Origin of the sequence: Staphylococcus sp. HMSC034C12, assembly GCF_001835895.1 — a bacterium.
Classification (GTDB): Bacteria; Bacillota; Bacilli; order Staphylococcales; family Staphylococcaceae; genus Staphylococcus; species Staphylococcus hominis.
Map to the genome: position 1 here is coordinate 98,278 of NZ_KV826307.1, position 98,217 is coordinate 196,494.

A 98,217-nucleotide genomic window follows, 5' to 3' on the forward strand; every position below is an offset into this window, starting at 1 on the left:
GGCCTAATTTTCCAAGTAAAGCAAATGTCATTGCCTCTGGCCCGCCAATATCTGCTGCTAAGACGACATGAGCGATTTCATGCAAACTCACACCTGTCCAAGCGCCATAAGTTATAGTAGGTATGTTAAAAATAGCCTCGATAGCTGTATAAATAAGTGCAAATATAGTTCCAACTAGTGCAATAATACCTACACTTATTGCAATGTCTTTTTCTTTAGATTTTAAGATTGGTGCTGTAGCTGCAATAGCTGCAGCTCCACATACTCCTGTACCAATACCAAGTAGTATAGAGATATCTTGATTTCCTTTAATAATTTGATTCAAAATTAAAGTTAAACTTATTGAAAAGATAATTACGATAATATCAATAAGTAGTAATTTCCAGCCTTTACCTAGAATATCTCCCATATTTAATTTTAACCCATATAAGATAATCGCAAATTTTAATAAACGTTTCGATGCGAACGTAATACCTGGACGAATGTGTTCTGGATATCCCATCACTTGGCGATATAGCATCGCAAAAATGATAGCAATAGCTAATGCCCCAATCGTATGTAAAATAGGAAATTTAGCTAATATATAACTGATCATTGCGATCATAAATGTAAACATAATACCTTTCATAAATGAAGGCTGCGTGATTGATTTCATAGTACTTTCACCTCGATATGAAATCTTAGCACGTTATTGTTATAACGTTAAATAAATAATAAGTATAGTATATATATCAAAAATGTTATATTAGACTTAAAGGAGAATGATGCATGGATCCGTATAAGGTATTAATTGAAGTAATCAAAACAGAAAGTTTTACTAGAGCAGCAGAAAATTTATATACTTCGCAGCCTTCTGTGAGTCGTGATATTAAACGTTTAGAATTAAAATATAATGTTAAAATATTTGAATTTAAATCTCCATATTTAAAACTAACTAGAGATGGCGAAAAGCTATTACAATACGCATTGCAGCGGGAAAGTATTGAACAAGAATTATGGCAAAACTTAACATCGGAATCTGAAATCATCTCAGGCACTTTAACAATTGGAAGCAGTTATACATATGGTGAATATTTATTATCAAAACAGCTTACCAGTCTTATGCAACAATACCCTAAGTTACATATTCATTTACGTGTTAATAATTCAGATTCTGTTATAAATGATATTAAACACAACAGAGTAGATATAGGTATTGTAGAAAAGGAAATTCAAGACAATGTAATAAAATGTAAGAAAATAATAGAAGACGAAATGGTGTATATTTACAAAAAATCGGTTCAACCTAGAATGGATATATGTTTCGTTAGAGAAAAAGGGTCTGGAACAAGGTTTTATCAGGAAGTAGGTCTTTCTGAGTTAAAATTAAATCCATATTTGATAGAAATTAATAATATTAAGATTATCAAACAAATGGTAGAGGCTGGAAATGGGTTTGCGATTATTTCAAAATCAGCAATTCATCCCGAGGATTATGAAAAATTAATGATAACAACTTTAAATGTGAAACGTCACTATTACCTTGCTCAACATGTTGATAAATATATTGATAAAAATATTAGAGCTGTCATTGAAATGATTATGAAGTAGAGTATGTAAAAAAGCTGGATCTTTCTAAGGATTGAAAGGTCCAACTTTTTTATTAACACTGCGGGGTGTCTTATTTATTGTTTTTTAATTCAAAGAATTTTTCAGCTACAGCTTTACCAGATTGTGGGTTTTGACCTGTAATCACATGACCGTCAATAACAGCGAATTGACTCCAGTTGTCACTTTTTTCGTAATGTGCACCACGATTTTTAAGTTCATCTTCTGTTAAGTAAGGAACTTTATCTGCTAAGCCAACTGCTTCTTCTTCAGTATTAGAGAAACCAGTTACAGTTTTACCATTAATAATAGAATTACCTTCACTATCTGTAACATTTAATAGGCCGATAGCACCATGACATACTGAAGAAACTGCACCGTTATTTTCATAAATTTTACGTGTTAATTCTTGTAAATCTTTATTATCTTTGAAGTCCCAAATTGTTCCGTGACCACCTGCGTAATAGATAATATCATAATCTTCAGCACGTACAGCATCTGGTGTAAGTGTACTACCAAGACGTGTCATGAAGTCTTTATCTTGATAATATTTCCAATCTAACTCAGACATCATATCTTCTTGTAGACTTGCAGGATCAATAGCTGTATAGCCACCTTCTGGACTAATATAGTCGATATCATAACCATTTTTGTACAATACATCTGCAAAGTGAACGACTTCACCTAACCATAATCCAGTTGGACGATTCATATCAGGATATTTTGAAACACTTGTAACAACTACTAATGCTTTACTCATTGTATACCTCCTAAATTGTTTACGTAATTCATAATTACCCATTTTTAAGGAGGAATAACACATGCTAGGTATATTTTTTATATTAAAATTATAAATTAATGTGATTGAAAATAATGTTACAAAAATTGTTTAAAAACGTTAAATAGTGGTACATATTAATATACAATTTACCAATTCTATGAATTCGTAAAAGTGGCCTCACTAATCAATCGATTAGTGAGTTTTTTTGTATTCCAATAATAGATAAATTATACTTGTAGTAATCTTTAAATATAAAAAGGAGAGATAATAATGGCCCAAGATAATGGAAAATTAAATTGGTCAAGTTTAATCATTGGTACGCTATTACTGATTATTGCTGTGGTTATATTTAGTAATCCAGTGCAAAACTTTTATACACTTACTTGGCTGATTGGCTTACTCATTATGGTAGGCGGTGTCATTCAACTTTTATTCCGTCGTACGGCAAAAAAACTCGTAGGAGTAAATACAAAATTAATTTTAATTAATGGTATTATCGATTTAATTTTTGGAATTCTTGTTGTATTTAATGTTGGAGCAAGTTCAGTATTCTTTGTATTTATGTTTGCGTTTTGGTTTATTTTCAGTTCGGTTATCGGTCTGTTTACCATATCACAACAACATCAATTACGCGGTTTATCAATTATCGTAAATATCCTAGGTATTATTTTAGGGATAATCTTATTATTTAACCCAATGATGGGTATGATTTTTGTGTCAACATTAATCGCACTTACATTCGCAATCCTAGGTGTGACATACGTGATTGATGGCCTAGCATAATATATTTAAACGTATTAAACTTTAAACTCTTCACTGTTGTAAAGTGAGGAGTTTTTCTTTTAAAAAGAATATCTACTGTGTTGAATGAAAAGTAAAGTTGATATACAGAATATGACGTAAGTATTAGAATGATAATTGATAAAACATATGAACATGTTTAGGAGGAACTATCGTGAATTACAATTTTGATGAAATCATTGATCGTCGTTATACAAATTCAATGAATGTGGAAGGCTATAAAGGTTATCTTTTTGGTAATACAGATACGTCAGATTTAAAAGATAATGATGAACTGATTCGTATGTGGGTAGCAGATATGGACTTTAGTACACCAGAAGTCGTATTAAATGCGATTCGTGAACGTTTAAATAAGAAAATTTTAGGCTACACAAACGTCTTCGGTTCTGAATATTATGAAGCTTTTGTTTCTTGGACAAAGAAACGTTATGGTTTCACTTTTCCTCAAGAGCATCTTGTATTCTCTCATGGTATTGTGGCTGGGTTAATTGAACTTGTAGGTTATATTTGTGATAAGGATGATAAAGCATTAATTTTTACGCCGAGTTATGGCCCATTTAAAATGGCATGTGATAAAAATCATATTTCAACAGTATACTCTCCACTAATCAATCATCATGGATATTATGAGATTGATTTTGACAATGTACGTAAAAAAATAGAGACAGAAAATATTAAATTATGCATTTTTGCGAATCCACATAATCCAACGGGACGTGTCTGGTCAGAAAAAGAGTTAGCCACATTGGGTCAAATTATGAAAGACAATGATGTATGGCTCATTTCAGATGAAATCCATTGTGATATCAAACGTTCAGGTCAATCACATATGCCATTTGCCAAAGCTGTCCCAGATTACGACAAAATCATCACTACTATGTCTCAAAGTAAAGCCTTCAACATTGCAGGTTTGATGTTTTCAAATATCATTATTCAAAATGAATCACTTCTAAAAACTTGGAACACCCATCACTTTGGTACAGAAAATCCTCTAAGTGTGGTTGCCACGCAAGCTGCTTATGAAAAAGGGGAAGATTGGTTACAAGCAATGAATCATTATTTAGATGATAATTTTAACTATTTAGCAGATTTCCTAGAAAAAGAACTGCCGCATGCAGAATTTAAAATTCCAGAGGCGACGTATTTAGCTTGGGTAGATTTAAGCTATTATATTAAAGAAAAAGATATTGATGAATCAATGGCGAAATTCTTTATTAAAAACGCTGGTGTCATCATTGAAGGCGCAGAGCAATTTGTTCATAACGCAGAGGGTCATATTAGAATTAATATTGCAGTTCCTAGAGAAGTAATGAAAAAGGGACTACAAAAAATAAAAGCGGCTTTAATCTAAATAGAGGAAAAATATCACGGCTATTATTGAATCCTCACACATAGGTCATACACCATTTCAACAATTATTAGGTCATCATGAGGACATTATGAAGACGTGGTCAGCATTGAGTGACACACTAGAAAATACTAGTGCTTTAAACGCAGAACTCAAAGAAGAGATACGCCGTATGCTAGCGCAGAAAAATGGTTGCCAATATTGTAAAGCAAAAGGCAAGCCTACCGGGAGTCTAACAGATGAAAAATCAGCAATATGCATTGGATTTACAGAAGTCTATATCAAGCTGGGAGATCAAATACCTACAACGTACACAGAAATCTTAAAGTCTCATTTATCAGATAAAGAAATTGTCGAACTTATTACGTTCATCACATTTACAAATGCCCAACAACAATTTGGTGCGATTATGAAATTGCAACCTTAAATAAAAGGACTCTAGCTTAGGTTAGAGTCCTTTTATAATTTTCATTTAAAATAACATTCCCCAAATCGTCTGTAAGGTATGGTTTTCGATAATAATAAATAAACCAAGTCCAATATAGACCACAGCCATTATCCAACGGCTGAACTTCTCTACAGTTTCTCCGATTTCAGGAATAGATGCAAGTTTCTGTGCAGTAAACACTAAGACATAGATTAAAACTAAAAAGACGATTAATGTCACAATGAGTTCAGAAACGCTTAATGTGACAAAGTAAGGAACAAATAATCCGATGTTATCTGCTCCGCAACTTGCGATTGTCACTAACGCAACCGTGCCAATTAATTTGGTTAATCCGTGTTTGTCTAGTTCTTGTTTCGCTCTTTTTTCTCCTTCACAATCATCAAAAATAGCCACTTTTAATCCTAAATAGATGGGAATAAGACCAAGTAATCCTAAAATCCATTTTTCAGGTACATAATTTAAGACAAAGGCAAAGAATAAACTTACGATAATCAATGTCACAGATCCTACATATTGACCAATATAAATATTTCTATATTCTTTTTTCGTATGTGCTCGCGCGAAAAAAATAAGCAAAATGACAAGTAAGTCGACTGCAGTTGCGATATACAATATCGCAGCAGTAATGATAGTTTGAATCATAGTTTAACTGTCCTTTTAAAAGTGATATTGAATAAAGTATAACGCATTTCAAATAAGAATTATATAGATTTTATTTTAAAATTTTCACCAAATTTTTAATGTCTACTTGCATGGAAAAAATAAAAAACAATAAATACTAAATAATTTGAAAATTCAAAATATAAAGTGTAAAATGAAAGTGAAGAGATTAGAAAGCGCTTACAAATATCTCTTTGTATTAAAAATGATAAAAGTTCTCTTACGGAAGGAGGCGTTCATTCATGAGTGAATCATATGATTTGATTGTGATTGGTGCAGGACCTGGAGGGTATGTATCAGCCATTCGTGCCGCACAATTGGGTAAAAAGGTGGCAGTCATCGAAAAATTCAATGCTGGAGGCACTTGTTTAAATGTGGGTTGCATTCCATCTAAAACATTATTAGAACACGGGGAAAAAGCACATAGCATTCAAGTTGCGAATGACTGGGGAATGACGACGAAAGAATTAAATATCGATTTTCCTAAATTTGTACAACGTAAAAAGAAAGTCGTACAAACACTTACGGGTGGCGTTAAACAGTTACTAAAGAAAAATAAAGTAGCTTATATTGAGGGAGAAGCAAGCATTTCAAAAGACTTAAACGTAAAAGTAAATAATGAAACGTATCAAGGTAAAGATATTATTTTAGCGACAGGTAGTAAACCATTTGTACCACCTATTGAAGGATTAGATAACGTCGATTATGAAACAACCGATACATTTTTCGATTTAAAACAACTACCTAAACAGTTAGCAGTGATTGGCGGTGGTGTCATCGCAACAGAACTCGCTTCATCAATGGCCGATCTTGGGGTGAAAGTAACCATTGTTGAAGTGGCAGATGATATTTTACTTACTGAAATTGATGATACACGTGAGTTATTAAAAGCTCATTTAGAAAATCAAGGCATTAACATTATTACAAAAGCGAAAATTAAAACAGTAGATAAAACCAAAATTGTACTCGATGGTCAAGATGACGTCAGCTTCGACACGTTACTTGTCGCGACAGGTAGACAACCGAATACACAAGTGGCTAAAGATTTAAATTTAGAGATGGATGGCAAATTCTTTAAAGTGGATGACCATTATCAAACAAGTCAAAAACATGTCTATGCGATTGGTGATTTAGTCAAAGGTTATCAACTTGCACATGCTGCAAGTGCACATGGTATTCATGTAGCAGAAACACTTGCTGGAGAACACCCACCACTTGTTCGTCAAGAGAACATTACACGTTGTATTTATACACGACTTGAAGCGGCATCCATTGGCTTATCAGAAGAGCAAGCCAAAGAAGCGGGATATGATGTGAAAGTCACACAATCAGCGTTTCAAGGTAATGCGAAGGCGCTCATTAAAGGGGAAAATGAAGGAATTATAAAATTAGTTATTGATCAAACATATGGGGAAATACTCGGCGCCTTTATTGTAGGACCTCATGCGACAGACTTAATTGGCGAAGTCCTAGGAGTAAAAGCGTCAGAAGGTACCATCTATGAATTATCCGAAATAATTCAACCACATCCAGCATTATTAGAAGCGATTGGCGAAGGTGCGGATGCATACTTTGGTTCTGCAATTCACATGTAGTTATTACACTTACGCCCTATGAAAGATAGGAGGAATTGACAATGAAAATGGAAAAAGAACAAGCATGTTGGATTTATAAAACAATGAATGAAATTCGATTTTTTGAAGAGAAGGTACACAAAATTTTTAGTGATGGTCAAATCCCAGGATTTGTACATTTATATGTCGGTGAAGAAGCCGTTGCCACAGGTGTCATGTCACAACTGACTGACGATGATTATATTACAAGTACACACCGTGGTCATGGACATGCTATCGCAAAAGGTTGCGATTTAAACGGTATGATGGCAGAAATCATGGGTAAACGTGATGGTTTAGGTCATGGTAAAGGTGGCTCAATGCATGTTGCCGAAATTGACAAAGGGATGCTCGGTGCCAATGGTATCGTAGGTGGCGGTTTTGGTCTTGCGATTGGTGCAAGTATTTCAATTATTAACCAAGGTAAAGACAATGTCGCCGTATGCTTCTTTGGTGATGGTGCTGCAAATGAAGGGACATTCCATGAAGGTTTAAACTTCGCTTCAATTTTAAACTTGCCAGTTATCTTTGTCTGTGAGAATAACCAATTCGCTGAAGGTACGACACACGACTATGCAAGTGCATCTGAAACGATTGCAGAACGTGCTTCTGCATATAATATGCCAGGCGTACGTGTAGATGGCATGGATGTCTTAGAGGTTTATAAAGCAACACAAGAAGCAGTAGACCGCGCTAAAAAAGGGGAAGGACCTACATTAATCGAATGTGATACGTATCGTAAATATGGTCACTTTGAAGGTGACGAACAAAAAGTTAAATCACCAGATGATCGTAATGCGGATAAAAATGCCACTGTAGAATTCAGAAAACAAGCGATTGAAGAAGGTTGGTTAACTGAAGAAGAAGCAGATGATATTGAAAACACAGCTGAACAAGCCGTAGAAGATGCTGTGAAATTTGCGGACGAAAGTGAATTACCAGATGAAGATTCACTATACAAAGATGTTTTTGCATAACAAACCTTTAAAGCACTAAAATGAAGAAATAGATAAGAACGAACCTAACCAGACGAGGAGGTTTTTACGATGAGTGAAGAACGTAAATTAACATTTATGGGCGCGATTAATGAAGCGATTGATCAATCTATGGAGAAAGATGAAAATGTCATCTTAATTGGTACAGACGTTTCAGGTGGCGCAAAAGTAGAACATATTCAAGACGACGATACATTTGGTGGCGTATTCGGTGTTACAAAAGGACTGGCTAAAAAATATAGTCGTAAACGAGTGATTGATACACCTATTTCTGAACATATTACATTAAGTGCAGCTGTAGGATCAGCAGCTACCGGATTACGTCCAATCGCAGAACTCATGTTTAACGATTTTATTGGCTTTGGTTTAGACCCAATTTTAAACCAAGGTGCAAAAATGAGATATATGTTTGGTGGTAAAGCTAAAATTCCATTAGTGGTACGTACCGTTCATGGCGCTGGCGCAAGTGCGGCAGCACAACACTCTCAATCTCTATATAATATGTTCGCAACAATTCCAGGTGTTAAAGTAGTTGTACCATCAAATCCATATGATGCAAAAGGATTATTAATGTCAGCGATTCAAGACGATAACTTAGTTGTATTTTCAGAAGATAAAACATTACTTGGTCAAAAAAGTAATGTCCCTGAAGAACCTTATACGATTGAGATTGGTAAAGCCAATGTTACACGAGAAGGTGATGATTTAACTATTGTCGCAATTGGTAAAATGGTTGCAGTGGCTGAAGAAACAGCTGACCGACTTGAAGAAGATAACGTTTCAGTAGAAGTCATTGATTTACGTTCAGTGTCTCCATGGGATCAAGATACAGTGTTAGAATCAGTGAAAAAAACAGGTCGTTTAATTGTTATTGATGAATCAAGTCCACAATGTAACATTGCTGGCGACGTCGCTTCTGTCATTGGTGATATTGGATTCGATTATTTAGACGGTCCAATCAAAAAAGTAACAGCACCAGATACACCAGTACCATTTGCATCTAACTTAGAAGCGGCATATATTCCAAATGCAGATAAAGTATTAGATGTAGCATCTGAATTAGTTGATGACTTAAAAAAGGCTAACGCGTAGGGAGGTGTATCACAATGAGTGAAAATATTATTATGCCAAAACTCGGTATGACAATGAAAGAAGGTACTGTAGAAGAGTGGTTTAAATCAGAAGGTGATACAGTAGAAGAAGGCGAAAGCATTGTCACAATTAGCTCTGAAAAATTAACAAACGATGTCGAAGCACCTGCAAGTGGTACGTTATTAAAAATCAAAGTACAAGCAGGCGAAGATGCAAAAGTAAAAGCAGTGCTTGGTATCATCGGAGAAGAAGGCGAAGACATAGGAAGTGATGACGATGATTCTGAAGAAACTACCCAAGAGAATAAAGATGACAATACAACTTCTGAAGATCAACAAGTGTCTTCAAATGAAGAACAATCTGATAAAAAAGATACAGAAAACGAAGAGAAGCCTGAACAACGAGAACGTATCTTTATCTCTCCATTAGCGCGTAATATGGCTGAAGATAAGGACCTTGATATCACAAGAATCAAAGGGACAGGTGGAAATGATCGTATTACAAAATTAGATATTCAACGTGTAGAATCAGAAGGCTATGATTATGAAGGTGAAGCGGATACGTCTAACGAAAATGCATCTTCAACGCCACAAAACTTCGATGTGTCTAGCATTGGTGAAGGTCTGAATCCAATGCGTCAACGTATTGCTCAAAATATGCGACAAAGTCTTAATAATACTGCTCAATTAACATTACATCGCAAAGTCAATGCAGATCGTTTATTAGACTTTAAAGCTCGATTATCTGAAGAATTAAAAGATGCAGATCAAGATGTAAAATTGACAGTCACAGCTTTATTAGCTAAAGCAGTAGTCCTAGCACTTAAAGAATATGGCGCAATGAACGCTCGTTATGAAAACGGTGAATTAACAGAATACGATGATGTACATTTAGGTATTGCGACATCACTTGAAGATGGTCTTATGGTGCCAGTCATTGACAATGCAAATACTAAAAGTATTGGCACTTTAGCAAAAGAAATTAAAACATCAGCTGAAGCAGTACGTGAAGGAAATACAGGTGACGTTCAACTTAGTGGCGCTACATTTACAATTACAAATATGGGTGCAAGTGGTATCGAATACTTCACACCAATTTTAAATTTAGGTGAAACAGGTATCTTAGGTGTCGGTGCTCTAGCTAAAGAACTTGTTCTTGAAGGAGATAATGTAAAACAAATCTCTCGTATCCCATTAAGTTTAACATTCGATCATCAAATCTTAGATGGCGCAGGCGCAGCTGATTTCTTAAAAGTACTTGCTAAATATATTGAAAATCCATATTTATTGATGTTATAAACATGAAACATCAAATTAATGAATAACCCCCAATTTTGGGGGTTATTGTATTATGTAAGCTAACAACAAATATGATAGAGGAGTGATTCATTATGTCAGAAAATCAAAATCAAGGTTGTATAAAATGTGGTCATACAGAAATAGAAGAAGGAACGTTATCAGCAACAGGATCAGGATTGTCTAAATTTTTAGATGTACAACATAATAATTTTAAGACGATAACTTGTAAAAATTGTGGATATACCGAATTTTATAAACAAGATAGAAACCGAAGTAGAGACTTTATTGATTTGTTCTTTGGAGGATAAGTCAAAAAAATAGAACAGCAGTAACCCTTATAGGTGCTGCTTTTTCAATCTTAGGGTAAGACTTCGGGTTGTGTGAAGTTAGACTTTCGGACGTCTAAAAGTTGTAAAACTATTTGATATATTGACTTGATATTTATGGAATTTTAAGTCATTGTATAAGTGTAGGTTAAATAACCTATAATTTAATAATCTCTGCTAGGGGTGCTTTATATTGCTGAAAGGAACATCATGTTCCAACCCTTTGAACCTGATCTAGTTAATACTAGCGTAGGGAAGCCAGTGAGTCACTTTACAATAACATATGGATGTTTTCATAAATTGATGAAAAGGTCAATTTAACTATTAATCATTTTCTTCATTATGATGCTTACATATATTTTCGTATATATTCACTTATTCTTATGCATTCAGTATTAAGCTGAATGCTTTTTTTATGAATCATATAATCAGTGATATTTAGACCCTTCTAGTATTTAGGAGGCAATGTCAATGGAGCAAGAAAAAATCAATTTTAAAAGAACTTTTCCAGCAAGTAAACGTATTTTTAAAAAAGGTGAGGGTAAGGATAGTGATATCTTTGTACCATTTCGAGAAATTGAACTTTCTGACACCCAATTAGAACAACGTAGCTTTCAAAATGAACCTGTCGTAGTGTACGATACAGCAGGTCCTTATCATGATGACAGTTATGAGGTTGATATCAATCATGGACTTCCAAAGGTTCGCGATGCATGGATTGAAGCACGTGAAGACGTTGAACATTATGAAGGTCGCCGTATTCAATCGATTGATAATGGTTTTTCAAAAGAAGGTCATAAAAACTATGTAGCTCATCCATTTGAATATCAACCAAGACGTGGAAGTAAAGAGACACCTGTGACACAAATGTACTACGCTAAACAAGGGATTATCACTAAAGAAATGAAATTTGTAGCAATTAGAGAACAAGTGGAACCAGAATTTGTAAGGGAAGAAATTGCGAGAGGACGCGCGATTATCCCTAATAATATCAATCATCCTGAATCTGAACCAATGATTATTGGTAAAAACTTCTCTGTAAAAATCAACGCGAACATTGGTAACTCTATTGTATCTTCATCTATTGAAGCAGAAATTGAAAAATTAGTATGGGCAACACACTGGGGTGCAGATACGATGATGGATTTATCTACAGGAAAAAACATCCATACCACTCGTGAGTATCTCTTACGTAACTCACCAGTACCAGTAGGAACAGTGCCAATCTATCAAGCATTGGAAAAAGTAAATGGAGTAGCAGAAGATTTAACATGGGAAGCGTATAGAGATACATTGATTGAACAAGCTGAACAAGGGGTCGATTATTTTACTATTCACGCAGGATTACGTCTTCACTATATTCCATTAACTGTTGATCGTTTAACTGGGATTGTTTCTCGTGGTGGCTCAATTATTGCACAATGGTGTCTTGCACATCACGAAGAAAGCTTTTTATATACACACTTCGACGAGATTTGTGAAATCTTAAGTAAGTATGATGTTGCTATTTCTCTAGGAGATGGTTTACGTCCTGGTTCAATTTATGATGCTAACGATGAAAGTCAATTTGCGGAATTGAAAACGTTAGGTGAGTTAACGGATATTGCATGGAAACATAATGTGCAAGTTATGATTGAAGGTCCAGGACATATTCCAATGCATAAAATTAAAGAAAACCAAGATTTAGCAGATTTTTATTGTAAAGAAGCACCATTTTATACATTAGGACCTCTTGTAACAGATATTGCACCAGCATATGACCATATTACATCTGCCATTGGTGCTGCTCAAATTGCGAGTCATGGTACGGCAATGTTATGTTACGTGACACCTAAAGAACATTTAGGTTTACCAAATAAAGATGACGTACGTGATGGTGTGGTCACTTATAAAATTGCAGCACATGCAGCAGATTTATCTAAAGGCTTACCAGGGGCAACAGAACGCGACGATGCAATTAGTAAAGCGCGCTTTGAGTTTCGTTGGATTGATCAATTCAACCTCGCGTTAGATCCTGATCGAGCGAGAGAATTTCACGATGAAACATTACCAGCAGAATCAGCGAAAATTGCACATTTCTGTAGTATGTGCGGACCAAAATTCTGTTCAATGCGCTTATCACATGATATTCGCGATTCCTACAAAGAACAACTTGAAGGCATGAAAGAGAAAGCCGAAGAATTTAGAGAAGGCGGCAATAGAATATATCATTAATGATATTGGTAAAGAGGTAGCGATATAAATTGCTACCTTTTTTTTAAAAATTCTTCTAGATATATCCATTTCGTTTAACTACTGATACGATAGAGTTATACATATTTCCAGGGTAATATTGCTAGGAGGGTTTAGCATGGATAATCATGCAGAATTTAAAAAAGGAATTTTATTTGCGTTAGGGGCGCATTTATTATGGGGAATTCTACCTATTTATTGGAGATTCATTCACGGTATTAGCGCATTTGAAATTTTAGCATATCGCATTATCCTTGCGATGGTTTTTATGATTCTAATGATTTTTGTATTAAAAAAATCACAAGCGCTTAAACATGATATCAATCAACTCGTAGCACATCCGATTCAACTTGTTGCGATTATTATTGCAGGTTATGTGATTACGATTAACTGGGGAACGTTCATTTGGGCAGTGTCTAATGGTCATGTGCTACAAACCAGTTTAGGTTATTATATTAATCCATTGGTGAGCGTCTTACTCGCATTTATTTTCTTAAAAGAGCGTTTCAATAAGTTTGAAACGTTAGCGATTGTATCAGCCGCAATTGGCGTTATTTACATGACAATGAAGATAGGAGAATTTCCAATTATTTCTTTAATGTTGGCATTCTCATTTGGGATTTATGGTTTACTAAAAAAATTGGTACGTGTTGAAGCGATGAGTGGGATTGCGATTGAATGTATTGTGACAGCACCAGCAGGACTGATTTATATCATTTATTTATGGCAAGCACACCAATCATCAGTCGGTTTGAATATAAGTACATTTTTACTCTTATTTTCTGGAGCGGTGACAGCTGTACCACTTATTTTATTCTCAGCGGGTGCGCGTCGCATTCCACTATCACTGACAGGATTTATTCAATACGTCAGTCCAACGATTATCTTTTTACTCGGTATCTTCGTATTTAAAGAAAAATTCGATATCCACCAATTCATTACATTTATTTTTATTTGGATTGGTATTGCGCTTTATAGTATCTCTCAATATATTAAAATGAAACGTAGTCCTAGACCAGAATAAAAAACAAGCCGCCCCTCACTACTTAATGAGTGAAGGGTGGCTCTATTTATCATTTATAAAAATTTATTTAAATTATCCTAATGATCCATTAGCGCCAGCACTTTCTTCCTCAGCGCTATTTATATTTTTCCATAGAACACCTAAGAATACTGCAGCGATTGCTACAACACCTACATATTCTACAATTTTACGTCCAGGTGATTTATATCCAGCCATAATATGACCTCCATTTATAATTTTTACGTAATGAATTCGCATATTAAGGTATTCCCGTTTTTAAATTTAAAAAACATTTCCACTGTTAATTTTGATAAAGGTATTGTGGAGTGAACAAGATACATAGCTACACCAATCAATGATCTTCATTATAGACCCTACCTCATTTGAATCTAAAAAGCCTACACATTTTTATGCTACATAGTTTTTAATTTTTTTATTATTTACATTTCTAGCAATTGATATCATGTCCTGGTGCTTTTTAACGTTTCATAGGAAGACTACTGATATAGACAGAAGTACCGTTAATAGAATGAAGCAGAAGTATGACAAATAAACATAGGCATTATCTATTAAGTTTCTTCGCAAAGTAAGCAAAATAACTCATCATTATAGCGAAAATGACGGATGAAATGAAACAACGCACAATACCTAAATCTAATTTTAATAGTCGTTGTGCTAAGTAAAAGATTATAAAATAAACGATAAAAAAATATAGGAAATAACGTATTGTTTTCATTAGTAATCTCCTTATCAATTAAAATATGTATGATTTAAGGCTAACATGTATTAAATATAAATTAAAAATAATGAAAGAATAAAAAAGCAGAGTGATATTATAAGTATTATATAATTAATTAGTCTTTCAATTAATTATTTTTAAATAAAATTATATTTTAATTTATAAAAATTTTAATGTATTAGTGTAATATTATATATTAAAGGTGGAAGTTCATTATAATTCTATAAGAGGAGTGATCCATAATGAAGAAATTTGCAAAAGCAATGGTCGTTGGTGGTATTTACTTTAGGAACAGTATTAGGGTTTAATGTAACTGAGCATAACGGTGTATCACATGAAGCACATGCACAAACACAAACGTCACAAGGTTATCATTATCAAGGTTATACAAAATCAGGTGGCGAATTCGTATTAAATCACACGTTCTATAATGCGTTAAAAGCTGGAAATGTGACATTTAACGGAATTAAAGTGAATGATCAGTATCAAAACGGTACATCAACAACAACGAAGTATGACCAAACATTTAATCAAGTCAAAGGCAACACAGCAGCAATGATTGATTTTAAGGTCGCACCTAAAAAAGTAAGCTTAGAACAAGTGAAAGACGTTTACGGAGATCATTATCAATATCAACAACCATTGTCTAAAAAACAAGCAGATAAAACAGAAGGATTATACGGTTACACAGTAGGTAAAGGTCATATTACATTCCATGTTACGGATGGCTACGTGGATCATGTTACTGTGTCATAATAGAAGATATAAAAGAGCAGTACCTCATTGTGAGGTGCTGTTTTTTTGTTAATCGAGTGTATTGATTAATGTCATAATGAAAGTCAATATACAAGCAATGATAATGACTAACTTTCCTTTTTCTGTTTTCTCATGTCCATGTTGGTATTCTCGTAAAACAAATAACCATGAAATGATAACTAGCAATCCTAAAACAATACTAATAAATTTCATGTAATGATCTCCTTGTACATCTAGAATTTTTGTTTCAAACATAACGTGATTTAAAATAACAATCAACTATCATTTTCGTGCAATTACAATAATGATAAAAGGCATTACGATTATTTATTATAGCTGAAATTTTAAAAGTATATTTAGAAAGCTACGTATATAATTTGTTAAAACTATAATTTAAACATACCTAAGACACTTATTTATATTCTAAATTTTTACATATGAGAATAAAATATAATGATACAAATAGTTTTAGAAATAGATTAATATAAAATGTTAACCTTAATATATGGATAAAAAAATATTATTAAAGGAGGATATTCATGAAAGATTCTATCTTTTGGAAAAAAGCATTTATTCCTGTGTATTTCATCGTGGCTTTCTTATTGTTTCTTCTTTTTAAATTTTACATACAGACTGATAACTTTTCCATATACATACTCATTTTTATTATAGCCAGTTTTGGAATAGCGTCTGTAATTTATAATTCTAAAAGTAAATATTGGAAATGATAAATAAAGAGATCATCTAAGAAGTTAAGTATCTTAGAAGGTTGGGATATTTTAATGATGAAAAAGTATTAAGTATAGCATTAATTAGTACTATATTATTAAGTGCATGGTCGATAAACATTAGTTGATGAAAATCGAGAGGATAAGAAACAGACACAAGAATTACATAATAATAAAAACCATAATCAAAATACTCTGCGAAAGGGATATTTAAAATTATGTTTGTGATAACGTTTTGTTGGAAAAGGAAGATTAATTTTGAAATTTGTTTTATATTTCGTATATTTCTTTGTTTCTTTTTTTATTTTAAATTTGCTACTTGATTTAGTGATACCCCTCCTTGATTTTGATGTATATCCAAGTCTTATTTCTGCATTGTTTTTTGCAATATTTATGACTTTATTTACTTATGTTTTAAAAGGAAATAAAAGTAAAAAATAAAATGCACATTTATGACAAGAAGATTTGTTTTGTGTTGAGAAGAACCCTTAACTAAACTTGCAAACGAATGTTGGCATAGCGTGACCTATTAAGTCGACCATTCGACAAGTTTTGGGTTTGTTATGGGTTCGGAGATTCAACGTCAATAAAGCAATTGGAATAAAGTAAAAATTTTGAAATAATATAAATATCAAGAGGTGATTTATTATTCAAAATAACAGAATTGATATTAATAAGCTCAGTACATTTCATCGTATTTCGTTTGTTATGAATATTTTCTTTTTAATTTTTATGGCTCCAATTTATAGTCTGGATAATGTCTACTTATCAGTTGCTTGGACTATTTTGGGTTTAATAAATGGTGTTTATTTATTAGTTAAACAAAGACATGGAAATGCTAATAATCGTATGTGATGTATTGATAAAAAGAGCCTAAACACAGGCTCTTTTTTATTTTGAGCATTTTTCACATAAAACGTTTTGATTTTTAGCCCAACTTTTTAGATTTGTTACGCCATTAAGATTTTTTGAATTTGTGTGTATTGTTATATTTTCGTTTTTGTCGATTTCTTTTTCACAATGACTGCATTTTAATTTTTCAAGAAACATAAAATGACCTCACTTTTTGCGATTTTGTATTTTTTTGATTGTAGTTAATTCATTAAATTTGAGAGCATATCAGCTACATATGTTTCAGTAAATGCTGCTAATATAACCAATGGTAAACAGACGAATAAATATGCTTTTAATAAATTAATTAAACTTAATTTGAAAGAGTAGTTTTGCTTTTTTTCTTTTCTGAATAGATTGATTATTTTTCTTAAGATTGATTTATTTAGCATATAAAGACCACTAGTAAATATACAAAAACTCATAATTTCCAAAGTGTAATGGGGTATATAAGCGATTAAGCTAGTTAGACCTTTGTAAGTATCAAAATGGATGAAAAAACCGAATAGTATGCCAGGAATAATAAGTGATACTATTAAGTTTAGAGTATATAAAAATGGTATGGGTATTAAAGCTAACAAAAGCATTTGTATTGGTACATGAAAGCCATTATTTTGTATAAACCCCCAAACTTTTTTTAGACCTTGTGTTTTACTAATGCTTTCAGGTGAATTGGATCCTAACTGTTTTATAAATTCTTCTGAAGGATGAAAAAATAAAGCAATTGGAATTGTCACTAATAGTAGAATTGTTGATAGTATAAAGAAATTTAATGCTCTTTTAAAATAATTTTGGTCTTTAATATTTAGCATAATTAACCCTTTCTTTTTTGTTTTTTGAAACGAGTATCATGAGTTTCTTCCTGTCCCGATAATTAATAACTTTATAATAGAAAGTACTATATATTGAAGTGTATTTTATTTAAAAGTTCTATAAACATTTGAAGTACTGACATCTATCTTTTAATATTTGATATAACTCATTTTTACATAGCTCCTGTTTTTAAACAATACTGACAAATGAGTCATATTTTAAATTTTATAATTCTATTTATATTAATATGTTCGTAGATGACAAAAATTTCAGTACTAATACATATTAACGCTATTGATATAAATATAGTGTAATTGAATTTTGAAAACATTTTTATATTACTCGTTGATATGGTAAATGTATGAAAATCAGAACAGCCACAGTTTCCTAATTATACCTCCGGAAGCTATGGACCTAAAGAAAGTGAAAAATTACTTAGTGAAGACGGATTGAATTGGTGGAATAATTTGTAATATAAAAGACTTAAAGTTGTCGTCTTTTGAATAAGTAGTTGATCATTGATTAATATGTAATAATCAATGTTGTAAAGATTATAAAGGGAGGATACTTAATGGATTTTATTAATATTACAGGTGCTTCACAAAATAATTTGAAAAACATAGATGTAAATATCCCAAAACACTTAGTAACCGTATTTACAGGACGTTCTGGTTCAGGGAAATCATCTTTAGTGTTTAATACTATTGCTGCGGAATCTGAACAGCTACTAAATGAAAGTTATTCCAGTTATATCCAATTTCATTTAAATCAACAACCCAGACCGAAAGTAAAAAAAATTAAAAATCTTCCTGTAGCAATGACAATTAATCAGAAAAGATTCAATGGGAATTCTCGCTCTACGGTAGGAACAGTTTCGGATATATATGCCTCCGTTAGATTACTGTGGTCTAGAATAGGCGAACCGTTTGTTGGCTATTCAGATGCATATTCCTTCAATAGTCCTAAGGGCATGTGTAAAACTTGTGAAGGATTAGGATATATTGAAGACATTAACTTAGATGAATTGCTAGATTGGGATAAGTCTTTAAATGAAGGTGCAATAGACTTTCCTTCTTTTGGACCAGATAAAGAGCGTGGTAAAGCCTATCGAGATAGTGGTTTATTTGATAATAATAAAAAATTGAAAGACTATACAAAAGATGAATTAGAGTTATTTTTATATCAAGAGCCAATGACGTTAAAAAATCCTCCTAAAGAATGGAGAAAGTCAGCTAAATATGTAGGGCTAATACCTAGATTCAGTAGAATATTTTTAGGCGATAAAGAATTTAATAAGAAACGCTACGCCAAACATCTTAAAAATGTAGTAAATAATAAAATATGTCCCACATGTAAAGGTCAACGTTTAAACTCGAAAATATTAAGTTCTAAAATTATGAGTAAAAATATTTCTGATTTTACCCAAATGACAATTAAGGAAAATTTAGAGTTTCTTAATAAATTAGAGGATCCAACAGCTAAATATATTATTGATCCTCTCAAAAAGCAGTTAGAAGCACTAGAATATATTGGACTAAGTTATTTAACGCTTAACCGTGTCACAACGACATTATCAGGCGGTGAAGCGCAACGTCTTAAATTAATACGTCATTTAAATAGTTCTTTATCGGATTTGGTTTACATTATAGATGAACCAAGTGTTGGCTTGCATCCGGAAGATATAGCTAAAATCAATGAAATTTTAAAATCTTTAAAAGACAAAGGCAATACTGTGTTAATTGTTGAACATGATCCCGATGTTATTAAAGAAGGAGATTATATCATAGATATGGGGCCAGGTTCAGGAAAAAATGGTGGTGAAATCACATTTGAAGGAACATATAATGAATTACTATCTTCAAATACTTCGACAGGTAACGCATTACGTCACAAACATAATTTAAAAGAGAATATTCGTGAAGCGAACCATTTTTATAATATCGGTCCTGTGACACAAAACAATTTAAATAACGTAAAAACGTCTATACCTAAACACGTATTAACAGTCTTAACAGGCGTTGCTGGTTCAGGTAAGAGTACCCTCGTTAAAGCAGGTTTTGAAAATAATGACCATACCATCTTTATTGATCAAAAAGCAGTTCAAGGATCTAATAGATCTAATCTATTAACGTATTTAGGTGTTTTTGATAGCGTAAGAAGCTTTTTCAGTAAAGAAACAGGCTTAAATAAAGCTATGTTTAGTTATAACTCAAAAGGTGCCTGTCCAAATTGTGGTGGAAAGGGCTATATTAAAACGGAACTTGCTTTTATGGGTGATTTTTCACAGACATGTGAAGTTTGTCATGGTAAACGTTATAAACAAGAAGTATTAGATGCTACCATAGATGGGTATTCAATCGCCGATGTTCTCGATTTGACGGTTGACGAAGGTATTATTTTCTTTGATAAAAAGAATGATATTAAGTCAAAATTACAATCTGTAAGTAAAACAGGTTTGAATTATATGTCACTTGGACAACCTTTATCCACTTTGTCTGGTGGAGAGATTCAACGCGTGAAACTAGCACAACATTTAGATGAAGAGATAAAAAATAGTATTTTTATTTTTGACGAACCAACCACAGGCCTACATGAATCGGATATCCCTATATTGATGGAGTGTTTTGATGATTTAATTGATCAAAATAATACAGTTATTTTGATTGAACATAATTTATCGATTATGTGTGAAGCAGATTGGATCATCGATGTCGGTCCAGGCCCTGGGTTGGATGGCGGAAAGGTCCAATTTAGTGGAACACCTAAAAACTTTATTGATAGTTCAGAAACATTGACATCTAAACACTTGAAACGCTATATCAATCAGTAGAAATAGAAGAGTTGGATGCGTTTATATTTATTATATTCATTCAACTCTTTTCTTATCATAGATTCTTTCAATATAGAAATATTGAAAGAATTGTCTATCCAGTAGTTCCATCAAAAGTTGAGTATAAGTTAACAAACATAGGAAAAACACTCGATAAAGTAGTTTATGCAATTTGTGATTGGGGGGATGAATTTCTGGAAGAAATTTCTAAACAGAAAAATGCTAAAATTTAAATATATATGTAAAAGACGCCTCAACTTTGAACGAGTTATTCAAAGTAAGGCGTCTTTATCTATATGTTATTGTGGTTTTAAAATAACTTTAATAGTATTATCTTTTTTCTGAACAAAGATATCATAAGCTTCTTTTACATCTTCTAACGGCATAGTATGAGTGATAATTTCTGTTGGATTATTTATTTCACATACTTCTATATTTTTATATCCTTGATAAGTAACTGACTTCATACAATCATCCTCTTTTAGCAAATATGCCCCTGTTATTAAAATACAAACTCAAACGAGTAAATTAAGTAATTATTATTTTGTGTTAAATATACATAATTTACATATAAATCATGTGAATTTATTGAATATAATCATCTTTTTTTGAAAATAGTATCTATAACAAAAGGAGGATATTCCCCATTCATTCACCATCAAATTTATTTTCTTATACGCCTCACTATCTCAGAATATCAATGTAAATAATTTTTCTATTATTTACCCCAAAATAAAGTTTGAAAGTATATATATTAATATTACTCCAACAATGATTTTGAACCATATAGAAGAATTTGAAAAAATACAAGGAAAGAGAAAAACAGAAAATAATACATAATTTAACTTATCGGAAGTTATCTGTAACACAATTATTAGAAATGATATAATACAAAAGTCGTCGTTCACTTCTGTGCTGTATTTAGCATGGAAGGAGGTGACATCATGTTCAGTACACTATTTGTAACTATTATAGCTCCTATCATAGTAGGAGTTATACTCACGTTATTTTCTCATTGGCTGAATAATCGTGAAAAGTAATTTAGCGACGACATATAGCTAATACACCAAAAGAGCCCGATAACTATTCGCAGTAGTTATCGGGCTCGGTGTTTATCATGTTAGTACACTATTTGTTAATCAAATTATAACACTGGTTAGTAGAGGAATGCAAAATAGTTTATTGATTACTAACTAGTGAGTGATCTTTAATAAAGATACTATTTCACTAGAGGGAATGCCTATCTTAAACATTATAAAAGATTTATGAAGTTGAAGAACAAAATTGGAGATATTAAATATATTATCTTTTTGATATGTAAGTTTTTCTGATGGTGGAAAATAATAAGAATAATAATGTCTATAATCCTTCAAATAATCATGTAACTTTTCGTCATAATTAACAATGCTTTTTAAATAATTTTGTAACTCGTTATCTAATGAGTGAAATAAATCTTTATATCTATCTATTAAAATGATTTGCTGATTTGATACGAGCCTTCTATGCAAACCTTCATTTATTTTTAATAAGTCAACTAGATAATGTTCAATAAATTTTGGCGTATACATTAACTTAATATAATTTGAAAATATATCTTGAAACGAATCATGATTATTATAAAAAAAAGAATAAATATTTGATAAATATTTATTAAGGAAATCTTTTGTAACGTACGTAATTTTTGTTTTATGGTGCTCCTTAAAATTGAATGGTAAATCTACAAAAACCCTAAAAGCTTCTTTTTTAGAATACAATATGATACTTTCAATTTTATGTTTTTCATTAGTTATAAAGCTAAAAATGTAAGCAATATTAAGGGCATCTGAAATACATTTATCACTAGTTAAATTGTTTTTATACTCAAATTTTAGTGAATTCTCATATTGAAAGGTGATTTCGTTAAATCTAGTTCTTTTACGATTTATTTTACAAGCTGAAGAAAGACGAACTTCATTCAATGAAATTATTTCTTTCTTTAGATTAGCTTTATCGATAGAAATAGTATATTCATTATTTGTTTGATCCCTTTTAATATCAAATGGTATGTGATTTATATTTTCTTTTAGACCACTAAATTTAACACTTATGCTATCAAAAGTTTTAGGAATCTCTGTATGAGAAATAGATACCCAAATTTGAGTGAATAAATACTCATATTCGTTACTTCCTGGAAAATTTATAGTATGCCTCGATAAAATGCCGTTTCTAAGATACAATGTTTCTCCTTTTGCAGTAATAAATTGGCATTGGTTTATTCTTTCTTCATAATCCATATCAGTATTAAATAATAATTGATAATTACTACCATCACTTTTTAAAATTCCAGCTTCCTTAAAATCAGATATAATTAATGTTCCAGATATTTCAAAAGTATCAGTATTACTAATTTTTTTTAATTTCATTAATAAACTCCTTGCTTACCAATATAAAATAGTATTTATATTATATCATTTAATTTCAGAGTGTATGTGCTTTTAGAGTACACCCTAATCATACAAAATAAGTTGTTGAAATTATCGCAATTAGAACGTATGATTAGGGTGTATATTAATTATGGAGTGAAGATGAATGATTATAGGTTATGCGAGAGTATCATCGATAGATCAAAATTTAGAAAGACAATTGGATAATTTAAAGACGTTTGGTGTGGAGAAAATCTTTACAGAGAAACAGTCGGGAAAGTCAGTGGAAAATAGACCTGTATTTCAAGAAGCACTCAATTTTGTCAGAATGGGAGATCGATTCGTTGTGGAATCTATTGATCGTTTGGGACGTGATTATGATGAAATTATTGAAACTGTGAGTTATTTAAAAGAGAAAGACGTTCAGTTAATGATTACCAGCTTACCTATGATGAATGAAGTGATTGGCAATCCATTACTGGATAAGTTTATGAAAGATTTAATCGTTCAAATTTTAGCAATGGTTTCAGAACAAGAGAGAAATGAAAGTAAACGTCGACAAGCGCAAGGAATTCAAGTTGCGAAGGAAAAAGGCGTATATAAAGGGCGCCCCTTACTTTATTCACCAAATGCCAAAGACCCACAGAAACGTATTATTTATCATCGCGTGGTGGAAATGTTAGAAGAAGGGAAAGCAATTAGTAAGATTGCGAAAGAAGTTAATATCACAAGACAGACAGTTTATAGAATTAAGCATGATAAGGGATCATCTTGATAAATGGGTCGTCAATGCAAATAAGAGGCTCTCACAGAGTCTCAAAACTCATATTATATTATTGAAATGATCTTTTAATAATTATACAAGAAAAAAGAGAGTGCGAATTCGCACTCTCTTTTTGTGTAGTAATACTATTTAAATTTTTTATCAATAATGAACGTAATTTAGAAATAATATTTATTGGTATTTCAAGAATATATATATAATTATTTACTAAGTCCATTTAAAAAAATTTGAGAGAACTTGTTCATAAGTTTAATTCTTTCATTAATATTTTGTTCATGTGTAAAGGTAACAATTCCATTAACAGCGTTTGCTGCTATTTTACTAACAGCATTAACATCATTAATACACCATTCGCCATTTAAATTACCCTCCTTAAAAATTACATGATAAGCATCTATATATTTGTTTTCTAATTTATTCATTTTTTCATTAATGCTATTAGTTTTATAATATTCAGTGCAAAATTCAATTATTGCGTTTTGAAGTGGATAATAGTATTCGGTTGTTAAAGATAGTTCATTATATAAATAAAATTTTTCTCTATTAGTTTTACATTTGATTTGTTCCTTTTTCCACTGTTCTTGCCATTTAGATTCTTCTATATTTAAAATTTCTAAAAATAGATTTTCTTTTGTTTTAAAGTGATAATAAAGATTCCCTTTACTACTTTCTGATAATTTAACAATTTCTCCAGTAGTAGTGGCATTATATCCATTTTTTATAAATAATTCCTTTGCGACACCTAGTATTTTATCTTTCAAGTTCATCACGCCTTTAATGAGTATTAAGTACTATCAATGATAGCACAAAAAATTCAAAGAATAATTGTATAACACAATACAGCCATTTAAATTTCGCAAGATTTTTTGTTGTAATATGTAAAAAAATAGATTATAATCCTTATAGACCGGTCGAACGGTCTATAAGGATTGGAGGGAACTTAAATGATTTCATTTTTTACAAAAACTACTGATATGATGACATCAAAAAAAAGATGGACTGCACTAGTAGTATTAGCTGTTAGTTTGTTTGTTGTTACAATGGATATGACAATATTAATTATGGCTTTACCGGAATTAGTAAGAGAGTTAGAGCCTTCTGGTACCCAACAGTTATGGATAGTTGATATATACTCTCTTGTTTTAGCTGGCTTTATAATTCCATTGAGTGCCTTTGCTGATAAATGGGGAAGAAAAAAAGCATTATTAACTGGATTTGCTTTATTTGGCCTTGTTTCATTAGCTATATTTTTCGCAGAAAGTGCAGAGTTCGTAATAGCTATTCGATTTTTACTTGGTATTGCAGGTGCTTTAATAATGCCAACTACTCTTTCAATGATAAGAGTAATTTTTGAAAACCCTAAAGAAAGGGCCACTGCATTAGCTGTATGGTCAATCGTTTCATCGATAGGTGCTGTTTTTGGACCAATTATCGGAGGAGCTTTACTTGAGCAATTTTCATGGCACTCGGCATTTTTAATTAATGTACCGTTTGTGATAATAGCAGTTGTAGCAGGTTTATTTTTATTACCAGAGTCTAAGTTATCAAAAGAAAAGTCTCACTCGTGGGATATTCCTTCTACAATTTTATCAATTGCAGGCATGATTGGACTGGTATGGAGTATCAAAGAATTTTCAAAAGAAGGACTAGCAGATATTATTCCATGGGTTGTAATAGTATTAGCAATTACCATGATAGTGATATTTGTTAAACGTAATTTATCAAGTTCTGATCCAATGTTAGACGTAAGACTTTTTAAAAAGAGATCATTTTCAGCTGGTACAATTGCTGCATTTATGACAATGTTTGCAATGACATCTGTTTTGTTATTAGCTTCACAATGGTTACAGGTTGTGGAAGAACTTTCTCCTTTTAAAGCTGGCTTATACCTATTACCTATGGCAATAGGAGATATGGTGTTTGCACCAATTGCACCCGGATTAGCGGCGCGATTTGGACCGAAAATAGTGTTACCTTCCGGAATTGGAATTGCAGCCATTGGCATGTTTATTATGTATTTCTTTGGTCATCCATTATCATATTCTACAATGGCTTTAGCATTAATTTTAGTTGGAGCTGGTACGGCTTCACTAGCAGTTGCATCTGCTCTAATAATGTTAGAAACACCTACATCAAAAGCAGGTAATGCAGCTGCTGTTGAAGAGTCTATGTATGACCTTGGAAATGTTTTTGGTGTAGCAGTACTTGGTAGCCTATCTTCTATGCTTTATCGTGTATTTTTAGATATTTCATCTTTTTCATCAAAAGGTATAGTTGGAGATTTAGCTCATGTAGCTGAAGAATCTGTAGTGGGCGCTGTCGAAGTAGCTAAAGCTACGGGGATAAAACAGCTTGCAAACGAGGCTGTAACATCATTTAATGATGCTTTTGTAGCAACTGCTTTAGTAGGTGGGATTATCATGATTATCATTTCAATAGTTGTCTATTTGTTAATTCCCAAATCACTTGATATAACTAAACAAAAATAGTACTAAACATATATTTTTAGATATTGTAGATTAGTTTATTTTTAAAATTAGTAATAGTTAAAAAGTAGAACCATTAATTTTAAATGGTTCTACTTTTTTATTATTAAGTAAAATTATAAAAGACAATTTCTTAAATTAATAATATGATATACCTATATCTAATAATTTATTAGTATTAATAAACCTTGAAAGGATGATTAACTGATGAATAGAGCAGATATTTTTAAAATATTTGATGTAGAACTTAATATAACTATATTTTTAGGAGCACTAGTAGCAACTTTCATCTATTTTATAAGTTACATGAACAATGTAAATGAATTAATTACATTATGCTTAACATTAGCTTTTCCTGCATATTTATTAAAAATTAGCAGATCGTTCGAGGTTATTTTATTAGAGGAAAAAATAAAAAATAGTAAAATCAAAATCTGTGACAAAGATAGAATTGAACGAGAGATACTGGTGAAAAAGAACCTAATAGATGAACTATTGTTTCCTAATAGAGTTATTAAAAAATATACACTGACAATTTTAATTTACAGTATAGGTATTATTATTCTTTTACTACTTTGTAATATGTTAAGTTATGGAATTGGTGAAAATGTCAATTTTATCTGGAGATTACTAGCTTGTTATGTAACGAGTGTCACAGTGATTATAGTTGCCTTGATTATAATGATAATGATATTTGATCTTATAATTGGATTACTATTAAATTTTCAAATATTTTTAAAAAATAAAAAGTATGATGACTTTTTATAATTATTCGATTTATATAATGAAAAATTAAATGATTAAACATAGAAACCTCAAAACAAACCATATTTAATAGAGTTTATGGCGCCTTATACAAATAAAGGCTATGCTGTTAAAGAATTATGTAGCTATCTTCAGATTAATATGGATGATGTTTATACTATTGGCGATAGAAAATTGATTTACCTATGTTTAATACCCTAGATAATTCTTCTGATAATTTAGTTTTTGTTAGAGTTTAACATAACTGATGATTATGGGTAGTATCTTTGTATAACTTATTCATTTCTTTGATATAGTGTTTCTTCAATTTCAGCTATTTTTTCTAATATATTTTTAATATCGATTTTTGAAAATTCATCAATATGATTACCTTTTTTAAATTAATTACTTCAAATACTTTTTATATTCTGTATAACTATAAGGATCTTTCAATTTTTTACCATTTACATAAACAGTTGGCGCCTCTTTAACTTTTTTATCTTTATAAAGTTTTATATCTTTCTGAGCATCTTTCCAAGATTGACTATTTTTAGTTTTATAGTCTTTTTTAATTTTTTTTGCTTTTTTATCACTAATATTGAGTTTATCAATTTGTCGGTCAATTAATTGTTCAGTTAACCATTCATTTTCATGATTAGGTTGTTTTGAAAAAATTAATTTTTGAAATTCTAAATAACGGTTAGGGGCAATATTTTGAACTACATGACCAGCTCTAGATTCTTTGATTGCATCTTTACCTAAGAATGCCATATTTACAAATTTATAATCAGCCTTATCTTTATCAAGATAATCTTTTTGTAATTTAAGCACAATATTAGTTTCTACTTTTTTACAATAAGGGCACTTGTAGTATCCATAAATAATTATTTTCTTTTTGAGCATCCTACTAAAATAAAAACAAGACATATTATTAAAATTACGTTACTCTTTTTCATATTTTTTCTCCCACAAAATATATAGCACATCAAATATTTTAATATTTGATGTGCTATAGTTTAATCTTATATATTCATTATAATATTAAAGTATAAATATAAAGAATATAAGAACAACTACTATATTAATAGGTAACAATGTGAAGCACATTTTTTTTGCTTTTTCCTGTAGTGAGTATTCTTTACTTAAATCACGTTCAATAAAAAATGTACTTCCAATTAAGATAATAAATAATAAAATATAAAGTAAAAGACTTTTAATCACTAAGTTTGTCATTGGAATTGCAAAAATAAATAAGATAGTTGCTTGACTTATAGTGAAAAAATATTTATCTATTAATTTTTTCATCTTTTCACCTACGCATGATTACAAGCAATAGATTCTCCAGCATATAACGCTCCCATTCCTGCTGCGACTCCCCAGCCAACAGGTCCGCTAACTCCTAATGTTACCATTGCTCTTGATGTAGCTGTAGTATGAGCAAAACCAGTTACAGTTATAGCATCGCAAGCATCTCTATTACTCGTACTTGTACTATTTTTTTGTTGTTTTTCAACTTCTTTTTTAAAAGCTACTAAATTTTCTTTCGCTTTTTTACCATTTTTTCCTTGCATAGTTTTATTATATTGATTCACATAGTTCTCAACATCATTAACTGTAACATCTAAACTAGAATTGCTTAGTTCATTCTTTAAATATTCTTTATCAATAATTTGTAATTCACCATTATCATTTCTTTCGAGATTATCATAAATAATATTGGCTATATTTTGATTGATTTTGTAATCTTCTTGATTAGCCTCCTAATATTTTTATATTTAAACCTTAACAAAAAATCATATTCTATTTAAACATCTAATTTACATTTTTTATTATTTATTTATAAAATTTTATAATGGTGGCTAGCAATTAGCCACTATTTTTTCGTGAGAAAAAATCCTAAGGGACTTGGAGATGTTCCCCCAACAAGCCGGAGACACTACCATGTATGTGGCTAGAAAAGCCAGTACTCCAAACCACTATATTACTTAAATAACCTTTGCATGTTTTATATGCTTAGGTTACGTTAAGTAATAACTTTCGAAGAAAGCGTGGTGAGAATGAATGAGTGAACGAGATACATTTGTGGTTAGCGACGATACTCTTAGGAAAAACCGAAAACCTAACCGCAAGGAGCCACAAGGGAGAAGTCGAGAGAAAACGCCTAATTGATTAAATAAAAGTAGAGATATGAGAGAAGTTCAAAGTGAAAAGTACGATCAAGATTTAGAATATAATCGAAAAGAATTTTTAAAACAACTTGAAAAAGATTGGTAAGAATAAAGAAAAGCTTAAAAAAGGAGAATTTTAAATGAATTTAAAGAAATTTTTTGTGTTAATAATGGTTTCTCTTTTATTTTTTTCATTAACTGCTTGTGGTAACTCTACAGAAAAATCAAAAAATCAAACTTCTAATAAAAATGAACTACCAGCAATACCTAAACAAGTATTTTCATCTAGTAAAATTAATGAAAATATCAGTAAAAAAGAAATTAAAAAGAGTGTTTCAAAATATTTAGATATAAATCATGCTTTAATTGAAAATATTGAAAGTTTAAGTAATAAAGATAACTTAAATAAAAATGAGTTAAAAAAATTAAATTCATTAACTGAAATGAATGATAAAAATGATAGTAATTTTTCTAACTTTATTCAAAACACTAATTTACCAAATGGATATAAAGATGGAGTGTTTAAAACTAAAGATTATATAACAACTGCTAATCAGTACTTAAAAAAATTGAATACACAAATACAAAAAGTAAATAAAAATTCTAATTCAGATAATCTATCTATAAAAGATATTGATGAAATAAATTCAATTAATGAACAATATAAAAAAGACGTAAATGGAAAAAAACAAAAAGAAGTAGAAACATTTTTAAAAGATAAAAATATAAAAACTAAAGCATTTAACTAATAAAATACTTAGTTGATTTTTGAGTGATTAAAATTTTATACACGAATGTGATCATAAAGTTTTAGAACGAATTTGCGTCCACCTTTTATTTTTTATATAAATAGTCACCAATAAATTCTACTAAAAAATGAATAATTGTACCTAAAATAATAGCTAATAAACAAAGTAAGATAATACTATATTTGTCGCTTAGTGAAAATAAAGAATACAATAAAATCAAAATTACAACTAATGTTGTTTTAAAAGTGTTTTTGAAAGTCTTTTTATTTATTTTCCTCATCTCCTTCTCTAAATTTAAATTAACAAAAAATAATATTTACATAAATGAATTTTTTTTATTATCAGTCTATAAAAGTTCTATATTCAATAAAAAGAAGAATCAAAAACCAACCATTAGTATTATTCTAATGGCTATTATCTTGGTCATTTAGGCTATTTAATGTTTATTTTACTAACAGAATAAATCTATATAATATTAACTAATAAAAATAGATAATAAAGTGTCAGATCAATGGTATATAAAGGAGGAATAAACAGTAGTAAAGAAAAGACTTAAACGCTGTTAAATCAATGTTTAAACCTTTTAATTTGTTTGACATAATCAGTGATTTATAGGAAGTTATTTCGTATATTATATATATTTTAAGCCTGTTGTTGAGACATTTATTGAAAATATAGCTTATAATGAAACCAAATTAATAAACATTAATAGCTATATTTTTATTTATTAATTTGATGATTTGAAACTATGAGTGGCTAGTAAAGATGAAAAAGTACTCTTAAACTTTGATGTTATAGGTTTTTTACGTTTTTTATGCTTTTTTGTTTCTGTGGGAATGATAGCGCTCAACCGACATGGTTGACCACTTTTCATACTAACTTTTAAGTTTGTATATAAATGGACAGTGTCTAAAAAATTATTCACTGGTTTTGTTCAAATTTTAGTTGGTGTACTTAAAATACAGTTATTTGACTCATATTTGCGTTTTAAGAGCTTATATAAAATTACCTCTAAATCTTTGAAATACCCCTTAAATTTAAAAATAAAGGTATTTAAAAATGAAAAAAGCTACTAGTGAAATCAAGCAAATCGTGAAGAATTGGAAAAAGAAAAGAAGGTTAATCAAACTCGCCACATTAAAGAAATGTATCTCTAAATAAAGTAAGAATCGATGAGTGGGTATGCAGACTTATCGATTCTTTTATATGCTTTCAAAGGGTTGGAGTCTCTTTGAAATAGTATTAAGCTCATTAAAAAGGTGCATCTCCCTGAGGAGAGACGCACCTTTTTTTGTCCGTAAGGGTTTAGAAGAGTTGTTTGTCTTTAGGGAAGACATCGTCGCCTAGTGCGCGTTGTGCTAGGATGTTCAAGTAGTTCCATGGACGGTTAAAGTCTGGTTGGAAGAAGAAGTCGACTAATGCGAGTTCTTCTAATGTCCAGCCTGCATTGACTGCAACCGATAGTGTGTTGATAGATTCTACTAAGTCTTCCGTACTCATAATTTGTCCGCCCAGAATGCGATGTGTATCTTCATCGAACATGATTTTAAGATGAACTGTTGTATCGTCTTGACGGAATTTAGGACGCACAGGTACTTCGATATATTTTGCTCCTAAGTTGCCGTCGTAACTGTCTTTTTCTGTTTCATGTACGCCTGTTTGACCGAATTTGTAATCGAATAAAGAAAGACCAGATGTGCCTGAAACGCGTGGCATCTTCATGTCTTTGCCTGCCATGTTGCGTGCTGCTACGTAACCTTGACGACGAGAGTTAGTTGCAAGTGCAATATAGCGGTCTTCGTTGATAGGCGCAAATGGAATAAGCGTTGCGTCGCCACTTGCATAAACGTCTTTTTCTGATGTTTCTAAGCGGTCGTTGATTTTGATAATGCCTTTTTTACCGAGTTCAACTTTGCCGTCTAACCATTCTGTTGCAGGTTTAACGCCGACAGCAAATAATACTGTATCTGCTTCGTATTCGCCGTCATCTGTGACTACGGCTGTGACATTGTTGTTATCGTCTGCTTTCAAGGCTTTAACGCTCGCATTTCCTTTGAATTTTAAGCCGTGTTCGGCAATGTTTTTCTCTAAAATATCTGTAAATTCTTTATCTAAATAAGTGTTGATAATACGATCGTGGTCATCCATAAGTGTTGTATCGATGCCGGCTTTGGTAAAGGCTTCGGCTGCTTCGATACCGATATAACCGCCGCCGACTACAATGGCTTTCTTCGCATGTTGCATGCGTTCTTTGATTTTGCCGGCCCATTCTTCACCACGCATAAATAAGACATTATTGTACTCGTTGATGCCATTGATTGGTAGTTCGTTTGGTACAGCGCCTGGGCTTAAGAATAATTTATCATAAGAGACTTCTGAAGTGTTGCCATCTTTTTTAATAGTCACGGTTTTATTTTGAGTATCTAAATCCGTTACCGTTGTTTGAAGATGCAAGTTCACGCCTTGTTCTTTTAACGATTCTGCATCTGCATAATGCAAGGATTGTAATGATGGTGCAACATCTTCTAAATAACTTTGAATACCACAAGATAAGAATGAAGGTGTCTCGGCACTTTCAAATACTTCGATTTCCGCCTCTGGATCTGATATTAATAATGTTTCTATTGCAGCATAGCCTGCATGTGATGTTCCGACTACTACGTATTTCATAATAGTGAAGTCCTCCTTTGGTTGAGCATTTCCGCTCTTCTTTATCTATTTTAAAAGTTGATTTAATTTTCTTCACATTTGTATTTACCCTTCAGAAGGCGTTTTATTCAGTAGAGTAGGGTAATATAGGCAGTGTTAATAAAATTGTTATAATTGTGATCGTTTTAGGATATTTGTTGTTTATTTTATTAACAGAATAAAGATACAAATTGAGAATATTCGTTTTAATATAGATAATACAAATAAGATTAATCAAATAACAACTAACGATTTTACTTTATTATTCTAATCACTTATTTGAGAAATAGGAGTTTTTTTAATGAAGAAAAACAAAAAAGTAACCATTAATACTACTTTTCATGTAATTAACTGTATAATGATCTTTATCGTAGCCGCATTGTTAAAAAAATATGTTTTATCAAACACCATGATATTTTAGGTACGATACTTTATACAATAATTATGCTAATAAGCGCAGTAGTAATATACAATGTTCATTTATACTTTTTAAAAAAATTAAAAAAATAATTCATGAAGAATGCTCTTTTTTGTTAATTTATACTGTAAAATTAACTTTGAAGTATGTATAGGTATACAAAATTATCATAAAAGTCTAAAAAAAATAGACGAATTAAATTGCCCGTTTTTTATGCATGTAAGACTAAATAAAGATACAAAATGTACGTCAATGAGAATAAATGAAAACTTATAATCAAGATAAGAAGAAACTCGTTTCACTCGTTTTAAAAAACAAGAGAAAAAGGAGTAGATCATGTTAAAAATCAAAGACGAAAATTATTTCAAAAGATCACTAAAAATATTCATAATAGCAACAAGTCTTTTATTACTAAGTTTCACTCTATCAATTATATTCAATCCATCATTTGAAACATTTAAAAATATATCAAATAAAGTACCTTCTAGTCTTGATAATGCACAAGGTTTAAATAAACTATGGCAATATATATTAAATAATGCCATCCGAGTCCCATTTCAAATGTTTATCTTTTCTTTAATCCCAATACCATTTCTATATTTTTTAAATATAGTTTCCACAAGTATAATTACAGGAATTGCATTTGGTTTCGCAATCCATTTTGATTTTAATAAAGGTCTTCTTATGGTTTTATCTTCTATACCACATGCAATAATTGAAACATTCGCAATGTGTTTTGTTATCAGTGGTTTATATAAATTAAATAAAACAATCATTAGAAAAATAAGTAATCTTTTTAGAAAGAATAAAAAACAGAATTTTTCGTTTGTATTAGCTTTTAGTAATTTACTTAAAATATATTTTCTAATTGCTTTGCCTTTATACATACTCGCAGCATTTTTAGAGACATACTTTACAGATTTTATTTATAACTTATTTACCTAACATCAATGTTGCTTTATTCCAATTGTTTTATTTTGGAGGCTAGTAAATGATACCTGTCATAAGACAATTTATTTCATTTTTTTTAATTTTAGTAACCTATGGATTAATACACAGAGGCTACATGAATATTAGTTGGGATATTCTAATAATCATGTGTGGGATATTTTTCGGTTTTCTCGTTATGTTTTATTTTTCAGTTTATAAAAGTTCAGAATTCAGTAAAAGAAAAATAAAAATAATAGCCTATATCAGTTCTATGTTAACGATTATTATTATTTTTATCCTGGGACATTTAACATGGATCTTATTAACAAAATAAATTTCAGTAAAATAGCTCACACTATGCCGACATTCGTCTACAAGTTTAGTTAAGAGTTCTTCTCAACTTCAATAAATTTTCTCGGCATAAATGCGTGTCTAATCTTTTTTAGAATGACTAATCAAAAAATAATCTAAAAAATCACAAACCAAAATTAAAAAAATAAAAAAGCCTAAATACTTTCTCACAAATCGAGAGAGTATTTAGGCTTTTTGAATTAATAAATTTCTTACTTCTTATGTTTATTTAACAATTAGTACTGGGACAGAACTTCTTTTAGCAATCTTATGTGTAACATCTCCTAAAACATGTTTAATATTCAAATCGACTCTATGATTACTCATAATTACTAAATCAAATTCACCATTATTTATATCTTTAGAAGTAATTTTTTCTAAGATTGTATCTTTAATATGCCCAAAATCTACATCTATTTTATATTGAATATCTCTTTTTTCTAATTCACGTAAAAATGGAGTGAGTTTTTTTTCTTTTTCTCTAATAATATCTTCTTTATGCTTATTATAATACTTGACACTAATTGCAAGATCATTTTCTGTTACAACGTGATAAATTACAACAACTGAATCTTCATCGGTGACTTTTTCTAAATAGTCAGGGATAGCACTAAAATCATTTTCGAAATCATAGGGTAATAATATATTTTTGAACATCTACACCAGCCTCCTATTACTTATTATTTAGATGTCTATTACTTATATATACCCTAAATATATATGCTTATTCTGGTTCTGTTATAAAGTAAAAAATATAGCTAACCACTATTTGAAATTTTAAGATACTTTTTTAGAGCATTTAGAGAGATTTATAGAATAATAAACAGGTTAAAAAGTAATAGGAAAAATAGGATTTGGATAAAAAAATCAATCCTATTTATAGCATTGACGTCGACTGAAGCCTATGAAATCAACTAAAATAATAGTATTCAGACAATTTAAAGTGGTCTTGTAACAATTGTAAATAGTATGCAATATTAGAGGTTATAGTATCGATAAATTCTTATTCAATATTAACTATAAGTATTGTTATATCAGCGTTTATGATAATTTTAAAAAGAGCACTTAATTAAAAGAAAATAGAGATATAGATGTATTCTAATATTGATTGGACCATTTCAATTAATATTATTAAATAAGCAGTTAACATAAGTGATAATTATCAGAAGTTCCGTCACTATAAAACTAATTATTATCCATTTTTATCCTTTCTTTAAGATTGAGAGATAGTAAAAAAGTTAACTACACTTGTAGCTAACTTTTTTTGTTCGAAGAAAATAAAAATGCACCTAAGAATAATAAAGGAAAAATAACGAATAAACGAGTAATAAAAAAGTTGGTAGGTAAAAATATATAAATAATAAAAGATAATATGAAACAAAGAAAATATATTTTTTTATTTGTACTCATGTCATCACATCTCCAGTATTATTGTATTATAACTTTTTTAATTGTTCTTTAGGTTGCCAATCTCTGCTATTAGTTCAGAACATTATCTAAAGATTGCTACCAATCTAAAAATATAATACTAATGTAGGAGGCTAATAGATAAATGATAACTTTTATATACCAACTTATTTTATTTTTTATAATTATAGGAACGTATGCTTTAATGCGTGGAGGATATATGGATATTGAATGGAATTTTTTATTATCTATGTATGGCATGTTCGTTGGATACTTGGTAATGTTCTATTTTTCGATTTATACTAATACTGACTTTAGTAGAAGAACAATAAAAATAATAGCAACAATCAGTATTATTTTAATGACTATTATCTTAGTTATTTTAGGACATTTGTTGTTTATTTTATTAACAGAATAAAGATACAAAAGGGCTTTTCTAGACATGAATATATAATCTACTTTTTATTTTTATATAGATAATTACCAATAAATTCTACTAAAAAATGAATAATTGTACCTAAAATAATAGCTGATAAACAAAGTAAGGTGATACTATAATTGTCGCTTAATGAAAATAAAAAATACAATAAAATCAAAACTCCAACTAATGTTATTTTAAAAGTCTTTTTATCTACTTTTGCCATCTCCTTTTCTAAGTTTAAGTTAACAATAAATAATATTTATTATCATTTATGATTATCAAAAGTTATGTTAATGGAATAAATTAATAAACTTTTCATTAATAGAACAATAATATAGATGTCATACAGCTGAGACGTTTGATCGTCTCAGCTTTTTGCATAATAAAAGAGCAGTTATAATCGATTGTTATTATGACAAATGTAATAGTTAAAATCACACACAGAATGTGCTTAACACGTCATATCACATATTTAAAAGGAAGTGAGTGACTTAATAAATATATTCAAGATAAGTTATAACTACAGATTATTTCATTTGTATATTTATATCATTTTGTCGATCATTTCATAATGTGTAAGATAGATATATTTTGAAGTAATTAAGTAAAAAATAAACAAATTTTTCAATTTAATTTAAAAATTTAAAAAATTCCGTGAAATATATTTCGTTTTTTAGTAAACTGTCTACTAAGGAAGAAAGTAAGTAGTGAGATATTGTTTGATTTGAAGCCATACCTCACATCTAAATTAAATATAAGGAGATGACAGTAGATTATGGATTTATTAATTGGTACGTTGTTTTTAGTTTTAGTCTTAGTGATTTTTACGTTATTTACATATAAAGCACCTAGTGGTATGCGTGCAATGGGAGCTTTAGCCAACGCAGCTATTGCGACATTTTTAGTAGAAGCTTTTAACAAATATGTAGGTGGAGAAGTATTTGGTATTAAATTTTTAGAACAACTAGGTGACGCTGCGGGAGGTCTTGGTGGTGTCGCTGCTGCTGGGTTAACTGCCTTAGCTATTGGTGTTTCACCTGTGTATGCATTAGTTATCGGAGCTGCTTGTGGTGGCTTAGACTTACTTCCAGGCTTCTTTGCTGGATATATTGTAGGTTATCTTATGAAATATACAGAAAAATATGTTCCAGATGGTGTGGATCTTATTGGTTCAATCGTTCTTCTTGCACCACTTGCACGTTTAATTGCGACGGGTTTAACGCCAGTAGTGAATAATACATTACTAAAAATTGGTGACATTATTAAAAGTAGTACGGACACAAATCCAATTATTATGGGGATTATTCTTGGAGGCATTATTACTGTTGTAGGTACAGCACCGTTAAGTTCAATGGCTTTAACCGCATTACTTGGTTTAACTGGCGTGCCAATGGCCATTGGTGCTATGGCTGCATTTAGTTCGGCATTTATGAATGGTACGCTGTTCCATCGTTTAAAATTAGGAGATCGTAAGTCAACGATTTCAGTAAGTATTGAACCGTTATCTCAAGCTGATATTGTCTCTGCTAATCCGATACCAGTGTATGTGACAAACTTCTTTGGAGGAGCTGTTGCAGGTTTAATTATCGCTTTATCTGGTATGATCAATGATGCGACAGGTACAGCAACACCCATTGCAGGATTCTTAGTGATGTTTGGTTTTAATAGTCCAATGAAAGTGATTATCTATGGTGTTGTAATGGCAATTGTGGGTGGTTTAGCAGGTTTTCTTGGTTCTCTTGTATTCAAAAAATATCCGATTGTTACAAAACAAGATATGATAGATCGTGAAGCAAAAAGAAAAGTTAAAACAGCATAAATATGAGTGACTTCTTTGTCAAAATATGGCAAAGAAGTTTTTTGTTGTATGTTTTAAATTTTCTATCTTATGTTTTTTGTGTAATAATATAATAAAAAGTTACACATATTGTAACGTTCATACACATCATGTGTATTGAATTTTAAATGCTAAATCTCTGACAAAGGAGTGGGCTAAGATGCAAAATTTAAGAAATAGAAATTTTTTAACATTACTTGATTTTTCAAAAAAAGAAATGGAATTCTTACTTAATCTCTCTGAAGATTTAAAACGTGCAAAATATGCTGGTATTGAACAACAAAAACTTAAAGGTAAAAATATCGCTTTAATTTTCGAAAAAAATTCTACACGCACACGTTGTGCGTTTGAAACAGCAGCTTATGATCAAGGTGCTCATGTGACGTATCTTGGGCCTACAGGTACACAAATGGGAGTAAAAGAAACGGCTAAAGATACGGCTCGTGTTTTAGGTGGTATGTATGACGGTATCGAATATCGCGGATTTTCTCAACGTACTATTGAAGAAATTGCAGAATATGCTGGTGTTCCGGTTTGGAATGGTTTAACGAATGAAGATCATCCAACACAAGTGCTTGCTGATTTTTTAACTGCAAAAGAAGTATTAAAAAAACCTTATGAAGACATTCATTTCACATATATTGGTGATGGACGCAATAATATGGCAAATGCATTGATGCAAGGCGCAGCTATTATGGGAATGACATTCCATCTTGTGTGTCCGAAAGAGTTAAGACCTAAAGATGAGTTACTAAAAACATGTCAGTCATTGGCTGATAAAAACGGCGGTACTATTTTAGTGACTGACAATATTGACCAAGGGGTGAAAGGATCGGATGTGATTGCTACAGATGTGTGGGTATCGATGGGTGAACCTGACGATACTTGGGAAGAACGTATTAAATTATTAGAACCTTATCGTGTAACAAAAGAATTAATAGAAAAAACAGGCAATCCACATACCATTTTTGAACACTGTTTACCTGCTTTCCATAATGCAGAAACAGAAATTGGTAAACAAATTAAAGAAAAATATGGTTTGAATGAAATGGAAGTCACAGATGAGGTCTTCGAAAGTGATCGTTCTGTTGTCTTTCAAGAAGCCGAAAACAGAGCACATACGATTAAAGCAGTAATGGTGGCAACTTTAGGCGAATAGAGAAAAAGGGGGACCTATGGATGTCTAAAATCGTAGTCGCATTAGGTGGTAATGCTTTAGGAGAATCACCGAAAGAACAATTAGAGCTTGTAAAAGGAACAGCTAAATCATTAGTTGGTTTAATAAACAAAGGATATGAAGTTGTCATTAGTCATGGGAATGGACCACAAGTGGGAAGTATTAATTTAGGGTTAAATTATGCAGCGGAACATGAACAAGGCCCACCTTTCCCATTCCCTGAATGTGGCGCAATGAGTCAGGCGTATATCGGCTATCAAATGCAAGAAAGCTTACTTAACGAACTCCATACTTTAGGTATCAATAAAGAAGTTGTAACACTCGTAACACAAGTCGAAGTAGCGAGCGATGATCCAGCGTTTCAACATCCAACGAAACCTATTGGCTTATTTTATACAGAAGAACAAGCAGATAAAATGAGACAAGAAAAAGGATATACATTTATGGAGGATGCAGGACGTGGGTATCGTCGCGTTGTGCCTTCTCCTCAACCTATTAATATTGTTGAACTTGATAGTATTGAAACACTCATTAAACATGGCACGCTTGTCATTGCAGCTGGTGGTGGCGGTATCCCAGTTGTTAAGGAACAAAGTGGTCGTTATCAAGGTGTCGATGCAGTCATTGATAAAGATAAGACAAGTGCATTACTTGCAGCTCATTTACAATCGGATCAATTAATTATTTTAACAGCTGTTGATTATGTTTATATTAATTACGGAAAAGACAATCAAGAAGGACTAGGTGACGTCACAGTCGATGATATGAAAGGATATATTGCCGATAATCAATTTGCGAAAGGCAGTATGTTGCCAAAAGTAGAAGCAGCTCTTCAATTTATTGAAAAGAATCCCAAAGGTAGTGTGTTGATTACTTCTTTATCAGGTTTAAATGATGCGCTAGAAGGTAAAATTGGTACACGTATTACAAAATAAATAGTTATATTAAATCGCTTGAGCCTAATATATGTATTTTACATATGTAGGCTCAAGTTTTTTTATGAGTTACTCAAATATCTAATAGTTACAAGTTCTACTTCGGATTGTCTGAGGTTATATTCATAGACCATTTCATTTTAAAACATCCTTTGATTTAATCAAAGAATAATGTAAACTTATTATTATATAAAGTTTACAATTATGAGTTTTATTAGTGTATTTTAAAAGATAGGAGTGACAAACATCATGACATTAAATCTAGCAGAACGTGTATTGAATGGAGAAGCGTTAACTAAAGAAGAGTGTCTAAGTCTATTTCAAGACGAAACGATTGATACGTTTGAATTATTAAATGAAGCCTATATAGTAAGAAAACATTATTACGGTAAAAAAGTAAAACTGAATATGATTTTAAACGCGAAAAGTGGCATATGTCCGGAAGATTGTGGTTACTGTGGTCAATCTGTCAAAATGAAAGAAAAACAACGTTATGCTTTAGTGGACCAAGAACAAATTAAAGCAGGGGCACAAGTCGCGACAGACCATAAAATTGGAACGTATTGTATTGTAATGAGTGGACGTGGTCCTTCGAATAAAGAAGTAAATCATATTTGTGATACGGTAGAAGATATTAAAGCTATTCATCCACAACTTAAAATTTGTGCGTGTTTAGGTTTAGTCGATGATGAACAAGCGACACAATTAAAAGAAGCCGGTGTTGATCGCTATAATCATAATTTAAATACAAGTGAACGTTACCATGAGGAAGTTGTTTCAACACATACATATGAAGATAGAGTGAATACGGTTGAAATTATGAAAGAACATAATATTTCACCATGTTCTGGTGTGATTTGTGGCATGGGAGAAACAGATGAAGATATTATCGATATGGCATTTGCGTTAAAAGAGATTGATGCAGACAGTATTCCAGTAAACTTCTTACATCCGATTAAAGGTACCAAGTTTGGTGGGTTAGACTTGTTATCTCCAACAAAGTGTCTACGTATCTTAGCTCTGTTTCGATTGATTAATCCTACTAAAGAAATTCGAATTGCGGGTGGTCGTGAAGTCAATTTACGTTCACTTCAAGCAACTGCACTTCAAGCAGCCAATTCTATCTTTGTAGGCGATTATTTAGTAACAGGCGGACAACCTAATGAGCTTGATTACCAAATGATTGAAGATATGGGATTTGAGATAGACGGGTAGTGAACATATTATAAAACACCTTCTAGCAGTTTTGGTTAGAAGGTGTTTTATTTAATATCTATTTTTCAGTATTTTTTCTTGCTTTATACGCATGAGTTGCTGCTGCACTTGCATTTTGAGAAGCTTCTGCGGCATTTTCATTGGCTGCTCTAGCGCTATGTGCCGCTCTTTCTGCCCATATTGCAGATGCTTGGGAATTGGATGCTGCTAATTCTGACGCGTATTTTGCTGCTTTAGCATCTACACTTGTTTGAGTAACAGTAGAAAGAATTTGTTGTTGTTGCCCTTCCATACGTGCTTGATGTGATTCTGTTTCATATAAATTAATGGCTTCTTTTAAAGTATCAGCGCGTTGGTTATAAAGATAACTAAACATTGAACGTAAAGAATGAATGTGAGTATAAGCTTTTGGAATACGTTGTTGGGCTTTAGAAGCTGCTACAGTGTGGTGTATATCAGTTAATGTGTGTTGATGACGTTGAATATTATGTTGATGCTGTTGAATATCGGGTTGATCTTTAAGCTCTTTTTCAGCTTTTTTATATCCTTTCGATTTAGTAATTGATTTGTTTTCAGGTCTGATATTTTTATTTTTGACGAACCAGACGATAAGTAAAATGAGTCCAATCATCATAAGGCTAGTTGAGTGATAGATAAACAATGATATGAGTATCATCACAAGACTCGGTAATAATAGCATTAACATGGTTTTCTTTTTAACTTGTTTTAATATTAAGTGTTTTATCTCTTTTTCTTCTTGACGAATAAGTCTATCTTGAGATTTTTCTTGATCGTGCGCTTTAATTAATAATGCGATATCTGACATTAATTGTTCTTTTGTTTGATACATATATTGACTACTCCTTACTCCATATTGAAATCTGAAAATTTAACTTGTGTAACGTCTTTATCTTTAGGTGAGAGGTCGACGAGTTTTTGATCTTTATTATCTAATTTAATCATTGTATATTTATAATCCTCATCATCTGCATCATCTCCTCTAAGTGTTGAAGGATCCGCTGTAAAGGTTCCAATATACTCTACATTTTTAGTGGGATATTGAGATTGACCTGTTTCAACGTTAGTGTAGAACATAAAACTATCTTTATTGGTAGCAGATTTATCCATAGCCTTGCTAATATCATTTTGAAAATCTTTTTTAGAAATCTTACTTGTAGAAAGTAGTGTGAATAAAGGTTCTCCGTTATCCGTGGTTAATTCAATATAACTTTTAACATCTCGGTAAGGTGTTTCCTCATAGTCAACATTTTTACTATCTAAGGTTTTTTTAACTTCGTTGGTATCTAATTTACTAATTAAGCTAGGTGGAATTTCTAAAGAATCATCGAATGCAATCATTTTCATCTTGCCGGCTTTCGTGAGGTATATCCAATCTACTTTTGATTCTCCATTGGAATTACTTACGGTATATAAAAGGTGTTCCTTTTTATCATTAATAATATCTTTAATAGAAATATCTTTTTTATGTTCGATACTTTGGCTACATCCTGTCAGTGAAAAAGTGAATATTGCTAAGCTCATTATGATGAGGAAAGGTTTGAATTTTTTCATAGTAACAGCTCCTTAATAAAATTTTTAAAATGAACATGTAGGATGTATATATTACAACCTACATGTTATGAGGTCATACTTCATTTCTTAGATAAATCATTTGTAGTTTGATAAGTTCTACGGTGAATTGTTTTAATAGATGATCAGGAGAAATCAATCGTAACGAGCGATGATATTGAAAACACAAGTCAATTGCTTCATTAGGATTTAAATTCATTTGAACGTCATATGTTTTATCGTTTTTATTTAAAATTTTAATGTCATCACGTATTTTTAACGTTTCGTATAGCTTAAATGTCACTTCATATGTCACTTGAACACGTAAGTCATCTTGATGTGAATATTTAGGAGAACGTTTAATAAAGTAGCTATTTTTACTTTGTTCAAATTGAATTTGTAACTCAAGATCTGAGTGCAGCGTTGATTCATATAGATAATGTCGAATATTATCTATATCTCGTTGAATCGTTCTAGGATTCACATTAAATTCTGTTGCAAGTTCTAATTTGTTGACTGTTTCATTTTTTAATAATTTATCGTAGATATTTAATACTCTAAATGCTTGTTCCATAGGCGAAAGCTTCCTTTCACAAAACCTAAATTTATTATAAGAAACGACCTTAGACATGATAGGTCATTTCTTTAAAAGTTTTTATTTTATAAAAATTGTATTTTTCGCTTTAAATGGCGTACTATTTAAATTTGAAAATTTAAGTTAGTTATATCGTGTCTAACCTAGTCATTTCCCAGGACATATGAATAAAGAATGAACCATTCTATTAATTCAGATGGATTAGTCGATATGAGTTTTAAATAAGGGCGTAGTGTATGATTTTGATTCAATTTGTGAAAGATTTTAGTGAAATTGCAGTTTAATAATGTTTCATCGTTAGTGCATGATTGACCAAATTCAATACGTTCATATTGAGCGATTATCGTTTGTGGCGTTTCATTTAGATTATTGAGTTCTGTAATGATTTCGTGATATATCATGTCATTCACCTCCATTTCTCACGTTGGAAACTAAAGGCGCCTGACAAGGCGACTTCTTTATTATTAGAAGGGGAGGTACTTTTAAGAAATAGAAATCAGCATAATGAAAAAAATGCCACTCTTATCAATTGAGGTAAGGGTGGCACGATGTTGAGATAAATTTAGAAATGGTATATAAAAGTCTCGCGCATTCATGCGCGAGACTTTTTGTCATTGATATTTCTTCTTTATCCTGATATCAAATCTTTTTCATTTATAGAATAGTCTTGTTTGAGAAGAATATATATAATCATTTAATGACGTTTTTGAAAATTTTTTCCAAAAGAAGAAATTGCCTAATGATGACAATATGAAATGATATAATATCTTTGAAATGATAAGAAATTTTATAGAAAAGAAGGGGTATCATGTCTCAATATGTCATTACAAATGGAAGAATTTATACGGAAGCACAAGTTATTGAAAAAGGGTATCTTGTCGTAGAAAATGGCAAAATTAGTGATATTCAAAAAGGTGATTATAAAGGTCATTTAAATCAAATAGATGTAGCAGGAAAGCATGTGTTACCAGGTTTTATCGATATTCATATTCATGGTGGCTATGGAGAAGATGCGATGGATGCATCGTATGACGGCTTAAATCATTTAGCTAAACAATTATTGTCTGAAGGTACAACAACATTTTTAGCAACAACGATGACGCAATCTGATGAGAATATTGAAAAAGCATTGAACAATATTGTCGCTTGTTATGAAAATCAAACGTTAGGTGAAGCGGCTGAAATCGGTGGCGTACATTTAGAAGGACCATTTATTTCTGAACACAAAGTAGGGGCACAAAACCCTAAATATGTACAACGTCCTACTGTTGAAAAAATTCGACATTTTCAAGAGGTAGCGAAAGGATTAATTAAAATCATTACTTTTGCCCCTGAAGTCGAAGGTGCTCATGAGACGTTAAATGAATTGCGTGATGATATCATCTTTTCAATGGGACATACTGTTGCCACATTTGAAGAAGCAAATGAAGCGGTAGAACGAGGTGCGAAACATGTAACGCATCTTTACAACGCTGCAACACCTTTTGAGCATCGTAATCCAGGTGTGTTTGGTGCCGCATGGACCAATCAAAGTTTAAACACTGAAATTATTGGTGATGGGATTCATTCACATCCTGCTGCTGTAGATATTGCATATAAGCAAAAAGGAGCTACTCACATGTATTTAATTACAGATGCCATGCGTGCCAAAGGTATGAAAGATGGTGAGTATGATTTAGGTGGACAAAATGTGATTGTTAAAGGGAAAGAAGCACGTTTAGAAAATGGCACACTTGCAGGCAGTATTTTAAAAATGAATGAAGGACTGCATAATTTAATTCAATTTACGCATGATAGTTTAGACCACTTATGGCGAGTGGCAAGTTTAAATCAAGCCATTGCACTTAATATTGATAAGCAAAAAGGAAGCTTAAGCATAGGAAAAGATGCAGATATCGTAATTGTAGACGACCATATACAAGTAGATACAACGATTAAATCAGGTACCATTCATCATTTTTAAGACTACTCGCATGGTGAAAAATGAATAATTTAGTATCTCTTTATCTTTTTAGGTTTATATATATGAAGTTTAGTGTATATACATAGTAAATCTACATAATATATGAATTCTAAGTAAAGGAGGGATAGATAATGCAAAATGATTTAAGATTTCCAAGTGCAAAAAATTTCTTTACTACTTTAGGATGGTTATCGGTCATTGCTTTATTAGCAGTTGTAGTAGTCAATGCGCTTTATAATAGTTCTTTTAAAAGTTGGTCAGATATCAGTGTGAATTTCACTCAAACGGATTTAATTTTCTTGATTACTTTCGCAATTATTGCGATAGTTTGTATTATTATTTCATTGCTTTTAAAATTATTTAAACATCCATAGGAAGTAAAGTTAATATATTAAAAGGGACAGAACGCTCGAGTTCTGTCCTTTTTAGTGGTTTAAATAATTAAATATGACATCATCAATGATAATGTCTACATTCGGATGTGTTTGTAAAATAGAAGCAGGTAATGTTTCAGTTTTCGGACCATTCATTAAACGCTCAATAGCTTCTTGTTTACGTTCTCCAAAAGCTAATAAAATGATACATTTTGCGCGCATGATAGATTGTAATCCCATAGAAATGGCTTGTTTTGGAACATTATCAATCGTATCAAAATGAGTACTATTTGCTTTAATCGTAGAATCAGTTAAATCTACAACTCGTGTTTGACTATCAAAAGATGTACCTGGTTCGTTGAAACCGATATGACCATTTTCTCCAATACCTAATAATTGAATATCGGGTTGTCCTATAGAGGATAGACGCTGTTCATAAGCATGTGCTTCGTCTTCAAGATCAGATGCGTCTCCTCTTGGAATGTAGATATGATCTTCATTCCATTCGTTATGATTAAATAACAGCTCATGCATATATGTGTAGTAGCTTTGAGGGTGTGATGAATTAAGACCCACATACTCATCTAAGTTAAATGTTTTAATATCATTTAAATTCACACGATTTGCCGTTAATAATTCAGATAATCGTGGATAAATCTCTGTCATCGTATTACCTGTCGCTAATCCAAGAGTAGCTGTCGGCGTGCTTTGTATTAACTTTAATAACTCAACTGCTACATAATCACTTGCGATAGATTTGTTTTTTAAATTAATCAATTTCATAATCTAAACGCCTCCATATGTTTATGAATGATTTTTTACTGCTTCAACAAATCGTTCGGTAATTTGTTTAGGTCGTGTAATCGCACCACCAACTACTGTACAATGAACACCAAGTTCGTTCACTTTTTTATACATGTCAGGTGTGATGACATTACCCTCTGCAATGACTTTTGTGTTTACTTGATTAAGTACTTCTTTTAAAAATTCAAAATCATTTTCATATAATATATGACCCTTTGTATAAGATGTATACCCTCTTAGAGTGGTTCCAATATAGTCAAAACCTAATTGATCTGCATAAATAGCTTCTTCAATCGTTGAGATATCAGCCATAATTTCAATATCAGGCGCTTTTTCTCTAATATATTTCACAAGTTCTTTAAGAGATTCTTTTGGACGTTTTTGTTTAGTAGCATCTAAAGCAATGACTTCACAACCGCTTTCAATGAGTTCATTTACCTCTTTTGAAGTTGCAGTTATAAATACACTTGAGTTAGTGTAATCTCGTTTAACAATTCCGATAACTGGTAAATTGATTTCCTTGCGAATAGCTACAATATCTTCTATAGAGTTAGCACGTATACCTACTGCACCGCCTTGATAAGCAGCTAAAGCCATTTTTGACATAATGAACGAAGAATGTAAAGGTTCTTCAGGTAAAGCTTGGCAAGAAACGATTAATCCTTGTGGTAACATATCATTCACTCCGTAACATTTATATTTATAAATAGAATATATCGAGTTTGTGGTTATTTATACAATACTGTTGAATTGATTTACTCATATCATAACATTGAGAAAATTATTATCAATTTAAAATTATAAATTGAAAAATATTTTCATTTATAATAAATTAGACATAAGTTATTTAATTGAGTAAAGAGGATGATTGTAAAATGAAATTTGAAAATAGAGTTCAGCGTTGTCGTCATTTATTAACAAAAACAGATAAACGAATTATAGAATATATACAAAAGCATCCACTTGATGATAGTTTCTCAACAATTAATTCATTGGCTTATGCAATTGAAACATCGCCAGCTACAATAACGCGTTTCAGTAACAAATTAAATTACGATAATTTTCAAGATATGAAGTTTAGTTTGCAACATGAAAAATCAGAGAAATCTGTAGAAAATGCACCATTAGTACAACTTATACATCGTTATCATCAAAATATCATTCAACAAACTGGAGAGTTTATTTCTGAGGAAAAAATTAAACGCTTAGCACATAATTTAAAAACATGTAGACAGGTGAATTTCGCAGGTTTAGGGAGTTCAGGTTTAACAGCAAGTGAATTTTATTATCGTGCCATGCGTATGGGGATAAAAGGTTTAGTATCCACAGATGCTCATCAAATGAAGATTTCTGCGTCATTATTATCATCGAATGATATGTTTGTAGCAATTTCAAATAGTGGTGAAACAAGTGAGCTTATCGATGCGGCTAAAATAGCACGAAATCAAGGCGCTTATGTTGTTGTAATTACTAATTTTGAAGGAAGCACAATTACTAAAAATGCAGATTTAGTGCTGATTACGTCTGCGCAGTCCAATAATAATGATTCAAGATTTATTAATTCACAGATTGCAACTCACTTTTTATTAGATCTTGTGAGTTACATTCTTCTTGGAGATCCTTACATGCATAAACTCTATCAACAAACACGTCAAGTTGTTCTAAACCATGGGAGCAAATAAATAAGAGGACTAGAATGCGTAGTCCTCCATGTTTATAACTACTATTGTATTGCACCGTACAAAGCTGCATTATTACCACTTCGAGTCGTCTGAAGACGTGCTATTCCATAATGAGGCGGAAGGTAATAATGAATTTTAGGCTTAATATATTTTAATAGTTTATCTTTTTGAGAAGAGATACCTCCACCAATCAAGATAAGTTCAGGATCATAGATAATTTGTAATTGAGCGATACCTTCAGCTACTGAATGGCTCCACTCTTCTAAAATATTGATTGCTACAGTGTCATTTTCTTCAGCTAATTCAAATAATTTTGGTACGTTAGTGTCATACTTAAAGTGATGTAATAGCATTAAATCTTTTAGCGCTGAAGTTGAAGCCCTTTGTTCAAATGTTTTGTCATCGGAAGAACGATAAAGCAAATAACCAATTTCATTTGCTCGATGACGTGCACCTTGATAGATTCCAATAGATTTATTATAAAATGCACCGCCAATTCCAGTTCCTAAAGTAAGACAAAAGATGTTATTTTCTTCATAATTATGCAAAGAAAGCTCCCCAAGTAATGCTGCATCTACATCGTTGTAAACAGTTATATTTGAGGACAATTCCTTGAAAACATTTAAAAAATTTGTGCCATCAAAATTTTGAATAGTTGGTCCAGTGTAAACAATTTCTCCACGAGTTGAATCTACAACGCCAGCACTTGAGATACCAATGTGAGGATTTTTAAGCTGATATTTTTTTATAAATGCATCAATGATTAAGTATATTTCGTTCGTTATTAAAATGTGAATATTGTCTGGAGTAGCAATTGTTTTATAATCAATAATGTTTAATTCATTGTTAATTACTGCAAGTTTTATATTAGTGCCCCCGATATCAACTGCAATTTTATACATATAAAAAACCTCCTTAGTTTTCTTTATAACTACTATAAATCATTTTTAGTACTCTAGTTTTAATTTGAAAATTATTTTCATCGAATTTAGAATTATTTGTTAATATTTTTCATATAGTATTGTATAAAAATATGATAGCGTTTACAATTCGAAATATAAATAGAATATATTGCTGTTGAATTAATAATAAAATTATAAAAAATTCAGATCATATATTGGAGGATTTCGAATGGAAGAACAATTAAAAGGATTATATGCAGCATTACTTGTCCCATTTGATGAAAATGGTCAAGTTAAAGAAGAAGGATTAAAACAAATCGCAAAGAATGCAATAGAAGTTGAACAATTAGACGGTTTATATGTAAATGGAAGTTCTGGAGAAAATTTCTTAATTAGTAAAGAACAAAAGAAACAAATCTTTAAAGTTGTAAAAGAAGCGGTTGGAAATGATGTGAAATTAATTGCTCAAGTAGGCTCACTAGATTTAAATGAGGCCATTGAACTTGGAAAGTATGCCACAGATTTAGGATATGACGCATTATCAGCAGTAACACCATTCTATTATCCGTTTTCTTTTGAAGAGATTAAGCAATATTACTTCGATATTATTGAAGCAACGCAAAATAAAATGATAATTTATGCCATCCCAGATTTGACTGGTGTAAATATTAGTATCAACCAATTTAAAGAATTGTTTAATAATGAAAAAATTGTAGGAGTAAAATATACTGCGCCAAATTTCTTCTTACTTGAAAGAATTAGAAAAGCATTTCCAGATAAGTTGATTTTGTCAGGATTTGATGAAATGTTAGTTCAAGCAGTTATTTCTGGAGTAGATGGTGCAATTGGTTCTACATATAATGTGAATGGTCGTCGTGCACGTCAAATTTATGACTTAGCTCGTGAAGGTAAAATTGAAGAAGCTTATAAAATTCAACACGATACTAATAATATTATTGAAACAGTTTTAAGCATGGGTATTTACCCTACTTTAAAAGAAATATTAAAAACACGAGGCATCGATGGTGGAGTACCTAAACGTCCATTTTCACCATTTAATGAAGCAAATCGTAAAGAATTAAATCAATTAATTGAAACTTATAGCTTGTAATTACGACACAATTTAAACGACAGAATATAAACAAGGGGTGATCCTTATGCAACATATAGGATTTGGGTTATGGAATTGGATAGCAGTTATCGTCTATCTTGTAGCAATGTTATTAGTAGGTGCCTATTTTACTAAACGTGCAAGCCAAGATACTGATAGTTTCTTTAAAGCAAGCGGACGTTTACCATCGTGGGCAATTGGCTTTTCTATTTATGCGACTACATTAAGTGCAATTACGTTTATGTCTACACCTGAAAAAGCTTTTTTAACTGATTGGGCCTATATAGCAGGAAATATTGCAATTGTAGCAATTATTCCAATATTAATTGCTTTTTATGTTCCATTCTTTAAAAAATTACATGTAACTTCAGCTTATGAATATTTAGAAGCACGATTTGGACCAAGTATACGTTTAATTGGATCATTATTATTTATTATTTTTCACTTAGGTCGTATCGCAATCGTTATTTATTTACCAACTTTAGCAATAACTGCTGTATCTGATATTAATCCATATCTTGTAGCAAGTTTAGTAGGTATTTTATGTATTTTATATACATTTTTAGGTGGGTTCGAAGGAGTCGTTTGGAGCGATTTTATCCAAGGTGTCATTTTACTTGGTGGAGCACTTCTTATCATTATCATCGGTGCTTTTGAAATAAAAGGTGGATTTGGCACAATTGTACATGATGCTATTGCGAATAAAAAAATTCTTAGCGTAGATAATTGGAAACTTAACTCAGCAGCAGCGGCGCTCCCAATTATTTTCCTAGGAAATATTTTTAATAATTTACATCAATATACAGCGAGCCAAGATGTAGTACAACGTTATCAAGCATCAGAATCTATGGAAGAAACCAAAAAATCACTATGGACAAATGGTGTCTTAGCACTAATTTCAGCGCCTATTTTCTATGGCATGGGTACGATGATGTATTCATTTTATCAGCATCAAGAAACATTGCCTAAAGGTTTTAATACATCATCAATTGTTCCATATTTTATTTTGACTGAAATGCCCCCATTTATTGGTGGATTACTTATTGCAGCAATATTCGCTGCAGCACAATCAACAATTTCATCGAGTTTAAATTCAATTTCAGCATGTACTTCTGAAGATATTAAACATCGCTTCTTTGGAAAAAGGGAGGATAAATCAGAAGTGAAATTTGCTCGATTAATTATTGTGATAGCAGGTTTATTAAGCTATGGTATTTCGATGTATTTAATTGCAGCAGATTCTAATAATTTATGGGATTTATTCTTACTTATTACTGGATTATTTGGTGTGCCGTTAGCTGGAATATTTGCAGTTGGGATATTCACAAGACGTGCAAATACATTTGGTGTCATTGTCGGACTATTTGCAGGAGTAATTATCGCTTATTTACTTCATGGAATAGGTGGAGGAAACTCACCATTTTACGTATCAATTATTTCATTTTTAGTTGCTTTTATTTTAGGTTATATCGTAAGCTTGCTTGTACCATCTAAAAATGTAAAAGATATTACTGGTTTAACGATTTACGACAAAAATAAAGCTTCTACATATATATCTAAAATAGCAAAAAGAAATTGATTTTTAATATTAAGAGAGTAGGAAAATGAATTCATTGTCAATTCAATCTTACTCTTTTTTCTATGCTATGATAAATTTATATACATCACTTATATTGGAGAATAACAATGAAAATAATAAAAATTATTGGTATGTTTCTTTTAGCGATAATCATTATGGGAATTTCTCAAATAATCTCGCTATTATTTGATATAATTATACCATTTTATGGAATCGGAACGATTTTATCGAGTATCACTTATATTTTACTTACATTTCTCGTCGTAAGATGGATAATTACTCATGTATTTAAAGAAACTCTATCTTCATATCGAATGACAAAACCTGTATTTCATCCGATTTATTTGATTTTAGGGATTGCATTACCGTGCGTAATATATGCGATTTATTTTATTTTTATACCGGGAGATTTTAAGGTACATCATTTTAATTCAATCAGTAAGACGATACACGACTTGAGTTACATTATTTTTATGCAAGCTGCAGCTGGTGCTATTGTCGAGGAAATGGTGTGTCGAGGTCTTTTAATGGGCTATATTGAAAAGAAAACAAACATTCGAATAGCAATCATCGTTACTTCACTGTTCTTTGGCGTCATTCATTTATTGAATGGTGCTCTAAATGTGACAAGTTTCTTTTTATTGTTAGTTAGTGGCACTTTAGTTGGTATGATGTTTGGTATAGCAACGTATCGATTTAACACCATTTGGGCGAGTATCACCTTGCATTTCTTTTGGAATGTCTTTCAAGTTGTTTATATCACTACAAAAGAAACTGACTATAACGTCTTTCAATATGTTTTACGTTTTAAAAATATGGTGCTTACAGGAGGACAGTTTGGTTTTGAAACATCTATCGTCTCTACGATAGGCTATATCATTGTGATTATTGTTCTGTTAATGTGCTGTACGCCATATAAAGGTAGCAACTTATAACACATTCAAAAGTAGTTGTAATTGTTTTATACTTAAAGTAAAGATAAATAAACGTAGTTAAGGAGAAAAGTTATGAAAAAGATAGTGGTAGTAACGCTTATTCTCATATTATCTATTGGCTTAGTGGGATGTCATCGATTGTCTAAAGAGGATAGTGACCCTTCGGACAAAGCGGATACACAAGAAGAACATTCAACAGAAGAAAATAAGAATTCTGATGATCAAGATATCAGTCTAGAACCAGATACAAAGATACCGGATCATGTTTTTGAAAAAACATCAGTACGACATACACAGATTTCTGAAAAAACGATTAAAAAAGATATTAAAACGTATATTAACATTGATAAAAAAATCAATGATACGATGAATACATATAAAATGAAATTATATTCCAATCAAAAGTTATCTAACACAGAAGCGAACAAATTAAAAAAGCTTGTTCAATTAGAGAATGAGAATGATACAAATTTTGCACAATACATTCAAAATAATCAGATGCCAAATAATGATTATGTGATCTATACTGATAAAATAAGTCGTTATATTTCAACAGCCAATCGCATAGAGCAAAAAAGTTTAGAAATCTCATTAAAATCGGATGATGATACATCTATTTTTAATGATATTGAGCAAGTGAATAAAGATCAAGACATTGTAAATGATCAAGAAAAACAAGATATTGCCAATTTCTTGGAAGATAAAAATATTAAAACTGAAACATTTAATGAGGATTCAAATCATATTGATATAGATTGATCGAATGAATTAAAAAAGGAGTGGACCGACGAATTCAAAATGAATTCCGTTCCACTCCTTTTTTGGCGAAATAGTTGTCGACTTCATTTAACAGGTATCCTTTTTTAGCTAAACATTGCGATAAAGTAACTCACAATAATCACAATACCCGTTACACCATTATGAATCATATGAACCATCATACTATCTCTAACGTTATGACGACGATGATAAGCGAGATAGAACACCATCCCCATTATGATATACATTAAGACCGCAACCCAATTTGAAATACCATGTTGGGAAGCAAAAATAAGTGAGGATAAAATAAATGGTAACCAGAAACTGCTACGTTTAAATAGCGTTTCTTTAAAGATACCTCGATAAATTAATTCTTCTAAATAGGGCGCTACAAACGTAAGGGTGAGTGCAAATACTATGACAGGAAACGCTTGTCCAAGTTGATCGGGAGAAGGTTTCGCGCCTTGAAAGTTACCCAGTAATGCCTTATCATTTTCTGTCTGTGCTTGACCTGTTATTGCCATCATTAGAAAACTCATTCCAATGACAATAACGCGAAGTAATAGTGCCCATCCGATATTAATCATAATATCTTTGCGTTTAAACGGTTTAATTGGCTCATATGTATGCCGTTGATAATAACGTCTAACCAGCCAAATAACGACAGCGGCTAACAGCATAAATAATAATGTTGCTAATGTTCCACTTGTAACATCCATTTTTGCAGAAAAATTAGTAATAAATAAAATAAGAACAATAGGAATCTGAGCAAGTAACATCCATCCTATAAAAATAAGAACATTTAAGAAGCGATTCCCTTTAGGATAATGTTCATCTTTTTTATGATAATGAGAGTCAAGATTTGAATCTGAATGCATACGTGTTTCTGTAATACCTTGTTGAGTCATGGTTGTATCACCTCTAATGTTTTTATTTGAACTACGTATACTGCAACTTGAACATAACATACTCTGATTTCAACCTACAACTTACTTTATAAAATATTTGAACTATTTATGAAAAGAGTGAGACAAAACTCGTTGTCCCACTCTTTATTTTGAATTAACCAATATTTAAATGTTTACCAGGTAAAGCTTTCAATAAATATGAATCATGTGTAATGATAATTAACTGTAAATGTTGAAATTCTCTTAACATTTGTAAGATGATATCTTCGTTCACCATATCTAAATTTGTTGTTGCTTCATCTAAAATCAAGACATCTGGTTCTACAAGCAAAGCTTTTGCTATCCATAGCCTTTGGAATTGGCCACCACTTAAAGTACTCACTTTTTTACCAAGTAATTGTGATTCTAACTTACATTGCGACATGACTTCTTTTATTCTGTCCTCATGTATAGCTTTAGGATAATGAAAATGAATTAAAGGTTGTTTTAATATCCAATGAACTGTTTTATTTGGATCAAGTGTACTCGAATGATATTGAGGCACATATTGGATATGTTTCATCCATTTGTGTTGTGAAATATGGCCAAGTTCTAAATCGTTATATATGAGTGTACCTTGATAATTTGAATCTAATCCTGCAATAATTTGAGCCAAAGTAGACTTTCCGCTTCCACTTACGCCATTTATCAATAAATGATCGTGTGTCTCTAATGTATAATTAAAATTTTTAAATATCTGTTTATTAGAAAAAGCTTTATTTAACTGTTTAATCTGTAACATATTGATATCTCCTATTAGCTAGTTCAATCAATTGCTTCGTGTAAGCATGCTGAGGATCACGTAAAATATCAGAAGCACGCCCTGTTTCTACAATGTTTCCGTTTAGCATGACACTGATATGTGTTGCATAGTTTAAGACTAAGTTTAAATCATGAGTTACAAATAGCACTGTCATATCATGTTCTGTCACTACATGATGCAGTAGAGCCATTAAACTATGACGATTGTGTTGATCTAGCGCACTAGTCGGTTCATCTGCAATTAAAAACTGTGCTTCTCTTACAATAGCCATGACAAGTGCAACTCGTTGTGCCATACCACCACTCAATTCAAAAGGATACTGATAATAAATGGATTCAGGTTGGTCCAATCCGAGATGTTTAAATTGACGTAATACAAATGCTTTTTGTTGATCACGTGTTAATGAAGATGACATAGAGTCAAACAATGCATCAAAGTGTCGCTTGATACGAACATTTTGGAAAAAATTACGATTCGCATCTTGGAACATTGCATCTGTTTGCGTTAAATCGAGATGAATCTCACCACGATAGGTTAAATCATCTTCTTTCATATTCAGTACAGTACGTGTAAGTAAAGATTTACCACTCCCACTTTCTCCAATTAAACAATGAAAGCTTCCTTTTTCAATCTTTAAATGTATCTGTTTAAGTAATGGTTCATGTTTGTGATAAACAGATACATCATTGATATAAAGGACTGTATCTAATGTAGGTGACGACGATTGAGTATTTGACATATGAGTGCGAACCCTCCTAATAAGACACCTGGAAAGATAAATAACCAGGGCGCAGAATAGAAATAACTTTTACCGTCATGTAAAATGGCGCCTAATTCAGGAATAGGGGGTTTTACTCCTAAACCAATAAAGGCGAGACCGGAAATACTTAACATTAACTTACCAAAATCTGCAGTAACAAGTGCCATAATGTCACTGATGAGATGTGGCACAATGTGATGTATTGTAACTTGGAACTTCGACATCCCACTAAGTGGCGCAAATTTAACGAACGGTTGTGTCATCGTGTCACGTGCTAAATTTCTGAAATACCGCAAATAGCGACCGAGCCAGCCGATGATGAGTGCAAGACATAATCCTACTACAGAATTATTAATAAAACCAAGGACGACAAGCGCGATAATGATAGCGGGTAAAGCGATTAACATATCTGCAAGTGCCATAATGATAGAATCTAACCATTTACCTACTATAGCTGAAATAAGACCAATGATCAGTCCAAGCACGATTGTCCCTATCATAATGAATGCAGTAAGACCAAGTGTAATCAAGCTACCTACAAATAGTCGTGTTAGAAAATCTCTACCCAAATCATCCGTACCAAGTAAATGATGTAAACTTGGGGGACGTAATGCTTGAGATTGATGAATTTGATTTGCTTTATCATATAGGGCATAAGCGAGTACAGCTAAAATGATTATTGCAATAGGCCATATGAAATGTTTAATCTTCATACGTTACTCGCCCTCCTAACGTTTTCGACATATTCAAACGAGGGTCACTTTTTTCTAGTAAAATATCACCCAGGAAATTCAATATCATAATGATTGTAATCATCATCATTAGAATACCTAGAATGAGTGGATAATCCCGAAGATTAATACTAATAATAAGCAATTTTCCTAACCCTGAAATACTAAAAATGACTTCTAAAATAATGACTCGACTGAATAAACGAATAAAATTATTAATTGTAATCGTAAGTAATGGCGCTAAGATGTCTTTAACTTGTACGTAAATACGATCTTTTAATTTAAACTGACGTAATGAGGCAAGTTGGTATGCTTCATTACGAAGTGTACGTTCAAATAGATGACTGCTGAGTAAAACCATATGACTCCCTTCAACTAAGACTAAAATAGCGATAGGTAGAATAAAGTATTCAAAGCTATAACTTCCAACAAATGGTAGAAGATGCCATTTCACACCGAAATAGTAAATAAAAATAATGGCTAACCAATATTCTGGTAGTGATGTCACCACTTGAGACGCACGTAATATGAATATAGACCACTTTTTCTTAGGATAATTCCCACAGAGATAGCCAATAATATAGCCAAGTGGAAATAAGATGATGGCTGAGATAAAAATAAGTTTCAAGGTAGGAGCAACGGCTTTAGCAATACGGTCAGTGACAGGCTCGCCGTTACTAAAGCTCGTGCCTAAATCGCCTGTAAATGCATGACCTAACCATTGTAAATAACGAATAGGCAATGCTTGGCTTAATCCAAGTTTATCTTGAGCCATCTTAATTCGTTCATCTGTGATTTGTGCGACACCATGTTCATGTAGATATTGAATCGCTGGATTTCCAGTTGTATGTTCAAGTAGCACAAATAAGATAAACGAAATAATAATGAAATATAATATAAGTTTAAGTAAATGTTTAATCATACTAATCATGATGAGATACCTTCAATTTATCGTAATTAATGGGTGCATCCGTTTGTCCTGAGAATTCGAATTGCTTAATTTTAGGACTTGTAACAAACACTTCGTTTGGATAAGCAATTGGCACTTCAAGATACTGTTGATTGATGCGATGTGAGATGTGATTAAATGCACGTTGTTGATCATCCTTATTGGTAATGGTTGAGAAGCGGTTAAGCATTGTTGTTAGCTGAACATCGTTTGCGAACATACCGGGCTTATCTCCGTCTTGCTTAAAGCGTGCATTTAAAAAGTTATATGGCATGAGCGCATTCGTATAAGAACGATAGAAAATAAGATCATAATCTTTTCGGATAGTGAGTGTTTCATAATACGTTTGGGCATCTAAAACGTTAATATCCAAATGAATACCTACGTTTTTCAAATCTTGTTGCATAATTTCTGCTTTTGTTTTCCATTCAGGAAATTCATCAGTTTGGAGCGCTAATTTTAAAGAAAGGTCACGTCCATTTTTTTCAAAGTAGCCCCGATCATTTTTTTTATAGCCTAATTGTTCTAATAAGCGTGTCGCTTGAGTAGGATTATATGAATGGGTGTGTTGATTTGTATCATTCACGAATTCTACGCCGTCTTGGAATAATCCTTTAAGCTGCTTATTTGATGATAAGTGATCAGTATTAATCGCTTTACTGATTGCTTCGCGCATCTTTTTATTTTGAAGTAATGAGACCTCTGGATTAAAGGCCATGAACTGTGTTTCTGTACTTGGATATTGTTTTACCTTTAAATCTTGATTACGGTATGATTCCTTGATTTGTTGAGGAGTCAAATGTCCTAGTGAACCCCCTGTAATATCAATAGAATGACTTTCCATTGCAAGATGTCTCGAATCGCTATCTTCAATTGTTTGAAAAATTAAATCGTAATCCAATGGATGATGGTTGTGATAATAAGGATTCGGTTTAAAAGTCACAGTCTCATTTGTTGAATCTGCTACTTTGAATGGTCCTGTACCAATCGCTTTTTCAAATTTTCCAGTGGTTTTACCATCTTTTACCGCATGTGGACTCATGATACGTAGCGGACGTATTTGTGATAATTCATTTAATACTTGATTTGATGGCATTTTCAAATGAATATCTACAGTATAGTTATCTTTAATAGTAACCGACTTCAGTTTATCTAATGTTTCCATAGGATTCGTTTTATCTGTCGCTTTCGCACGTTCAATTGAAAATTTGACTGCTTTCGCATCAAAGTTCGAACCATCATTAAATTTAATATGGTGTTTTAAGTGAAACGTATAATCTTTTCCGTTATTAGAGACTTTCCAAGATTTAGCCAAACCAGGCTCAATCTTTCCATTTTCTCCATATGTAACAAGAGGTTGGTATATTGCACTGTAGACAGGCATCGGAACATCAAACGCTTGTGCATCTAACTGGCTCGGGTTAAATTCTCGTGCAAGAGATACTTTCACCTCTTTGTGTTGATGATGATCATGTGTACATCCAGTTAATAGGAGAGACGCACACATCATGAATGACAAAAGCAGATGCTTTCTCAAATTTAAAACCTCTTTCAATTTATATTTGTCACTTATTAATAATACACGGTAATATTTATTTTGAAAATAAAAAACGTCTACAAAATTATATATTTTGTAGACAAAAAGAATCGTTTTAATTATAGAATTTGTATCTTATATATCACTAATTATCTTATTTTCTAATGTGTTTCTCCTAAAGCTACTTTAACATCAGGGAGGTCTGAAATCGCATTGATTGCTGCTGTAATTCCTTTTGTAATCGTATCTAAAGACAGCGAAGGTGTATTAGGTTTATCTATGACTTGTTCTGGAATAAAGGGAACATGGATAAAGCCAAATAGTAAGTTAGGATAAAACTTATCTGCAAGGTAGCCTAATTGATAAAGTACATGATTGCAGACAAATGTGCCTGCGGTATTCGATAAACTTGCTGGAACACCCGCTTTTTTAATCGCTTCTGTCATTGATTTTATAGGAAGATTTGAAAAGTAGGCTGGTGCACCATCTGGATGAATGGCAACATCAATGGGTTGATTTCCTTTATTATCCGCAATACGTGCATCATCAATATTAATGCCTACACGTTCAGGTGTAATATTAAAACGTCCCCCTGCTTGTCCAATCGATAATACCACGTCGTAATGATGATGTTCTAATTCATGTTGAATCACATCTTTTGATTTGTGAAATACAGTTGGGATTTCTAATGTTGTAATGGTATGTGCCCCAATAGTAGGGTCCAGTTGTCTAACCGCTTCTAATGCCGGATTTACCTTTTCTCCGCCAAACGGATCAAATGCAGTAACTAAAATATTCATAAGAAAACCTCTCCTTTAATTTTTTACAGTTTAATACGTAAGGTATAAACACTTATTTACATCATTAAACAGATGATGATATAAGGCAACGTAAAAGATATATGAACAGTTTGTGAATTATTTAAAATTAAGAATAAAATTAAACTAGAAGGGTAAAATAATTATGTAAAAGGAGTGGTATTATGACAAAAACAGCAGTCATTACAGGTTCAGCAGCAGGATTAGGAAAAGGAATTGCTCAACGTTTAGCCAATGATGGATTTAATATTGTGATTCAAGATATTAATCAAAAAGCTCTAGAAAAAACAGAACAAGAATTTAAAGAGAATGGATATAACGTGGTAGCATTTCATAGTGATGTTTCTAAGAAAAAAGAGCAAGAAGAATTAGTTCAATTTGCAGTGGCAGAATTTGGTCAAATTGATGTATTTGTAAATAATGCTGGTGTAGATGCGGTATCACCTATTTTAGATATTACAGAAGATGAATTGGATAAATTATTCCATATAAATGTATATGGCACGTTATTTGGAATTCAAGCGGCAGCAAAACAGTTTATTAAGCAAAATAGTAAAGGTAAAATCATTAACGCATGCAGTATTGCAGGACATGAATCTTATGAGGTATTAGGTACATACTGTGCTACTAAACATTCAGTACGTTCTCTCACTCAAACTGCAGCGAAAGAATTAGCTGAAAAAGGTATTACGGTGAATGCTTATTGTCCTGGAGTTGCTAAAACTGAAATGTGGGATCGTATTGATGCTGAAATGGTTAAACTAGACAGTAATCTAAAACCAGGTGAAGCATTTGAACAGTTCTCATCAGCAATTAAACTTGGACGTTATCAAGAACCACAAGATGTGGCTTCTTTAGTGTCATTCTTAGCATCATCAGATTCAGATTATATTACTGGACAAGCCATTTTAACTGATGGTGGACTAGTTTATAGATAAAATAAAGAATGATAAAAGTGAAAAAATAACAAGCCTCTCTTACAATTTAATGTAAGAGAGGTACTTTATTAGATTTAAAAATATGTTAGTCATTCACTTTTTCAGTATATAACCCTTTATTCTTTCTCGAAAAGACTACCAAATCGTCACGATTTATTAAGTCATCGGTAAGTTGTAATTCTGTAATGGTATTCGAGTCATAATATTTAATATAGAGTGTTTTTGTCGTTAAATTAAAAACAGTTTGATATAACGTATAATAAAATCCATTGTCTGAAGGGCGAACAGCGCCTTTTGGTACACTCACATGGTCTAAAATTCTAAATGCATCTAAGATAGGATGGTCATCGCTATTTGGTAATAAGTGATGAACAAGATAAGCTGCTCGAACAAAACGTTCGCCAGATGTATACCCTCCAGGTAAACCGAATGTGCCATTCGTATTCCCTAAGTTCAATTGTTTTGAAAATGTATTGTCAATGTTATATGGTGTCACATGCATATAGTGTTTCAAATTTTCATAATGCCAATTTAAATCTGGGTTATTTGTGAGTACGCCAATTGGATTATCAATCACGACGATACGTCCTTCAACAAATGTCACTTCCACAGTGCGCCCTGTCGCATCAGATAAATGATAATGTAATGGAGGAACTTCGTTAATATCACTATATGAATAGGCTACAACGTTAACTTGTTTCGCATTTTCAATAAGTTCTTCAATAGTTCTGTTATAGCCGAGCGCCCACACAAGGACTTCTGTTTGCGAAATATTGATATAGCCTTCACGAATGTCTGTCGCATATGACGCATATCCACGATCGTATTGATTTGACATGGCAAGTCCATGTTCATTGACGCCATCTCCAAAAACAAATCCCTCCATATCAGAACCAGCACCTGCAAAGGCATACAACGTTTCCCCTTCATAGTCGACATGCGATTTAAAGGAGTATCCTCGAGGTTGAACTGCAGGAAACCCGTTCAAAGGATAATCGTAATCCATCGTTCTTCCAAAAATAACATCTCCATTGCTGGCTTGAAATGTAATGCCTGTACACATATCGTCGTCTCCTCGTAAATTAATTTTTAATTGCTGTTTTAAAATATAAACCTAAAACAAATGTTAACACATAAGCAACGCTACTAATTACATATGCCCACATCACTCCTTGATTATCTACAACAAGAGAAATACCTAAAGTACCAAGTGAGAAAAATATACTGCTTAATAAATTATTCAGTATATAGGTGGATGTTAGGGCTTCTTTTGGTACTTCACGTTGTACAACTGAGTTTAAAGAAATATAGCGTGAATCTTCGAAAATTCCCATTAATAATGACATGAGTAAAGCAAGTAACACAGATTGATGTAGGATAAAGCTGGCATTAATAAAAGCTAATATGAGCGGAATATAAATAATAATAGGGTAACTTATTTTTGTGAAAAATTGATCTTTATCATTCATCCATAACCCAGCAATAATTGTCCCACTAAAGAAAGCAGCATTGATGAGTCCAAACCAAAAATCATCGACATGTAAAAATGTTCTCGTATATGTAAGAATAATTGCAGCAACCCAAATGGACGTTGCGACAGATTCGAAAATTATAGATAGATTTAGATATAAACTCAGTTTATTGGAATAGTTATGACGTAATACAGTTTTAAAGCTATTTAATATATTTTCTTTTTCATTATTATAAATATGCCGTTCTGAAAGTTGAATAATAAAGAAGTAGGATAGGATTTCTAGTACAAGCGCAAATAAAAATAAATATTTAGCGCCAATCAGACTCATCAGAAATCCACCTAATGCCCATGTCGACAATTGAACCATACTACTCATCATATTCATTAAAGCGTTCGCCGAAGTTATGTATTCTTTCTTTTCAATAAAAGGAATCATCGCGTTCTTAATTGGATTGGTAAATCCATCAAATAGAGCATTTATAAATAGTAGAATAAAAATAAATATTGGAGATTCCTCGAATATAAGTAGACTTGCGATGATGGATAGACTCACAAGTTTAAGCCCTTGGAAAATCCATAATACTTGTTTTTGAGTAAAATACTGATAAATATAATTTGAAATAAAGCTACTAACAAAGAGACCGGAAGTAAAAATAATTGGAATCATAGAAGCGGCAGTCGTTTTTGAGGTCATACTATATACTATCGAAATTAAGCCGACAACGGTTAACACGTCTCCAGTATTTGCGAATAGCTGACTATAAAAAAGATGGAAGTAATCTTTACTGTGCTTCTTCATAACAATCACCTTAGGTAAGTTTCAATTTAAGTTATTATAGCACAGTAATTATGTAAAAGTACCCTTTAAAAGTAGGTTGATACTTATAAAGGGTACATGTCATTATGCGTGAATATGTTCAGGAACATCTTTAAAGTTTTCTAAACGACGATTCCATTCCTCATCACTAATATGGTGTTTTGCAACGTAGCGATTACGTTCATGTTTGGCACAGTCATATGAACATGCGCCAAGATATTTTGCTTCATTTTTTTCGGATACTAAAATTTGTTTATTACATTCTGGATTTGCACAGTTAATATAACGTTCGCATGGAGTGCCATCAAAGTGTTCTTTACCAATCACTGTTTTATCTACATGGTTCACATCGACACTAATACGTTCATCGAAGACGTACATTTTGCCATCCCAGTACTCACCTTTTGTTTCTGGGTCTTTACCATACGTAGCAATACCGCCATGTAATTGTCCTACATTTTCAAAGCCTTCTTTTACAAGCCAGCCTGAGAATTTTTCACAACGGATGCCACCCGTACAATACGTCACAATGTTTTTACCATCTAATTTTTCTTTATTTTCACGAATCCAATCTGGTAAATCTCTGAAGCGTGTAATATCTGGGCGAATGGCGCCGCGGAAATGACCTAAGTCAAATTCATAATCATTACGTGCATCTAAAATAACAGTATCGTCATCTTCTAATGCAGCTTTAAACTCACTAGGTGAGTAATATTTACCAGTTGTCACACGTGGATCTACATCATCTTCTAAACCTAAAGCAACAATTTCTTTTCTAGGACGTACGTGCATTTTTTTGAATGCATGCCCCTCAGCTTCATCAATTTTGAAAGTCATATCTTTAAAACGTTCATCTGCATGCATATGTTCAATATATTGATCTGTATCTTCTTTTGTACCAGATAATGTACCGTTGATACCTTCTGTAGATACTAAGATTCTACCTTTTAAGTTATGCTCTTTACAAAATGCTAAATGTTCGGTAGCAAATGTGTCAGGGTCATCAATTGTTGTATATTTGTAATACAATAACACTCTATAATCCATTTTCTGATTCTCCTCTAAAAGTTAATTTATCTGTATGTTAAACGTATCTAAATTGTTATTTATATAAAAATCGACATTATAATATTTTAACAAAATTATAACTTCTTTCAATATTTGCGCTCATAAATCAGTCAATTGACCTATACAAGGAGAATCATTTTACTTATTGAAATCGATTACATATAGTAAGCTTAAGTTTAGAATGTTTCAAGCGTATAATAAACTATGTAAATGAATGACATAAGGAGGCTTATTTAATATGTTGGATAATAAATTACCTAAATTAACGTATAGTGGTAAATCTAAAAGTGTGGTTCCTATTGTTTCTGAAAGTGAATTACAAACAGTTACAGCTGAACCATGGTTAAAAATTTCAGATGAAGGACTTCAACTTGAAGGACTTATTTTTGATAGAGCACATAACTTATTTTTATGTGAAGTATTTGGTGGAAAGATTTTTAAAGTTAATCTGCCAAGTAAAGATATTTCTGTAGCGTTTCAATCAGAAAAACAAAATCCAGCCGCAGTAAAAATTCATAAAGATGGACGACTGTTTACATGTTACTTAGGTGACTTTGAATCTACAGGTGGTATTTTCGCAACAGATGAACATGGAGAACACTTTGAAGACATTATTTCAGACATCAATACAGATTATTGTATTGATGATATGGTATTTGATAGTAAAGGTGGTTTTTATTTCACCGACTTTAGAGGGTATTCAACGAATCCTAAAGGTGGCGTCTACTACGTTTCTCCTGATTTTAAAACGGTGACACCCGTGATACAAAATATTTCTGTTGCTAATGGTATCGCACTTAGTACCGATGAAAAAGTACTGTGGATAACTGAAACAACGACGAATCGACTTCACCGTATTCAATTAGAAGATGATGGTGTGACTATTGCACCGTTTGGAGCAACCATACCGTATTATTTCACTGGTCATGAAGGACCTGATTCTGTTTGTATTGATAGTGATGACAACTTATATGTTGCAATGTATGGACAGGGTCGTGTTCTGGTCTTTAATAAGAGAGGGTATCCTATTGGTCAAATCTTGATGCCAGGTCGTGATGAAGGGAAAATGTTGCGTTCTACACATCCACAATTTATTCCAGGTACAAATCAATTGTTAATATGTACCAATGATATTGAGAATAATTCAGAAGGTGGATCAATGATTTATACAGTTGAGGGATTCGCTAAAGGACATGAAAGCTATCAATTTCAATCGTAAATAGCTATAAATTACAATTAAAAACATCCTTACTTATCGTAGTGAGGGTGTTTTTGAATTGTATTATTGTGGATAGGATTTTAATTAAAAAAAAGATAAGTATCATGTGAAACATAAATAGATATCGATTATACTAAAGAAAAGAATAGGACATACATCATGTATGAGAGGAGTATTGGATGAAAGACAATTGGATAAAACATAAAGCAGATAGTCTCGTAGGATCATTCTATGACCAACAATCATATCAATTTCAACAAGAAGGGTTTGAAACGACACTTTCCTTTGGAACAGCAGGTATTCGTGGTCAATTTGGTTTAGGTCCAGGACGTTTAAATCGATATACCATTCAACGTCTAGCTTTAGGAATTGCATATTATTTACAAGATAATATGACACAACCTTCCATTGTCATTCATTATGACATTCGTCATTTATCAGCAGAATTTGCAGACATTATTGCGCATATTTTAGCGTCTCATCATATTAAAGTATATGTATCGGATACATATCAAACGACTCCGCAGTTATCTTATGCAGTGAGATATCTTCAAACGTCTGCAGGCATTATGATTACAGCTAGTCACAATCCTAAAGATTATAATGGCATTAAAGTATATGGTGCTGATGGAGCACAGCTCGACGATGTCGCCTCACTTGAAGTGGCTAAGTATATTGAACAATTAGATGATCCACTTCATTTAGACATTGAATTAAATGAGACGTTAATTAAAGAAAATATTTTACCTTTACCAAAAGATATTAATCAGTACTATTTTGCGGAAATTAACCAATTGATTGGTGACATACCTCCATCAAACTTAAATGTGGTGTATACGAGTTTACATGGTACAGGAACACCTATTATTCCGAAGTTGCTAAGCCATCTTCACTTTAATAAGATTGAACTTGTTGACTCACAATGTAAAATTGATCCTGATTTTAGTTCTGTAAAAAGTGCCAATCCAGAAGAACATGAAGCGTTTGATTTAGCTATCAAACAAGCCCAATACTCTAAAGCGGATTTAATCATTGCGACAGACCCTGATGTGGATCGAATGGGATTCGTTGAACGAGATCATGATGGTCATATTCACTATTTTAATGGCAGTGAGATTGGTGCGTTAATGATTAAATATTTAGTCGATCATACGACGCTTCCTAAACATCCAATCATGATTCAATCCATTGTAAGTGGTGAACTAGGGAAACGTTTCGCAAAGCAACATGGGGTTACTGTGAAGGAAGTCTTAATTGGTTTTAAATTTATTGCTAAGGCGATTCGTGAATTACGTGAGGATGAAACATTTATTTTCGCTTATGAAGAAAGTTATGGTTACCTTGCGGGTGAATTTGTAAGAGATAAAGATGCGATTCAAGTTGTTCCGTTAGTCATTAAATATGCGTCTATTTTAAAAAATGAAGGTAAAACATTACACGATGCCTTAACGGATATATATGAGGAAGTAGGATATTATCGCGATCAACCTACATCTAAAATATTTGAAGGAAAAAAGGGGCAACAAGAAATTGCAACGTTAATGGAACACCTTCGTCAACACATTCCAGATACGTTGGGCGGATTAAAAGTGATCGCAGTTGAAGATTATCAAAGCCAAGAGAGAATAAATAAAGATGATGGTACTACTGAGTCGATAGCTTTACCAAAGTCAAATGTGATTCGGTTAATCTTTGATGAAGGATTTGTCGCATTACGTCCTTCAGGAACAGAGCCTAAACTCAAATTCTATCTTTCACTTAATGTTGATGATTTTGAACAAGTGTCGCATGATATCTATCAATATATATTTAATGATAATAAATAAAAATAGAAAAATAAGTGTAAAAGAATAACACCTTATATCGAGTCTTTATACTCAAGATATAAGGTGTATTTTAATTAATTTATTAATATTTTCTTAAAAAGTCGAGTTGGCGATGATACAATTTATCTGCAATATAAGCTTGGACGCGTGTAAGCACTTCTTCAATTTCTTGTGTCAGATTAGATAATACACGTACTGTAAAACCATGTGTAGGTAATTGTGTAATACCAATACGGCAATCGTATTGTTTTGTATAATCTTTAATTTCATCATACACATCTTCAATGAATTTTTGCGTTATATCAGGGTGTATACAATAAGCCGAACCAAGATGGGTATAATTTTCCATATAGCCAACCGAACTCATTTTTGTTTCACTTGGATGCATGCGTAAATTATCATAAGTGATAAGCGCATCATCTACATAGATTTCATTAATTAAATGCATGTAGTCGTAAGTGAATGGTGTGTCTTTTTCAGAATAGCCTGGGGTTAAAATATCGGTATAGAACATGGATGCACATTTATCTAAATTAAAAATGTTATGTTGGAAAAACTTTGCTCTTTCATAAGCAATAATAGGGTCTCCTACATATTCCATATAACCATCTTTTGCTATATTGAATGTTTGATATTGTTTCACGCAATCGTTTAACGTCTTATAAATTTTAGTTGCACCTTGAGAGGTCAAAGTGACTTTAGCATCTTCTTCAACATTAATATCCATACGATAACGATCGCCATCTAAATAACCACCGCCAACATTTACGATATAAAATGTTGGAATCGTAGAGAAATTTAAATAAATTGGACGAATAACCTTTAACGCTTTTTCGAAAAAGATATTACGGGCAACAGAACGCTCACCATTATTAAAAACAGTGAGATTCAATTGTCCAGTCCAAAAAGGTTTTGAATCGAATTGATGTTGTACCATTAAGCTAATCCTTTAAGTAATACATCGCGTTCAATCCATTCAATGACATTATCTAAACCATCGTCGGTTTTTAAATTTGTAAATGTGAAGGGACGATTGCCACGAAATGTTTTAGTATCTTCTGCCATTTGGTCAAGTGATGCGCCAACAAATTCTGCTAAATCTGTTTTATTAATGATAAAGTAATCAGATTTAATCATACCTTGTCCACCTTTACGTGGAATTTTTTCACCTTGAGCTACATCGATGATATAAATAGAGAAATCTACTAATTCAGGACTGAAAGTAGCAGCTAAGTTATCGCCACCTGATTCGATGAAAATAAGTTCAATATCCTCATGACGATCTAATAATTCATCGATTGCAGCAAAGTTCATTGATGCATCTTCACGAATTGCTGTATGTGGACAGCCACCCGTTTCCACACCGATAATTCTATCTTCTGGTAAAACACCAGTATTCACTAAGATTTTTTGGTCTTCTTTTGTGTAAATATCGTTTGTAATCACGCCAATACTCATATCTTTTGATAGACGACGTACAAGTTTTTCAATTAATTGTGTTTTACCTGCACCTACAGGACCGCCTACACCAATTTTAATTGGATTTGCCATGTATATTACCTCCTATGAAATAAAGATTCTCACGTTTACGTTTTCATGCTCCATTTGATTCAGTTCTAAGCCAGGAGCTGTTAAACCGAAATCATCTTCGCTTAATGTGAGAATGTGTTGTCGTGTCCGTTCGATATGTGGAATCATCTCCGTCACAACTTGTTGTCCTATTGTTTGACCTAAGGGAATTGCACGTACTGCATTTTGCGTTAAACTGGAAACGTTCTGATATAGATAGTAATCAATAATCGTTTCAATATCGACGCCTAAATAATGTCCTAGCATTGTAAAACAAATAGCTGGATGCAGTTTTGCACGTTTATCTTTCATTTGTTGATGATACCAATTAATCCATGGACTATCATAAAGTTCTATAGCAAGTTTTACCATACGTGTACCCATTTGTTTAGTACCTACACGTGTTTCTCTTGGTAAACTTTGGACATAAATTAATTGATCAAGGTGTAATACTTTTTCTGTATCACCATTATTTAAAGCGTTATAAACTAAACGCATTGCAAGGCCATCTGAATAGGTTAACTGCTCATTTAGAAAGAGTTCTAACCATTCTCTAAATGATGTAGCATCATGAACTGTCTGACGTTGAATATACGTTTCTAGTCCAAATGAATGACTAAATGCGCCAGTAGGGAATTGTGAATCACAGAACTGAAATAGTCGTAAATGTGAATGATCAATCATGTGAATGACCTATATGTCTGAAGGCTTTATTCACTTTTCGATCTTCATGGCTATAGGGAATACCTAGCGTTTTTAATAAATCTTCTACTAGGTAGTCATATTGTACAAGCATTTCAGTTTCTGTGAATTGCGCAGGTAAATGACGATTACCTAATTGATGCGCAATATCTCCCATTTCTTGTATGTTACGCGGCTTAATGACAAGTAAATCTTCCGAGTTTACATCTACTACAATCATATTGTTGTCATCTTGATATAAAATATCGCCATATTGTAAATCGATAGGTTGTTTTAAACGAATACCGATTTCATTACCGTGATCTGTTGTGACACGTTGAATACGTTTAACCAAATCAGAGTTTTCAAGATATACTTTTTCTACATGCTTTTGTTTTTCCTCTGCAGAAAGGTTAGCGATATTGCCTTGAATGTCTTCTACTATCATCTGAGTACCTCCTAGAATAAGAAGTATCTTTGTGCTAATGGTAATTCAGTTGCTGGTTCACTTGTGATTTTTTCACCATCTACAAATACTTCATATGTTTGTGGATCAACATCTAATTTAGGTGTTGCATCGTTATTTTTCATATCTTTTTTAGTAAGATTACGGATACCATGGACTGGTCGAACCATACGTTCTAAGTTTAGTTGGTTATAAATACCATTTTCGTATGCTGTTTTAGAAACGAATGTAATCGCAGTGTGTTGTTTATTTGCACCATATTGACCATACATTTTACGATATTTCATAGGCTCTGATGTTGGAATAGAAGCATTTGCATCACCATTCACAGCTGAGTTAATCAATCCACCTTTAACAACAAGTTCAGGTTTTACACCGAAGAAAGCTGGATTCCATAGAACTAAGTCAGCTAATTTACCTTTTTCGATTGATCCAACATAGTCAGAAATACCATGTGTAATCGCAGGGTTAATTGTATATTTTGCGATATAACGTTTAATACGATTGTTATCGTTATAGTCAGTATCACCTTCTAGAGCACCACGTTGTTCTTTCATACGATGAGCTACTTGCCATGTACGTGTAATGACTTCACCCACACGTCCCATAGCTTGAGAGTCAGAACTTACCATGCTAAATACACCCATATCTTGTAATACGTCTTCAGCTGCAATCGTTTCTTTACGAATACGTGAGTCTGCGAAAGCAATATCTTCAGGGATAGATGCATTTAAATGGTGTGTAATCATAACCATATCTAAATGTTCATCTACAGTATTATGTGTGTAAGGTAATGTTGGGTTTGTAGATGAAGGTAAAATATTCGGATACGATGCAGATTTAATTAAATCTGGCGCATGTCCACCGCCAGCACCTTCTGTATGGTACATGTGTAAAACACGGTCTTTTACAGCGGCCATTGTATCTTCCATGAACCCAGCTTCATTTAATGTATCAGCATGTAATGCAATTTGTACATCAAATTCATCTGCTACATCCAATGCATGACTTAACGCTGAAGGAGTTGCACCCCAGTCTTCATGTACTTTTAAACCGATCACACCAGCATGAATTTGTTCAATTAATGCAGTGTGGTTTACAGCTTGTCCTTTACCAGTGAAACCAACATTAATTGGTAAATCTTCAGCAGCTTCTAGCATACGATGGATATGCCAAGGTCCAGGTGTAACGGTTGTAGCTTTAGCGCCTTCTGATGCACCCGTACCACCACCAATATGTGTTGTCACACCACTTTCAAGCGCAACTTCTGCTTGTTCGGGGTTAATAAAGTGAACGTGTGTATCGATACCACCAGCTGTTACGATTTTACCTTCAGCAGAGATAATATCAGTTGTTGAACCAATAATAATATCTACGTTATCCATGATATCAGGGTTACCTGCTTTACCAATTGCAAAGATATAACCATTTTTAACACCGATATCTGCTTTAACAATTTTGTCATAATCTATAATTAATGCATTTGTTAATACTAAGTCAGCCACTTTGCGGTCATCACGTGTAACGTTAGGGTTTTGAGCCATGCCATCACGAATAGATTTACCGCCACCAAACGTTGCTTCTTCACCGTAATTTGCATAATCTTTTTCAACAGTTGCAAATAAGTTAGTGTCACCTAGTCGTACTGCATCGCCAACAGTTGGACCATATAAACTTGTATACTGAGATTGAGTCATTTTAAAGCTCATTACTGTTTACCTCCCATTTTGTTCACATTTTTTTCGCCATTATCACCTTTTGGCGCAGCATATTCATCATTTTCACCAGTTGGACGATAAACGCGATCTTCGTCAATTTCACCGTTAACTAAACCTCTGAAACCATAAATTTTACGGTTACCAGCATATTCAACGAGTTGAACTTTTTTCTCATCACCAGGTTCAAAACGAACAGCAGCACCAGCAGGAATATCTAAGTGTTTGCCATATGCTTTTTCCCGATCAAATTTTAAACCTTCATTGGCTTCAAAGAAATGGAAATGTGAACCAACTTGAATTGGACGGTCTCCAGTATTTTTAACATTGATCACTGTTTCAAAATGACCTTGATTAATTTCAACTTCTGTATTTTTTATTTTAATTTCACCAGGTTTCATTTAAAAATCCTCCTTACACGATTGGATGATGAATAGTGATTAATTTAGTTCCATCTGGGAATGTTGCTTCAATTTCAATATCAGTCAACATGCTATCGACACCTTCCATGACATCATCTTTATTTAAAATTTGTTTACCGTAACTCATTAAATCAGCTACAGTTTTACCATCACGTGCACCTTCTAGTAATTCATCACTAATAAGTGCTAATGCTTCTGGGTAATTTAATTTTAAGCCACGTGCTTTGCGTCGACGCGCTACTTCAGCAGCTACCACGATCATTAATTTATCTTGTTCTCGTTGAGTAAAATGCACTGTTATACCTTCTTTCTTTTAAAAATAAGTACTGCAACATTAATCATAAAACTGTAGAATATTTTTAACAAGTAATTTATCTTTTAAATTTATTTAAAATCACTTTTTAAATTAAATTTGTATATATTTTTAATGTTACAAAAGTGTTTAAAAGATATAATAATTAGAAAGGAAATGAATAAAATAATAAAGGTGAGTTTATGAAATATGTAGAGATTTTCTTAAAAAATATTGCTCAAGTCGTATTTATGAATAATAAATGGTCAGGGCTGTGTATTCTTATAGGATTATTTATTGCAAATTGGAAAGTTGGATTAGGAGCAGCAGTGGGAAGTCTCATTGCACTTGTTCTAGCGCCGTACTTTAATTATAGTGAGGATGAAATTAATAATGGATTAGCTGGATACAATTCAGTATTAACAGCAATCGGGTTAGCATTATTCTTAGAAGTATCTTTAATGAACTGGATTGTACTTATTGTGGCAACGATTCTTACTTTACCAGTTGGAGCTGCAATCCGAGAAATTTTAAAACCATATGGTCTACCCATGTTAACTTTTCCATTTGTCTTTATGACTTGGTTAATTTTAGCAATGGGCATGCAATTTTCAAAAATGCATATCACAATAGATATTTTGCCTACTAAAATTAAACATCCAGACATCAGTCATTCACATGTGAATTTTATTAGTGGTATCATTACAAATTTTAGTGAAATTTTCTTAGTGACATCAATCATGGGTAGTCTGTTAATTATGATTGGTATTTTTATTGGTTCAGTAAAAGGCGGAATCTATGCAGTAGTATCAAGTGTTTTAGCAGTGATATGTATCACATTACTAGGTGGAGACTATCCCACTATTACTGATGGATTGTATGGCTATAACTCAATATTAACGGGTATTGCTTTGGGTGCGACGTTTAAAACAAAATTCAGTCGGATTCTTGCAGTGATTACTGGTTTATTATTAACAGTAGTGATGCATGGTGCATTAGCTACAACATTAGCTCCAATTGGTCTTCCTATTTTCACCGCTCCATTTATTTTTGCAACGTGGCTTGTGATGTTTGCAGGTAAAGAGCAACATGAAGTTAAAAGTTAGAACATATTAATGAGAGTGAGACCGCATTTCTTTTTGAATGTGTTGTCTCACTCTTTTTTTATTATTTATGCTAATTTAGATATGATATGGATGAGAAAGAAAAAGGAGAGGGTTAATATGAAACGTATTTATGTTGTGGGAAGTATGTCGATGGATTTGGTTGTGTCGACTGACCAAGTGCCAAGTAAAGGTGAAACAGTATTAGGAAATACATTTTTCACTACACCAGGCGGTAAAGGCGCGAATCAAGCAGTGGCAGCAGCAAGATTAGGTGACCATGTTCACATGGTAGGGTGTATTGGCGATGATATGTTAGGTAAACAAATTCTTGAAAATCTAAAGCATAATCATGTAAATGTTGAATATGTAAAAAAAGTAAAAGGACCTTCAGGTACCGCCCACATTACACTAGCTGATAATGATAATAGTATTATTGTTGTACCTTCAGCAAATCATAAAGTCACAGTCTCTTTGGTAGACTCAGCTTTGTCAAAAGCAAATAAAGGAGATATTGTGTTACTTCAACAAGAGATTCCAACTGATGTTGTTGCTCACACTGTTCATTATTGCTATGAACATGAACTTACTTCTATTTTAAATCCAGCTCCATATAGAGACATTTCAGATGATATATTGGAACAAGTAACATATTTAACACCAAATGAAACTGAAAGTGAAAATATGTTTGAAGGAGACATTGATCAAGCGTTAGAACGTTATCCTGATAAATTGATTGTGACACAAGGTGCATTAGGTGCTGTATTTTACGATGGTTTAGAACAAATTGAAATTCAAGGAATTGAACGAGAAGTAAAAGATACCACAGGCGCTGGGGATACATTTAATGGTGCGCTTGCAGTCGGATTACAAAAAGACTATTCACTTGCTAAAGCTATTGCATTTGCTAATGTCGCCGCTAGTCATTCAGTTACAGCACTTGGCGCACAAGGTGGTATGCCCACAATAAATGATATAGCTCAAGATTTAGATATGTAGGTTTTGTATATAAACGTGTTAAGTCTATTTTAAAATAAGCGTATTCAAAAGTTGAAACACATCTATTATAAATAATATAAAATTATTATATAATGTTGGAAGGTATTATAATATTTATATAACTTAAAGGAGTAACTATATGACTAAGACATATTTACTTAGCACGCTTATTGTTTTAATATCTATAGTTTTATGTGCATGTCAATTTTCAACATTGTCATCATCAAAGAAAGACACTAAAAAGGATAAAGAAAATATCGCAAATATATATGCGAAAAAAAGTACTCAGAATAAAAAAGATTGGCAAGTGTATCAAGGTGATATTGCACATGTATTTTATCATCCAGTGATTACTGAACCTAAAGTAGCTTTTACACAAGAGAAGAATCAAGCTAAGGGTAATTTTGATTGGATGATTACAGCTGATGAGTTTAAGCGTTCATTAAATGAACTCTATAAACACCATTACATATTAATAGATCCACATGAGGCTTATGATTTAAAAGGAAAGACAGTTACTAGAAAAGAATTAAAATTACCTAAAGGTAAGAAACCATTAATTTTATCCATTGATGATATGAATTATTATGAGTACATGAGAGGTCATGGATATGCAGATCGTTTAGTGTTAGATCAGAAACAACATGTCGTTTCTGAAACTAAAGATAAAAATGGTAAGGTAACAACAAGTGAAACAAATGATATTGTACCTATATTGAATCAATTCGTGAAAGACCATCCTGACTTTTCACTCAATGGTCAAAAAGGCGTCGTTGCGCTAACAGGATACAATGGCGTGTTAGGTTATCGAACAAATGAGTTAAATAATAAAGATTATCTAAAACGTAAAGAAGATGCTAAAAAAGTTGTCAAAGCAATGAAACGAGATGGTTGGACATTTGCAAGTCATTCATGGGGACATATCGATTTTGCAAATAGCTCATATCATCAAATTGTTCGTGACACGAAACGTTGGAAAAACGAAGTAGAGCCCATTATAGGAAAAACAGACTTATTTATATATCCACACGGTGCTCAAGATAGAGGGTCTAAAGCATATCAATATCTTGTTCATGATGAAGGATTTAAATTTTTAGCAGGTGTAGGACCAAATAATTTTACAGATATCGGCAATGATAGTGTCTATCAAGATCGTGTTGCGATTGATGGATTAAATTTATATGATTTTAAATATAAATTAAAGCCATTTTTAGATCCGAGTAAGGTGTATAGTGAGAAAGATCGTCAATATTTTAAAGGAGATAAATCCTATCAATAGTATGCTATAAACAAAAGAGTTGGACAAAATTCATAAGACCATTTGTTCAACTCTTTTTTATTTTATAATTAAAGAATATATATTAGATACTTAGTTGTAATTCGCCTATAAAGTTGTTATAAAATATATTATACAATATTATAAAAATAAAAAGTAGGTAATATAATGTTTTTGAAAGTAACACAAAGTATTGGAATACTTAGTTTATTTACATTATTAGGAACGTCAATCTCTCATGCAGCAGAAACACCCGTTGATATTACAAATAAAGAAGGTAATGTCGCAGTAAGTTCAAATTATGAACCTGATGGTGTAACGCTTACGACACAACAAGGCCAAATATTATATAATTTCCAAGGAAATAAAGAAGCGGATCCTGCTTCTTTGTCTAAAATGATGACCCTTTATTTAACATTAGAAGCAGTTCATCAAGGAAAACTTAAGTTAGACGATAAAGTTAAAATCACGAGCGCGTATGATCAATTATCTAAAAAGCCAAATTTAACATCTGTCCCTTTAAATCAAGGTCAAATATATACTATTAAAGATTTATTAACACAGGCAGCCTTACCTTCAAGCAATTCAGCCGCAATGATTTTAGGAGAACAAGTGAGCGGCAATACGTCAACGTTCACAGACAAAATGAATGCACAAGCTAAGGCTTTTCATATGAAACATACACATTTTGTGAATCCAGCAGGTGCTGCTAATGATTTACTTGGACAACAAGCACCAAAGAAATATAGAAAAGATATTTATCCTAAAAGTACGTCAGAAGATATTGCGATATTATCTCATCACTTAATCGCCAAACATCCGAAAATTTTAAACATAACGCAACTTAGTCAAGATACTCAAAAAGGTTATACTTTTAACAATACTAATTTATCAATTAAACATGAGCCACTTTACTTAAAAGGTACAGATGGATTGAAAACGGGTACGAGTGATAAAGGATATAATATTGCTTTAACTAACCAACAAAATCACCTTCGACTCAATGAAGTGGTTATGAATGTGGCACCGTATATGGATAATAATGCCAAATACAATCGTAATCGAATAGGGAATGCGATTTTTAAACATTATCGCGAAGAATATGAATACAAAAAAGTATTATCTAAAGGAGAACATAAGATTGACGGTAAGACATATAAAGTAGATAAAAATTTATATGATACCGTTCCTAAAGATAACAAAAAATGGGATATACGAATCAATAAAGATGGAAAAGCCTATGTGCATTATAAACGTGATTTCTTACCAGAAACGACGTATCCACGAGTAAATGCTAAAAAAGTATGGAAATGGTTCTAAATAAAAGCGGGATACACTTTACCGTACTATTAATTGTGAGATGAATGTCAAACAATTTAATAAGTCAGTACGATATTTGTTTCCCGCTCTCGTTTTATTTTAATAACTTTAAATGAACTTCTCTCGCTCCACAAATCATGGTAACGATATCTGAAGACACGTCATCAATGGATTGTTGACCATACTGAATCCAGTTTAGAATAACGCTTAAAATGCCTCCAGCTAGAAATTCTCCATAAATGAACTCATCTATGTAAAATTGTCCAATTTGTTTATCAAATTCAATTTGTCGTTTAACCACTGCATAAATTTGATTATATAAAATTTGATAAACTTCACTATAAATATTGATAGAAATGACACTTTTTACCATTGCTTTGTTATCACTAATGAAAAGTAAAATATCTTTCATAAATTTATTGAAAAATTGTCTCGGATCTTTTGGATCAATTTCAGGCAAATGTAACGTTCGAAAATATTCAATTAATGTACCAACAATATGATTAAGTAAATCATACTTATCATTGAAATGACGGTAAAATGTAGAACGACGTACATTTGCTTTTTCGCATAAATCTTGAATCGTGATATTGTCAAAAGATTTCGTTTCAAGCAAATCTGAGAATGTAGTAATGAGTGCTTTTTTTGTTCGTTGTACACGTAAATCTTGATTATTCATGTTGTTCACCTCTCATTTAGGACATTTTATCAAAAATGTCACTTAAGTTACATTTTCACTTAACTGACTCACAATAATATTTTATAAAATGATTATAATATAAGCGAAGGGTAGATTAATTTCTAAAGCATTTACTTATAGTTTACTACTTTTCATAGATAACTAAAAAATATAAATTGGGAAGTGAATCATATGTACTATAGTAATGGAAATTATGAAGCATTTGCACGTCCGAAGAAACCTGAACATGTAGAACAAAAGTCTGCTTATTTAATTGGCTCTGGATTGGCTTCTTTAGCTGCTGCATGTTTTTTAATTAGAGATGGGCAAATGGATGGGTCAAACATTCACATTTTAGAAGAATTATCTAAATCTGGTGGAAGTTTGGATGGAACTGAACTTCCAATGAAAGGCTATGTCATGCGTGGTGGCAGAGAAATGGAGAACCATTTCGAGTGTTTATGGGATTTATTTCGCTCCATCCCATCACTTGAAATTGAAGATGCTTCAGTTTTAGATGAGTTTTATTGGTTAAATAAAGAAGATCCAAACTACTCACGATGTCGTGTTATTGAAGAAAGGGGTCAACGCTTGCCTACAGACGGAGACTTTACTTTAACGAAACAAGCAATGAAAGACATACTTCAATTATGTTTGATGAAAGAAGAAGATTTAAATGATGTAACAATTTCAGATGTCTTGTCAGAGGATTTCATGAATTCGAACTTTTGGATTTATTGGAAACGATGTTCGCATTTGAACCTTGGCATTCTGCGATGGAAATGCGTCGTTATTTAATGAGATTTGTGCATCACATTGGAGGATTAGCTGATTTTAGTGCTTTAAAATTTACTAAATACAATCAATACGAATCACTCGTACGCCCTATGGTTGCATACTTAACGTCCCATGGTGTGCAATTTGAATATAATGTTCAAGTGCTTGACGTTAAAGTAGATGTTACTACCAAAGACAAAGTTGCTAAAACAATTGAACTAAAACGAAATGGTAAAAAAGAAACGATTCAGCTCACACCCGATGATCTCGTATTTATTACTAATGGTAGTATCACAGAAAGTTCAACATATGGTGATAATGACACACCCGCACCTCCTACAAAAGATATTGGCGGAAGTTGGAACTTATGGCGTAACTTAGCCAAACAAAGCCCTGAGTTTGGTAATCCTGAAAAGTTTTATAAAGATTTACCAGATAAAAGTTGGTTCGTCTCAGCAACGGTAACGACAAATAACAAGACGGTCATTGAAGCTATCGAACGTTTATGTAAACGGGATCCATTAGCTGGAAAAACAGTTACAGGTGGGATTATCACAGTGAACGATTCTAAATGGCAAATGAGTTTTACTGTGAATCGTCAACAACAATTCAAACAACAACCTAAAGATGAAGTGAGTGTATGGGTATACGCTTTATATTCAGATGAGAAGGGCGATTATATCCATAAACCGATTGTTGAATGTAGTGGTCATGAAATATGTCAAGAATGGTTATATCATATGGGATTACCTATTGATCAAATAGAATGCCTCGCAACACAACATTGTAATACGATTCCTGTATATATGCCTTATATTTGTTCATATTTCATGCCAAGAGCGATTGGCGATCGACCACTTGTTGTCCCTCAGCACTCTCGTAACTTAGCCTTCATTGGTAACTTCGCAGAGACAGAAAGAGATACAGTGTTTACTACAGAATATTCTGTAAGAACAGCGATGGAAGCAGTTTATCAATTACTGGACATAGATAGAGGTGTTCCAGAAGTCATGGCGACAGAATTTGATATTCGTGTCTTATTAGATGCGATGTATGAACTTAATGATCGTAAAGACTTGAAAACATTAGCCGAGCAAAATAAAATACAACAAGTTGCATTACACACGTTCTTGAAAAAAATAAAAGGTACGTTTGTAGAAGAACTCTTGAAGCAACATAAATTATTATAATAGTGTGTAGGTAAATGTTAACCCCCGCGTGTTTGAGGGCATGCGGGGGTTAAATCATTATTATTCAATATATCGTCTTAAATGTTTTGCTGTAACAGAGTTGTTAATATCTAGGAGTCCTTTAGGTTCTCCAGCATACAATAATTGTCCTCCATGTTTACCAGCAAATGGTCCAATGTCAATAAATCCATCTGCTTCTGTCATCATTGTTAAATTATGTTCGATTAAAATAACAGTATTCCCTTTATCAATCAAATGATTAAAGCATTCAACGAGAATAGATAAATCGTCTTCGTAAAGTTCTGTTGTAGGTTCATCAAAGATAAATATTTTTTAAGTTATTTTGTGTTGCTCAATAATTTCGATATCGGACATGGTTTTTACCTCATTGCTATTATTACGCGACAGTAGTAAATGTATTCACTTTTCTAAAGGAAGAATAGTAACGTCAAGATTAAAATAGGTTTTTAAAAAATCTTTATAATTTTCACGTGTGACAGCGAATTGCTCTTTTTTATATCTTTTAGTAAGGGTAAGGTGATGATAAGACATCGTAGCTCGACCAAAATTTTGTGGTTTTGTAATCATGAGTTGCTTTACAAATATAGATTCAGGATGTGAGGTATTGTAGTTAATCATTTTATCAAAATCATGAATATCACGAGAAATAAACTCTGCTTTATAACGTGTTATCCACGTTGTTTCTTCCAGTTTTTGAAGAAGATACGTCGTAGGGGTTTCAAAAATGGCACGAAATTGACCTGTCTTTTCAAACACAATTTGTGTCGCTTCAATTGAAGTTATTGGGAGTGCTTGTAATGGTAAATCGCCAAATCCCACATCAGCAATATAGTAACCATTGTTAATAAGAACAACTAGTGATAAATGAGAGCCTTTAGGGCTGTAGTTGCCATTAGGCTGATGAACGGTTGCTGACATTCGAAACACTTTAAAACCTTTAGCTTCTAAGTAGCTACCGAAGAAGTGATTCATTTCATAGCAAAACCCACCACGATGTTGATATATAAATTTATTAAATAAATAATCTAAATCAACTGAAATCTTTTCTTTATTTTGAACACTAATATTTTCAAAAGGAACGGTTAGCATAAAGCGTTCCATATAATAGTTAAGTGCATCTAAAGTAGGTTGAGGATAACGTTGAGACTCAATATTTAAATAATCTTCAATTGCTTTAATATCCATAGTTTCTCCTCCTTAATCAATATGTATCCAAAATATAAAATAGAGCAAACGTGTGTTCTTCAATGAACACACGTTGGTGATTATAGTTCTTGTTTCTTAAAAATAGATAGTGATGAAAAATAAGAAATGACAAAAATAATAACACCAAGCAATGCATAACTACCAGTTGCTACTAAAACGAGTGGGTTTGAAGCGATTTTACTTATTGAACCTGCTTTTATGAGTATTGGCATAACAGCAAAGAACCACATGGATAAAAATAATGCAACAGCAACAACTGCTGTAGTAAGCATAATGACATTTGAATTCTCAGGACCAAATTTAAATGTGAGTGGAAACATTAATGCATACGTACAAGCCATCCCAATACCTATGAATGCTGAAAATAATGTAACCATAATATCTTGAGTCACGATAAGACAAATGATGGCGCCAATTATCAAACCAAGTAAAATGAGTAAACCATAAAAGGCAAAGTATGCTTTTACATAAGTATGTCTATGTGTAGGAAGGGTAGACACATAGTACATCCATTTAGAATCTTTTTCACGTTTTAAGTTATCTGATACGGGAGATAATAACATGACCATTAGCATGAAACAACACATCATTGGACTAAAAAATGCAAACACAATACTTAATACGATACCAATAATTAAATAGGTTATGAGCGATTTTTTAGAAGCATAAAAACTACTAAGTATAAGTCCTTTCATTATTTATCACCTCGCATAATTAATTTTGTAGCATCATCAATACTTTGAAGCGGGCGTGCTTGTTCAAAGTGTTGACGTTGCTTGACTAACGTTTGACGTTGACCATGACGTATTCGTGAAGCAATGATTACCTCTTGAGGTAAGTCTAAAGGGGAAGTTTCATCTGTTTCGATAATGCCATAATCAGTTAGTAATATATGTTTGTCTTCTTGTAAAAGAATATGACCATCGCGCATAAAAATAAGTTTTGTAGCAAGTTGTTCCATATCCTCTGAAATATGAGATGAAAGTAAAATACCATGCCCTTTTGATACATAATCTTCGAGAATTTCTAACACTTCTTCTCGTCCTGAAACATCCATACCAGCTGTTGCTTCATCTAAGATTAATAATTTTGTCTCATGAGAAAGTGCGATGGCTAATGCTGCTTTCATGCGCATCCCTCTAGAAAAAGTAGAAATTTGATTATTTTTAGGTAATTCAAATGATTGAATAAGATTGAAAAATTGATCACTATTCCAATGTTTAAAAATATTTAAAAATACTTTATCAATCTCTGTTATTGTCAATTTATTCGGTACACGTAAATCATCAAAAACTACACCCACGTGTTCTTTATAATCTTTATCTTTTTCGGAAATAATTTGATTGAAAAAAGAAATCTCTCCTGAATCTTTAAATCGATTACCCACTAATGTGTTAATAAGTGTGGATTTACCTGATCCATTTTTACCAATTAAGCCAATGACCTCACCTGGATTTAAAGTAAATGAAATATCATTTAATTCGAAATTTGAATTCTTATACGATTTATTAAGTTGTTGTACTTGAAGTAAATGTGTCATCTAATGATCCTTTCTTTATAGAAATGAAAACTATGAATGATAAAATTTATATGTTTTTAATAAATGACTAAATCCATTATAAATAAACAAAATGATTAAAATAAAGATCCCTAATGTTTGGGAATGGCCAGTTTCTAATGAATAAAAGCCTAAAAATATTGCACCAATCATAATTAAAGATAGGTTAATATAGAATGTTTTGAACAAGGAGTTAAAGTAAATATGTCGTTCTCCTTCATCTAAAATATTAATTAATTTCTCAGCATAATTTTTTTCTCCTAATTTGGGATAGCGAGAATCAAATTTACGATAAAATAATCCTGTAATTACCGAGGAAATAATCGTTGTCATAAAAGGAAGTAATGCCCAACTACTAGCACTAGAATTTCCATTTCCTAAGACAATGATAAAAAGAGCAATAAAGCTAATTGTTAATTCTAGATAATAAATAAATGAATTTTGCATATATGCTAAATTAGCTTTCTTATCATATGAATCCGCCTCATCTTCATCAATATGTGTTTCGGATAAACGTTTGTAATGAACGGCCTTTTTTTGAATCATAATTAAATACATACTTAAGACTAGGATAAGTGCCACACAGATTAATGAGATTAAAATGACATTTGAATGTGTAGCATAATGATAATTTCCAAAGAAGTGAAAGCTATGGTTGTAGTCAATGAATAAAGCTATACATCCTCCAATCAGTCCGCCAATTAACAAAGTGATTATAAAACGACCTATTTTCATAAATCTTCCTCCTCAATTATAAAGATAGATTCAACAGGTTCATTAAAAATACGAGCTATTTTTATAGCAGTTAAAATAGAAGGTGTAAAGTCATTTCTTTCAATGAGAGATACAGTTTGACGTGAGATGCCTGCTTTTTTAGCAAGTTGCGTTTGATTATAACCTTCTCTTGCTCGTAATTCTTTCAATCGATTTCGCAATCATCATCATCTCCTCACAATCAGTGTATATTATCATAGTCATTTTGACAAATATATTTGTCAAAAAGTATCTAAAGTAAATTATGGGTAAGACTAACGATTGTCTGATGTTAGACATCCGGATGTCTAAAGCGTCTTACTATTTAATCTTATCCACTGTGTAATGTCTTCAAGATTATAAAGCTTGATAATATCTTGATATATATCGTCTAAATTTATATTAGAAAGTGTAGAAATCAATGTATGTTCAATATGATTTAAAGCTATACTGATGTTACATTGTTGTGCTTTGTGTCCTTCTTTTTCTCCTAAAAAGTTGGTAAGTAAATGTTGACTTGAGAAGATATTGCCACGACCTTCAATAGCTAAAAAGACATCGTAAAAAGTAATATCTTTGAGTTTTTTTCTAAGTGTAAATCCTCCATTTTTACCAGTTGTTGAATATACCAAATTTTCTTTTACTAATGCTTTTACTATTTTTTTTAAGTAAGAATCAGAAACTTTAAGTCGCTTGCTTAAAGCGGTAGATGTCATTACTGACTGACGAGGGAGTTGGTTTAAAATTAATAAGACATATATTGCTTGTTCCCAACCGGTAGATAATTTCATATATAAGCCTCCTATCAAACCTATTATATAATATTTTTATATTATATTTAAAAAATAAAGTAGTTCCTATATAATTGTATTTAAAGACAAAATATATCTCAATTATCTTTAATTAAAAATAGGGAGACGACAGCAGTGAAAAAACATTTAAATACTTCAATAACATTTTATATGTCCATTCTTTTTACGACTATTTTTATGGGATCATCTTTTCCAACTGGCAAATATTTAATTTCAAATGAACATGTTCCACCTATGCTTCTTGGTGGATGGCGATTTGTTATCGCAGGATGTATGATGTTAATCCTTACATTTATGAGAAATGGGGAAAGGGGCATTCTACCCACAAGTAAAGGGAATAGTTATAAAGGATTTATATTAGTGTTCGTTATTGGATTTTTACAAACAGCAGGGACGATGGGATTATTAAATTTTGCAATGGCATTTGGCGTGTCTTCTTCTATATCATCTATTCTATTATTTACGAACCCGCTATGGCTGGCCTTTTTAGCACATTTTATTTTAGATGAAAGGTTAACAAAAATTAAAATTACTTCACTTATACTTGGTGTGTTTGGAGTAGGATTATGTCTCGGATTAGATGAAACATTATTTGGATGGGGGACGCTTTTTGCACTAGCTGGTTCATTATGTTGGTCAATCAATACAATAGTGACAAAAAAGGTAGTGTTTGATAAAGGGCCCTGGGTTTTAACAGGATGGCAACTATTATTCGGTGGTATGTTTATGCTGATAATGAGTCTCGTTTTAAAAGAACATTATACACTTAGTTCGCTTAATCATTGGGGATGGATATGGTTCTTTTGGCTTATTATTCCAGCTTCTGTAGGTTCATTTGGATTATGGTTTTATAGCTTAAGCCAACGAGGGGCAACTACGGCGAGTAGTTTCTTATTTTTAGTACCACTATTTTCGACACTATTTTCAATTATAGGATTAAGAGAGCCCTTCACGCTTCATTTAATTTTAGGAGGTTTATGCGTTGTTGTGGCATTAATGTTAATTCATCGTCAACCGAGGAAAAATGTTTTATAAAATACAATATTCAATACATTGAATATAAATACATATATTAATAGAAATTAGATTATATAAAACTTTAGTTAAGCCTTTTGAAATTGTCTTACTTTTAACATAATGAAAAAATATGAAAACTTGTCATTACTATATTTTTGAGAAATAAAAAATTTAAAAAAATCTCTTCACAGAGAATGTAATTTTGTGTAGTATATCTTTCATATGATTTTTAGAGAGAAAAAGGAGGAAACAATAATGAAAGATAACAGAATGATGTTCTTCATATTTATGTTAGGTACATTTACAGTTGGAATGGCAGAATATGTTGTTACTGGTTTATTAACTCAAATTGCAAGCGATATGAAAGTGCCTATTTCGAGTGCAGGGTTATTAATTAGTGTGTATGCAATTAGTGTTGCATTAATCGGTCCATTAATGCGTGTATTTACTTTAAAAGTGCGCGCACAACGTTTACTCCCAGTATTGATGGCCATTTTTATTATAAGTAATATAATAGGGATGTTAGCACCGAATTTTCCAATATTACTGTTATCTCGATTATTGTCAGCCTCTATGCACGCGCCTTTCTTTGGCGTATGTATGAGTGTGGCGGCAGCCGTTGCGCCACAGGGTAAAAAACCACAAGCGATTGCTCTAGTTCAAGCTGGATTAACAATTGCAGTGATGATTGGCGTGCCATTCGGTTCATTTTTAGGTGGATTTGCGAATTGGCGCTTTGTCTTTGGCGTCATGATTTTGTTAGCTGTCATTACTATGTTAGGAATGATGAAGTTTGTACCTCATGTCGCTTTGAGTACAGAAGCGAGTGTGAAAAAAGAATTAAAACTATTTAAAAATCCACATATCTTAATTGTAATGGCAATTATTGTCTTTGGTTATTCAGGCGTATTCACAACTTATACGTTTATGGAGCCAATGATTCATAAATATGCACCATTTGGAATTGTTGGTTTAACTGTATGTTTATTTATGTTTGGCCTTGGCGGTGTGGTTGGTAACTTGCTTACAGGTAATGTACCAGAACATAAACTTACCCAGTACTTGTTCTATACCTTTGTGTTATTGTTTATAACGATTGTTTTATTTGTAACAGCAGTGCATAGTGCGATTTTAGCAATTATTATTTGTTTCTTATTTGGTTTCGGCACTTTCGGTACAACGCCTCTATTAAATAGTAAAGTGATTTTAAGTGCACATGAGGCACCATTACTTGCAAGTACACTTGCAGCTTCAGTCTTTAATATTGCAAACTTTTTAGGTGCAATTGTGGGATCAATACTATTATCAATGGGATTCTCATATCTTACGATTACATTTGTATCAGGCGGGATCATTATCTTAGGAATTATAATTAATACAATTAATCATTTTTATGAAAAAAAACATATAACGTTTAATCACTAATAAAAAGCGTTCTAAATTGGACTTTTTCAATTTAGAACGCTTATTTGCTATTCAGGTTTAACTTTTAATGTTGGTTCATACATTTCGTGATTAAAATGATTTTTAGAAAATTGACGTAAATCATTGATGAAATGTGAAATGTTTTTATCTAATTTATCTTTCGTTTTCACAATGATTGTACGGTCGAAATCACTTTTTTCAAAATAATCTCCATAAATACGAGCAGCTATAGAAAATTTAGAGATATAACTTTCAAGTGTTTCATAACAATTTAATAACGCACGAATAGGTGCATTGGCTTCTTCCTCGTGATGGCTCATTGTCCCTAACAACTCTTGGATTTGATGATCTAGTTTGTTAAATAATTGGGTAATATCTTCACAATATTCTAATGTTTGTTGTTTATTATATTTTGCGCCTTTTTCACCTAAGTCAACCTTACATATTTTTGAGGCTTTATAGGCGGTTAGGTCAATCATACTCATGATGTCATTTTTATAATCTTCCTTTTTTTCCGCTTGTTGTTTTGTAAATTGATATTTAATACCTAAAAATGTTCCAATAAGTGCGAAAACACCACCTACGATTGCTGCTAAAAATTCACTCAAGTTTCTCAATCCTTTCAATAGTAGTCAACTATATTTTACACCATAAAATGTAAAGTGAATGTTAAAGAACAACCTTAAAATCGACAACTTGAGGAATACGAGATAAATCGTGGTGCGTCATATAATCAATTAGTACTTGTGCGCCTTCTTCTTGAATATCTTTAACGACTGGCGCTTCTGCAAACATTTTATAATCTCCGCCTCCAACTGCACGATAGTTGTTCACACATATGGTATACGTTTTTGTGTCTTCTAAAGGTGAATCGCCGACTTTAATATCTGAAACACGTTGTCCTATAGGTGCACCAGCATGAATGGTATAAGAGATTCCTCCATACATATCATAATTAAAATGTTGAGGTTTTGGAGATAAAAATGTGTCACTGACTGTGATTTCATTATTGTCACTTACACTAAAATAACTTGCTGATTTTTCTAAAGCGGCTTTAATTCCTTTGCCATTAAGTTCTAAAACTTGGAATGTGTTAGGAAAAGGATAGTTATTAATGATATCTCGCATTGTGACTTGTTGATTAAAGCCTTTAGCTGAATCAAATAGTGCAGTGCTTGCTATATCTGCACCACTTTTTTCTAACAAAATATAATTTATCAGATTAATAAGTGAATGAGGGTGCGTTCGAGCTTCGAATTGATGAGTGACTAGCATTGGTTCTAATAATGTTGTAATGTCCGTATCAAGCCAATCTTCAAGTTCATTTAAAAGTGAATGATCGTTGTTAGATAATGTTAATGAAAGATGAGAGGGCACAGATACAAGAGTGCTCTGTTTATCTGTAATTCGATGTTCATGATCTAAAGTTAATGTCACCTTACCAAATTCTGTACCTCGTGTACCTGGTTGGATAATAGCGGTGTCATTTTTTATCATTGCAATATCACGATGTTGGTGTCCTGTTATAAGCACGTCAATATCTTTATGGAAACGTTCTAGTATGTCAGATCCTTCATTTTCTCCAGTTAATTCTTCAGTAGGTATATCAGTATCAAGACTTTTTTCAAAACCGCCATGATAAGACACAACGACAACATCTGATTTTTTACGAACGTCTGGTAAAATACATTTTAATGTTTCAACTGCACTGTTGAACGTTAATCCTTTAATATGGGCAGGTTGTTCCCAATTTGGAATGAATTGTGTTGTTAATCCAATGACGCCAATAGTTATCTCGCCACGTTTAAAATAACTTACGCCTTGACCAGTCAAAGGTGCGTTATTGTAATCAAAAATATTTGCACACAAGATAGGATGATGAAGATGGTTTAAAGTATTTTGTAAATAAGGTAATCCATAATTAAATTCATGATTACCTAATGTACCAAAGTCAAAATTAAGACAATTATAAATATCCGTAAGAGGTTGACTTGATTGTTCTTCAGTTGCTAGGTAATGGCATAAAGGAGAACCTTGTAAAAAATCACCATTATCAATTTTAAAACTATAGTCATCTTGTTGACGTTCTTGTTCGATAAGTTGATTTACTTTTAATAATCCCATAGGAAGATTTTGGTTTCTTTTTGAAAAGTCAGTGGGAAAAATATAGCCGTGTATATCACTTACGATATAAAAAGAGAGTTGTGTCATAGGTCATTTCCTTTCATAAATAAAGAGATAAAAAAGGGAAGTAGTTTATTGAACGCCACATACCTTTATTATCTCTTATGTGTTGTATTACTATTATAAATTATTGAATTGAACCTGTAGCAAGTGTTTTACTACCTTGTTTTAAACGAATATTCGCACCTGAAATAGATTCAGATGTTTTAGCTGTAAAAGTTAACGTTGCGTTACCTTGGTCGTCAGTGGTTACACTTTGTTCTTGACTATAGCCTACCGTATCATAATTTTGCCCATCTTGAGAAAAACTTGCAAGCTGTCTACCACCATCTTGATAAACACCTAATTTTAAATGATCAATAGTTGTGTTTTTAGCCATGTTTGTTAATTCAACTTGAATATTAAATGGTTGATTTACTGATACATTATCTGGTAAATGGAATTGAATATTATTGCTAGAAATCATTGAATTAGAAGTAGTTGTATCTTGAGAAGACTGTGATGTATTTGTATCCTCTTGTGAATGATTATTTTCAGTCGTATTATCTTCTGTACTATTCGCTTTGTTATTACCATTATGGCTACCATGATTTTTATGATTACTATTTAGTTGTGATGATGTACTGCCATAACTACCTAGTTTAAATGTTGAACGATCGTACCATTTATAACCAGTTGGAGGTTGTGACCATGGTTCTTTTTCAGGTTCAGTTGAATGTTGTGGTTGTTCGAAATTAAGAAGTGGCGTAGGTTGATCTAACTTAATACCTGTTTCTTTTAAATTCGGTGTATTATCTTTTTTTCCAAACCAAGTTGTAATATTTTCAAGTAATTTACTATTATCTTGTTCTTTAAACCCATCATACGTTTTCTTAGTTCTTCCATTATCTTCACGTACATATTTAGGTGTACTATCTTCGACTAATGATGAATCTCCAATGAAGGCTGCTTTTCCTTTGCCTACTTTTGAGATAGCAACATAAGGGCCTTCTACTATACCACCGCCATTGTAAATACCTTGATCGACTGCATGAGACCAACATTGTTTTTGAGATAAATGGTCTGGTAAGAAAATAATACCTTTTGCTTTTGTAGGATCTGTAATGGCAAGAGTTGAACCAGCATGCATTGATACAGAATGTACACCTTCAGTAATACCAAAGCTGTCACTAGATGATACAATATTTTGAGTGTTTAAATCACCTAAAGCGTTGTAACGAAAACGTACACCGAAGTGTTCAGAAAGCCAATCTGAACTTTTAACATTGCGCATAGCTTTAGCATGTTTTTCCTCATTTGTTAAATCTTTGGTGATATCTTGATATGCACCACGACGATAACCATTCATCACTTCTGAAGAATCGAAACGATTTAAGTTTCTGTCTGCATTATAATGATCAGAGATAAAGATGATATTGCCACCTTTTTCAACAAAATTAAGCATAGCTTGTTGTTCTCTCTTTTTAAAAGGAATATTGGCTTCTGGAAGAACGAGAATATTGGTACCACGTAGTGTATTAGGTGTAATATTAGATTCTCCATCGATTTGTTTCACAGTATATCCTTGTTGACGCATTGAATCAGCATAATCGGAAAAACCACCGTCAATGACCCAATCAGCAGCTCCTGCCGTTTGGCCGTGTGAAGCGTCAAAAGCGACAGTTTGAGTGGTAGTTTGATTTGGTGCAGCGTGACTGATTGGCGTTGTAGATAATGTAATTGCTGAAGCTAAAATAGTACTACTTAATACTTTTATCCATTTCATATTTTTATCTCCCAAATATATTTTTAAATGATTTATAGAAAAAGTATAATAAAAAAATAAGTTGATAATAGATTATTTAGAGAATGTTTAAATAAATTTTACAATTCTTTAACAGTGTAAAACAATTCTATAAAAAATTCACACATAATAAATGTTATTTTGGTTAATATTGTGCTACTCTTAATATTGTCAAATGAAATGCGTTGACAAATTACATGAATGTATACATAGCGAACGGGGGCAATATGTTATGAAGCAATTGAAGTACCTTTTAGTATTAGCGCTATCAGTTATTATTTTTGCAGCAGCATGTGGAAATAATAGCTCGTTAGACAATAATAAAAGTAGTAATTCGGATGGTGGATCAAGTTCAAGTAAAGATGGCTACACACCTAAAGAATTAACTGTACAATTCGTACCATCACAAAATGCAGATACACTTGAAGCAAAAGCAAAACCGCTTGAAAAATTATTATCTAAGAAATTAGGTATTCCAGTAAAAGTTTCTGTATCAACAAATTACAATACAATTGTTGAAGCAATGAAATCTAAAAAAGTAGATGTTGGTTTCTTACCACCAACTGCTTACACGTTAGCACATGATCAAAAAGCAGCTGATTTATTATTACAAGCACAACGTTATGGTGTGAATGAAGATGGTTCTAGTAATAAAAAACTTGTAAAAGATTATAAATCAGAAATCTTAGTTAAAAAAAATTCAGGTATTAATAGCTTAAAAGATTTAAAAGGTAAAAAAATCGCATTACAAGATGTAACTTCAACAGCAGGTTACACATTCCCAATTGCAACAATTAAAAAAGATACTGGTATTGACGCTACTAAAGATATGAAAATCGTAAACATGAAAGGTCATGACCAAGCTGTGATTTCATTATTAAATGGCGATGTTGACGCTGCAGCTGTATTCCAAGATGCACGTAACATTGTTAAAAAAGATCAACCCAACGTATTTAAAGATACTAAAATTCTTAAACTAACAAAACCAATTCCTAACGATACGATTTCAGTTCGTCCTGATATGAACAAAGACTTCCAAGATAAACTTAAAAAAGCATTTAAAGACATCTCTAAAACAAAAGAAGGACATAAAATTATTAGTGAAGTATACTCTCACGAAGGCTATACAGATGCTAAAGACTCAGACTTCGATATCGTAAGAAAATATGAAAAAGAAGTTCAAGATATGAAATAATTTTCACATAGATAGAACTAAATAAGTGATAAAGAGAAGAGGCTAGGACAATTGAGTCATATAAGAAATGCATATATCATTTCTTATGATCTTGTCCCGACCTCTTTCTCTGTATTAAAAAGAAGGGTGTAAACATACATGAGTCAGATAGAGTTTAAAAATGTGAGCAAGATTTATCCTAATGGTCATGTGGGGTTAAAAGATATCAATTTAAACATTGAAAAAGGTGACTTTGCTGTTATCGTAGGTTTATCAGGTGCAGGGAAATCTACTTTATTAAGATCTGTCAATCGTCTACATGATATTACTTCAGGAGATATTACAATTGAAGGTAAATCGATTACTAAAGCTAAAGGTAAAGAATTATTAATGATGCGTCGTAATATAGGAATGATTTTCCAACATTTTAATTTAGTCAAACGATCTACTGTGTTGAGAAATGTATTAAGTGGTCGTGTCGGTTATCATCCAACTTGGAAAATGATATTAGGATTATTTCCAAAAGAAGACAAAATTAAAGCAATGGATGCGTTAGAACGTGTGAATATTTTGGATAAATATGACCAACGTTCAGATGAACTGTCTGGAGGTCAACAGCAACGTATTTCAATTGCACGTGCCTTAGCGCAAGAGCCAGCGATTATTTTAGCAGATGAGCCTGTTGCATCTTTAGACCCACTCACTACTAAACAAGTTATGGATGACTTGAAAAAAATCAATGAAGAGTTAGGTATTACCATTTTAATTAACCTACACTTTGTTGATTTAGCATTAGAATATGGCACACGTATTATTGGTTTACGTGCAGGAGAACTGGTTTATGATGGTCCGGCAAGTGAAGCGAATGAAGATGTATTTAATGAAATTTATGGCCGTAAACTTAATGACGATGAGAAGCTAGGGGTGGAGTAATATGGCAACACCTACTACAAGTAAATATGATCAATATTTAAATAAGAAATTCTCTTTCAAAACTAGTTTAACTCTATTTTTAGTGATTGCGCTCGTCGTGTGGAGTTTTTTATATACGGGCTTTAGCTTTAGTGACTTAATGGTAGGGATTCCACAAATCGGTTCTTTCTTTGGGCAAATGGTTCCACCAGATTGGAGTTATTTAAATACTATTACCAAACCTATGTTAGACACAATTCGCATGGCGATTGTAGGGACATTCTTAGGCTCCATCGTATCAATTCCAGTTGCATTGCTCTGTGCTAGTAATATTGTAAAAACAAAGTGGATTACGATTCCATCACGTTTTATTTTAAATATTGTACGTACCATTCCTGATTTATTATTAGCTGCTGTCTTTGTTGCAGTTTTTGGTATCGGACAAATTCCAGGGGTATTGGCATTATTTATTTTAACAATATGTGTTATTGCGAAATTGTTCTATGAATCGCTTGAAACAATTGATCCAGGTCCAATGGAAGCGATGACGGCCGTAGGTGCAAATAAAACAAAATGGATTATGTTTGGAGTAGTTCCACAGACAATGTCTACATTTTTATCATATGTATTATTTGCATTTGAGATTAATATTCGTGCCTCAGCAGTTCTTGGATTAGTAGGTGCTGGTGGTATCGGTTTATTCTACGACTCAACTTTAGGATTATTCCAATATCCAAAAACAGCGATGATTATTCTGTTCACTTTAGTCATTGTTGTCATTATTGACTATGTCAGCTCGAAAGTGAGGGAAAAACTCGCATGACACAAGAACAGCATCAGTTAGAAAAGAAATATCCAGTGAGATCAAAGGAACACAAACAAAGAATGATTAAACATTGGCTTATTGCCATTGTTGTTTTAGCTATCATTGTTTGGGGTTTTGCAGGTATGCCTGCTTTAGAATTAAAATCTAAATCAATTGAAATTCTTAAATCTATTTTTAATGGATTATTCCACCCCGATTGGGATTACGTTTATATTCCAGCTGGAGAAGACTTACTTCGTGGTTTACTTGAAACGTTTGCCATTGCTGTTATTGGTACATTTATCGCAGCAGTAATTTGTATACCATTCGCATTTTTAGGTGCACGTAATTTAGTAAAAGTTCGACCAGTCACAGGGATTACTAAATTCATTCTTAGTGTCATTCGTGTATTCCCTGAAATTGTTATGGCGTTAATTTTTATAAAAGCAGTAGGTCCTGGTTCATTTTCAGGGGTACTTGCATTAGGTATTCATTCAGTAGGGATGTTAGGTAAATTATTTATAGAGGATATTGAAAGTTTAGACTTCTCTTCAGCCGAGGCTTTAAAAGCAAGTGGTGCGAATAAAACTAAAACACTTGTATTTGCGGTGATTCCTCAAATTTTACCTTCATTCTTATCCCTTATTTTATATCGTTTTGAATTAAACTTACGTTCAGCATCTATTTTAGGTTTAATCGGTGCTGGTGGTATTGGTACACCACTTATCTTTGCACTTCAAACACGTTCATGGGATCGCGTAGGTATTATATTAATCGGATTAGTTATTATGGTAGCCATTGTTGACTTTATCTCGGGAGCTATTCGTAAACGTATTGTGTAATAGAAGACATAATTTGAACGTTTTTATAAATAAATAGAGCTATTGCCAGGACTTAGAAAACTGGACAATAGCTCTTTTGCTATGCATGAAAGAAATGTTGTTACAGTATTAGTAACAGATACTTAGAAAAATACAGTTAATGTTTTTTAGGAATAACGCGTTTAAAACTAATACTTCTAAGGTTAGTATAAGAGTGAATATGCTAAAATAATTATATTTTGAAGTATTAGTGTCATATTTTTTAGTAAGGGGCATTACTAAAGAATATGTAGCATTATTTAAGGATAGTGAATGATGATAACTAAGTGTAGGTTCTGTTTTTAAATAATGCGGTTGTTCATTGATGTGTGATTCGATACATAAGTCGTGTTGTCAGAGTAACGTGTTGTTTGAATAGCATTTAATTTAGTGTCATGAGGTGGAGTCGTCGTTGTTCGCTGTTTCATTTAGCTCTGTTTTTCAACAGAACTATTAAAATCGTTGTCATTATTCTCTAAGGTGTCTTTACTTCATCCATTTTCCTCTACAAGATCATTGAAACCGATACTTTGTCTTCAGATAGATTTCACTGTGGCGCTGAAACATGATAAAAACGTGTGTGTTGATTCTAAAGGATGACGAGAATACTATTAATATTATAGTTAATACCTTGATCTATGTTGTAATCATTTCTAGGTGTAATGAGTCATTCGTTTTGGTCATGATTAATTAGTATCGTTTTCTGAAGCAATAGACTGATGAGGTATATGATCATTATATTGTTAATCAATATTCTGCTAGGATGTAAATGCGTGACCTTGAGAAAAAATAAATGAAGATGCTATAAGTGTTGTACCAAATACCTATTTAAAATGATGTATAGTCAAAGGTAGTTAGTTCTTAGTAATGATCATTCTATATACATAAAGATAATGATTTTATTTTTCAAAAATAATCATAACTATGTACATTTATAAACTAACATATTCGTAAAAAAACAACCTTAATATTTCCTATCATCTATATGACAGATTTGTCATACACTTAAAAGTTGATAGGATAAATCGCTATTAAATAAAACTATATTATGACATTGAAAGGATGTAGAAGATGAATTTTCGAAATGTAGTGGCAGATGATTTAAAACGTTTAATTCAATTAGAAAATGAAGGGTTTACTAAAGAAGAAGCAGCAACAACTAAAGCTTTAAAACAGCGTATTGAAATCATTCCGGATACGTTTATTGTTGCAGAAGAAAACAATAAAATCGTTGGTTATATTAATGGTCCAGTTATTTCGAATAAGTGTATTACAGATGATTTATTTGCATCGATTAGACCTAACCCCAATATAGGTGGTTATTTAAGTGTACTCGGTTTAGTTGTAGCGAAAGATTTTCAACATCAAGGCATTGCAGGACAACTGTTAAATTATTTTGAGAATATAGCAAGGCAACATGCACGTTTCGGAGTCACTCTCACTTGTCGCGATACTTTAGTAAGTTTTTATGAATCGCATGGATATATTAATGAAGGATTATCAAATTCTATTCATGCAAATGTAACTTGGTATAATCTAGTAAAGGAATTATAAATGTTAATGCGTTTCTTCGTATTAAAAAACGTTTTTAATTATAGTTATAATAAATATAATCTCAATTATCTTACTTTCAAAGATTGGAATATGTATGCAATTCGAAATAGTTATAAATTTATATGTTTTTAATAAATAGAGTAAAATTTTAAGTATATATATTTAAATTGTAAAGTTTTTTAAAATACATTTATTTATGTTGGTATATATTTATAAATAGTAGTATAATGATTAAAAATATATTGATGTAAAAAAGTTAGTTAGAACCAAATTAATTAGAAATATAGGAGAATATTATGTCAAAAAAAGAAAGAGATTTTAAACGTTCTTTTGGGGAAGAAAAAGCTAGAGTTAAACTTTACAAATCAGGGAAACATTGGGTTAAAGCAGGTATTAGAGAACTTCAATTATTAAGAAGTTTAGGTTTATCATTTTTTGATAAAGATGTTGAAAAGACAAATGATTTGCCAAAATCAACCCAGCATAACTTAAAAACACAAGCATTGAAGACTACGGGACTCGTCGGGGGTGCATTTACATTTGCAATGTTAAATGATCATCATGCTTTTGCAGCCTCAGAAACACCTATGACTTCAGAAATTGCATCTAATAGTGAAACAGTTGCAAATCAAAACTCAACCACAGTTACAAACTCTGAAACCTCAACAACTGAGCCTATTTCAAGTCAAACAAGTACCTCTCAAGATGCTACATCTAGTACAAATTCAACAGAAAAAAGTGCTTCATCATCTATAACAGATAGTCAAACAAGTACAGATTCAACAGAAAAAAGTACTTCATCATCTACAACAGATAGTCACACAAGTACAGATTCAACGTCAGATAAATCTACATCAAATTCTGAAAAGCAAGATAGCTCGATGTCAAATTCTGATACTAAAGCTTCAAGTTCATCAATTACTAATAATTCAACAAGTAATAATAGCGCTACTTCAGAGAAAGATACTAATAGTCAAGCCAACACTACATCTACTGATAGTCAAAAAGGTAGTACTTCAACCAGTGATAATAGCAATACGTCAACGAGTACAAAAGATAATCAAATAAGAAAAAATTCGACAGAATCCAATAGTATAACGTCATCAAATTCTACATCAGACAGTAATAGTGGTTCAACAGTTTCTACTCATTCAACGACGTCACAGTTAACGAGTACTTCAGAAAGTCAGATAAGTACAGATTTAGGTTCTACATTATTAGTGAGCGATTCAACAAGTACATCTACAAGTACAGCACCACTAGAACTTAGAACATTTAGTAGATTGGCAACAACAACATTCGCAGCAGCAGCAGCAACTTCAACTACAAATACTTATACAGGTGCAGGGACTGATACAAATTATAATATTCCAATTTATTATAAATTAACAACTGTAAATAATGGAACGTCTATGACGTTTACGTATACAGTTACTTATGATAATCCTGCTACTAAGACGGTTGAAATACCTACAGCATTGTCTAATAGTTACGCAATATACAACACAGGAACAACTTATCAAACGATGTTTACACTAGGTAGTGCATATGGAACACCTTCAACAGCGACAAGTTATATTACCGATTCAACAGGTGCTCAACTTAGTAATCCAAAAGCAAACACAACTAATATAAACAAACAGGGTAGTGGATATTCTTGGGCAAACGGCTACCAAATGAATGGATTCCAAGCTAAACAAGGATATGGTTTAACCACAACTTGGACAGTTCCTATCAATTCTAGTGGAGACACTTCTTTTACATTTAACCCATACTCTACATCTGTGACAGGTGGGACAAACTTCTTTAATGGTCAAAAAGTTAATGTAACTGATCCAACAAGTACAGCTAATTCACAAAGTGCGTCAAC

The 98,217-nt window shown here is 32.1% G+C and carries 95 protein-coding genes, 6 pseudogenes and 1 riboswitch (1 of these 102 only partly in view); of the genes and pseudogenes, 51 read left to right on the forward strand and 50 right to left on the reverse strand.

Annotated features, from left to right (window positions below):
* A protein-coding gene (locus HMPREF2629_RS01415; protein ID WP_049419892.1) for a YeiH family protein crosses the window boundary here: on the reverse strand, window positions 1–655 show its 5' portion. It extends 341 nt beyond the left edge of the window; only the first 655 of its 996 coding nucleotides appear in the window; its start codon is at window positions 653–655; its stop codon lies off the left edge, out of view.
* Between the two features lie 113 nt (window positions 656–768).
* Between HMPREF2629_RS01415 and HMPREF2629_RS01420 the strand changes: the two genes are divergently transcribed.
* Entirely contained in the window at window positions 769–1,590 is an 822-nt protein-coding gene (locus HMPREF2629_RS01420) for a LysR family transcriptional regulator (protein WP_049414181.1), read from the forward strand.
* Between the two features lie 70 nt (window positions 1,591–1,660).
* Here the strand turns inward: HMPREF2629_RS01420 and HMPREF2629_RS01425 are convergent, their stop codons facing one another.
* Window positions 1,661–2,347: a type 1 glutamine amidotransferase domain-containing protein gene (locus HMPREF2629_RS01425; RefSeq protein ID WP_049419893.1), complete on the reverse strand. Its 687-nt coding sequence runs from the start codon at window positions 2,345–2,347 to the stop codon at window positions 1,661–1,663.
* Window positions 2,348–2,638: 291 nt separating this feature from the next.
* Here HMPREF2629_RS01425 and HMPREF2629_RS01430 point away from each other — a divergent pair, with 291 nt between their 5' ends.
* The 3 genes from HMPREF2629_RS01430 (at window position 2,639) to HMPREF2629_RS01440 (ending at window position 4,944) form a co-directional block, all read left to right on the forward strand.
* A complete protein-coding gene (locus HMPREF2629_RS01430) occupies window positions 2,639–3,151 on the forward strand; it encodes a DUF308 domain-containing protein (RefSeq protein WP_049419894.1) in 513 nt (170 codons plus the stop codon).
* Between the two features lie 172 nt (window positions 3,152–3,323).
* Window positions 3,324–4,520, forward strand: coding sequence for a 3M3SH-releasing C-S lyase (locus HMPREF2629_RS01435; RefSeq protein WP_070813091.1), 1,197 nt, complete (start codon window positions 3,324–3,326; stop codon window positions 4,518–4,520).
* Between the two features lie 13 nt (window positions 4,521–4,533).
* On the forward strand, window positions 4,534–4,944 hold the full coding sequence (locus HMPREF2629_RS01440; protein WP_070549287.1) for a carboxymuconolactone decarboxylase family protein: 411 nt from the start codon (window positions 4,534–4,536) through the stop codon (window positions 4,942–4,944).
* Between the two features lie 45 nt (window positions 4,945–4,989).
* Here the strand turns inward: HMPREF2629_RS01440 and HMPREF2629_RS01445 are convergent, their stop codons facing one another.
* A complete protein-coding gene (locus tag HMPREF2629_RS01445; protein ID WP_070549286.1) occupies window positions 4,990–5,607 on the reverse strand; it encodes a CadD family cadmium resistance transporter in 618 nt (205 codons plus the stop codon).
* A 260-nt stretch (window positions 5,608–5,867) separates the two neighbouring features.
* On the opposite strand from HMPREF2629_RS01445, the gene lpdA reads away from it, so the two are divergent.
* The 7 genes from lpdA to rarD all read left to right on the forward strand — a co-directional run bounded on the left by lpdA (window position 5,868) and on the right by rarD (window position 14,205).
* Window positions 5,868–7,220 (forward strand): dihydrolipoyl dehydrogenase, encoded by a 1,353-nt coding sequence (gene lpdA, locus HMPREF2629_RS01450; protein WP_070813093.1) that lies wholly within the window; start codon window positions 5,868–5,870, stop codon window positions 7,218–7,220.
* A gap of 41 nt (window positions 7,221–7,261) precedes the next feature.
* Window positions 7,262–8,215 carry a thiamine pyrophosphate-dependent dehydrogenase E1 component subunit alpha gene (locus tag HMPREF2629_RS01455; protein ID WP_070813095.1) on the forward strand — a complete coding sequence of 318 codons (954 nt, stop codon included), beginning with the start codon at window positions 7,262–7,264 and terminating at the stop codon, window positions 8,213–8,215.
* Between the two features lie 69 nt (window positions 8,216–8,284).
* Window positions 8,285–9,325, forward strand: coding sequence for an alpha-ketoacid dehydrogenase subunit beta (locus HMPREF2629_RS01460; RefSeq protein WP_002454647.1), 1,041 nt, complete (start codon window positions 8,285–8,287; stop codon window positions 9,323–9,325).
* 14 nt (window positions 9,326–9,339) lie between these two features.
* On the forward strand, window positions 9,340–10,623 hold the full coding sequence (locus HMPREF2629_RS01465; RefSeq protein ID WP_070813097.1) for a dihydrolipoamide acetyltransferase family protein: 1,284 nt from the start codon (window positions 9,340–9,342) through the stop codon (window positions 10,621–10,623).
* A gap of 92 nt (window positions 10,624–10,715) precedes the next feature.
* Window positions 10,716–10,931, forward strand: coding sequence for a zinc ribbon domain-containing protein (locus HMPREF2629_RS01470; protein WP_002449335.1), 216 nt, complete (start codon window positions 10,716–10,718; stop codon window positions 10,929–10,931).
* Window positions 10,932–11,118: 187 nt separating this feature from the next.
* A riboswitch (TPP riboswitch) is annotated at window positions 11,119–11,223 on the forward strand.
* A gap of 197 nt (window positions 11,224–11,420) precedes the next feature.
* Entirely contained in the window at window positions 11,421–13,163 is a 1,743-nt protein-coding gene (gene thiC / locus HMPREF2629_RS01475) for a phosphomethylpyrimidine synthase ThiC (RefSeq protein ID WP_070663413.1), read from the forward strand.
* 136 nt (window positions 13,164–13,299) lie between these two features.
* Window positions 13,300–14,205 (forward strand): EamA family transporter RarD, encoded by a 906-nt coding sequence (gene rarD, locus HMPREF2629_RS01480; protein WP_070813099.1) that lies wholly within the window; start codon window positions 13,300–13,302, stop codon window positions 14,203–14,205.
* A 72-nt stretch (window positions 14,206–14,277) separates the two neighbouring features.
* Here the strand turns inward: rarD and HMPREF2629_RS11110 are convergent, their stop codons facing one another.
* Entirely contained in the window at window positions 14,278–14,421 is a 144-nt protein-coding gene (locus HMPREF2629_RS11110) for a hypothetical protein (RefSeq protein WP_019835086.1), read from the reverse strand.
* Between the two features lie 765 nt (window positions 14,422–15,186).
* Between HMPREF2629_RS11110 and HMPREF2629_RS01485 the strand changes: the two are divergent.
* Window positions 15,187–15,700 (forward strand): annotated as a pseudogene (locus HMPREF2629_RS01485) (hypothetical protein).
* A 48-nt stretch (window positions 15,701–15,748) separates the two neighbouring features.
* Here HMPREF2629_RS01485 and HMPREF2629_RS11115 read toward each other — a convergent pair.
* The gene (locus HMPREF2629_RS11115; RefSeq protein WP_002449328.1) at window positions 15,749–15,913 is read right to left on the reverse strand and encodes a hypothetical protein; all 165 of its coding nucleotides are present in this window, start codon (window positions 15,911–15,913) and stop codon (window positions 15,749–15,751) included.
* A 326-nt stretch (window positions 15,914–16,239) separates the two neighbouring features.
* Here HMPREF2629_RS11115 and HMPREF2629_RS11250 point away from each other — a divergent pair, with 326 nt between their 5' ends.
* A complete protein-coding gene (locus tag HMPREF2629_RS11250) occupies window positions 16,240–16,428 on the forward strand; it encodes a hypothetical protein (protein WP_002454655.1) in 189 nt (62 codons plus the stop codon).
* Window positions 16,429–16,686: 258 nt separating this feature from the next.
* The gene (locus tag HMPREF2629_RS11255) at window positions 16,687–16,869 is read left to right on the forward strand and encodes a hypothetical protein (RefSeq protein WP_019835089.1); all 183 of its coding nucleotides are present in this window, start codon (window positions 16,687–16,689) and stop codon (window positions 16,867–16,869) included.
* 653 nt (window positions 16,870–17,522) lie between these two features.
* On the opposite strand, the gene HMPREF2629_RS01500 is transcribed toward HMPREF2629_RS11255, so the two are convergent.
* The gene (locus HMPREF2629_RS01500) at window positions 17,523–18,131 is read right to left on the reverse strand and encodes a stage II sporulation protein M (protein WP_061544135.1); all 609 of its coding nucleotides are present in this window, start codon (window positions 18,129–18,131) and stop codon (window positions 17,523–17,525) included.
* A 572-nt stretch (window positions 18,132–18,703) separates the two neighbouring features.
* On the opposite strand from HMPREF2629_RS01500, the gene HMPREF2629_RS01505 reads away from it, so the two are divergent.
* A complete protein-coding gene (locus tag HMPREF2629_RS01505) occupies window positions 18,704–20,962 on the forward strand; it encodes an ATP-binding cassette domain-containing protein (RefSeq protein WP_070468542.1) in 2,259 nt (752 codons plus the stop codon).
* An 11-nt stretch (window positions 20,963–20,973) separates the two neighbouring features.
* Window positions 20,974–21,195 carry a winged helix-turn-helix transcriptional regulator gene (locus HMPREF2629_RS01510; protein ID WP_061544133.1) on the forward strand — a complete coding sequence of 74 codons (222 nt, stop codon included), beginning with the start codon at window positions 20,974–20,976 and terminating at the stop codon, window positions 21,193–21,195.
* Between the two features lie 66 nt (window positions 21,196–21,261).
* Here the strand turns inward: HMPREF2629_RS01510 and HMPREF2629_RS01515 are convergent.
* Window positions 21,262–21,378: pseudogene (locus tag HMPREF2629_RS01515) on the reverse strand (alcohol dehydrogenase); the annotation flags it as partial.
* A gap of 528 nt (window positions 21,379–21,906) precedes the next feature.
* Between HMPREF2629_RS01515 and HMPREF2629_RS10850 the strand changes: the two are divergent.
* On the forward strand, window positions 21,907–22,002 hold the full coding sequence (locus HMPREF2629_RS10850; RefSeq protein ID WP_000493114.1) for a type I toxin-antitoxin system Fst family toxin: 96 nt from the start codon (window positions 21,907–21,909) through the stop codon (window positions 22,000–22,002).
* 153 nt (window positions 22,003–22,155) lie between these two features.
* Here the strand turns inward: HMPREF2629_RS10850 and HMPREF2629_RS01520 are convergent, their stop codons facing one another.
* On the reverse strand, window positions 22,156–23,364 hold the full coding sequence (locus HMPREF2629_RS01520) for an ApeA N-terminal domain 1-containing protein (RefSeq protein ID WP_070443427.1): 1,209 nt from the start codon (window positions 23,362–23,364) through the stop codon (window positions 22,156–22,158).
* A gap of 166 nt (window positions 23,365–23,530) precedes the next feature.
* Between HMPREF2629_RS01520 and HMPREF2629_RS01525 the strand changes: the two genes are divergently transcribed.
* Window positions 23,531–24,139, forward strand: a complete 609-nt coding sequence (locus tag HMPREF2629_RS01525) for a recombinase family protein (RefSeq protein WP_000583527.1) — start codon at window positions 23,531–23,533, stop codon at window positions 24,137–24,139.
* Window positions 24,140–24,348: 209 nt separating this feature from the next.
* On the opposite strand, the gene qacR is transcribed toward HMPREF2629_RS01525, so the two are convergent.
* On the reverse strand, window positions 24,349–24,915 hold the full coding sequence (gene qacR, locus HMPREF2629_RS01530) for a multidrug-binding transcriptional regulator QacR (protein ID WP_001832666.1): 567 nt from the start codon (window positions 24,913–24,915) through the stop codon (window positions 24,349–24,351).
* Window positions 24,916–25,092: 177 nt separating this feature from the next.
* Here qacR and qac point away from each other — a divergent pair, with 177 nt between their 5' ends.
* From qac to HMPREF2629_RS11345, 3 genes and pseudogenes are all read left to right on the forward strand, one after another.
* Window positions 25,093–26,637, forward strand: coding sequence for a QacA/B family quaternary ammonium compound efflux MFS transporter (gene qac, locus HMPREF2629_RS01535; protein ID WP_002449598.1), 1,545 nt, complete (start codon window positions 25,093–25,095; stop codon window positions 26,635–26,637).
* A 204-nt stretch (window positions 26,638–26,841) separates the two neighbouring features.
* Window positions 26,842–27,402 (forward strand): hypothetical protein, encoded by a 561-nt coding sequence (locus HMPREF2629_RS01540; RefSeq protein WP_001077893.1) that lies wholly within the window; start codon window positions 26,842–26,844, stop codon window positions 27,400–27,402.
* Window positions 27,403–27,465: 63 nt separating this feature from the next.
* A pseudogene (locus tag HMPREF2629_RS11345) lies at window positions 27,466–27,600 on the forward strand (HAD hydrolase family protein); the annotation flags it as partial.
* Window positions 27,601–27,783: 183 nt separating this feature from the next.
* On the opposite strand, the gene HMPREF2629_RS01545 reads toward HMPREF2629_RS11345, so the two are convergent.
* The 3 genes from HMPREF2629_RS01545 to HMPREF2629_RS01555 all read right to left on the reverse strand — a co-directional run bounded on the left by HMPREF2629_RS01545 (window position 27,784) and on the right by HMPREF2629_RS01555 (window position 28,970).
* Window positions 27,784–28,305 (reverse strand): DsbA family protein, encoded by a 522-nt coding sequence (locus HMPREF2629_RS01545; RefSeq protein ID WP_079335512.1) that lies wholly within the window; start codon window positions 28,303–28,305, stop codon window positions 27,784–27,786.
* Window positions 28,306–28,419: 114 nt separating this feature from the next.
* Entirely contained in the window at window positions 28,420–28,683 is a 264-nt protein-coding gene (locus HMPREF2629_RS01550) for a hypothetical protein (RefSeq protein WP_048679959.1), read from the reverse strand.
* Window positions 28,684–28,691: 8 nt separating this feature from the next.
* Window positions 28,692–28,970 carry a hypothetical protein gene (locus HMPREF2629_RS01555; protein ID WP_231098523.1) on the reverse strand — a complete coding sequence of 93 codons (279 nt, stop codon included), beginning with the start codon at window positions 28,968–28,970 and terminating at the stop codon, window positions 28,692–28,694.
* 716 nt (window positions 28,971–29,686) lie between these two features.
* Between HMPREF2629_RS01555 and HMPREF2629_RS01560 the strand changes: the two genes are divergently transcribed.
* The gene (locus tag HMPREF2629_RS01560) at window positions 29,687–30,295 is read left to right on the forward strand and encodes an NDxxF motif lipoprotein (RefSeq protein WP_048679962.1); all 609 of its coding nucleotides are present in this window, start codon (window positions 29,687–29,689) and stop codon (window positions 30,293–30,295) included.
* A gap of 1,305 nt (window positions 30,296–31,600) precedes the next feature.
* Here HMPREF2629_RS01560 and HMPREF2629_RS01565 read toward each other — a convergent pair.
* Complete coding sequence (locus HMPREF2629_RS01565; RefSeq protein ID WP_049434678.1) at window positions 31,601–32,965, reverse strand: FAD-dependent oxidoreductase; 1,365 nt, start codon at window positions 32,963–32,965, stop codon at window positions 31,601–31,603.
* A 772-nt stretch (window positions 32,966–33,737) separates the two neighbouring features.
* Between HMPREF2629_RS01565 and HMPREF2629_RS01570 the strand changes: the two genes are divergently transcribed.
* A complete protein-coding gene (locus HMPREF2629_RS01570) occupies window positions 33,738–34,346 on the forward strand; it encodes a stage II sporulation protein M (RefSeq protein ID WP_049415249.1) in 609 nt (202 codons plus the stop codon).
* A gap of 561 nt (window positions 34,347–34,907) precedes the next feature.
* Here the strand turns inward: HMPREF2629_RS01570 and HMPREF2629_RS01580 are convergent.
* On the reverse strand, window positions 34,908–35,339 hold the full coding sequence (locus tag HMPREF2629_RS01580; protein ID WP_048680008.1) for a universal stress protein: 432 nt from the start codon (window positions 35,337–35,339) through the stop codon (window positions 34,908–34,910).
* 895 nt (window positions 35,340–36,234) lie between these two features.
* On the opposite strand from HMPREF2629_RS01580, the gene HMPREF2629_RS01585 reads away from it, so the two are divergent.
* Window positions 36,235–36,507 carry a hypothetical protein gene (locus tag HMPREF2629_RS01585; RefSeq protein ID WP_017175582.1) on the forward strand — a complete coding sequence of 91 codons (273 nt, stop codon included), beginning with the start codon at window positions 36,235–36,237 and terminating at the stop codon, window positions 36,505–36,507.
* Between the two features lie 777 nt (window positions 36,508–37,284).
* Here HMPREF2629_RS01585 and HMPREF2629_RS11260 read toward each other — a convergent pair.
* Window positions 37,285–37,368 (reverse strand): annotated as a pseudogene (locus tag HMPREF2629_RS11260) (hypothetical protein); the annotation flags it as partial.
* Between HMPREF2629_RS11260 and HMPREF2629_RS01590 the strand changes: the two are divergent.
* The 4 genes from HMPREF2629_RS01590 to bioB all read left to right on the forward strand — a co-directional run bounded on the left by HMPREF2629_RS01590 (window position 37,328) and on the right by bioB (window position 41,674).
* Window positions 37,328–38,329 (forward strand): PTS sugar transporter subunit IIC, encoded by a 1,002-nt coding sequence (locus tag HMPREF2629_RS01590; RefSeq protein ID WP_231451771.1) that lies wholly within the window; start codon window positions 37,328–37,330, stop codon window positions 38,327–38,329. The pseudogene HMPREF2629_RS11260 and the gene HMPREF2629_RS01590 sit on opposite strands and share 41 nt — an antisense overlap.
* A 178-nt stretch (window positions 38,330–38,507) precedes the next feature.
* The gene (argF, locus tag HMPREF2629_RS01595; protein ID WP_048761618.1) at window positions 38,508–39,506 is read left to right on the forward strand and encodes an ornithine carbamoyltransferase; all 999 of its coding nucleotides are present in this window, start codon (window positions 38,508–38,510) and stop codon (window positions 39,504–39,506) included.
* A 20-nt stretch (window positions 39,507–39,526) separates the two neighbouring features.
* A complete protein-coding gene (gene arcC, locus HMPREF2629_RS01600) occupies window positions 39,527–40,459 on the forward strand; it encodes a carbamate kinase (protein ID WP_070813100.1) in 933 nt (310 codons plus the stop codon).
* A gap of 249 nt (window positions 40,460–40,708) precedes the next feature.
* A complete protein-coding gene (gene bioB, locus HMPREF2629_RS01605) occupies window positions 40,709–41,674 on the forward strand; it encodes a biotin synthase BioB (RefSeq protein WP_017175586.1) in 966 nt (321 codons plus the stop codon).
* A gap of 58 nt (window positions 41,675–41,732) precedes the next feature.
* On the opposite strand, the gene HMPREF2629_RS01610 is transcribed toward bioB, so the two are convergent.
* The 4 genes from HMPREF2629_RS01610 to HMPREF2629_RS01625 all read right to left on the reverse strand — a co-directional run bounded on the left by HMPREF2629_RS01610 (window position 41,733) and on the right by HMPREF2629_RS01625 (window position 44,239).
* A complete protein-coding gene (locus HMPREF2629_RS01610; RefSeq protein WP_048680358.1) occupies window positions 41,733–42,524 on the reverse strand; it encodes a hypothetical protein in 792 nt (263 codons plus the stop codon).
* A 14-nt stretch (window positions 42,525–42,538) separates the two neighbouring features.
* The gene (locus HMPREF2629_RS01615; protein ID WP_048680361.1) at window positions 42,539–43,246 is read right to left on the reverse strand and encodes a hypothetical protein; all 708 of its coding nucleotides are present in this window, start codon (window positions 43,244–43,246) and stop codon (window positions 42,539–42,541) included.
* Between the two features lie 73 nt (window positions 43,247–43,319).
* Window positions 43,320–43,817, reverse strand: coding sequence for an HTH domain-containing protein (locus tag HMPREF2629_RS01620; RefSeq protein ID WP_017175589.1), 498 nt, complete (start codon window positions 43,815–43,817; stop codon window positions 43,320–43,322).
* Window positions 43,818–43,981: 164 nt separating this feature from the next.
* On the reverse strand, window positions 43,982–44,239 hold the full coding sequence (locus HMPREF2629_RS01625; RefSeq protein WP_017175590.1) for a hypothetical protein: 258 nt from the start codon (window positions 44,237–44,239) through the stop codon (window positions 43,982–43,984).
* A 407-nt stretch (window positions 44,240–44,646) separates the two neighbouring features.
* Here HMPREF2629_RS01625 and nagA point away from each other — a divergent pair, with 407 nt between their 5' ends.
* Both nagA and HMPREF2629_RS01635 read left to right on the forward strand, forming a co-directional pair.
* The gene (nagA, locus tag HMPREF2629_RS01630; RefSeq protein WP_017175591.1) at window positions 44,647–45,801 is read left to right on the forward strand and encodes an N-acetylglucosamine-6-phosphate deacetylase; all 1,155 of its coding nucleotides are present in this window, start codon (window positions 44,647–44,649) and stop codon (window positions 45,799–45,801) included.
* Between the two features lie 131 nt (window positions 45,802–45,932).
* Complete coding sequence (locus tag HMPREF2629_RS01635) at window positions 45,933–46,175, forward strand: hypothetical protein (protein ID WP_017175592.1); 243 nt, start codon at window positions 45,933–45,935, stop codon at window positions 46,173–46,175.
* A 51-nt stretch (window positions 46,176–46,226) separates the two neighbouring features.
* Here HMPREF2629_RS01635 and nagB read toward each other — a convergent pair whose 3' ends face one another.
* Together nagB and HMPREF2629_RS01645 are read right to left on the reverse strand one after the other, a co-directional pair.
* On the reverse strand, window positions 46,227–46,958 hold the full coding sequence (gene nagB, locus HMPREF2629_RS01640; RefSeq protein WP_070813101.1) for a glucosamine-6-phosphate deaminase: 732 nt from the start codon (window positions 46,956–46,958) through the stop codon (window positions 46,227–46,229).
* A 21-nt stretch (window positions 46,959–46,979) separates the two neighbouring features.
* Window positions 46,980–47,654 carry an N-acetylmannosamine-6-phosphate 2-epimerase gene (locus tag HMPREF2629_RS01645; protein WP_070813102.1) on the reverse strand — a complete coding sequence of 225 codons (675 nt, stop codon included), beginning with the start codon at window positions 47,652–47,654 and terminating at the stop codon, window positions 46,980–46,982.
* A gap of 200 nt (window positions 47,655–47,854) precedes the next feature.
* Here HMPREF2629_RS01645 and HMPREF2629_RS01650 point away from each other — a divergent pair, with 200 nt between their 5' ends.
* A complete protein-coding gene (locus HMPREF2629_RS01650) occupies window positions 47,855–48,661 on the forward strand; it encodes a MurR/RpiR family transcriptional regulator (RefSeq protein WP_049334876.1) in 807 nt (268 codons plus the stop codon).
* A 41-nt stretch (window positions 48,662–48,702) separates the two neighbouring features.
* Here HMPREF2629_RS01650 and HMPREF2629_RS01655 read toward each other — a convergent pair whose 3' ends face one another.
* Window positions 48,703–49,563, reverse strand: coding sequence for an ROK family protein (locus HMPREF2629_RS01655; protein WP_070813103.1), 861 nt, complete (start codon window positions 49,561–49,563; stop codon window positions 48,703–48,705).
* Between the two features lie 229 nt (window positions 49,564–49,792).
* Here HMPREF2629_RS01655 and HMPREF2629_RS01660 point away from each other — a divergent pair, with 229 nt between their 5' ends.
* From HMPREF2629_RS01660 to HMPREF2629_RS01675, 4 genes are all read left to right on the forward strand, one after another.
* Window positions 49,793–50,674 (forward strand): N-acetylneuraminate lyase, encoded by an 882-nt coding sequence (locus HMPREF2629_RS01660; RefSeq protein ID WP_017175530.1) that lies wholly within the window; start codon window positions 49,793–49,795, stop codon window positions 50,672–50,674.
* Window positions 50,675–50,720: 46 nt separating this feature from the next.
* Window positions 50,721–52,253: a sodium:solute symporter family protein gene (locus tag HMPREF2629_RS01665; protein WP_070813104.1), complete on the forward strand. Its 1,533-nt coding sequence runs from the start codon at window positions 50,721–50,723 to the stop codon at window positions 52,251–52,253.
* Window positions 52,254–52,360: 107 nt separating this feature from the next.
* On the forward strand, window positions 52,361–53,188 hold the full coding sequence (locus HMPREF2629_RS01670) for a CPBP family intramembrane glutamic endopeptidase (protein ID WP_069723683.1): 828 nt from the start codon (window positions 52,361–52,363) through the stop codon (window positions 53,186–53,188).
* 72 nt (window positions 53,189–53,260) lie between these two features.
* Window positions 53,261–53,947 (forward strand): NDxxF motif lipoprotein, encoded by a 687-nt coding sequence (locus tag HMPREF2629_RS01675; protein WP_049434703.1) that lies wholly within the window; start codon window positions 53,261–53,263, stop codon window positions 53,945–53,947.
* Window positions 53,948–54,051: 104 nt separating this feature from the next.
* Here HMPREF2629_RS01675 and HMPREF2629_RS01680 read toward each other — a convergent pair whose 3' ends face one another.
* From HMPREF2629_RS01680 to pcp, 7 genes are all read right to left on the reverse strand, one after another.
* Window positions 54,052–54,855 (reverse strand): CPBP family intramembrane glutamic endopeptidase, encoded by an 804-nt coding sequence (locus tag HMPREF2629_RS01680; protein ID WP_002449357.1) that lies wholly within the window; start codon window positions 54,853–54,855, stop codon window positions 54,052–54,054.
* A 154-nt stretch (window positions 54,856–55,009) separates the two neighbouring features.
* Complete coding sequence (locus HMPREF2629_RS01685) at window positions 55,010–55,636, reverse strand: ATP-binding cassette domain-containing protein (RefSeq protein WP_070813105.1); 627 nt, start codon at window positions 55,634–55,636, stop codon at window positions 55,010–55,012.
* Complete coding sequence (locus HMPREF2629_RS01690) at window positions 55,623–56,396, reverse strand: ATP-binding cassette domain-containing protein (protein ID WP_017175528.1); 774 nt, start codon at window positions 56,394–56,396, stop codon at window positions 55,623–55,625. Before HMPREF2629_RS01690 ends, HMPREF2629_RS01685 begins: the two co-directional genes overlap by 14 nt.
* Window positions 56,363–57,130: an ABC transporter permease gene (locus HMPREF2629_RS01695; protein WP_002449346.1), complete on the reverse strand. Its 768-nt coding sequence runs from the start codon at window positions 57,128–57,130 to the stop codon at window positions 56,363–56,365. Before HMPREF2629_RS01695 ends, HMPREF2629_RS01690 begins: the two co-directional genes overlap by 34 nt.
* Window positions 57,120–58,079 (reverse strand): ABC transporter permease, encoded by a 960-nt coding sequence (locus HMPREF2629_RS01700; protein ID WP_002449445.1) that lies wholly within the window; start codon window positions 58,077–58,079, stop codon window positions 57,120–57,122. The genes HMPREF2629_RS01695 and HMPREF2629_RS01700 overlap by 11 nt, the downstream gene beginning before the upstream one ends.
* Window positions 58,072–59,634 carry a nickel ABC transporter substrate-binding protein gene (locus HMPREF2629_RS01705; protein ID WP_039984114.1) on the reverse strand — a complete coding sequence of 521 codons (1,563 nt, stop codon included), beginning with the start codon at window positions 59,632–59,634 and terminating at the stop codon, window positions 58,072–58,074. The genes HMPREF2629_RS01700 and HMPREF2629_RS01705 overlap by 8 nt, the downstream gene beginning before the upstream one ends.
* A 161-nt stretch (window positions 59,635–59,795) precedes the next feature.
* Window positions 59,796–60,434: a pyroglutamyl-peptidase I gene (pcp, locus tag HMPREF2629_RS01710; protein WP_002454706.1), complete on the reverse strand. Its 639-nt coding sequence runs from the start codon at window positions 60,432–60,434 to the stop codon at window positions 59,796–59,798.
* 182 nt (window positions 60,435–60,616) lie between these two features.
* On the opposite strand from pcp, the gene HMPREF2629_RS01715 reads away from it, so the two are divergent.
* Window positions 60,617–61,390 (forward strand): acetoin reductase, encoded by a 774-nt coding sequence (locus HMPREF2629_RS01715; RefSeq protein WP_002449443.1) that lies wholly within the window; start codon window positions 60,617–60,619, stop codon window positions 61,388–61,390.
* 85 nt (window positions 61,391–61,475) lie between these two features.
* On the opposite strand, the gene HMPREF2629_RS01720 is transcribed toward HMPREF2629_RS01715, so the two are convergent.
* The 3 genes from HMPREF2629_RS01720 to HMPREF2629_RS01730 all read right to left on the reverse strand — a co-directional run bounded on the left by HMPREF2629_RS01720 (window position 61,476) and on the right by HMPREF2629_RS01730 (window position 64,728).
* Window positions 61,476–62,453 (reverse strand): choloylglycine hydrolase family protein, encoded by a 978-nt coding sequence (locus HMPREF2629_RS01720; protein ID WP_049415867.1) that lies wholly within the window; start codon window positions 62,451–62,453, stop codon window positions 61,476–61,478.
* 19 nt (window positions 62,454–62,472) lie between these two features.
* The gene (locus HMPREF2629_RS01725; protein ID WP_049418086.1) at window positions 62,473–63,663 is read right to left on the reverse strand and encodes an MFS transporter; all 1,191 of its coding nucleotides are present in this window, start codon (window positions 63,661–63,663) and stop codon (window positions 62,473–62,475) included.
* A gap of 102 nt (window positions 63,664–63,765) precedes the next feature.
* Window positions 63,766–64,728: an oxygen-dependent tRNA uridine(34) hydroxylase TrhO gene (locus HMPREF2629_RS01730; RefSeq protein WP_019834741.1), complete on the reverse strand. Its 963-nt coding sequence runs from the start codon at window positions 64,726–64,728 to the stop codon at window positions 63,766–63,768.
* A 259-nt stretch (window positions 64,729–64,987) separates the two neighbouring features.
* Here HMPREF2629_RS01730 and HMPREF2629_RS01735 point away from each other — a divergent pair, with 259 nt between their 5' ends.
* Both HMPREF2629_RS01735 and HMPREF2629_RS01740 read left to right on the forward strand, forming a co-directional pair.
* A complete protein-coding gene (locus tag HMPREF2629_RS01735; RefSeq protein WP_049418084.1) occupies window positions 64,988–65,968 on the forward strand; it encodes an SMP-30/gluconolactonase/LRE family protein in 981 nt (326 codons plus the stop codon).
* A 179-nt stretch (window positions 65,969–66,147) separates the two neighbouring features.
* Complete coding sequence (locus HMPREF2629_RS01740; RefSeq protein WP_049418082.1) at window positions 66,148–67,794, forward strand: phospho-sugar mutase; 1,647 nt, start codon at window positions 66,148–66,150, stop codon at window positions 67,792–67,794.
* An 82-nt stretch (window positions 67,795–67,876) separates the two neighbouring features.
* On the opposite strand, the gene HMPREF2629_RS01745 is transcribed toward HMPREF2629_RS01740, so the two are convergent.
* Genes HMPREF2629_RS01745 through HMPREF2629_RS01775 form a run of 7 tightly spaced genes read right to left on the reverse strand, consistent with a single transcriptional unit; the run spans window position 67,877 to window position 72,942 of the window.
* The gene (locus HMPREF2629_RS01745; protein WP_049434708.1) at window positions 67,877–68,731 is read right to left on the reverse strand and encodes an urease accessory protein UreD; all 855 of its coding nucleotides are present in this window, start codon (window positions 68,729–68,731) and stop codon (window positions 67,877–67,879) included.
* Entirely contained in the window at window positions 68,731–69,345 is a 615-nt protein-coding gene (ureG, locus tag HMPREF2629_RS01750) for an urease accessory protein UreG (RefSeq protein ID WP_049434709.1), read from the reverse strand. Before ureG ends, HMPREF2629_RS01745 begins: the two co-directional genes overlap by 1 nt.
* A gap of 12 nt (window positions 69,346–69,357) precedes the next feature.
* Entirely contained in the window at window positions 69,358–70,047 is a 690-nt protein-coding gene (locus HMPREF2629_RS01755) for an urease accessory protein UreF (RefSeq protein WP_049434711.1), read from the reverse strand.
* Window positions 70,040–70,492: an urease accessory protein UreE gene (gene ureE, locus HMPREF2629_RS01760; protein ID WP_002449547.1), complete on the reverse strand. Its 453-nt coding sequence runs from the start codon at window positions 70,490–70,492 to the stop codon at window positions 70,040–70,042. Before ureE ends, HMPREF2629_RS01755 begins: the two co-directional genes overlap by 8 nt.
* A gap of 11 nt (window positions 70,493–70,503) precedes the next feature.
* Complete coding sequence (ureC, locus tag HMPREF2629_RS01765) at window positions 70,504–72,219, reverse strand: urease subunit alpha (protein WP_049415848.1); 1,716 nt, start codon at window positions 72,217–72,219, stop codon at window positions 70,504–70,506.
* Window positions 72,219–72,626 (reverse strand): urease subunit beta, encoded by a 408-nt coding sequence (locus tag HMPREF2629_RS01770; RefSeq protein ID WP_017175515.1) that lies wholly within the window; start codon window positions 72,624–72,626, stop codon window positions 72,219–72,221. The genes ureC and HMPREF2629_RS01770 overlap by 1 nt, the downstream gene beginning before the upstream one ends.
* 13 nt (window positions 72,627–72,639) lie before the next feature.
* Window positions 72,640–72,942, reverse strand: coding sequence for an urease subunit gamma (locus HMPREF2629_RS01775; protein ID WP_002449337.1), 303 nt, complete (start codon window positions 72,940–72,942; stop codon window positions 72,640–72,642).
* Window positions 72,943–73,142: 200 nt separating this feature from the next.
* On the opposite strand from HMPREF2629_RS01775, the gene yut reads away from it, so the two are divergent.
* The 4 genes from yut to pbp4 all read left to right on the forward strand — a co-directional run bounded on the left by yut (window position 73,143) and on the right by pbp4 (window position 77,637).
* A complete protein-coding gene (gene yut, locus HMPREF2629_RS01780; RefSeq protein ID WP_049434713.1) occupies window positions 73,143–74,045 on the forward strand; it encodes an urea transporter in 903 nt (300 codons plus the stop codon).
* Between the two features lie 117 nt (window positions 74,046–74,162).
* Window positions 74,163–75,041, forward strand: a complete 879-nt coding sequence (locus tag HMPREF2629_RS01785) for a ribokinase (protein WP_049434716.1) — start codon at window positions 74,163–74,165, stop codon at window positions 75,039–75,041.
* Window positions 75,042–75,180: 139 nt separating this feature from the next.
* Window positions 75,181–76,320: a polysaccharide deacetylase family protein gene (locus HMPREF2629_RS01790; protein ID WP_049437011.1), complete on the forward strand. Its 1,140-nt coding sequence runs from the start codon at window positions 75,181–75,183 to the stop codon at window positions 76,318–76,320.
* 165 nt (window positions 76,321–76,485) lie between these two features.
* The gene (gene pbp4, locus HMPREF2629_RS01795; RefSeq protein WP_049434720.1) at window positions 76,486–77,637 is read left to right on the forward strand and encodes a penicillin-binding protein PBP4; all 1,152 of its coding nucleotides are present in this window, start codon (window positions 76,486–76,488) and stop codon (window positions 77,635–77,637) included.
* 94 nt (window positions 77,638–77,731) lie between these two features.
* Here the strand turns inward: pbp4 and HMPREF2629_RS01800 are convergent, their stop codons facing one another.
* Window positions 77,732–78,316, reverse strand: coding sequence for a TetR/AcrR family transcriptional regulator (locus HMPREF2629_RS01800; protein ID WP_002449257.1), 585 nt, complete (start codon window positions 78,314–78,316; stop codon window positions 77,732–77,734).
* 192 nt (window positions 78,317–78,508) lie between these two features.
* Here HMPREF2629_RS01800 and HMPREF2629_RS01805 point away from each other — a divergent pair.
* Window positions 78,509–80,283, forward strand: a pseudogene (locus HMPREF2629_RS01805) (oleate hydratase).
* Between the two features lie 60 nt (window positions 80,284–80,343).
* Here the strand turns inward: HMPREF2629_RS01805 and HMPREF2629_RS01810 are convergent.
* The 7 genes and pseudogenes from HMPREF2629_RS01810 to HMPREF2629_RS01840 form a co-directional block, all read right to left on the reverse strand.
* Window positions 80,344–80,613: pseudogene (locus tag HMPREF2629_RS01810) on the reverse strand (excinuclease ABC subunit UvrA); the annotation flags it as partial.
* Between the two features lie 90 nt (window positions 80,614–80,703).
* Window positions 80,704–81,489, reverse strand: a complete 786-nt coding sequence (locus HMPREF2629_RS01815) for an arylamine N-acetyltransferase (RefSeq protein WP_064207151.1) — start codon at window positions 81,487–81,489, stop codon at window positions 80,704–80,706.
* A gap of 80 nt (window positions 81,490–81,569) precedes the next feature.
* Window positions 81,570–82,205: an ABC-2 transporter permease gene (locus HMPREF2629_RS01820; RefSeq protein WP_002449477.1), complete on the reverse strand. Its 636-nt coding sequence runs from the start codon at window positions 82,203–82,205 to the stop codon at window positions 81,570–81,572.
* Window positions 82,205–83,050: an ABC transporter ATP-binding protein gene (locus tag HMPREF2629_RS01825; protein WP_002449350.1), complete on the reverse strand. Its 846-nt coding sequence runs from the start codon at window positions 83,048–83,050 to the stop codon at window positions 82,205–82,207. The genes HMPREF2629_RS01820 and HMPREF2629_RS01825 overlap by 1 nt, the downstream gene beginning before the upstream one ends.
* A gap of 30 nt (window positions 83,051–83,080) precedes the next feature.
* Window positions 83,081–83,803, reverse strand: coding sequence for a DUF3169 family protein (locus HMPREF2629_RS01830; protein WP_002454713.1), 723 nt, complete (start codon window positions 83,801–83,803; stop codon window positions 83,081–83,083).
* Window positions 83,800–84,003 carry a helix-turn-helix transcriptional regulator gene (locus tag HMPREF2629_RS01835; RefSeq protein WP_002449521.1) on the reverse strand — a complete coding sequence of 68 codons (204 nt, stop codon included), beginning with the start codon at window positions 84,001–84,003 and terminating at the stop codon, window positions 83,800–83,802. The genes HMPREF2629_RS01830 and HMPREF2629_RS01835 overlap by 4 nt, the downstream gene beginning before the upstream one ends.
* 126 nt (window positions 84,004–84,129) lie before the next feature.
* Entirely contained in the window at window positions 84,130–84,612 is a 483-nt protein-coding gene (locus HMPREF2629_RS01840) for an RrF2 family transcriptional regulator (protein WP_002449396.1), read from the reverse strand.
* 135 nt (window positions 84,613–84,747) lie between these two features.
* Here HMPREF2629_RS01840 and HMPREF2629_RS01845 point away from each other — a divergent pair, with 135 nt between their 5' ends.
* Together HMPREF2629_RS01845 and HMPREF2629_RS01850 are read left to right on the forward strand one after the other, a co-directional pair.
* Window positions 84,748–85,668, forward strand: a complete 921-nt coding sequence (locus HMPREF2629_RS01845) for a DMT family transporter (protein ID WP_002488263.1) — start codon at window positions 84,748–84,750, stop codon at window positions 85,666–85,668.
* Between the two features lie 237 nt (window positions 85,669–85,905).
* Window positions 85,906–87,075, forward strand: coding sequence for an MFS transporter (locus HMPREF2629_RS01850; protein ID WP_070813106.1), 1,170 nt, complete (start codon window positions 85,906–85,908; stop codon window positions 87,073–87,075).
* 47 nt (window positions 87,076–87,122) lie between these two features.
* Here HMPREF2629_RS01850 and HMPREF2629_RS01855 read toward each other — a convergent pair whose 3' ends face one another.
* The 3 genes from HMPREF2629_RS01855 to HMPREF2629_RS01865 all read right to left on the reverse strand — a co-directional run bounded on the left by HMPREF2629_RS01855 (window position 87,123) and on the right by HMPREF2629_RS01865 (window position 91,024).
* Window positions 87,123–87,683 carry a hypothetical protein gene (locus HMPREF2629_RS01855; RefSeq protein ID WP_017175501.1) on the reverse strand — a complete coding sequence of 187 codons (561 nt, stop codon included), beginning with the start codon at window positions 87,681–87,683 and terminating at the stop codon, window positions 87,123–87,125.
* A gap of 61 nt (window positions 87,684–87,744) precedes the next feature.
* The gene (locus HMPREF2629_RS01860) at window positions 87,745–89,286 is read right to left on the reverse strand and encodes a bifunctional metallophosphatase/5'-nucleotidase (protein WP_070813107.1); all 1,542 of its coding nucleotides are present in this window, start codon (window positions 89,284–89,286) and stop codon (window positions 87,745–87,747) included.
* Between the two features lie 100 nt (window positions 89,287–89,386).
* Entirely contained in the window at window positions 89,387–91,024 is a 1,638-nt protein-coding gene (locus HMPREF2629_RS01865) for a motility-associated ABC transporter substrate-binding family protein (protein WP_070813108.1), read from the reverse strand.
* Window positions 91,025–91,274: 250 nt separating this feature from the next.
* On the opposite strand from HMPREF2629_RS01865, the gene HMPREF2629_RS01870 reads away from it, so the two are divergent.
* The 6 genes from HMPREF2629_RS01870 to HMPREF2629_RS01895 all read left to right on the forward strand — a co-directional run.
* Window positions 91,275–92,237, forward strand: coding sequence for a phosphate/phosphite/phosphonate ABC transporter substrate-binding protein (locus tag HMPREF2629_RS01870; protein WP_054105640.1), 963 nt, complete (start codon window positions 91,275–91,277; stop codon window positions 92,235–92,237).
* A 138-nt stretch (window positions 92,238–92,375) separates the two neighbouring features.
* Window positions 92,376–93,149 carry a phosphonate ABC transporter ATP-binding protein gene (phnC, locus tag HMPREF2629_RS01875; protein WP_002449541.1) on the forward strand — a complete coding sequence of 258 codons (774 nt, stop codon included), beginning with the start codon at window positions 92,376–92,378 and terminating at the stop codon, window positions 93,147–93,149.
* A gap of 1 nt (window position 93,150) precedes the next feature.
* Window positions 93,151–93,951 carry a phosphonate ABC transporter, permease protein PhnE gene (gene phnE, locus HMPREF2629_RS01880; RefSeq protein ID WP_002449275.1) on the forward strand — a complete coding sequence of 267 codons (801 nt, stop codon included), beginning with the start codon at window positions 93,151–93,153 and terminating at the stop codon, window positions 93,949–93,951.
* Window positions 93,948–94,775: a phosphonate ABC transporter, permease protein PhnE gene (gene phnE / locus HMPREF2629_RS01885; protein ID WP_070436787.1), complete on the forward strand. Its 828-nt coding sequence runs from the start codon at window positions 93,948–93,950 to the stop codon at window positions 94,773–94,775. Before phnE (HMPREF2629_RS01880) ends, phnE (HMPREF2629_RS01885) begins: the two co-directional genes overlap by 4 nt.
* 1,089 nt (window positions 94,776–95,864) lie before the next feature.
* Complete coding sequence (locus tag HMPREF2629_RS01890) at window positions 95,865–96,347, forward strand: GNAT family N-acetyltransferase (RefSeq protein ID WP_070582748.1); 483 nt, start codon at window positions 95,865–95,867, stop codon at window positions 96,345–96,347.
* Between the two features lie 296 nt (window positions 96,348–96,643).
* The coding region (locus tag HMPREF2629_RS01895) for a KxYKxGKxW signal peptide domain-containing protein (RefSeq protein WP_176744014.1) at window positions 96,644–98,217 on the forward strand (1,574 nt) is incomplete at its 3' end.

Bases quoted from the DNA above. Each gene is read 5' to 3' on its own strand.
- HMPREF2629_RS01420 (WP_049414181.1), top strand. From the start codon at position 769: ATGGATCCGTATAAGGTATTAATTGAAGTAATCAAAACAGAAAGTTTT.
- HMPREF2629_RS01425 (WP_049419893.1), bottom strand. From the start codon at position 2,347: ATGAGTAAAGCATTAGTAGTTGTTACAAGTGTTTCAAAATATCCTGAT.
- HMPREF2629_RS01430 (WP_049419894.1), top strand. From the start codon at position 2,639: ATGGCCCAAGATAATGGAAAATTAAATTGGTCAAGTTTAATCATTGGT.
- HMPREF2629_RS01445 (WP_070549286.1), bottom strand. From the start codon at position 5,607: ATGATTCAAACTATCATTACTGCTGCGATATTGTATATCGCAACTGCA.
- lpdA (WP_070813093.1), top strand. From the start codon at position 5,868: ATGAGTGAATCATATGATTTGATTGTGATTGGTGCAGGACCTGGAGGG.
- HMPREF2629_RS01455 (WP_070813095.1), top strand. From the start codon at position 7,262: ATGAAAATGGAAAAAGAACAAGCATGTTGGATTTATAAAACAATGAAT.
- HMPREF2629_RS01460 (WP_002454647.1), top strand. From the start codon at position 8,285: ATGAGTGAAGAACGTAAATTAACATTTATGGGCGCGATTAATGAAGCG.
- HMPREF2629_RS01465 (WP_070813097.1), top strand. From the start codon at position 9,340: ATGAGTGAAAATATTATTATGCCAAAACTCGGTATGACAATGAAAGAA.
- HMPREF2629_RS01470 (WP_002449335.1), top strand. From the start codon at position 10,716: ATGTCAGAAAATCAAAATCAAGGTTGTATAAAATGTGGTCATACAGAA.
- thiC (WP_070663413.1), top strand. From the start codon at position 11,421: ATGGAGCAAGAAAAAATCAATTTTAAAAGAACTTTTCCAGCAAGTAAA.
- rarD (WP_070813099.1), top strand. From the start codon at position 13,300: ATGGATAATCATGCAGAATTTAAAAAAGGAATTTTATTTGCGTTAGGG.
- HMPREF2629_RS11110 (WP_019835086.1), bottom strand. From the start codon at position 14,421: ATGGCTGGATATAAATCACCTGGACGTAAAATTGTAGAATATGTAGGT.
- HMPREF2629_RS11115 (WP_002449328.1), bottom strand. From the start codon at position 15,913: ATGAAATTTATTAGTATTGTTTTAGGATTGCTAGTTATCATTTCATGG.
- HMPREF2629_RS11250 (WP_002454655.1), top strand. From the start codon at position 16,240: ATGAAAGATTCTATCTTTTGGAAAAAAGCATTTATTCCTGTGTATTTC.
- HMPREF2629_RS01500 (WP_061544135.1), bottom strand. From the start codon at position 18,131: ATGCTAAATATTAAAGACCAAAATTATTTTAAAAGAGCATTAAATTTC.
- HMPREF2629_RS01505 (WP_070468542.1), top strand. From the start codon at position 18,704: ATGGATTTTATTAATATTACAGGTGCTTCACAAAATAATTTGAAAAAC.
- HMPREF2629_RS10850 (WP_000493114.1), top strand. From the start codon at position 21,907: ATGTTCAGTACACTATTTGTAACTATTATAGCTCCTATCATAGTAGGA.
- HMPREF2629_RS01520 (WP_070443427.1), bottom strand. From the start codon at position 23,364: ATGAAATTAAAAAAAATTAGTAATACTGATACTTTTGAAATATCTGGA.
- HMPREF2629_RS01525 (WP_000583527.1), top strand. From the start codon at position 23,531: ATGATTATAGGTTATGCGAGAGTATCATCGATAGATCAAAATTTAGAA.
- qacR (WP_001832666.1), bottom strand. From the start codon at position 24,915: ATGAACTTGAAAGATAAAATACTAGGTGTCGCAAAGGAATTATTTATA.
- qac (WP_002449598.1), top strand. From the start codon at position 25,093: ATGATTTCATTTTTTACAAAAACTACTGATATGATGACATCAAAAAAA.
- HMPREF2629_RS01540 (WP_001077893.1), top strand. From the start codon at position 26,842: ATGAATAGAGCAGATATTTTTAAAATATTTGATGTAGAACTTAATATA.
- HMPREF2629_RS01545 (WP_079335512.1), bottom strand. From the start codon at position 28,305: ATGTCTTGTTTTTATTTTAGTAGGATGCTCAAAAAGAAAATAATTATT.
- HMPREF2629_RS01550 (WP_048679959.1), bottom strand. From the start codon at position 28,683: ATGAAAAAATTAATAGATAAATATTTTTTCACTATAAGTCAAGCAACT.
- HMPREF2629_RS01560 (WP_048679962.1), top strand. From the start codon at position 29,687: ATGAATTTAAAGAAATTTTTTGTGTTAATAATGGTTTCTCTTTTATTT.
- HMPREF2629_RS01565 (WP_049434678.1), bottom strand. From the start codon at position 32,965: ATGAAATACGTAGTAGTCGGAACATCACATGCAGGCTATGCTGCAATA.
- HMPREF2629_RS01570 (WP_049415249.1), top strand. From the start codon at position 33,738: ATGTTAAAAATCAAAGACGAAAATTATTTCAAAAGATCACTAAAAATA.
- HMPREF2629_RS01580 (WP_048680008.1), bottom strand. From the start codon at position 35,339: ATGTTCAAAAATATATTATTACCCTATGATTTCGAAAATGATTTTAGT.
- HMPREF2629_RS01585 (WP_017175582.1), top strand. From the start codon at position 36,235: ATGATAACTTTTATATACCAACTTATTTTATTTTTTATAATTATAGGA.
- argF (WP_048761618.1), top strand. From the start codon at position 38,508: ATGCAAAATTTAAGAAATAGAAATTTTTTAACATTACTTGATTTTTCA.
- arcC (WP_070813100.1), top strand. From the start codon at position 39,527: ATGTCTAAAATCGTAGTCGCATTAGGTGGTAATGCTTTAGGAGAATCA.
- bioB (WP_017175586.1), top strand. From the start codon at position 40,709: ATGACATTAAATCTAGCAGAACGTGTATTGAATGGAGAAGCGTTAACT.
- HMPREF2629_RS01610 (WP_048680358.1), bottom strand. From the start codon at position 42,524: ATGTATCAAACAAAAGAACAATTAATGTCAGATATCGCATTATTAATT.
- HMPREF2629_RS01615 (WP_048680361.1), bottom strand. From the start codon at position 43,246: ATGAAAAAATTCAAACCTTTCCTCATCATAATGAGCTTAGCAATATTC.
- HMPREF2629_RS01620 (WP_017175589.1), bottom strand. From the start codon at position 43,817: ATGGAACAAGCATTTAGAGTATTAAATATCTACGATAAATTATTAAAA.
- HMPREF2629_RS01625 (WP_017175590.1), bottom strand. From the start codon at position 44,239: ATGATATATCACGAAATCATTACAGAACTCAATAATCTAAATGAAACG.
- nagA (WP_017175591.1), top strand. From the start codon at position 44,647: ATGTCTCAATATGTCATTACAAATGGAAGAATTTATACGGAAGCACAA.
- HMPREF2629_RS01635 (WP_017175592.1), top strand. From the start codon at position 45,933: ATGCAAAATGATTTAAGATTTCCAAGTGCAAAAAATTTCTTTACTACT.
- nagB (WP_070813101.1), bottom strand. From the start codon at position 46,958: ATGAAATTGATTAATTTAAAAAACAAATCTATCGCAAGTGATTATGTA.
- HMPREF2629_RS01645 (WP_070813102.1), bottom strand. From the start codon at position 47,654: ATGTTACCACAAGGATTAATCGTTTCTTGCCAAGCTTTACCTGAAGAA.
- HMPREF2629_RS01650 (WP_049334876.1), top strand. From the start codon at position 47,855: ATGAAATTTGAAAATAGAGTTCAGCGTTGTCGTCATTTATTAACAAAA.
- HMPREF2629_RS01655 (WP_070813103.1), bottom strand. From the start codon at position 49,563: ATGTATAAAATTGCAGTTGATATCGGGGGCACTAATATAAAACTTGCA.
- HMPREF2629_RS01660 (WP_017175530.1), top strand. From the start codon at position 49,793: ATGGAAGAACAATTAAAAGGATTATATGCAGCATTACTTGTCCCATTT.
- HMPREF2629_RS01665 (WP_070813104.1), top strand. From the start codon at position 50,721: ATGCAACATATAGGATTTGGGTTATGGAATTGGATAGCAGTTATCGTC.
- HMPREF2629_RS01670 (WP_069723683.1), top strand. From the start codon at position 52,361: ATGAAAATAATAAAAATTATTGGTATGTTTCTTTTAGCGATAATCATT.
- HMPREF2629_RS01675 (WP_049434703.1), top strand. From the start codon at position 53,261: ATGAAAAAGATAGTGGTAGTAACGCTTATTCTCATATTATCTATTGGC.
- HMPREF2629_RS01680 (WP_002449357.1), bottom strand. From the start codon at position 54,855: ATGACTCAACAAGGTATTACAGAAACACGTATGCATTCAGATTCAAAT.
- HMPREF2629_RS01685 (WP_070813105.1), bottom strand. From the start codon at position 55,636: ATGTTACAGATTAAACAGTTAAATAAAGCTTTTTCTAATAAACAGATA.
- HMPREF2629_RS01690 (WP_017175528.1), bottom strand. From the start codon at position 56,396: ATGTCAAATACTCAATCGTCGTCACCTACATTAGATACAGTCCTTTAT.
- HMPREF2629_RS01695 (WP_002449346.1), bottom strand. From the start codon at position 57,130: ATGAAGATTAAACATTTCATATGGCCTATTGCAATAATCATTTTAGCT.
- HMPREF2629_RS01700 (WP_002449445.1), bottom strand. From the start codon at position 58,079: ATGATTAGTATGATTAAACATTTACTTAAACTTATATTATATTTCATT.
- pcp (WP_002454706.1), bottom strand. From the start codon at position 60,434: ATGAATATTTTAGTTACTGCATTTGATCCGTTTGGCGGAGAAAAGGTA.
- HMPREF2629_RS01715 (WP_002449443.1), top strand. From the start codon at position 60,617: ATGACAAAAACAGCAGTCATTACAGGTTCAGCAGCAGGATTAGGAAAA.
- HMPREF2629_RS01720 (WP_049415867.1), bottom strand. From the start codon at position 62,453: ATGTGTACAGGCATTACATTTCAAGCCAGCAATGGAGATGTTATTTTT.
- HMPREF2629_RS01725 (WP_049418086.1), bottom strand. From the start codon at position 63,663: ATGAAGAAGCACAGTAAAGATTACTTCCATCTTTTTTATAGTCAGCTA.
- HMPREF2629_RS01730 (WP_019834741.1), bottom strand. From the start codon at position 64,728: ATGGATTATAGAGTGTTATTGTATTACAAATATACAACAATTGATGAC.
- HMPREF2629_RS01735 (WP_049418084.1), top strand. From the start codon at position 64,988: ATGTTGGATAATAAATTACCTAAATTAACGTATAGTGGTAAATCTAAA.
- HMPREF2629_RS01740 (WP_049418082.1), top strand. From the start codon at position 66,148: ATGAAAGACAATTGGATAAAACATAAAGCAGATAGTCTCGTAGGATCA.
- HMPREF2629_RS01745 (WP_049434708.1), bottom strand. From the start codon at position 68,731: ATGGTACAACATCAATTCGATTCAAAACCTTTTTGGACTGGACAATTG.
- ureG (WP_049434709.1), bottom strand. From the start codon at position 69,345: ATGGCAAATCCAATTAAAATTGGTGTAGGCGGTCCTGTAGGTGCAGGT.
- HMPREF2629_RS01755 (WP_049434711.1), bottom strand. From the start codon at position 70,047: ATGATTGATCATTCACATTTACGACTATTTCAGTTCTGTGATTCACAA.
- ureE (WP_002449547.1), bottom strand. From the start codon at position 70,492: ATGATAGTAGAAGACATTCAAGGCAATATCGCTAACCTTTCTGCAGAG.
- ureC (WP_049415848.1), bottom strand. From the start codon at position 72,219: ATGAGCTTTAAAATGACTCAATCTCAGTATACAAGTTTATATGGTCCA.
- HMPREF2629_RS01770 (WP_017175515.1), bottom strand. From the start codon at position 72,626: ATGAAACCTGGTGAAATTAAAATAAAAAATACAGAAGTTGAAATTAAT.
- yut (WP_049434713.1), top strand. From the start codon at position 73,143: ATGAAATATGTAGAGATTTTCTTAAAAAATATTGCTCAAGTCGTATTT.
- HMPREF2629_RS01785 (WP_049434716.1), top strand. From the start codon at position 74,163: ATGAAACGTATTTATGTTGTGGGAAGTATGTCGATGGATTTGGTTGTG.
- HMPREF2629_RS01790 (WP_049437011.1), top strand. From the start codon at position 75,181: ATGACTAAGACATATTTACTTAGCACGCTTATTGTTTTAATATCTATA.
- pbp4 (WP_049434720.1), top strand. From the start codon at position 76,486: ATGTTTTTGAAAGTAACACAAAGTATTGGAATACTTAGTTTATTTACA.
- HMPREF2629_RS01800 (WP_002449257.1), bottom strand. From the start codon at position 78,316: ATGAATAATCAAGATTTACGTGTACAACGAACAAAAAAAGCACTCATT.
- HMPREF2629_RS01815 (WP_064207151.1), bottom strand. From the start codon at position 81,489: ATGGATATTAAAGCAATTGAAGATTATTTAAATATTGAGTCTCAACGT.
- HMPREF2629_RS01820 (WP_002449477.1), bottom strand. From the start codon at position 82,205: ATGAAAGGACTTATACTTAGTAGTTTTTATGCTTCTAAAAAATCGCTC.
- HMPREF2629_RS01825 (WP_002449350.1), bottom strand. From the start codon at position 83,050: ATGACACATTTACTTCAAGTACAACAACTTAATAAATCGTATAAGAAT.
- HMPREF2629_RS01830 (WP_002454713.1), bottom strand. From the start codon at position 83,803: ATGAAAATAGGTCGTTTTATAATCACTTTGTTAATTGGCGGACTGATT.
- HMPREF2629_RS01840 (WP_002449396.1), bottom strand. From the start codon at position 84,612: ATGAAATTATCTACCGGTTGGGAACAAGCAATATATGTCTTATTAATT.
- HMPREF2629_RS01850 (WP_070813106.1), top strand. From the start codon at position 85,906: ATGAAAGATAACAGAATGATGTTCTTCATATTTATGTTAGGTACATTT.
- HMPREF2629_RS01860 (WP_070813107.1), bottom strand. From the start codon at position 89,286: ATGACACAACTCTCTTTTTATATCGTAAGTGATATACACGGCTATATT.
- HMPREF2629_RS01865 (WP_070813108.1), bottom strand. From the start codon at position 91,024: ATGAAATGGATAAAAGTATTAAGTAGTACTATTTTAGCTTCAGCAATT.
- HMPREF2629_RS01870 (WP_054105640.1), top strand. From the start codon at position 91,275: ATGAAGCAATTGAAGTACCTTTTAGTATTAGCGCTATCAGTTATTATT.
- phnC (WP_002449541.1), top strand. From the start codon at position 92,376: ATGAGTCAGATAGAGTTTAAAAATGTGAGCAAGATTTATCCTAATGGT.
- phnE (WP_002449275.1), top strand. From the start codon at position 93,151: ATGGCAACACCTACTACAAGTAAATATGATCAATATTTAAATAAGAAA.
- phnE (WP_070436787.1), top strand. From the start codon at position 93,948: ATGACACAAGAACAGCATCAGTTAGAAAAGAAATATCCAGTGAGATCA.
- HMPREF2629_RS01890 (WP_070582748.1), top strand. From the start codon at position 95,865: ATGAATTTTCGAAATGTAGTGGCAGATGATTTAAAACGTTTAATTCAA.